Raw genomic sequence first — 115,343 nt, forward strand, 5'->3', positions numbered from 1 at the left:
AAAAAGCAGTCTTGAATCAGAACCCGGCCCGCTTGGGAATCCCTTTTGTCAACACGGCCTAGAACCCGGGAGTCCGTTTGGAAATTCGCGGACGGACAGCAGCGGCGGCTATCTGGAATTTCTCCTGAAATCTGCCATTCCGGTCACGCCGACATGGCAGACGGTAGCCCGGAACGATAAGGTGGGTTTCACACTGAAGAAGATACCACCCGATGCGCTTGCCGATCCGAAACTATCTTGAGACGTCACTCACGATTTTTATCGAACCAATCTGCGACCAATATGAAGTCCCGCCCGGTGGGGAAGCCGTTGTCACCCTTGACGATGGACACCCTCATTCCATTGACGTGCACCCAGACAATTGGGTGTCGATATGGAACGAGGGAGATAGCTGGCCGATTGTTGAAATATTCGACAAGCACCAATTTTCGGTTTCGCCAAAGGCTTCGTAAACGCAAAGTTGAACGGTAGCTTACCCGACCTTTCCGACTTTGAGGGCGCCTAAGTCGAGAGCCAAGTGCGGTCGGTCGTTCAGTCGAATGGCGGCTTTTCAGGATTTCAACCTGAACGCTGGCTGTTAAAAGTGTCGACATTGCCAACATACAGATCTTCTGATCTAAAATGATTAATAATACTATATGGGTGGAATAATGGATTGTCTGAATGACCAAATTCAAAACAGCTGATAGGTTTACCTATAGCAAAATAAAAAGAGCGGCGTTGGATGCTCTTTTCGATTTCAGCAGAGATTTGGGCGTTGTTAAAGGCAGACCGCATATACAAGTGGTCGGAATGGTTTCAGATTGTTACGAACATAGGTTCGAGAAACCTGTTGAAGACATAATGTGGCTCTGTGCACTATATATCATTTCAGGGAATTGGTACGAAGAGCCAAGCAAAGTGATTAAACAGGAAATTGAGGGTCATCTTAGAAAATACGGAATCGATGAGCTACTCAAGGACATTCCTGTCGATGAGGCTTCAGAATTAAGGCGGGATTTAGAGATCCTCAACTTTATCGATCGAGAGAAATTCTCGAGACCACAGTGTTGAAATATCAACGATATCCCCCAACCTTTCCGGCTTTGAGGGCGCCAGGAGCGGTCGGCCGTTCAGTGGAAGGTCGGGTTTTCAAGAATTTAATCTGAAACCTGCGTTTCCGGACAGGTCAGTTAGTGCAAAGTCGGTGCATCAGAATACTGGAGGTATTCGTGGACGAACTAATGCAAGACGTTCAATCGGCGGCCGAGCGAGCTGTTTCAATGTCTCAATCGCGCCTTGGTGGAACATTGGATTACTCGATTTCAAGCTTTCCGCTAGTCGAGGAGATGCTTGCCGAGGCTCATCAATATGTTGGGGAGCTCGGTGCACCAGAGATCGATGGTCTGGTCGGCTCCGTAGGTAGCTACCTGCTCGAATCTGTCCGTCGAGCGAAGGGTGGAACCTATAACTGGTTTGCGGATAAGGGGCAGCCCGTGCTCATCGTTGGTGAGCCTGACTTTCATGTCGCACTTGCCACATGGGACAAGGTGCGAGGTCGGCTCATGGGTGATGTTGGCGACAACATCCCCTTCCATATGGGTGGCTTTCTGGATCGCGCCAATCAGGCACGGCCAGGCGATAGAGTGCTGTTCATTTGATGCATCCTTTAGGTCCGCTTTCCCCAACTTCTCTGCTATTCCGCCCGCCCAAGGGTCCACAAAGCAGAAGTTCATTCAGGGTGGAATTTGTCCACGCGGCCCAACAACATTGACAACACGACGACCGCCGCCTAGCCGGTGGGCATGAGGAGCATGCCCACCCTTGCAGGAAGCTATTACTACCGCTGATCGGCGGTGGGTATCTTGTCGTTCTCAACCGCTGCGTGACCAGCGGTTGAACTCTCCCCGGATAGACCAAGGTTGCGCCAGCCCATTCGGAAAGGCCTCTGGTCGTGAAGTTCGTGGAAGGCAGTCAATCGCACAAATCGCCTGTGACAGGGCTCCCTAAAACCCTTTCGCTGGGCATCGTCGGGTACGGCGCCTTCGGGCAGCTTTCGGCGCGCTTTCTCCGGCCCTGGTTCCGCATCCTCGCGCACGATCCGCAAGTAACGGAATCGCCGGTCGAGGGGGTCGCCATGGCCGATCTATCCGCCGTCTGCCGCTGCGATATCGTTGTGATCGCGGTCCCGCTCTCCGCGCTCGTCCAGGCCTGCCGCGCGATGGCGCCCCTGCTGCGGCCGGGCACGCTGGTCATGGACGTCTGCTCCTCCAAGGTGCTCCCCGCCGAAATCCTGCTGCGCGAACTGCCGCCCCATGTCGATCTTCTGGCGACCCACCCGATGTTCGGCCCCCAAAGCATCGGCGCCGGCATCGGCGCCGGCACGAAAGGCCTGAAGATGGTGCTCTGCCCGCTACGTGCCCCCGGCGCAAAGCGCGTCGCGGCCTTCTTGCGCGCACGGTTCGGCCTGTCGATCCTTGTCGCCAGCCCCGAGGAGCACGACCGCGAAGCCGCCTTCACGCAGGGCCTTACCCACCTGATCGCCAAGGCCCTGTTGCGCATGGACGACTTGCCCGGCCGCATCACCACGCGCAGTTTCGACCTTATCCGCCAGGCCGTGGAGATGGTCCGCCACGACGCACCCGGCGTCAGCCACGCCATAGAGACCAACCCTTATGCGGCGGGCGCGCGAAGCCGGTTCTTCGCGGAGATGGATGCGGTGCGCCGCGAGTTGGGATCAGCCTGACAGCCGGGCGCGCAAGTCCGCCTCGGTGACGATCTCGATCCGCACGCCCGCGCCGCGAAGCTCTTCGGCCTTGCGGTGCTGGGCATCGGCGGTCACCCAGCGCCCGTAAGTCTGACGCGCGCTGATCACCAGCATGGTCGTGGTGGTGCCCACGCCCGAGACGATGCGTGCGCCCGCCCCGGCCAGGAACTGGGCGAGCGTGCCGTCGCGCGCCTCGCCCAGAATGGCGATGCGCTGCCCCTTCAGCGGACCGACTTCGGCAGCGGGCGGCGCCTTGCCCGCCTTTCCGGGCTTGGCCATCCAGCCCTGCAGGTCGATCCCGGTCTCCTCGATGGCCCTGACGATCACCATGCCCGCCGCCCGCGCATCGCTGAGCGCGTCGTGGTGCCGGTGCCTGAGGCCGAGGTGGCGGGACAGGACGTTCAGCCTGTGGCTGGAAAGCTGCGGCCAGGCCCGCTTGGCCACCCGCACGCTGTCCAGCCAGGTCGTCTCGATCGAAGCGAGGTCGCCGATCCGGCAGGCCGCCGCCAGCGCCCCCTTGTCGAACCCGGAATGAGCGACGGTGACGCGACCGCTCAGGTGACCGGCGACGACCGCATGGATATCGCCGAACGTGGGTTTGCCCGCGACATGCTCCGGCGAAATGCCGTGGATGCGGATGTTGAAGGTGGAGAATTCGTCGCGCGGATCGACCAGCGTCTCATAGGCGAACGTCTCGCGGCCTTGCCGGAAACCGACGATGCCGATCTGGCAGATGCTGCTGACGCGCGCGCAGGCCGTCTCGACGTCGATGACGACGAAATCGGGTTCTTCCAACCCGGAAACGTCCTGAAGGGAATCCGATAGCTTCATGGGCGGCGGATCTAGCAGCGTGTCTTCGTCAGGGCGAGAGGTTCACACCTCCACCGCCAGATCGTCGAAATCGGCCAGGGTGCCGCCCGCGGCGATCAGCTTCTCGTAGTCCTCGTGGCGCCGGGCATCGATGCGGGTATTGCTGACCCCGCGCTTCCAGTAACCGGCGATGGCCACGTCCTGCCGCGCCATTCCCATGGTGGTAACGAAATGCTGCCGAATGGCGCGCATCTCGCTGCGCTCTCCCGCGCCCCAGACGATATGGCCGCGCGGATCTTCCAGCGCCCGGGCGCGCGCCAGCAGCGGCTCGCGCGGTTCGCCCGGCTGCGCGGGATCGATGCGGTGCAGCGTCAGGCCGGGCACGCGGGGCAGTTCCGCAAAGGCGGCGGGATCGGCGGCGACCACCCAGCCGGTACCCGCCATGCCATGCGGCCAGGACTTCAGCATCGACCAGAGCGCCGGGATCGCCGTTTCATCGAGGAAAAGCGCGATCTTGCGCTTTTCGTCCTGCGGCTCGGGAATACCGACATGGGGACGCGGGCCGGTCAGCGCGAAGCGATCGCCCTGCTGCAAGGCCGCGCTCCACTGCATCATCGGGCTGGGATCGTCATGAAGAACCACATCGAAAGTGAAGATCCCGCTTTCCGCATGATAATCGCGCACGGTGTATATCCGCGAAATTCCGCCGAACTCAGGCCCCAGATGAATGCGGAAGGCCACGTTCGGCAGCGACCAGTTCGGGTCGTCCACCCATTCCTCCAGCCTTGCCGCGATACGCCGCACGGACGGGAGCGGCTGCGTGACATCCGTGACGGCTACCGAGACCTCGTGCAGTTCACGGTCGTGCTCCGCCTCGCGCAAGGCGCCCGGCTGAGAGGCCTTGCCGGAGCGCCGCGTGGTATTGTCGGTGGAAGCCATCGGGGTATCCATTTCACAAGTCTGAGGAATTGCGGAAAAGCGCGCAGCTGTAGACCGGCCGTCCCAGCGTCAGCACGCGGTATAGGAAGGCGATCGCAGCCGACGCCGCGCCGCAGTGGCGCGCCACGTCGTAAGTCTCCGCCAGCCGCAGTTCGGGTACGGCGCGGCTCACCTCCTCGGGCCGCCGGACGCCCCAGGAGAATTTCGCGCCCGTCTTCGAGACGCTGGGGTGCCGGTGGGACTGGGCGACCATCAGCGGCGAGGCCAGATCCAGCGCCAGCCAGAGCGCCGATCCGCGCACGACCGCCTTGGCCGCCAGGGCCTGCAACCAAGAAAGCGCGCGGATCGGATCGAGGTACATCGAAACCCCCTCCGCCACGACCAGAACGGGGCGGCCTTCCTCCCATCCGACACTGCCGCTCCAGGCCCCCACATCAGTGGCATCCGCCGCCAGCGCGCGCACGTTCGGCAGGGCCGGGACGAGCGCATTGCGCAGGGCCACGACTTCCGGGAAATCGAGGTCGATCCAGTCGATCCCCGGCGGCGGAGACAGCCGGTTGGCGCGGGTGTCCAGACCCGACCCGACCGACAGGATCAGGCCGTGCGGGTGCTCCTGGATGAATTCGGCGACGACGCCGTCCAGCCACTGGCCACGCACCACCGAACCGCGCATGCTGGCCTTGTCCCCGGCGAAGCGATCCGGGTCGAAGGCGAGCGCTTGGCCCACCGCTTCGGCGGCGGGATCCACGAAATGCAGATCCGGGTTCTGCCGCGCCGCCGTCAGCCGCGCGGCCAGGGTGATGAGCAGGGTTTCCGGCACCCCGCTGAGTGTTGACGTGTCTTGGCCGGTCATCCGGTCTGGCAGGGAAGCGATCTGGTTCATGGCATCATCCGATATTGCGTCATGCAGGCTCGCTGATCATCGATTGAATTGCAAGTGATTATCAATAGCATATTTGCCATCAGGCTCATCGCTTCGTCGGCGCTGCTTGCGAATCCGTGTCGTATACCATAGGGGGGTAGCCTATGGCTCATCTGACCGAGAACAACGAAGCGCTGGTGATGCGCGTGCGCCGCCTCGTGGGGCAATTGCAGGCGGTGGAGCGTGCGCTCGTTTCCGGGGAGGACTGCGCGAAGACCTTGCACCTCGCCGCCGCCGTGCGCGGCGCGGTCAACGGGTTGATCGACGAATTGATCGCCGATCACGTGAAGGCGCACGTCTCCGCGCCGGACCTTACACAGGCCGAGCGGGACGAAGGCGCCGAAGCCCTGATCACGGCGATCCGCCGCTACGCGAAATGATGCAGGCCTGAGGAACGGACATGGCTACTCTTCCTGAATTCGCCCATGAGCATGACTTTCTCGGCGCCGCACACGACGCCAATGCGCGGCGGACCTTGTGGGTCGTGCTGCTGACGGCCGCGATGATGGTGGCCGAGATTGTCGCGGGCTACGTCACCGGCTCCATGGCGCTGCTGGCGGACGGGTTCCACATGGCGACCCATGCCGGAGCGCTGGGCGTTGCGGCACTGGCCTACCGCTATGCCCGGCGCCACAGCCGCAACCCCGCCTTCAGCTTCGGCACCGGCAAAGTGGGCGACCTCGCCGGGTTCGCCTCGGCGCTGGTGCTGGCGCTGATCGCGCTGGGGATCGGCGTGGAATCGGCGCTGCGCCTGTTCGAACCGACCGCCGTGGCGTTCGGAGAGGCGACCGCGATCGCTGTCGTCGGGCTGGCGGTCAACGTGGCAAGTGCCCTGCTACTGTCGGGTGATCACCATTATGGCCACCATCATGACCATGACCATCATCATGGGCACGGTCATCATCATGGTCATGGCGACAACAACTTGCGCTCCGCCTACGTCCATGTCCTCGCCGACGCGCTGACGTCCGTGCTGGCCATCGCCGCGCTGCTGGCGGGGCGCTACCTCGACTGGGTCTGGCTCGATCCGGTCATGGGTATCGTCGGTGGGGTGGTGATCGCGCGCTGGGCCTGGACGCTGATGAAGGACACCGCCTTCGTCCTGCTCGACCGCACCGACACCCATATCGCAGAGGAAGTGCGCGAAGCCGTGGAAGGGCCGGGCGACGCACGGATAACGGACCTTCACGTCTGGCGCCTGGGTCCCGAAGCCCATGCCGCGATCGTCGGCGTGGCCGCCCAAGGCTCCGAGGTGGACACGGCCGAACTGCGCCGCCGTCTGGCCCCGGTCCACGAACTGCGCCACCTCACAATCGAGCGGCACTGATTATCGTCAGCCTTCCTGCTGCTTGATCCAGTCGATGCCCCGGCGCAGCAGATCGTAGAATACCGGCAAGTCCCAGGCGCAGCGATCGACCGTCGGCCACCAGTCCAGCATGGGCTGGAGATCGTAATGCCCCCGGCAATGGCCGAGCGTGTTGTAGAGCACCGCGCCCTTGCCGTGACGCTTGATGTACATCACCGGATGCGTGCCGGGGGCCTCGGCCGCCTCCACGAAGCCGGTGCCTTCCTCTGTGCATTCGGTTTCCAGCAGCACGTGCAACGCGCCGTGGCATTCCATGTGGTAGAGTTCGTCGGTCGTCTCGAACGGTTCGATCCCCGCCACCAGCGGGTGGCCGGGATCCGCCACCGTCACCGTATAGGGCGCGATCGGCGGGTGGCTGACGAACTGGCTGCCCAGCAGGTCCATGAACAGCGGCGCCCAGCGCGGCGCGTCCCAGAGGCCGTTTTCCAGCAGGCGCAGCACCGAATTGGTGCCGTGAAGCGCGTACCAGCGTCCCCCGGCTGAAAGCCAGTCGCGCAGCACCTCCTGTGCCGCCAGCGATGGCGTAACGTCGCAGGTATAGGTGATCAGCACGGAGGCCGAGCGGATAGCGTCGAGGTTCTCGTAATCCTCGAACACGCGGGTGCGTACCGAAGGATCCTCGGCCAGCAGCTTCAGCAGTTCCAGCCGGGCGAAGTCCATGTCGTGCCAGACACCGCCGCAGATCAACACGCAGTCGATACGCGGCGGGCGGCTTTCAGCGGTTTCGCTCATGCGGTCAGGCCATCCCTTCGGGCGTGGTCTGGCCCAGTTCGCCATCGATGTACTTCATCAAAGTATCCTGGAACTGGCGGATGCGGATTTCCTGATAGTTGCCCAAGTTCACCTTGCCCGTCTTCGAGGCATGCAGGCCCTCCTGAACGAAGGGCAGGTTGTCCATATCCTGTTCGAACACATCGCCCAGAATGCCCAGTTCCGGCGCCTCGGTCCATTTCTGGTCCAACCGCAGCATCTTCAGCGGCGCGCCGCGCGGGATCGGCTGGCCCTTGGGAATGCGCGCCAGAATGCGAACTTCCATTACGCACGTGTCCGGCGTCCTGCCCGGCAGCCAGTTGTAGACGATATTGGGCATGTACCCGCCCCAGGGCGCGAAATTGGGGAAGACGTTGTAGACCAGCGCGTCCAGCAGCTCCGCGTCGGTCGCCTCGGCATGGTCGTAGCCGGTGCTCTCGGTATAGGCGGCGCGCATCGCCGCCCCCAGCGCGGCGCGGGCGGTGACGCCTTCGGGCACCTGGATCGCCATGGGATTGGCCGAGGCCTCACCCTCGTAATTGTCGCCGGAACGGCCGTTGTACTTGATGAACTCGTCGACGATCCACTGCTCGCCCTGTCCCTGCTCGATATGCGGGCTCATCACGCCGAAGGGGACGAGGTTGACGTTCACATTGTCGCCCCAGGTCCAGTAGGCGGCGTTGGAATCGCCGGTGAAGGGCAGCAGTTGCGGGTGGGTGACGATGGTGTGCCAGGCCTCCATGAAGGCCTCCATCACCACTTTCCAGTTGGCCGGCACTTCCTTGGCCACGCGCATGACGCTGGCGCATTCCTCATGCCGCCAGCGCTTGAAATGCTCGGGCAGCGGGGCCAGGAATTCCTCAAGGCTGGGGCCGCCCTTCTCCTCCCGGATGAAGACATAGCCTGCCCAGCGGCCCACTTCGGCCTCCGGCAGATCGAGGTTCTGTTCCGCCAGATGCGGAAAGTCCCACTGGCACGGCATGGAATCGAAGCTGCCGTCCTTCTTCCAGGCGAAGCCGTGGAACGGGCAGACGAACTTGTCCGCATGGCCTTCCTCGGTGCGCAGCTTGCGGCCGCGATGAAGGCAGACGTTGTGCATGGCCCGGATCGATCCATCGTCCTGCCGGCTGACGAGGTAGGACCGGCCCGCGTTCTCATAGACGATGAAGTCGCCGGACTCCGGCAGGTCTTCCTCCCGCGCCACGAACTGCCAGACGTAGGGCCACATCCTCTCCCGCTCCAGCTTCGCGAATTCGGCGCTGGTGTAGCGGGCGGCGGGGATCGGGTCGGACCCGCGATAAGTGTAGCTTTCCTGCGTCAGGATCGCGGGGGCCGCCCGCGAATCCTGCGCCATGAGTTCGGCCCAGCTGATGCCCTCGCTGCGGTCTTCTCCCAGCGTGGAACCCAATTCGGGGTCTCGTTCGGCCATGGCTCCTAGGTCTCCCAACCTGTTTCGTTTTTCCCTGTTTGGGGCATGTCTGGACCGGAGGGAAGGCGAAGTCACCTTGCTCTAATCATAGGTTGCCCCCCGGCGAAGATCGGCCATGTTCGAAAACAACGCATAAGACGGGAGAATGCCGTGAAGCGGCTTGAAGGCAAGGTGGCGCTGGTCACCGGAGGCACGTCCGGCATCGGCGCGGGTGCGGTGCGGCGGCTCTGCGCGGAAGGCGCGCGCGTCATATTCACCGGATCCAACCGCAGCGCCGCGGACGAGGTCTGCGCCGCGACCGGGGCCGAATTCGTCAGCCACAACGTGCGTGACGGCGCCGCGTGGGATGCGCTGTCCGCCCGGATCGCCGCCGACCATGGCCGCCTAGACTTCGCCTTCGCCAATGCCGGCACCGAGCACGGCGACGGCAGCGTGGAGGATATCACGCTGGAGGGCTGGGAAAACGTCATCGGCGTCAACCAGACCGGCGCGATGCTCACCGTGCAGCACGCGATGCGGCTGATGGCCCGCAACCCCGACGGCGCGGCGGGATCGATCCTCGTCAACTCCTCCATGAACGCGCACCGGGCGATGGGCAATTTCGTGGCCTATTCGGTGTCGAAGGCGGCGGTCGTCGCGCTGGTGAAATCGGCGGCGGTCCACGCGGGCAACCGCAAGTACCGCATTCGCGTCAACGCGATCCTGCCCGGCGTGGTGGAGACCGCGATGATCCGCAACCTGATCGAAACTTCCGGCGATCCGGCGACCACCCGCGCCGCCTACGAAGGCATGTCGCCGCTGGGCCGCATGGCGCAAGTGGACGAGATCGCCGGGCTGGTGGCGTGGTTCGCATCGGACGAATCGCAGTTCGTCTCCGGCAGCGAATACGTGATCGACGGGGCAACCACGGCAGGGATGATGGGCGTATGAGCGATCTGGGTTCGCAGCGGCTGAAGGGCCGCGTGGCGCTGGTTTCGGGGGGCCTTCGCGGCATCGGCCTGGCCTGCGTGGAACGCTTTCTGGCCGAAGGCGCGGAAGTGGTGCTGACCGATCTGGAGGCGCAGGATAGCGCGCTTGTGGGTGAGACGCTCGGCCGGCTGGGTCAGGCGGCCAGCTATGTGCAGGCCAACGTCACCAGCGAGGATGACTGGCAGGTAGTGCTGGATGCCGTGACCCAGCGGCATGGAAAGCTGCACATCCTGGTCAACAACGCGGGCATAGACCTGACCGGCCCGGTTGCCGAAACCTCTCTGGAAGGCTGGCGGCGGATCATGAGCATCAATGTCGACGGCGTGTTCCTTGGCGTGCGCACTTTCGTGCCGCTGATGGCCGCAAGCGGCGCGGAGGTGCCGGGCGGTGCCTCGATCATCAACGTCAGTTCGATCATGGGCCTCGTCGGCATGAGCGAGGTTTCGGGGTACAACGCCAGCAAGGGCGCGGTGCGGCTGTTCACCAAGTCCATCGCGCTGGAATTCGCGGGCAAGCAGATGCCGATCCGCGCCAATTCGCTGCATCCCGGCTTCGTGATGACGCCGCTGCTGAGGGAAGGCTTCCAACGCTGGGTGGACAAGGGCGTCGCGGAAAAACCGCAGGATCTGGTCGATCTGATGTCCGGCAAGACGCCGATGGGCCGGCTGGCCGAACCGTCCGAACTGGCCAGCGCAGTGTTCTTCCTCGCTTCCAGCGACAGTTCCTACATGACCGGCGCGGAGCTGGTCGTGGATGGCGGCTGGACCGCGCAGTGACGATGCGTGGCGCCCTGTTTGCTGAGGGTCACAGGTCCGGTGTGACCCTTCGACAAGCTCAGGGTGAGCGGGGTTTGTTTGATGCGCCCAGTTCCGTTCAGCGGGAGCGGCGCTTGCTAGATACGCCCAAGCGGACCTTGTTCGATCCCCCCAGTCCCGCTCAGGCTGAGCTTGTCGAAGCCCCCCGCGCGCAGGGCGCGAACATAGAGGAACACGAAGCATGACCGCACCTTCACCCGGCGCCCTCCCCGACACCATCGCCGTCGTCACCGGAGCCGCAGGCGGCATCGGACGCGAGATCGTGAAGGCCATGAAGGCCGCCGGCGCCACCGTGATCGCCACCGACCTGAAGGACGACGCCGCGATCGAAGGCGCGGACCACTATCTGAAGCACGACGTCACCAGCGAGGGCGACTGGCGCGCGGTGGAGGCGCTGGTGCGGGAAAACTACGGAAGGCTGGACGTGCTGGTGAACAACGCCGGCTTCTCGATCGTCACCAAGTTCGAGGATACGCCGCTTTCCGAATTTCACCGGATAAACGCGATCAACGTCGATTCCGCCATCATCGGCACGCAGATCCTGCTCGATCTGCTGAAGGCCGGGGGCAAGGCGCGCAAGGGCGGGGCTTCGGTGATCAACTTCTCCAGCGTCGGCGGCCTGCGCGGTGCGGCCTTCAATGCGGCCTATTGCGTCAGCAAGGCGGCGATCAAGATGCTGTCCAAGTGTCTGGGCGCCGAATTCGCGGCGCTGCAGTACAACATCCGCGTCAACTCGGTGCATCCCGGCGGGATCGAGACGCCGATGCTGGCATCGATCATGGACCGCTACGTCGAACTCGGCGCCTCGCCCTCGCGCGAGGCTTCGCTGGCGGCGATGAACACCACCCACCCCATCGGCCGCCTCGGCCGGCCAGAGGAAATGGCGGGCGGCGTGGTCTTCCTTGCCAGCGAGGCATCCAGCTTCATGACCTGCGACGAACTGGTGATGGACGGAGGCTTTAGTCAGGTCTGATTTCATGAGGCCCTGAAGAGGCCATCGGGAGAGAGACAATGAGCAACAAGGCATACGATCTCGTCGTGCTCGGTTCGGGCGCGGCGGGGCTGACGGCTGCGCTGACCGCGGCCGAGCATGGCGCGAAAGTTCTCGTGGTCGAAAAGGGGCAGAAGCTGGGTGGCACTTCGGCGTGGTCCGGCGGGCAGATCTGGATTCCCTGCAATCCGCACCAGCAGGCCTTCGGCAAGGAGGACAGCCGCGAAAAGGCGCTGACCTACCTCGCCTCCATGTCCAACGGGCTGATCGAGCCGCAGATGGCAGAAGCCTATATCGACGGCGGGGTCGAGATGGTGGCCTTCCTTGAGGACCGCACGCCGGTGAAGTTCATGGTGGTGCCCGATTTCCCGGACTACCACCCCGAACAGCCCGGCGCGGCATCGCGCGGGGGGCGCACGCTGGAATGCGCCGTCTATCCCTATGGCGACCTCGGCGAATGGCGGGACCGGGTGGAGGTCTCCCCCTATTACTGGCCGCACGTCTACTTCACCGTGGGCGAAACCTCGCTGGCGCAGGCGGTGCCCGATCCGCTGGACCCTGCCGAAGCCAAGCGCCGGGCGGACAATGACGAGCGCGGTCTGGGCCACGCCCTCGTCGGCCGCTTGCTGCGCGGCTGCCTGGACCGGGGCGTGGAATTCCTGCTGGGCACCGGCGGCAGGGAACTGCGGATCGAGGACGGCATAACCAAAGGCGTGGAACTGGACGACGGCACCCTGATTGACGCGCCTAACGTCATGCTGGCGACCGGCGGCTTCGAACATAACGAGGCGTTCAAGGCCGCCTTCCTGCGCGGCCCGCTGACCTCTCCCGTCTCGATCCGCACCAATACCGGCGACGGGCTGCGCATGGCGATGAAGGCCGGCGCCATGCTCTCCTCCATGCGGGAAGCGTGGTGGATGCCGGTGGTGGAGGCCCCGCTCAACGAAATGGGCCGGATGCTGTTCACCGGGGAACGGACACTGCCCGGCACCATCATGGTCAACCGCACGGGCAAGCGCTTCACCAACGAAGCGGCGAACTACAACGCCTTCGGCGCGGCGTTCCATGTGCAGGACCTCAATTCCTGCTCCTGGGCCAATCTCCCGGCCTGGTGCCTGTTCAACCAGGCGTTTTACGACAAGTGGGGCTTCCTCGACACGCAGCTGATCGGCGTGGGCGACGGCGAACATAAGCGCGAACCTGCCGAGTGGATCGCGCGCGGCGATACCCTGGCCGAACTCGCCGAAAAGCTGGGCATTCCGGCAGGCGCGCTGGAGGCCACGGTCGAACGCTGGAACGAGATGGTCGACGCCGGCAAGGACGAGGACTTCGGCCGGGGAGACAGCTACTACGACCTCTATTGGGGCGATCCCGACAACAAGGGCCGCAAGGAAGCGACGCTCGGCAAGATCGAGGGCGGGCCCTACTACGCCGCCGAGGTCAAGTCCGGCGCGCTGGGCACGAAGGGCGGGCCGAAGACGGACACGCTCGGCCGCGTGCTCGACGTGGACCTGAAGCCGATCGAGGGCCTCTATGCGGCGGGCAATGCCATGGGATCGATGATGGGCATGACCTACGGCGGCGGCGGCGGCACGCTGGGGCCGGGCATGGTCTTCGGCTACCTTGCGGGCCGCCATGCCGCACAGCGCAATGTCGGCGCGGAAAGCACGGTAGCGGCATGAGCGAGCCTCTCCCCGGCGTGATCGGCGTCCACCACATCGGCGTCTCGGTGCCCGATCTGGCCAAGGCGCGGCACTTCTACCTCGACATTCTGGGTGCGGTGGAGGAAGTGGAGCCGCTGCGCTGGGCGGACAATCCCTTCATCGACCAGATCGTCGCCCTGGAAGGCAGCGCGGCGGAGCAGTTCTTCTGCCGTCTGGGCAATGTGCAGATAGAATGCTTCGAATATTCTGCCCCGAAGCAGAGCCAGCCGCAGGATCCGCGCCGGGGCGTCAACGAATACGGCTATACGCATATCGCCCTGCAAGTGGAGGACCTTGCCGCCGTTCACGAGCGGATCGTGGCGGCGGGACTGCCCGTCCACGCCCCGCCCGAACTGGCGACGATCACCACCGACGCAGACGGCAGCAAGCACGGCTATTCGGGCACTTATTGCCGGGACTTCTTCGGCAACGTCTTCGAAATCCTGGAAATCCACGAGACGCCGCTGATCCGGCCGATTGCCTGAAAGGACCCCAGATGCGCATCATCGTGGCCGGAACGCTCCGCTTTGCGGGCGACGACGCCCTCTGCGCCGCCATCATCCGGGGCGGCGCGCAGCACATCGCCTCCAGCCGCGAGGAGCCAGGCTGCACGGCCTACAACTGGGCGGTCGATCCGATCGATCCCGGCGTGATCCATGTCTACGAGGAATGGGACAGCGAGCGCGACTTGCTGGGCCACTTCGCGCATGCCTCCTATGCGGCAATGCGCGCGCATCTTGGCGAATACGAGCTGACGGGCTTTGCGGTGCAGATCTATTCCGTCGCCGGGATCGAGCCGGTCTATGACGAAGAGGGCTGGCCCCGGAAGGAGATTTTCGGGGTGACGCTGTAAGGCTCGCGGGGCCCGAGATCGCCTCTTCATCCCTCCGGCGGGATGAGAAAGTCCATCGTATAGCGCGCGGCCTTCCAGCCTGCCCCCACCCGCACCACGTCAAAATAATAGCGCCCGTGAACGGTCACCTCGCCCCCTGCCTTGTAACGCGCCATCCCGGTAACGTAAGCACGCACCGAGGCCCGGTCGCCCGCATAGGCGGTGATCGCGAAGTTGCTGAGGTAATGCGCCTGGGCCGCCATCGCCGCGAAGGTGTCCTCGAAGAAGCGGCGGATCGCCGCATGGCCTTGCAGGCTCGGAAAGCCGATGTCCGAAAGATCGAACACGGCATCTTCCACGAAAAGCGCCAGCAGCCCTTCGATGTCGTGAAGACCGTCCAGCCCGTAGGCATAGGCCACCAGCAGGTCCTCGATCGCCAGCCGATCCTCGACAGGGCAGGAATTCACCCCTGCACCATGTCGTTCAGCAGTTCGTGGAAGCGCTGCACGCGCTTTTCCTGACCCGGGAGGATGCAGCCCTTGAACCCGCGCGAATTGAGGCCCTGCTGTTGGCTGGTGCCGATGGACAGATCCTGATCCGCCACGAAACCCACCGAAACGCCGTCTCCATAGACCGAGTGGCGCGCAATGGCATCGTGACGCAGCGGCACCGTGCCGAGCGGCGTTTCCACCTCGCGCATGCCCGCAATCGGCGGATAGAGGCACCAGTGCTGGAATACGCACTTCTCGGGATCGGTGGGATGCGGTTCGGTCCGCAGCACCTGCAACTGTTCTGGGCTCATCGTCAGCGTCAGGTTCGGGAACAGCGTGCAGTGGAAGTAATCGACCAGTTGCTGGTCGCTCATCTGCGCATAATTGACAAAGCCCCGTTCCGGCCCCAGCCGCCGCTTCGCCTCGATCACCGCCGCGCGCAAGTCTCCGGTATGGCCTGCATAATCGGCCGGATCGATGCCCCAGGCCTTGGCGATCTGGTTCAGCGGCGCAGGCACTTCGGTAGTGTGATAGTCGACGCGGGTGGTCGCCTGATGGCCTTTCATCCACATCGAGTTGTGGCCCGACGGATACATCTCGAACAGCGTATCCGGCAGCCCGTCATTGATGAAGGTCGCCAGTTCCGGGTGGATGGTGGGCAGGTGGTAGCTCTCGTTGAAATTGTCGCGGATGATCTTCCAGTTGAATTCGCAGTCGGCCGAGAGGTTCAGCACGCGTACCCAGTTGTCGATGCCGTAACCGGCCAGGCGCTCCGGGAAAGGCGCAAGCCATTCGTGCAGCGGCGCGACATCGTCGTCCATGCACCAGAACACGAAGGGTCCCCAGGTCTCGCAGCGCAGTTCGGACAAGTGGACTTTGCCGCAGGGGCTGCCGCCCTCGAAATCGTCCGGGTCCTGCACCTTGATCAGGGTGCCGTCGAGGTCGTAGGTCCAGTTGTGATAGCCGCAGGTGATGCGCGGCACGCTGGTGACGTCGGCCAGGATCAGCCGGTTTCCCCGGTGCGGGCAGGAGTTGTAGAAGGCGCGGATGGCCTCGTCCTCCTGCCGCACCATGATCACCGATTCCTTGGCGAAGTTGTGCCGGATCACGTCGCCCGGCTCCTCCAGATCGGCCAGCACCCCGCCGAGATGCCAGACCTTGGGCCAGAGGTTCTTCATCTCGCCCGCCATCCACTCTCGGGAGATGTAGCGGTCGGCCGTGATCGGATCCCCGCGCACCGGCGGATCGAATTCCTGCGAGTAGCGGGAAACCTTGCTCTGGACGTTCATGAACGTGCTCCTGCCTGTTGGGCCTGGGTATCGCTGGGGTCGCTACCGCGACGACCGCCGCGCACGACGCCGGGATTGGCGGCGAAGAAATCGAGGGAGCCGGGATCGTCCTTGACCCAGTCGGTCACGAGCAGGCGTTCGGTGATGCGCCATTCGCCGTCCCGGCAGGCATAGCGGTCGAGATAGCGCCCGGCGATGAACAGGTCCCGCACGCCGCCGCCCTCCTCGCGCAGGCCGTGCCAGGCCTGGAAGTAGGCCTCTCCGCGCGCGGTATCTCCCGAAATCTCGATGCGGTGCTGGCCGAGCAGGTGATGCGTCGCCGCCATCGCGCCCAGGAAATTCTGACAGAAGGCGACGAATTCGTCCGCCGTGCCCTTCATCAGCCCGCAGTCCACCACGGCATCGTCGTGAAAGGCCCGGCGTTGCAACGCCGCGTCCAGCCGGTCTAGCCCGCGCATATAGCGATGCGCCGCTTCGGCAATGTCGCGCCGCGCGGCCAGGTCGTGCAGCTGCGCCGCGATATCGAAGTCCTTCGCCGCCGGCGCCTCGCCCATGCCCTGCCTTCCTCTCTCGCGCTTATCGACTCGTCTGCCGGTTTTTATGGTCCGCCGGAGGCGCCGCGCTCACCTGCCACTAAGGCTAGGCCCGCCGAGAGCGCCGAAAAGGCGCCTTTTCGTAAATCCTTACAGCAGGTGTTCATTGAATGACGGCCGCGTTACCGGCATGAAGGTCAGGTCCTGGCAGAGGGGGATTGCGATGCGGAAGATTCTGGTGGGCTGCCTTGCCCTTGCGGCCCCGCTCTGTGCGGCGCCATTCGCGGCCATCGCGCAGGAGGGTTCCGCTTCGGCGCAAGGCGATCTCTCGGTCACGATCTACAACAACGACGTGGCGCTGGTGCAGGATGTCCGCCAGCTCGATCTCGGCAATGGCCGGGTGCGCCAGAGCTTTCCCGATGTCAGCGCCCGGATCCGCCCGGAAACGGTCTCGCTTACCGTTCCCGACGCCGCCATCGTCGAGCAGAATTTCGATTTCGACCTGCTCACCCCGTCCAGCCTTATGGAAAAGGCGGTGGGCGAGACGATCACGCTGGTCCGTACCAATCCCGCCACCGGCGCGGAAACCCGCGAACGCGCGCGGGTGCTGGCCGTGAACGGCGGCGTGGTGCTGGAAGTGAACGGCCATGTCGAAGTGCTGCGCGACGACGGCCTGCCCGTCCGCGCCATTTTCGACCGGGTGCCGGAATCGCTGCGCGCCCGCCCGACCCTTTCGGTAAGCCTGGCCAGCACCCGCACGGGCAGGCGGCCCGCCACGCTGTCCTACCTCAGCGGCGGGCTGGGCTGGAGCGCAGACTATGTCGCCCTGTTCGATGACCGGAACGGCACGGTGGACGTGCAGGGCTGGGTCACGCTGAGCAATACCAGCGGCACCACCTTCAACAACGCCCGCACCCTGCTGGTCGCGGGCGAAGTGGGCAGCACCGGCGATTCCGAGAGCTACATGCCCATGCCACGCGTCCGGCCCGGATCCCGCCCCCAACCCCGCCGAACCACGCAAGTCCAGCCCGGCACGGAAAGCGCCGATCGCGAGCAATTGGGCGATTTCTACCTCTATCCGCTTGCCGAGCGCACCACCATTGCCGACAAGCAGACCAAGCAGGTCAGCTTCCTCGATGCCAAGGGCGTCTCCGCCAGTTCCGGCTACCGCTTCGAGAACGGCTGGCTCGGCACGTCCAGCGAAAGCCGCAGCGCGCAAAGCCTGCTGCGTTTCGCCAACTCCGGGGCCGCCGGACTGGGCGATGCCCTCCCCGCCGGAACCGTGCGCGTCTATGTGCGCGACGCGCGGGGCCAGCCGCAGTTCACCGGCGAGAACCGCATCGAACACACCCCGCAAGGCAGCGCGATCGCCTTGCCGACCGGCGATGCCTTCGACGTGAAAGTGCAGCCCACTGTCGTATCGCGCACCCGCCAGGGCACCGACCGCTGGCGCACCCAGATGCGCTACCGCCTGACCAATGCCCGTGCGCGGGCGGTGACGGTGGAACTGGTGCAGGGCGGCCTCGACTGGGGAGATACGCGCCTGACCGAGGAAAACCGCAAGAGCGAGCGGCGCGATGCCGGTTCGGCGGTCTGGCAGGTGCCGGTTCCGGCCAATGGAGAGGCGGTCGTCACCGCCACGTTCGACACGCGCTACTGATGGTCCGGCGGCCCTTCCTGGCCTTGGCCCTGCTGCTGTCCGCACCGGTCGCGGCGCCCGCGCTTGCGGCACCGGAGCAGGCACCCGAACCGGACCGCAACGAGCGCGTCGTCGTCTCGCGCGGCCCCGAGAGGGTCTCGCTGACCTTGTACCGCGCGCCCTACGGCCGGGGATCGATCGACTTGCGCTATCTCGGCGGCTTCGCGCTGGTAACGGAGACGCGCAGGATCCGCCTGCCGCGCGGCCGTTCGACCTTGCGCTTCGAAGGCGTGGCGGAAGGCATCGTCCCGGTCAGCGCCGTGATCGAAGGACTGCCGGGCGGCACGATCGAGAAGAACCGCGACGCCCGCCTGCTCTCCCCCGCTTCGCTGGTGGACGGAACGCTGGGCCGGCAGGTCACGGTAACGCGCCGCGACAGGGCCACGGGCCGCACCGTCAGCGAGGAAGCGACCGTCATCGCCGGGCCGCAGCAGGGCGTCGTCCTGCAAACGCGCACGGGGTTCGAGGCGCTTGGCTGCTCGGGGCTTCCCGAAAAGCTGGTTTACGATGGCGTTCCGGCGGGTCTCTCCGACAAGCCGGTGCTCAGCGTGGTGACGCAAAGCGTGGGTTCGCGCAGCGTCACCGTGCGACTGAGCTACCTGTCTTCCGGGTTCGACTGGCGCGCCAGCTATGTCGCCACGCAGGCGCCCGCGGGGGCCGCTACGGGGGGCGCACTGGAACTGTTCGCCTGGCTGACTTTGGCCAACAGCAACGGGCAGTCCTTTGCCGATGCCGAAGTCAGTGCCGTGGCGGGCAGGCTCAACCGCAGGGAAAGCCCCGCCTTCCGCGCCGCCGTGGAAGCGCTCCGGCTGTCCTGCTATCCGCTGGGCACTACCACGTCGGACTTGCGGGAACGGCAGCCGGAGCGCGAGGAGATCGTGGTCACCGCATCCGGGCGCTTCAGGGGCGCACCGCCGCCGCTCGCCATAGCCCCGGCACCTGCTGCGCCGCCGCCCCCTCCGCCCCCGCCACCGCCCGAGGACCTCGGCGATCTCAAGCTCTACCGCGTGCCTGAGCGCGTCACCGTCAGCGCCAGAGGACAGAAGCAGGTGGCGCTGCTGTCCCGCGCGCAAGTGCCTTTCGAGCGGCGCTACCGGCGCGCGGTCTATCCCACGCAGATGCTGGACGCCGCTCCGAGCGCCATCGTCCTGGTCATGCGGAACAAGGCCGATACCGGGCTCGGCCTGGCGCTGCCCGCGGGCAGCACCGCGCTCTATGCCGCCCGGGCGGACGGCGGACGGCAACTGCTGGGCCTCGGCGCGATGAAGGACCGCGCGGACGGCGAAACCTTTCGCATCGCCGCCGGGACCAGCGGGCAGGTCACGATATCCCAGCGCGTTTCCCGGCAGGTTTTCGAGAAGGGCATCACCGGGGGCGAAGCGGTGCTGACCGTCACCAATGCCAACCCCTTCGCCGTGCCCGTCGATATTCCTATCGGCACGGCCGGGCAGGACATCACGGCGGACGATGCCGCGCTGGAGCGGGTGGACGGCATCGCCACCTGGTCCCCCACCCTGCCCCCCGGCGGCGCGGCGCAGCTGCGCTACCGCTTCACGAACTGAGCACGGGCTCCGCTGCAAATACTCGCCCGCAATTCCATGTACCTCGCCGATATCGCATGATATCGTCGCCGGAAAATCGGGGAAGGAGCGGCATGACGGTCTCCACTGAGGCGATCCTAGGCATCATCGCGGAGGAATCCGGGCTCGATCCCGCCGCCCTGCGGCCGGACGCCACGTTCGAGCAGCTCGACATCGGTTCGCTCGACGTCGCCAGCACGCTGTTCGCCATCGAGGACAAGCTGGGCGTGGTCATCGATCCCGACAAGCTGGACCGCAATGCCACCATCTCCGATTTCGTCGGCCTCGTGATGCGGCTGGTATGATGAAGGGGGCGTGATGAGGGGCGCGCCTTCGTGAACCGCAAGGTCGTCCTGACCGGCTTCGGCTGCGTCAGCGGCCTCGGAATCGGTCTCGCGGAGACATGGCACAGCATCGCCGCAGGCGAAAGCGCGATCCGCAGGCTCTTGCGCGAAGCACCCACTGAGCATCCCGCCCGCCGCATGGACGGGCCTGCCGCCTGGGTCGACCAGCAGGCCTGCCGCGCCGCGCTGGCGGGCGAAGATCTTCGCGCGCTGGGGCAGATCGATCCGCTCTCGCTCCATGCCCTGGCGGCGGGCGTCGAGGCCGTCAACGCGGCGGGCCTGCGCGGCCACCCCGCGCTGGACCGCCGCGCCGCCATCGTCATGGGCTGCGGCAGCGGCGGCAATGCCACGATGGACCAGGCTTTCGAGCGCCTCTACGCGCGGGACCTGTCGAAAGTGCATCCCCAGACCATCCCATCCTCGATGATTTCCGCCCCGGCCAGCCATCTGGCGATGCTGCTCGGCGTGCATGGCCCCACTTTCGTGATCTCCAGCGCCTGCGCCTCGTCCGCCCATGCCCTGGGAGAAGCCATGCACATGATCCGCTCCGGGCGTGTCGATGTTACCCTGGCCGGAGGGAGCGAGGCCTGCCTGACGCCGGGCTCGTGGGTCGCCTGGAATTCGGTCGGGGTCATGGCCGATGATACCTGCCGCCCCTTTTCGCGAGACCGCAAGGGCATGGTGCTGGGCGAAGGCGCGGCAGTGGTGGTGCTGGAAAGCGAAGCCCATGCCGCCGCGCGCGGTGCCCGGATACTGGGCGAACTGGCGGGCTACGGCGCCGCCAGCGATGCCGCCGACATGACCGCGCCGGACTCCGCAGGCATAGAGACGGCGATCCGCGCCGCCCACGAGGATGCCGCCATTCTCCCTGACGAGCCCGCGCTGATTTCCACCCACGGCACCGGCACCCGCCTCAACGACCCGGCAGAAGCCGCCGCCATCCGCGCCGTCTATGGATCGGCCCTCGCGCGCCATACCGCCATCGCCACCAAGTCCGCCCACGGCCACCTGATCGGCGCGACGGCAGCGCTGGAGTTCGTGATCGGGATGGAGGCCCTGTCGCGCGGGGTAGCCCCGCCGGTGCTGGGCCATCTCGGAACCGACCCGGAATGCGACCTGCCGCTGGCGCTCGGCCCCACGCCGATCGACCACCGCGTGCTGGTCTCGAACAGTTTCGCCTTCGGCGGGCTGAATGCCGTGCTGATCGGCAGGCTTTCGGCATGACGGTAACCGCCCATATCAACGCCATCGGCACGGCCGTGCCGCCGCATCAGGTCCACGATGCCTTCGTCGCCTTCGTCCGCGCGTCGCTGGCAGATCCCGCGCACTTGCGCCTGTTCGACCGGATGGTGCCGCGCTCCGGGATCGAGCGGCGGTTCTCCTTTCTCGAACCGGAAGTGCTGGCCGATGGCCGGATTACCGACCGGGAGCGCTTCTACGGGCTGGGCGAGTGGCCCTCAACCGCCGCGCGCATGGCCCGCTACGAACGCGATGCGCCCGCCCTGGCGCTTCAGGCCGTGCGCGCGCTCAGCCCGGATATCGCGGCGGAAGGCATTACCCATCTGGTCCTGGCGTCCTGCACCGGCTTCGTCGCGCCGGGGCTGGACCAGCTGCTGGTGGCCGCGACCGGGATCGATCCGGCGGTGGAGCGCACCGTGGTGGGCTTCATGGGCTGCTACGCGGCAGTCAATGCCCTGCGCCTGGCCCATCACATCGTCCGTTCCGAACCGGACGCACGCGTGCTGGTGGTCAATCTCGAACTCTGCACGATCCATTTCCAGCGCACCCAGGATCTGGAGAAGCTGCTCTCCATGCTGCTGTTCGGAGACGGTGCCGCCGCCGCGCTGGTCACGGCCCGGCCGCAAGGCGTGGCCCTTGCCGACTTCCGCGCCGCCGCCATTGCCGGATCGGCCGAGGCCATCACCTGGCGGATCGGCGATCAGGGGTTCGACATGCAGCTCGACGGCAGAGTGCCCGGCTTCATAGCCGATGCCTTGCGCGCCGAACGCAGCCGCAACGACGGCGACGGCCTGTTTCGCGGCACCGCGCCCGAAGACTACGATCTCTGGGCCGTCCATGCCGGGGGCCGCACGATCCTGGACGCCGTGGAACGGGCACTGGACCTCGATCCTGCCGCGCTACGCCCCTCACGCGAGGTGCTGCGCCGTTATGGCAACATGTCCTCGGCCACGCTCATGTTCGTGCTCGCCGCGATGATGGCGGACCATGCCGGCGCTTCATCTCCCGGCAAGCGCGGCATGGCCATGGCGTTCGGTCCCGGCCTGGCCGCCGAGACCTTCCGGTTCACGCTGATTTAGCCATGCCCGACTTTCACCGCCGCTCCCATGAACCGGAATGGATGGACGGCGATGACGTGGCGCCGGACGTATTCGCCGCCTGCATCGAAGACCTTGCCAAGGTCAACACCGTCACGCTGGCAAGGCTGCCCACCCTGGCCTTTCTCGACCGGGCCTTTGCCGCCACGCCCCTCGACCATGCGCTCACGGTGGTCGATGTGGGCTTCGGCGCGGGCGACATGCTGCGGGCGCTGGCCCGACATGCCTGCAGGCGCGGACGCAAGGTGCGGCTCATCGGGTTCGACATCAATCCCCGCAGCGAACCGGTCGCCCGGCGCCTGACTCCACCCGACCTTACCATCGACTTCCGCACCGGGGATGCCTTCGCGGTGGAGGAGCCGGTGGATCTCGTGGTGAGTTCGCTGGTCACCCATCACATGTCCGATGCGGAAATCGTGCAGTTCCTGCGATGGATGGAACGCAAGGCAGCGCTCGGCTGGTTCGTCAACGACCTCCATCGCCACCGCTTCGCCTATCATGGTTTCGCGCTGCTGGCAGCCCTCATGCGCTGGCATCCTTTCGTGCGACACGACGGCCCGCTCTCCATCGCGCGGGCCTTTCGCCGCGAGGACTGGAGCGACCTGCTCGTCGCTGCAGGGCTGGAAGGCCGGGCCGAACTGCGCAGGCGGTTTCCATTCCGCTACTGCGTGGAGCGGCGCCGATGGTAGGCTCGGTTGCCGCAGGATCGGCAGCTGTATTGGGCGGCGGCCCGGCAGGCGCCTCCGCCGCCCTGCTGCTGGCGCGCGCCGGGCGCGAGGTGCATCTCTTCGAGCGGCAGGCAGGCCCGCATCACAAGATCTGCGGCGAGTTCCTATCCGTCGAAGCCCAGCGGGACCTGCGCGCCATGACTTTCGAGCCGCTGCGGCTGGGCGCCGTCGCCATCGACCGGGTACGGATCGTCTCCGGTAGTGCGACAGTCGAGGCGCGCCTGCCCTTCACCGGGCTGGGCGTGAGCCGCCTCGTCATGGACGAAGCCCTGCTCGAAGCGGCGCAAGCGGCAGGAGCGCACCTTCGGCGGGGCGAAAAAGTGCTCTCCATCGACGATTGCGCCGTCCATACCACCAAAGGCCGATTCGAGGCCGAAACGCTGCTCCTCGCCACCGGCAAGCACGACTTGCGCGGCGCCAGACGTCCCTCGGCGGAGAGACCCGGCCGCCGCGCCGACTATCTCGGCTTCAAGATGCACTGGCGGATATCGGCCGGGCAAGAGGCGGCGCTCGGCAATGCGGTGGAACTGGTAGCCTGCGACCACGGCTATCTGGGCCTCCAGCGTGTGGCGCCGCGCGTGATGAACTTCTGCGCATTGATCCGGCGCGACGGGTTCACCGGGTCCTGGCCCGCCCTGCTCGCGGTGCTGGCGCGGCAGGACCACGTTGCCCGGCGCCTGGACGGTGCCACCGAACTGTTCGCACGCCCCTGCACTGTCGCGGGCCTGCCCTATGGCCAGGTCCAGCGCCCCGCCGACGACCGCGCGGGCCTGTTCCGTCTGGGCGACCAGGCCGCGCTGACCGCGCCGCTCACCGGAGACGGCATGGCGATCGCCTTGCGCAGCGCCGCGCTGGCCGCGGAAAGCCTGCTCGCGGGTATGGGACCTGCCGACTACACCCGCCGCCTGCGCCGCGAAGTGGGCGCTCAGGTGCGCAAGGCCATGCTGCTTCATCGGCTTGCAAGTCTGCCGCTGACTGCACGGTTGGCGGCGGGTCTGCTCGGTTTCTGTCCCCCGCTGCTCGGCCGCATGGCCGCCGCCACCCGGCTCCAAACGACACCCTGACCGATTGGAGAGGTCAGGGCTTTCAATGCCTTTGATAGGCATTACCTTCAGGTTCGGCCGAAAGAGAAGGATACCCGATGGCGAATGTGGCAATCACCGGAGCAGGGCGCGGCATCGCGCTCGAACTCGTCAAGCTGCATGTGGAACGCGGGGACCGGGTCTTCGCCCTGCTCCGCGACCCCGAAGGCGCCGCCGCGTTGAAGGCGATTGCCGCCGGATCCGGTGGGTCCGTCACCCTCCACGCCATGGACGTGGGTGACGATGCTTCCGTCAGGGACGGGGCCGCGGATTCCGGCGATGCCGCGATCGACGTACTCTACAATGTCGCAGGCGTTTCCGGCAGCGTGACCTCGGAGCTGGAGAGCGCCGATTTCGCGGATTGGGCGGACGTCTTCAACATCAACGTCAGCGGCCCGATGCGCGTGTTCCAGGCCTTCCTGCCGCGCCTGAAGGCGGGCGCGAAAGTGCTCAGCCTGGGCAGCCAGGTCGGCGCCTCGACTTGGCCCTATCCGGGGTACGAGGCTTATGCGGCCTCGAAAGCGGCGCTGCACCGGCTGATGGTTTCGATCGCGCTGGGGACCAGGGAACGCGGCATCATCGCGGTCAGCGTCCATCCGGGCTGGGTGCAGACCGCCATGGGCGGCCCTCAGGCCGATCTCACGCCGCAGGAAAGCGCCGAAGGCATCGCCGCGCTGGCGGACCGGCTTACGTCGGAAATGTCGGGCGGGTTCTACAAGTGGAATGGGGAACCGCACGCATGGTAGCGCGATGAGCAGTGGCGCGCGGCTTCTGCAAGGCTCCTGCCTCTGCGGAGATTGCACTTATGCGGTCGAGGACGCGTTTTCCTATGCTTTCATCTGCCACTGCTCGCAGTGCCGCCGCGCGACCGGCGCGGCCTCGAAGCCTTTCGCGGGCATAGCGGCCGAAGCCCTGCATCTTCATGCGCCCGAACGCCTGCTTCGCTATGGCGACGGGGACAATCACGACGGTCACTGCGCCCGGTGCGGATCGCTGATGTTCTCGCTCGTGCGCGAAGGACGCTATGTCCACGTAACGCTCGGCACCCTGCTCGATAGTCCCACGATCCGGCCGAGCGCGCATATCTTCGCCGGTTCGAAAGCGGATTGGGACACGATCTGCGACGGCCTTCCCGCCTTCGACGCCTTTCCTTCCTGAGCCTTTACGCCATCTCGCGCAGCCAGCCACGCGTGGCTTCCAGCACCGCTCTCGCCCGCAGGACCGGATCGGGGAACGCCGCGCGCAGCGCGGCGGAGCGCAATTCGATGGACAGCGGAACTTCTGCGGGCAATGCCGCCAGTAAGTCCGCCAGCGGCAGCGCCCCCTCTCCGCACTGTTCGCGCAAGTCCACCGCATCCGCGATCACGGCGGCGAAGTCCGAAGGGTCGGGCCGCTTGGCGCGCGCATCGCAGAACTGGGCGTAAGGCAGCAGCGCCGGATCGATGGCGGCGATCTCCGCCAGGCTTGTGCCCGAACGGTCGACATGGATCGGATCGATCAGCAGCGCTGCCAGCGGATGATCCACCTGCCGGATGACGCCCAGCGCCTGCGCCAGATTCTTCACCTCGGTGAAAATGCCGAATTCCAGCGCCACACGCAGGCCCGAACCCTCAGCATGGCGGCAGAGCGCGGCGAGTTTCTCCGCCGCGGCGCCATGATCGGGGTCGGACGAGACGCAGAGCACATTCCCCGCGCCGAGGTCCGCGCCCACGTCAATCACCGTGCGATGATCGTCGAGCGCGGAATCGGGCTTGATCCACACGACTTCCACATCGAGCACCGGCATGCCGGTGCGCGCCAGCGCCGCGCGGGTATCGCGGCTGTGCTGCGCGGTCCATTCCGCCGGATCGATCCAGAGGCCGACCGCGTCGAACCCCGTCGCCGCGCCGGCCTCCACCACGTCCACCGCGCCGAATTCGGGCAGCACGCCCGAAGCCAGCGAAAGCTTGCGCGCCATCTGTCCCGTCCGCCTTACATTTGCGGTTCGGGCAGCGAGGCGTCGTCCTGCAGATACCAGTTCAGCCATTCGTGGAAGTACTGGTTGCCCCTTTCGTTGCGACCGAAGGTAAGCTCGTCATGCGCCCCGGATTCGAGGCCTTTCTGGATCTCCAGCCCGATGACGTAATCCTCCTGATAGGTCACGTCGCGGAAGAAGTTCATCGCCGCTTCCACCCCTTCGCGGTCCGCCTCGTCCCGCACCGGATCGCGGCGCAGGTAGTTCAGCACCGTGCGGTTACGGTCGGGCGTGGGCCCCGGGAAAAGCTGGGCGATCTGGGTGATTTCGGGCGCGATGAAGATCGATACGTTGGGGAAGAAGATGCGCACGAAATCGTAGCCATAGTTCTCCTTGTTGCCCCATTCCTCTCGCGGCACGTCCTTCAGCTGCTCGGCAATCGAGTGCTGGGGGAAGCCGATGCGGATGTTCGGGCCGAAGCCTTCGTAATGCGTGCAGTTGGACGGCGTGCGCGGAAAGATCGTTTCCGGGTGGAGCGACTGGAAGTGATAACCCTCCAGATAACCGTCGAAGGCGATCTTCCAGTTCGCACCCTCGATCGTGCGGTTGCCCAGATAGGTCCAGTTGGCGAAGTCCAGCGCCTCGAAATCCTCAAGATAACCGCGAAAATGATTGTCCAGGTCCATCGGCGCATTGGGCGTCAGGCAGACGAAGATCATACCGGCGCGTTCCTCGCACGGAAGCTGGCGCAGGCCCATCTCGCCCTTGTCTACTTGCCCGAAGGTGCTCGCCTCCGAAATGCCCAGCAGGCGGCCGTCCGCCGCGTAAGTCCAGGCGTGATACTTGCAGGTGAAGCGGGCGCAATTGCCATGCCCTTCCGCCGCGACCGGCGCGCCGCGATGCGAACAGACGTTCAGGAACGCGCGGACCTTCCCTTCCTTGTCGCGCGTGATCAGCACCGGCAGGCCCACGGCCTCCATCGCCTTGTAATCGCCAGGCTTCGGCATTTCCGCCGTGAAAGCCAGCATCAGCGGCACGCGCTTGAACACCAGCTCCATCTCGGCCTTGTACTGGTCCTTGTCGGTATAGCTTGCGGTGGGGACCTTGAATGTCCGGTCCGTCTGGAAAGTCTTCCTGTTCTCGACGTAATCGAGCATGATCTCGGCGACGTCGCCAATGTGCTTTACGCGGTCCACTCGGTCCTCTCCCGCATCGTTATCGCCTGCGATCCTGTGCCCGTGCGGCAATGGCGGCAACCTGCGCAAGGTGATAGGTTCTTGGCACTTTGGCCAGTTGGCCGCGATCTTCGGCAAGGGCAGTCATCGGCGATGATGGAGAGGAATGACAGCCCCTGGGCGTGGCTGAAAACGCCGCCGCCGCACCTGGCCGCCTATGCCGAGACCGGCGTGTGGGACGAACGCACGATCGCGCAGCAGGCACAGGCGCTGGCCGAGGCGGACCCCGATTTCGTGGCGCTGATCGACGGCGAGGTTACCGTGACGCGCGCGCAGGCGCTGGCCGATGCGGAGGCGCTATCGGCCGCGCTCCATGCACGCGGGCTGCGGGCCGGCGATGTGCTGGCCTTTCAGGTGCCCAACTGGCGCGAGGCGATGGTCATCAATTTGGCCGCCGCGATGTCCGGGCTAATCGTCAATCCCATCGTGCCGATCTACCGCGACCGGGAAGTGGCGCAGATGCTGGCCGATTGCCGCGCCGCAGCGCTGTTCGTGCCCGCCACCTTCCGCAAGTTCGACTATGCCGCGATGGCCACGCGGATCGCCGCCGACCTGCCCGATTTGCGGCATGTCTTCACTGTGCGGGGAGAAGGCGCCGACGATTACGCCGTACTTGTTGCGGAAGGGCGCGGGCAAGCTTTCGCGCGGCCCGCCGTCGATCCGCTGGGCGTAAAGATGGTGCTCTACACCTCGGGCACCACCGGCAGACCAAAGGGCGTACTGCACAGCCACGTTTCCATCGCGCGCATCCTTCGGACAAGCGCCGCGCATTGGGGCCTTGCTCCGGGCGAGGCGACGCTGATGCCCTCCCCCGTCACCCACGTTTCGGGCTATGCCAACGGGCTGGAGGCGCCCTTCGTCTGCGGCACCCGCACCGTGCTGATGGAAAGCTGGAACGCGGTCGAGGCGCTGGCCCTGATCGACCGGCACGCGCTGGTCGGCACGGTCGCCGCCACGCCTTTTCTGGTGGAATTGGCGGCGGCAGCGCGCGCGGCGGGCAATCCGCTGCCCACGTTCCGCTTCTTCGCCTGCGGCGGCGCGGCGGTGCCGCCGGACCTGATCCCCGCCGCCAATGCCGCCTTCGCGCAGTGCCGCGCCTTCCGCGTCTTCGGCGCATCCGAAGTGCCGCTGGTGACTTTCGGCTGGCCGCGCGACGAGGCGCTGGCCGCTGCGACCGACGGCAAAGTGGTCGATTACGAAGTGCGGATCGTCGACGGCGAGGACCGCGACTTGCCCGATGGCACCGAGGGTGAAATCCTCGCGCGCGGGCCGGGCATGTTGTTGGGCTATGCCGACGAAGGCCAGACGCGTGAGGCGATCACGGCGGACGGTTTCTTCCGTACCGGAGATCTGGGCACGCGCTCGGCCGAAGGGGCGATCACCGTGACGGGCCGAAAGAAGGACCTGATCATCCGGGGCGGGGAAAACATCTCCGCCAAGGAGATCGAGGACGTGCTCCACGGCCATCCGCTGGTACGCGAGGCTGCGGTTGTCGCCATGCCCCATACGCGCCTGGGCGAAGGCGTCTGCGCTTATGTGATCGCGATTGGGGCGGTGTCAGGCGACGACCTCGCCGCGCATGTCGCCACCAGCGGGCTGGCCAAGCAGAAGGTCCCGGAGCGCTTCGAGTTCCGGGAAGACTTCCCCCGCACTGCCTCGGGCAAAGTGCGCAAGGACCTGCTGCGCGAGGATGTGCGGGCCTTGCTGGTTCCGTAGCAGCGGCGCGCACGGCTTAGATCAAACGAAACCTATCAGTCCCATCCTCGTCGCCCCCGCGTAGGCGGGGGCCCCGCTTTTCTTGCAGCGCAGCGCTGTGGATCGAAGAACAAGCGGGATCCCCGCCTACGCGGGGATGACGGGGTGTGGGTGTGTGGGTGTATGGGGCGTGAGTGTATTCGTGCGAAGCGGCCTATCCCCCCATCGCCGCCGCCACCGCCGCGTCGATCTCGCTCTTCATCGGATTGCGCCGCAGGGTCAGGCCGCCGTTCACTTGCAGGTTCTCGCCGGTCATGAAGCATTCGTCGCTGGCCAGCCAGACGGCGGCGGCGGCGATATCGTCCGAAGTGCCGATGCGGCCCAGCGGATAGCCGGCCAGAAACGCATCGAACAGCCCCGGCACTTGCTTGGCATCCGCCGTCATCGGCGTATCCGTCAGTCCCGGAGAGATCGAGTTCGCCCGCACCCCCTCACGCCCGAACTCGTTGGCCACGCAGCGGATCACATGGTCCGTCCCCGCCTTGGTGCCCATGTAGGCGGCGTGATCGTCCAGCATGATCGTCGCGGTGGCCGAACTGATCTGGATGATCGAGCCGCCCTGCCCGCCCCGGCTGCGCGCCATGCGGCGCAGCATCGACTGGAAGAAGTGAAACGGCCCGACGTATTGCAGCATCGTCATCGCCATCACGTCTTCATGCGTGGTGTCGAGGAACGGCTTCAGCAGGCCCCAGCCGGTGGCGTTGAGGGCAATGTCGATGCCGCCCAGTTTTGCCACGCCCGCCTCGGCCAGCGCCTCCACGCTGCCTTCGTCGGTGAGGTCGCACGGGCCCCATTCGCAACCCTGCTTTGCGGCGAAGTCGGCCAGAACGGCCTCCTTGCGCCCCGATACCAGCACCCGCGCGCCTTCGGCCAGAAAGCGCCGGGCGATGTGCTGGCCCATGTTGCCAGCGCTGCTCGCGCCCAGAATCACGGCGCGCTTGCCTTGCAGTCGTCCCATCATCGTCTCCCGTCTTTATCGGAAGGCCCTACCACGCCGATGGATGCGCCGTTCCTGACCAAAATAGGAGTGGCCCCCGCGCCTTGGAGCGGCGACAACCGACGCAGAAAACAACGCGCGAAGGCAGAGGAACAGGCAGCCATGGATCTTGGACTGAAGGGCAGGAAAGTCATTCTCACCGGCGGCAGCCGCGGCATCGGCCGCGCCGCGCTGGAGATCTTCGCCGCGGAAGGCTGCGACATCGCATTCTTCTCGCGCAATGCCGAACAAGTGGCCGAAACGGTGGACTCGCTGGCACGCCACGGCGGCATCGTGATCGGCGAGGCGCTCGACATGCTGGACCATGGCGCTTACGTCGAATGGCTGACATCCGCTGCCGACAGGCTGGGTGGCTGCGACATTTTCGTCCCCGGCGCCAGCGCCTCCGGCTCCGGTGCCACCGGCGACTGGGAGGCCTGCTTCGCCGCCGACATCAAGGGCACCGTGCTCGGCTGCGAGACCTTGCAGCCTTATCTCGAAAAGTCCGGCACCGGCGCGATCGTCATCATGGCCTCCACCGCCGGCACCGAAACCTTCATCGTGCCGCAGGCCTTCAACGCCATGAAGGCGGCGCTGATCGCCTATTCGGGCCAGCTCAGCCAAATGGTCGGCCCACAGGGCATCCGCGTGAACTGCGTTTCGCCCGGCCCGATCAAATTCCCCGGCGGCAACTGGGAAGCGATCGGCTCGGCCATGCCCGAACTCTACCAGGCGACCGAGGCGGCCTTCGCGCTCGGCCGCTGGGGCGGGCCGGAGGAAGTGGCCCGCACCATCGTATTCCTGGCCAGCACAGCCTCTTCCTACACCACCGGCACCAACGTGGTGGTGGACGGCGGCTATACCAAGCGCGTGCAGTTCTAGGGCTCACCCTCCGGCATGGAGGCGGCGGACCTTCGGGTTCGCCGCCTTTTTTTGGCGTAGTGTGGGGCTGCGGGGCCTTCGACAAGCTCAGGCTGAGCGGGTTGAGAGCGGCGTTTCTCCCTGCCTCTGAACCCCACCCCCGCTCATCCTGAGCTTGTCGAAGGATCATCCCCAGCCTCCCGAGCTAGACGATCCGCAACACCAGCTTCCCAGTATTCGCCCCCGAAAATAGCCGCATGAACGCGGCATAGGCGTTTTCCAGCCCCTCCTGCACATCCTCGTCGGCGCGCAGCCGCCCTTCGGCAAGCCACTTCGCCATCTGCGCGCCGCCCTCGGCGAAGCGGTGGGCGTAATCGGCGATCAGGAAACCATGCACGGTCGCGCGCCGCGTCAATATTTGCCAGAGGCTGCGCAAGCCCTGCTTTTCCGCCGAATTGTATTCGCTGATCAGCCCGCAGAGCACGATCCGCGCGTGGAGCGCCAGGTTGAACACTTCCGCCTCCAGCACCGGCCCGCCGACATTCTCGAAGACAACGTTCGCGCCCTCCGGCGCCGCCTCGGCAATCGCGGCGACCAGCGCGGCGTGGTCCTTGCCCTTGTAGTCGATGGCGGCATCGAAGCCGTAGTCTTCGATCAGGCGGCGGCACTTTTCCGCACCGCCCGCGATGCCGATCACGCGGCACCCTGCGATCTTGCCGAGCTGGCCCACCGCCGATCCCACCGCACCCGCCGCACCTGAAACCAGCAAGGTTTCACCCTCACGCGGCTGCGCCACTTCCAGCAGGCCGAAATAGGCCGTCAGCCCCACCGCCCCCAGTGCCGAGAGATAGTTGGAGGGCGATGCCACCGCGTCGATGTCGATCGGCATGGTGAAACCGCCGGGCATCGCCACCGAGTAATCCTCCAGCGCATTCAACCCCATGACCCATTGCCCCACGCGAAACTCAGGATTGTCCGAGGCCTGCACCACGCCCACGGTGGTCGCGCGGACCGGCGCGCCGAGCGGGATCGGCGGCATGTAGCTTTCCGCATCGTCCATCCAGCCGCGCTGCGCGGGATCGAGCGAAGCGTAGTGGTTGCGAACAACGATCCAGCCGCGCGGCGGCACCGGCACGTCCTCTTCCACCAGCGCGAAATCCTCGGCCACGGGTTCGCCCCGGGGTCTGCGTGCAAGCAGGAAGCGGCGGTTGGCAGTCATGTCGCGGGATCTCCTCTCCATTCTCCTACTGCCTCGACATTCATGGCCGTGACTGCACCTGTGCAAATGGTCAGTTCGAGTATCACTCCAATTCGTAGCATAGTGATCAAGTAAAGTCGGCTACAAGAATAGTCGGGGAGAGGGAGGAAAACATGGCATCCGCACGTCGTCGCGGAGCGTTGCTTGTCGCACTTTCGACAAGCGCGCTCACCTGCATCATTTCTCCGGCCAATGCACAGAGCGAGGCGCCCGCGCCTGCACAGGCACCGGTACCGCAACAGGCCACGATCGATACCACCGAAATCATCGTCACCGCCCGGCGCCGTTCGGAAACGCTGCAATCGACCCCGGTCGCCATTACGGCCATCAACACCGCGATGCTGGAAAACAAGGCCGCCGTGAATATCGGCGACCTGCAGGGCACCGCACCCGGCCTGCTCATCACCCAACAGAATTCTGGCGCGCAGGCGGCCAATATCTCGATCCGCGGCCTGACGTATGCCGACGTCGAGAAGTCCCAGACGCCGACGGTGGGCGTCGTCGTGGACGGCGTGACGATCGGCACCAATACCGGCCAGCTTCAGGACGCCTTCGACATTGCCCAGATCGAGGTCCTGCGCGGCCCGCAGGGCACGCTGTTCGGCGCCAACACGATCGGCGGCGTCATCAACATCACCCGTACCAAGCCCACCATGGAACCCGGCGTGAAGGCCGAGTTTACCTATGGCCGCTGGAACACTTGGGCGGGCAAGGCCATCGTCAACTATGGCGACGGCGAGACCTGGGGCATCAAGGGCTGGTACTTCCACAACGAATCCGACGGCTTCTACTACAACGCCATCCGCGATACCCGCGCGGGCGGCAGCAAGGGCGACAGCTACGGCGCCAGCCTGCTGTTCGAGCCGACCGGCAGCGGTTTCGATGCCCAGCTCAGCGTCGAGAACGTGGTCCAGAGTTTCGAGCCGGTCGTCAGCAACCTGACCAACAGCACCGAGATGTTCTGCGGACTGATCCCCGCCAACGAGTGCAACCGCAACAATACCACCGATCTCTATACCGTGTTCACCCTGCCGGCGAAGAGCAAGTACCGTGCGCCGAACGCCACATTGCAGATGAACTACGACCTGGGCGCGGTAAAGCTCAGCTCGATCACCGGATGGCGCCACAGCAAGGAGAAGCAGACGCAGGACTTCGATGGGTCCTCGACCGATCTCTACTACGTCGACCGCCGTCAGAAGTACACGCAGTGGAGCCAGGAGCTGCGCGCCGCCGGGAACCTGTTTACCGGATTCGACTATGTCGTGGGCGCCTATTACTTCCACTCCAAGTACGATCTTACCCAGTGGACGCGCTTCTTCGGCTTCGATCCTTCGGTCCCGCCCATGGAGTTCGACCAGAACGCGCAGACCAACCTGGGCAAGACTACCAGCTACGCCTTCTTCGGAGACTTCAACTGGGCCTTTGCCGACAAGTGGCGGCTTTCGTTCGGCGGCCGCTGGTCGCATGACAACAAGAAGCTGACCAACAGCTTCGCGCGGGACGGGTTGATCGGCTCGGGCGATGCGAACTTCACCAAGTTCACGCCCAAGATCGGCATCGACTATCGCCCCAGCAACGACGTCATGCTCTATGCCAGCTGGTCTCGCGGCTACCGCTCGGGCGGGTTCAGCCCCCGCGCCGCCACGGCGGACACCGCCAGCACCCCGTTCCAACCCGAAACCGTGGACGCCTACGAAATCGGCGCCAAGCTGGCCGCCTTCGACAAGAAGCTGGAAATCAACCTTGCCGGCTACATTTCCGACTACAAGGACATGCAGCAGAACCTCACCGTACCCGGCGGCCCGCTCGGCAACCAGACGATCACCGGCAACGTACCGGGCGGCGCGCTGATCAAGGGCATAGAGATGGACGCCACCCTGCGCGTGACCCCGCGCCTGACGATCACCGCCTCTTCCGCCTACATGAAATCGCACTTCCGCAACTTCGTGACCGACGGCGCCTATAACGGCCTCATCGTGCCGTTCGACTATTCCGCGAACCGGCTGATCTATGCTCCGAAGTTCACCGGATCGGTCAATGCGGACTACACCGTGCCCACCAGCTTCGGCAAAGTCGTGGCGACGGCAGGCTGGCGCCATATCAGCCCTTACGACGAACAGATCTCGCAAGCCTCGCTGACGCCCGTGACCGACGCCTCCGGCACGGTCACCGAGGTAATCGTCAACGGCAACGACCCCCGCGTGCGCACCACCACGCAGGATCTGGTCGATGCCAGCCTCACCGTGAACTTCGATATCGACGACAAGGAGGCTTACGTCCGTTTCTTCGGCCGCAATCTCCTCAACGAGAAGACCACCACGCACGCCTTCACCGTCGCCGGGCTGTTCTCGTTCGGTATGGCGCTGGAGCCGCGTACTTATGGCGCCACTATCGGCGTAAAGTTCTGAAATCGCATCAGGAAGGGTTACAAGGCATGGGCCGTCTGGAAGGCAAGATCACGCTGGTTACCGGCGCCGGAAACGAACGCGGACTGGGCGCTGCCACCGCGCGGCGCTTCGCGGAGGAAGGCGCTTTCGTCTACCTGACGGACCTCGATACGGGCGGCGCGGAGAGTGTTGCCGCCGCGATCCGGGAAGGCGGCGGCCAGGCCGAAGCCCTGGCGCAGGACGTGACCAGCGAGGCGGGCTGGGAGGACCTGTTCCAGGCGATCGAAAAGGGCCACGGCAGGATCGACGTACTGGTCAACAATGCCGGTATCGCCGTGCTGAAGCCGCTGACGGCACTTTCCCTTGCCGACTGGGAAAAGCAGAACAAGGTCAATCTCGACAGCGTGTTCCTGGGCACGCGCCGGGCGGTGGAACTGATGCGCAAGACCGGCGGCGGCGGTTCCATAGTCAATCTCTCGTCGATCGGCGGCCTCGTCGGCGTGCCGATGTGCGGGGCCTACGGCGCTGCCAAGGGCGGGGTGCGGATCTTCTCCAAGGTCGTGGCGCTGGAATGCGCGGCCGAAGGCATCCGCTGCAATTCCGTCCACCCCGGCATGATCGAAACCGCCATGCAGGACGTCGCCCGCAGCGACAATCCGCAAGGCTTCAAGGAGATCGTCGCCTCGATCCCGATGAAGCGCATGGGCAGCCCGCTGGACATCGCCAACATGATCCTGTTCCTCGCCAGCGATGAGGCGAACTACATCACCGGCGGAGAATTCGTGGTGGACGGCGGTGTGACGGCCATGTGAGGCTGGCGAAGCCGGAAGAAATGCCCCGAAGAATCGCGTCGTCCCGGACTTGCTCCGGGACCGCTGGCAGTTCTTCAGGCACACCCGCGCAGAAAAACGCCCCGCCGACAGCGAGGCCGTTCACGGCCAGCGGTCCCGGATCAAGTCCGGGACGACGACTATAACCGCACCACCACTTTGCCGATATTCCTGCCCGTCAACATGCGCTCATAAGCGATCAGCACGTTCTCGATCCCCTGCGTCTCGTCGAAGCGCATCGTCAGCTTGCCCGCATCCAGCCATGCCTGCAATTGCGGCAGGAATTCGGCACCGCGTTCGAGGAAGTCGGGGATGAAGAAGCCTTCCACCCGCAGCCGCCGCATCAGGATCTGGTCGAAGCGCGCAGGCCCGGGCAGCGGCGCATCACCTTCGTAGCCCGCCACCATGCCGCAGATCGCAACGCGGCCGTAATGCGCCATGTTGGGCAGGACCGCATCGAGGATCGCCCCGCCGACATTGTCGAAGAACGCCCCGATCCCGCCTTCGCACGTCGCCAGCCGCACCTCCACATCCTCGCCGCGGTAGTCGATGGCCATGTCCACGCCGAGTTCCTCGCGCAAGAAGCGGCACTTTTCCGGTCCCCCGGCGATGCCGACCACTTTGGCGCCGAGATTGCGCCCGACCTGACAGGCCAGGCTACCCGTAGCGCCCGCCGCCGCCGAAACCGCCAGCCACTCGCCCGGCCGCACCGCCGCCACCTCCCGCACGCCGACATAGGCCGTCCAGGCATTCATCCCCAGCGCGCCGAAATGCTGGCGCGGATCCGCGACGCTCTCGTCCACCGCTTCCAGCCCGGCCAGCGCGGGCATGACCACCGCCTGCTCCGCCCATTGCCCGAAACCGCGCACCAGGGTGCCGACCGGAAAGGCCGGATCGCGCGTCTCGCTGACCCGGCCGAGCACCAGCCCCACCATCTTCGCACCCAGCGGCAGCGGCGGCTGATAACCGTCCGTGCGCGGGCTCATCCACATGCGGGTCCCAGCATCCATCGACAACCATTCCGCCGCGATGCGCACTTCGCCCGAGGCCAGAGGCGCGGGCACTTCCTCGCAAAGGCTCAGGAAACGGGCGAAATCGCTGTTGCCTTGGGGGTGGCGGTCGAGCCGCCAGAAACGGTTGCCGGTCAAGTCTGATCTCCCAGTGGGCTCACTTCACCGTCACCTGCCCGCCCCTGCCCGCCACCTGACCAAACAGCTAGGGCTATCCGTTTGCACAGGCCCCGAGGGCACCGCGCAGGCCTACCAATGCGGGACAACAATAGATATATCGGGAGGTCCTGAGATGCGATTCTCGAAATCCGTCCTGTTCGCGTCGACGGCGCTGACGATCGGCCTATGCGTCCAACCCGCCGCCGCGCAGGAAGCCCCGGCGGCCCCTGCACCAGAGCAGGCCCAGCAACAGGCAGGCGGCATCCACGACATCATCGTCACGGCCCGCAAGCGGCAGGAAACCGCGCAGGACGTGCCGGTGGCCGTCACCGCCATCTCCGCCGAGCAGATCACCTCGCGCGACATCACCAGCGTAGAGAAGATCGCCGCGATCGCGCCCCAGTTCAACGTCGGCCGCGCCTCCAACGGTTCCGGCGCGCAGCTCACCTTGCGCGGCATCGGTTCCTCCTCCACCTCGATCGGCATCGAGCAATCGGTGGCGGTCGTCGTGGACGGCGCCTATTACGGCCAGGGCCGCGTGATCCAGGAGGGCTTCTTCGACCTTGCGCGGGTGGAAGTGCTCAAGGGCCCGCAGGCGCTGTTCTTCGGCAAGAACGCCACGGCCGGGGTCATTTCCATCACCACCGCCGATCCTACCCCGACGCCCGAGTTCCAGATCAAGGGCGGCTACGAATTCCGCAGCCAGCAATGGCGGGTCGAGGGCTATGCCTCGCTGCCGCTGACCGAGACCCTCGGCTTCCGACTGGCCGCGCGCTATTCGAAGATGGAGGGCGGCTATTACCGCAATGTCGCCGACGATATCGTCTATACCGAAGTGGACTCGGTCAGCGTCCTTGCGGGCGGAAACGGCGATCCCACCTCGCACATTGCCGCACCCGCCGCGCACAAGGCGCCGGGCGAGGAGGAATTCCTGGCCCGCGCCACGCTGAAATGGGAGCCGACCAGCCGCCTCACCGTCAGCCTCAAGGGCAATGTCGACTTCAACACCGTCAACAATTCCTCGTGGAACTACGTCGCCTTCGCCTGCGGCGATGGAGATACCTCGCAGCTCAACGGCTATGCCTGCGGCAAGCATTTCGTGACCCACCAGAACAACATGCCGGTAGACGTCGCCGCCGGATTTCCCTTCGCCAAGCAGAACGGCGCGCTTTACAACCGCTATCGTTCGGCGGGCGGCACCCTCAACGTGACATACGATGCCGACCAGCTCCAGCTGTCCTCGGTCACGAACTACCAGTGGAACAACAACCGCTGGGCCTGCGCCTGCGACTTCCAGTCCAGCAACAGCGCGGGCGGGCCCGGCAGCAACTGGGCGACCGAAAACTCCTCATGGAAAGCGTTCAGCCAGGAGTTTCGCGCGCTGACCCAGTTCGACGGCCCGTTCAACATGATGCTGGGCATGCTCTACCAGAAGACCCGCCGCGATTTCGAGCAATACGTCCTCACCGGCGGCGTTTCCAATTCCGCCGCACCGGCGGGGCTGGAACATGTCGCCACGGCCAAGACCAGCTTCACGAAGGGCGAGACCATGGCCGTCTTCGGCCAGATGACCTACAAGATCCTCCCCACGCTGGAACTGGCAGGCGGCGTGCGCTATTCCGACGAGACCAAGAACAGCTACTTCACCCAGTTCTACAACAACCCGCTGGTCACCAGCATCTTCCGCGACCAGTTCGACCCGGACGGCCTGGGCGAAGTGACCGCGCGCCAGCATTTCACCAACTGGTCCCCCGAAGCCACGCTGACCTGGAAACCGACCGACGACCTCATGGTCTACGGCGCCTACAAGACCGCCTACAAGTCGGGCGGGTTCTCCAACGGCGGGATCAATTCGAAGTTCTCGACCGATCCAACGGCAGACCTGACATTCGATCCCGAGAAGGCGGAAGGCTTCGAACTGGGCTTCAAGTCCACGCTGCTGGACCGCCAGCTTCGTTTCAACGTCACCGCCTTCAACTACAAGTACAGGAACCTGCAGGTCGACTTCTTCAACTCACCTATCTTCGCCTTCCAGACGCTCACCGCCGATGCCCGGACCAAGGGCGTGGAAGCCGAGTTCCAGTTCGCCCCCAACGGCGTCCCGGGCCTCGACCTTCACGGATCGGTGAACTACGATAAGGCCCGCTATACCGACTTCCCGCTCGCCCCCTGCTATGCCGGACAGACCCCGGCCGAAGGCTGCAACCTGGCGGGCAACTCCCGGCAGGACCTTGGCGGCCAGTCGCTCTCCGTCGCGCCGCGCTGGACCGGCAATCTCGGCGTCAACTACGAGATGTCGGTCGGCACATCGATGAAGCTGGGCATGAACGTCGACGCCCGGTATTCGGGCAGTTACCTTGCCTCCGCCTTCGGCAATCCCCTGTCGCGGCAGGGCGAATACGTGACGCTCGACGCCGGCTTGCGCTTCGGCGCCGAGGACGACAACTGGCAGGTGGCCGTGATCGGCAAGAACCTCACCAACCAGTTCTACGTCACCGGCGTGGTGGACGGCCCCTCTACCGGGAGCGGCACCGGCACCCCGGCGGGCATCAAGGCCGACCAGCTCGGCTTCGGCACCCTGCCCCGCACGGTCATGGTGGAAGTGACCAAGAAGTTCTGATGAAAGTCGTTTTGAAAAATGCCCGAAAGAGGGCATTTTTAAACGGCACCGGCCCACGCCCCCACCCGACCTCCCATCTAGGATACACTGAGTGGGAGGTCGGGTGGGGGCGTGGGCCGGTGCCGCAAAATCCGCCGCAGGCGGATTTTCAAAACAATCCATCATCGAAATCGTCGTCGTCAAGGTCGAACGGGTCTGAAGCCGGCGCGGCGGCGGTTTCGCCGCCGGGCTGGAATGCGCGGTGTACCTCGCGTTCGCGCGCCATGGTGTAGCGCGCCGCGATAGCAGCAAGCAGGTCGCCCAGCGCCGTCAGGGCTTCCTCGGAAATGGCGGGTTCCGCCAGGTCGGGTATCTCGCGCCCGAACTGCGAGAGACGTTCCGTGATCGCCGCCAGCGGCCCGCCGACATCCTCTTCGCAATCGATCTTGCCGGTGGTGTCCTCCAGAATCTCCGCGACCGAGGAAGCGCCTTCGTCCAGCTCGGACAGGCCCGAGCGCATGCGCTGTCCCCCGTCCCTGATGCAGCCAAGCGATTCCGCCAGAGCCGCACCGGCATCGACGCCCGCGTCTTCTTCCGAACCGCGAATGACGGTAGCCGCCACGGTCAGTCCGTCGAAGGAGCGCGCGATGCCCGAGGCGATAGTCGCCAGCGTGGCGGCAAAACCGCGAATTTCGGAGGCGACGACGGCAAGCCCACGTCCCTCGGGGCCCATGCGATAGCAGCGCAGATCGGTGTTCCAGGCCATCTGCTGGACATCGCTGGTAATGCGATGGACCGTCGCCAGCCGCTGCGACAGGTTCTCGGCCGTCGTGGAGGCCAGGCTGCTGAGGCGGCCCGAGCGGGCATCGGCCTCGCGCAGGCTCTCGGTCACGCTCGTCACTTCCGCCACGCTCTGCTCAAGCTGGTGGAGGAACGGCCCTTCTCCCGCGCTATCGGCCTCGCGTAAGTCGAGCAGGCTTGCCGCGCTTGGCCCGATGCCGCGCAGGCTGCTGGCGAGCAGGCGGGATTCGCGCTGGAACGTCTCCAGCGTGTCGGCGGCCTGGGCCGCCAGCAAGGCAACCGCGTGATCCGCCAGCTGCCCCGCGACATCGTCCGCAAGCGCGCCGGGCGCGGCGAGGAAGGCATCGACGTCCTGCAGTCCGTCCGCGAGATGCTCCAGCCGCTGGCGGGTGCTGTCGCCCACCTGAAGCGCGCCGAGCGCGGTGCCGACCTGGGCGCGGATCTGGCGCGCCACTTCGGCGATCCGCAAGGCCCGCTCCGAGAGTTCGAGCTGGTGCTGCTGCAAGGCCACGGCATCGCCGGAAAGCTTGCGCGGGATATGGGGGATGACCAGGGCGCATTCCCCGGCGAGCTGGCGCTCGACCTCGAACATCGCGGGCACGGCTTCGGCCAGCCAGACGATCTCCCGCGCGAGCGCTTCCATCTCGGTCTCGCCCAGGTCCAGCTTCACGAACATGGTATCGGCAAAGCTGGAGAAATCGCCCGTTCCCGCCGCCGCGACCTTTATGTTGAGCCCACAGATGCGCAGGAAACTGAGCGTGCGATTGACCTGATCGATCTGGTGCGAAAGCGCGGCGCTGGCCTGCTCGATCGCCACCAGTGCTTCCTTGCGCGCGGCCTGGATCGCGGGCAGCCGGGTCAGCCGCTCCGCCGTGCGCCGCATGGAATCCACCGCGGCATCGGCGGCGTCACGCTCGAAGGCGTTCGTCACGTTTTCCAGTGCCCCGATCAGGCCCTCGACGATCTCGTAGGCCCGCGCCAGCGCGGTGCCCGCCGCCACGAAGCGCGCGTCGAGACCTCCGGCGATCCCGGCCAGCGCCTCGCCCAGTTCGGCCAGCGAAAGGCCGGTCGCGGCGGCATGTTCGGGCATTTCCCCCGGAATCGCGGCGCGTTGCAAGGTGTCCTCCTGAATCTGTTCGGGGCAGTAAGCGGTTGTCGTCATCGGCCGGCCGTCTTTTGTTTCTTATCGATTGGTTGCAGCGAGCAGTTCGCGGGCGATGGCGCCCAGCGGGACCACCCGGTCCGCCGCGCCGCGCGCAATGGCTTCCTTCGGCATGCCGAACACGATCGAGGTCGCCTCGTCCTGCGCGAAAGTGCGGGCGCCCGCCTGCTTCATTTCCAGCAGGCCACGCGCCCCGTCGTCGCCCATGCCGGTCATGATCACGCCCACCGCGTTCGAGCCTGCCGAGCGCGCGGCCGAGCGGAACAGCACGTCCACCGAGGGACGGTGCCGCGAAACCAGCGGGCCGTCCTTGACCGCGACATGATAGCGCGCACCCTGCCGTTCCAGCATCAGGTGCTTGCCGCCCGGCGCGATCAGGACATGGCCGCGCAGCACCGGATCGCCGTCCACCGCTTCCTTCACGTCCACTTCGCACAGGCCATTGAGGCGCTTGGCGAAGGCGCGGGTGAAGTTCTCCGGCATGTGCTGTACCACGACGACGCCCGGCGCATTGGCGGGCAAGGCCTCCAGCACTTCGCGAAGGGCCTCGGTGCCCCCGGTCGAGGCACCAAGGCAGACCACCATCTCGGTGGTGCGGCTCATCGCCCGGCCGCTGGGCGGAGGCAGCACGGCATCGGCGGTGAGCTTCTTCTGCGGACCTTCGGGCTTTGCCTCGCGCGTGGCGGGACGTCCGCGAACCCTTGCGCGGGAGGCGCCCTTCACGACGTCGCGGATCTGGAGGTTGTGCTCGGCCAGATGGTCGGCCACGCCGATACGCGGCTTCAGGATCACGTCCACCGCGCCCGCTTCCATGGCCTGGAGCAGCGTTTCCGAGCCTTCCTCCGTCAGCGACGAGCACATGACCACCGGCACCGGGCACTGCGACATCAGCTTGCGCAGGAACGTGATGCCGTCCATGCGCGGCATCTCGACGTCGAGCGTGATGACGTCGGGCACTTCCTCCTGGATCCGGCGCGCGGCGCTGAACGGGTCGGGCGCCGAACCGATCACCTCGATCTCGGGATCCTCCTGGAGGATCGCGGTCATCGTCTGGCGCACGCTGGCGGAATCGTCGATCACGAGGACGCGGATCTTCCTGCTCGCAAGCATGGCCTCAGTCCTTCCGAAACACGGTATTGGCCACTTGCGTCAGCGGCAGGTCGTGCCCGGTGATCGATTCCGAGTGCCCGAGGAACAGGTGGCCGCCCGGCTTCAGGCAATCGACGAGCCGCGAAACCACTTGCCGCTGCGTCGGCTTGTCGAAATAGATCAGCACGTTGCGGCAGAAGATCAGGTGCATGGGCTCTCCCACCGGATAGCGCTCGTCCATCAGGTTTAGCCGGGCGAAGCCGATCGCGCTGCGCAGGGCGGGCACCATGCGCACGTCACGCCGGGCCAGATCGCGCGGGAACATCACATATTTGCGCTGCAGCGCCTCGGGTACGGGATCGACCAACTCCGCCGGATAGATGCCGCTGCGCGCGGTCTCCAGCACGTCGGTGTCGAGATCGGTGGCCAGGATGCCATAGGCGGGGCCGCCCCGGTTCTCGGCATGATCGTCCAGCACCATGGCCATCGTGTAGGGTTCAGGCCCGGTCGAGCAGGCCGCGCTCCAGGCCCGGATCGTGCGGACGCCGCGCGCGGTCATGTCCGGCAGGATCACCTTGCTCAGGTACTCGAAATGGCCCGGTTCGCGGAAGAAGTCGGTCTTGTTGGTCGTCACCGCGTTGATCAGCGACAGGCCTTCCGCCGCGAGATTCTCGGCGGCGAAGATATAGTCGCAGTAGTCGTCCAGCGTCGGCGCGCCGATCGTCCGCTGGCGGCGGCGCAGACGACCTTCGAGCATGGTCTTCTTGCTCTCGGGCATCTTGATGCCGGAATATTCGTAGATATAGGCCGCCAGCCGCGCGAAGTTGCGCTTGCTCATCGGGTCTCCGGCATGGGGATTTCCGCCCATGGCGCTTCCGGTGGAAACGGTCCCGGAACTGGAACTGCGACTGGCTAAAGCGGCGGCGGTCATCTGCGCGGCTCCGGGATAGAGGAAAGAAGGTTCAGGCAGCGGCGGCGGAGAGGCGCGAGGCTTCTTCCGCCGAGAAGATTCGCGCCATGTCCACCAGCACGGTGAAGCCCTCGTCGCGCTTCACCACGCCGCCGATATATTCGGACGGCCAGCGCACCCCCACATCGGGTGCGCCGCCGATCTGGTCGAGACGGAAGCTGGTGACCTCGATCACCCGGTCCACCACCAGCCCCAGCACCAGCACGCGGTCCTCCAGCGGGATATCCGCCACCAGGATGCGCGTGGCCGGGGTGGGCTCCACCGGCGGCAGGCCCAGCCGCAGGCGCAGGTCGATCGTGGTCACGCCTTCGCCGCGCATGTCGGTCAGGCCGAGCAGATAGTCCGGCCCGCCGGGAATGCGGAAGGTTTCCCGGTAGTCGAGGATCTCGCGGACCAGTGCCACCGGCACCGCGAAGATCTCCGCCCCCAGGCCGAAAGTGACGGCCTGGATTTCGGACGCCTCGGTCATGCCGCGTGCATCCCGAAGGCGTCGTCGTGGTCGTCCGGTCCGCCCATGGCGAGATCCAGAGCGAAGCCGTTGCTCCTGGGCTGGCCGTTCGCGGGCACCGGGCGCTTCACGGGCGCCTTGATGGCCGCCTTGATCGGGGCCGCCTTGCGCACGCCCGCGCTGCGGACGGGCTTTCCGGCATCATCGACGCGGAAGTAGGAAATGCTCGCCTGAAGCTCCTCCGCCTGGGCCGCGAGTTCTTCCGAGGTGGAGGAGATCTGCTCCGATGCCCCGGCGTTCTGCTGGGTCACCTGGTCGAGCTGCTGGATCGCCTGGTTGATCTGGCCCGCACCGATGTCCTGTTCACGGCAGGCGGCGCTGATTTCCGAGATCAGTTCGGCCGTGCGGCGAATGTCCGGCACCAGCCTGGAGAGCATGTCGCCCGCCTCGGTGGCGGCATCGACGGTGTTCGACGAAACCGCGCTGATCTCCGCCGCCGCGCCCTGGCTGCGTTCGGCCAGCTTACGCACTTCCGAAGCGACGACCGCGAAGCCGCGGCCATGTTCGCCCGCGCGCGCCGCCTCGACGGCTGCGTTCAGCGCCAGCAGGTCGGTCTGGCGGGCGATTTCCTGGACGATGCCGATCTTCTCGGCAATCGTGCGCATGGCGCCGACGGCGCGGTCCACCGCCACGCCGCTGGCTTCGGCGTCCTGTGCGGACTGGCGGGCGATCTTCTCGGTCTGGGCGGCGTTCTCGGCGTTCTGCTTGATGTTGGCCGACATCTCTTCCATCGAGGCCGAAGCCTGCTCGGCGGCGGCGGCCTGCTCGGTCGCGCCCTGCGAGACCTGTTCGGACGTCGAGGACAGTTCCTGGCTGCCGCTGGCGACATTGTTGGCGGCCACGGTCGCATCGCCGACCACGCCGCGCAGGCGATCGATCATGCGGACCAGCGCATGGCCCAGCGTATCCTTGTCGGACAGCGGCTTGTGGGTGACGGTCAGGTCGCCGTCGGCGATCTTGTCGGCCAGGCCCGCGCTGACGCGCAAGTTGGCGGTCATCCGGTTGACGGTATCGACCAGGTCCTTGATCTCGTCGTTCGAGGTCACTTCCACGTCGTTGTCGAGATCGCCGATGGCTACCGCGTTGATCGCATTGCCAACCCGGCCGAGGCCGCGCGAGACGATCAGCGAGATCCATACCGCGCCCACCAGCGCACCGATGATCGCGACGGCGGCTACGGTAAGCAGCGTGGCGCGGGCCGAGGCGTAGAGCGCGTCGGTCTGCTTGTCGACCTGCTGCATGTCGTCGCGGGCGCGCTCCACCAGATCGTCGGTCTGCTTGCTGACGCGGTCGAGCACGGCACGGGCGCTACCCAGCGCCAGCACGGCGGCTTCCGCGTTCTGCCCACCTCTCGCCAGGGTGCGGATGCGGGTATCGAGCGGCTTGAAGTTCTCGAACGAGGTCCGCATCTCGCGCCAGGTCTGCTTGGCCTCGGGCGCCGAATTGGCTTCGCCCTCGTCCAGCAGGCGGTCGAATTCGGTCATCGAGCGACTGGCCTTGTCGTCGAATTCCTTCATCAGTTCCGGGTCGTCGGTCATCGTCATGGAGCGCTCATTGCGCGAGAGCGTGCCGAACACGACCTGCACCTGCTGCGCCCGGTCGAGGCGGGCGGCGGGACCGTTGATGAGATCGGTGATCGCGGTGTTGAGCGTGCTGAGGCGGGTCAGGCTGACGCCGACGACCACCGCAAGCAGGATCAGGATGATGGCGAAGGTAACGCCCAGCTTCATTTTTATCGTTGCGCGCATGACAATGGGAACCCTGGAAACGGGATTGGGGGGAAAGTCGGTAAGGGAGAAAGGAGAGGAGGCGCGGCGTCAGGCCGCGTGGGTGCTGAACGCCTCGTCCTCGCTGTCGGGACCGCCGGTCGAGAGATCGAGCGCGAAACCGCGAGCGCGGGCCTGCTGATCGGCCACCGAGAGCCCCCGGCTGCCGCGCGCGGGCGCTGCCGGCCTGCGGGGCGCAGGTGCCGATGCCATCTGGCGGAGCGCGACCGTCGCGGGCTTGCGGGAACGGCCGCTTTCCGACGTGCGGAAATAGGCGATCGAGGCCTGAAGCTCTTCCGCCTGCGCGGCCAGTTCTTCCGAAGTGGTCGAGATCTGCTCCGATGCCCCGGCGTTCTGCTGGGTCACCTGGTCCAGCTGCTGGATCGCCTCGTTGATCTGGGCGGCGCCGATGTCCTGTTCGCGGCAGGCCACGCTGATTTCGGAAACCAGTTCGGCCGTGCGGCGGATATCGGGCACCAGCCGGGTGAGCATGTCGCCCGCCTCGGCAGCGGCCTGCACCGTTTCGGTGGAGACGGCGCTGATCTCGGCGGCGGCGTGCTGGCTGCGTTCGGCCAGCTTGCGCACTTCCGAAGCCACGACCGCGAAGCCACGGCCATGCTCGCCCGCACGCGCCGCCTCTACGGCTGCATTCAGCGCCAGCAGGTCGGTCTGGCGGGCGATTTCCTGGACGATGCCGATCTTCTCGGCAATCGTGCGCATGGCGCCGACGGCCCGCTCCACGGCGACGCCGCTCGATTCCGCATCCTTGGAGGACTGGCGGGCGATCTTCTCGGTCTGGGCCGCGTTGTCGGCATTCTGCTTGATGTTGGCCGCCATCTCTTCCATCGAGGCCGAAGCCTGCTCGGCGGCGGCCGCCTGCTCGGTCGCGCCCTGCGACACCTGCTCGGAATTGGCCGAAAGCTCCTGGCTCCCCGCCGAAACGTTCTCGGCCGCCACATTGGCATCGCCCACCACGCCGCGCAGGCGCTCGATCATCATGTTGGCATGGTTCAGCAGGTCGCCGATCTCGTCGTTGGACCTGACGTCGACCGTGCGGGTCAGGTCGCCCTCCGCCACCTGCCGCATCGCGTCACCGGCCGCCCTGAGGCCGCGTGCGATGACCAGCGAAAGATAGGCGGCGGCGGCCAGCGTGATCAGCACCGCGGCCACGCCCATGCCGATCATCAGCGAACGGGCCGAACCGAAAGTCACTTCGGTGTCGTCGTCCGCCTTGGACATCATCCGCTGCTGGGCATCGACCAGCGTTTCCACGGTCTTGGTCACGGCCTGCGCGCGCTCACGCGATTCGCCCATGGTCAGTTCGGCAGCGGCGGCCTTGTCGCGGCTGCTGAGTTCGCTCACCTGCTGGTTCACCGGCTTGAAGGCGTTCCACTGTTCGCGCAGCTGCGCCCACGATGCACGGGTTTCGACGGAGGCGACGGCATTGGCCTGTTCCACTTCCTGCTCGACCCGGTCGCGCCAGGTGGAAATCCGGGTTTCCAGCTCCCGCCGCTCCACCGGATCCTCGGTAAGGACGAGGTTCTTCTCGGACCGCACCATCATGCTCACGCCGCTGTCGATCGCGCGGGCGCGGTCGAGCTGCTTGGCCGGACCCGCCACGAGGCCGCCGATGGCATCGTTGAGCGTGGTGAGGCGGGAAATGCCGACCGCAATGGTCGCCGTCATGATGACAAGGAGGATCGCGAAGGTCCCCCACAGCTTCAGCTTGATCGTTGCACGCATGATGGCCCCCGCCTCAATGTACTGTGGATGGCTGACCGGCGGCGGAATCGCCTGCGCCGGTCAAGGAACGAAAGATCGCCGCAAGGTCGGGCAAGACGACCACGCCGTCCCGGCGGCGCACCAGCTCGCGCACGAAATCGCGGCGCCAGCGCATGCCCACGGCAGGCGGCTCCTCGCTGGCATCGCGGTCGAGCGTCGCCACTTCGTGGACCTTGTCGGTGCGGATGCCGATCTGGAACACTTCGCCTTCCGCTTCGGTCTCGATCACGACTATGCGGCTGTCGACCGTCGCCTCGGCCGCGGGCATGGCGAAGGCCAACCTCAGGTCCGCGATCGGGATGATCTTGCCGCGAAAGTTGACGACGCTGCCCAGCAGGGGCGCGGCGCCGGGCACGCGGGTTTCCGGCAGAAGGTCCAGGATCTCGCGGACCAGCGTGGCCTCCAGCGCGAAAGTCTCCTCGCCGAGGTTGAAAGTCAGCACTTCGAGACGGCCTTCGCCATCCCACTGCGTGGAAGTCGATGCAGGAATGGATTCTGGCATGGTGCTTATCCGGCGGCGCGCAGCCGCTCCTCCTGGTTCTGGCCGAGCATGACGAGCTGGGCGACATCGAGGATCAGCGCGACGCCGCCGTCGCCCAGGATCGTGGCGCCTGCAAAAGTCGCGACGTCGCGGTGGAGCGGGGACATCGACTTGATGACGGTCTGGTGGCTGCCGATGATCTGGTCCACCACCAGCCCCACGCGCTCGCTGCCGGTGGCGATGACGACGATCTTCTGGTGCGGATCGGGCCGCGTGCCGGTCTCGAAGATCTCGCGCAGGCGCAGGAACGGCACCAGCCGGTCGCGCAAGGTGATGAAGCTGCGGCCGCGCGAGCGCAGGTCTTCCTCAAGGCTGAGTTCGAGGCATTCCTCCACCGCGCCCAGCGGGATAACGTAGCGACCCTCGCCCACGCGGACCAGCAGCCCGTCGATGATCGCCAGGGTCAGCGGGATGCGCAGCACCACGGTGGAACCTTCGCCCGGTGCCGAGGTGATGTCGATGGCGCCGCGCAGGCTCTCGATCGTGCGCTTCACCACGTCCATGCCCACGCCGCGCCCCGACAGGTTCGTTACTTGCGCCGCCGTGGAGAAGCCCGGATGGAAGATCATCTGCAGCAGGTCGTGGTCGGAGATCGGCTGGCCCGGCTGGATCAGCCCCTGAGCCTCGGCCTTGGCGCGCACCCGCTCGCGGTCGATCCCGCGCCCGTCGTCGCGGATGGTGATCAGCACCTCGCCGCCCGCCTGATGGGCGGAGAGATGGACCTGCCCGGCCTCGGGCTTGCCGGCAGCGCGGCGATCCTCGGGCGTTTCGAGGCCGTGATCGCATGCATTGCGGATCAGGTGGACCATGGGGTCGGCCAGCCGCTCGATCATGGTCTTGTCGACTTCGGTGGTCTCGCCTTCGGTCGAAAGCGTGATGCTCTTGCCGGTTTCGCGGGCGAGATCATGGACGAGACGGCGGAAGCGGCTGAACAGGCTGGCGACGGGCACCATGCGCAGGACCATCATGGTATCGCGTAGCTCACCCGCAAGCCGCTCGATTTCCTCGGAAATCGAGCGCAGCGCCAGTTCGTTGCCGACTGCGGAGCCGTGACCGCTGGCCAGCTGCGAAAGGCGGCTCTGGACAATGACCAGTTCGCCCACGCGGTCCATCAGTTCGTCGAGCCGCTCGGCAGGCACGCGCACGCTCTCGCCGGATTTCGCGGCGCTGGCGGGGCCAGTCGCGGGACCAGTGGCGGGGCCGGGCTTGGCCGAAGTCGCAGCTGCCGGGCCTTCCGATACGGTAGCGGGAATGTCGGACAACGTGTCCGATAATTGCACGGCCTGTCCGACATCTTCGGAGGGTTCGGCCTCCAACGGTTCGACGGTCAGTTCCATGTCGTCCATCACGAAGATGAACACGTCGTCGATATCGTCGCGCGAGATGTCGCCGCGCAGTTCGACGTCCCAGCCGATATGGCATTCGGTCGGCACCAGATCGGCCAGGGCGGGAATGGTATCGGTGCGCACGGTGATGCGGCACGCGCCGAGGTCGCGCAGCTCGTCCAGCAGCATCAGCGGGTTGGTGCCGTTGGCCATCGCCTCGGCGGGAAGGCGGAAGAACAGACGCCAGCCCCGAGCGGCGGTTGCCGGACCGGCCGAACCGGAAGAGGCAGGCGCGGCAACCGGAGCGGCTTCAGCCCCGCCTGCCGCGTCGATCGCCGCCTGAAGCTGCGCCAGGATCGCGGCTCCGGCGCTTTCCAGACCGGCACCGTCGCCCTCGATCAGCGCGCGCATGTGATCGCGGGCCGAGAGGATCACCGCCACGAGTTCCTGCGTCGCCGGGGCCAGCCCCTTGCGCACGCGGTCGAAGGCGGTTTCGCAGTGGTGGGTGAACTCGGCCAGTGCGTCGAAGCCGAACATCGCGCCAGAGCCCTTGAGCGTATGCAGCCCCCGGAACACTTCGTCGATCAGCGCGCGGTCTTCCAGCCGGTGGCCGAGATCGAGCAGCCCCTGCTCGATCTGGTCGAGCAGGTCGCCCGCCTCGACGCGGAACGCCGCGACCGGATCCTGCGTGTTCACCGGCCCAGGACCTTGCGCGAGACCTTGATCAGCTGTTCGGGCACGAAAGGCTTCACCAGCCAGCCGGTGGCCCCGGCCGCCTTGGCCTGCTGCTTCATCGCGTCATCGCTCTCGGTGGTGAGGAAGATGATCGGCACGCCGGCCTGCTCGGGCGCCTTGCGCAGTTCGCGGATCATCGTCAGCCCGTCCATGTTGGGCATGTTGAGATCGGTAATGATCAGGTCGAACCGCTTGGCGCCCGCCGCGGCCAGCCCCTCGACGCCGTCGCCCGCTTCGGTGACGTCATAGCCCGCGCCGGTCAGCGCGATGCGGATCGCCATGCGCAGGCTGGGGGAATCGTCGACGGTAAGAATAGAGGCAGTCATTGCGGCAGTTCTCCGTGGAACCAGAATTCGAGGTCCTGAGGGGTGAGATCCGTGAGGAAGCCCGCCCGTTCGAGCAGGGCGACAAGCGCGCCCTCAGCAGGCCGGGCCAGACGCAGTTCGCGCCCTGCGCGCTTCCACTGCATGCGCGCCGCGTAGAGTATCTCCACGAATGCCAGATCGACTTCGGTCAGATCCGACAAATCGAGATCGATATTACTTTCCGCTTCGAATTGATCGGAAAGACTATTTGCGAATTGGCGAGCGGAACGCACCGTCACCGACTGCGGAACTGCCATTAGGTGGCGCATCACGTCCTCATGGATTTCGCCGATGAGTTAGACGCTTCGGCGCGAGCAGGGGGATGATCTGATTGTAGGAGGAAATCGGCCGAAATGGATTGCAGGCGCCGATTTTTTCATTCCGCGCTACTTGTCGTCAGGAGATCGGATCGGGCTTTTCGGTGCATGACGAGGCGGCAGGTTCTGCGGCACCGATAGAGTCTTTGTTTGGTACGCCTTCGACATCCGTCGAAGGCTTGCGGCACCAGCCCACGCCCCCACCCGACCTCCCATCAGGATACACTCGTGGGAGGTCGGGTGGGGGCGTGGGCTGGTGCCGCTCAAAAATGCCCATCTGGGCATTTTTCAAAGAATCTCAGCAGCCTTTCGGCGCGTGCTGCCGATGGATGTTGCGGAAAGAGCGGCTCTTGAACAGCCAGCGACCGCCGATCTTCACGCACGTATCCTCATAGACTCCCCGGTCGCGCATCGTCACGCCGTCCTGGTCGTAGACTTCCGAGGTATAGCTGCGCATCGTCGCGCTATCGCCCGAGACCGCGATCGCGCCGGGCCAGGCTTCGAACATGATGCCGGGATAGGCCTTCATCGCTTCCAGCCACATGGCGACGATCGCCGGACGGCCTCTGGTGGTGCCAAGTTCGGGATAGTCCGGCAGCGACCATTCGGCATCCTCGGCCCAGGTCGCCCCCCAGTCCTGCGCATCGCGGCGGGTCACGGCGTCGGCGTAGGTTTCCAGCAGTTCGCGTATGGCCAGGCGATCCTCGAATGGTCCGGCAAAGGACATGGCATTCTCCCGTTCTGAAGGTCAGGTTTCGACCGGGCGTTCATCCGGCCCCGGCGGCGTATCGGGCACGGCGACCTCGATTATCCCCTCGGCGATGCGCAAGGCGAAGCGGCGAAGGTCGGCATAAGTGCCGCCGATGCAGCGCCCCGTCGCTGCCTCGAAGCGGGCGCCGTGCAGCGGGCACATGATCGCGCCGCGCCGTACCTTGCCGCCGGAAAGCCGCGCGGCCTGGTGCGTGCAGCGATCGTTCAAGGCGCTGAAGCCCTCATCCGTGCGCACCACCAGCACGCTCCAGCCCGCGATCCGCGCGGCCAGCTTGCCTTCCTCGGGAAACTCGGCCTCGGCGATCAAGCCATGCCAGACGTCGCTCATCATGTCAGAGACCATTTGGAAAATGCCCGAAAAGGGCATTTTCTTGCGGCACCGGCCCACGCCCCCACCCTACCACCCGCAGGATACTACCGTTGGGTGGTAGGGTGGGGGCGTGGGCCGGCGCCGCGAAATTCGCCTGCGGCGAATTTTCAAATTGTAACAAGGGTCTTTCCTATGGTGCGGCCGGACATCAGGTCGATGAAGGCCTCGGGAAGTTTGTCGAAACCGTCGCGCAAGTTGGCCAGCGGCTTCAGCTTGCCTTCGGCGACCCAGGCGTCGAGTTCGGCCTGGGCCTGCGCCAGGACTTCGGGATAGTCGTAAGTGATGAAGCCCTGCATGCGGATGCGGTTGACCACCAGTTGCCAGAGCGTGCGCACCCCGTGGGGGTGGTCGGCATCGTTGTACTGGCCGACCATGCCGCAGACGGCGACCCGGCCATGCAGGCGCATCAGCGGCAGCACCGCTTCCAGCACTTCGCCGCCGACATTGTCGAAGTAGACATCCACGCCTTCGGGCGCCGCTTTCGCGATCTCTGTCGCGATGTCGGGCGTCGCGCGGTAATCGATGGCCGCGTCGAACCCGAGGTCGCGGATCACCGCCGCCTTCTCGGCCGACCCTACCAGGCCGACGACCTTGCAGCCTCGCGCCTTGGCGATCTGCCCGGCGGTGGAACCGGTCGCCCCCGCCGCGGCGCTGATCACCACCGTCTCGCCCGCCTTCGCCTCGCCCACGGCGAAAAGGCCGACCCAGGCCGTGAGCCCCACCGGGCCGAGCGCGCCCATGTAATGGTGAAGTTCCGTGTCCGGCCTTCTGCGCACCGTCTCCAGCCCCCAGGCCTCGCCCGAAAGCACATAGTGGTCCGACCATGTCGCGAAAGCGCGGACCAGGGTGCCGACCGGATAGTCGGCGTGGCGGGATGCCACCACTTCGCCCAGCGACATCCCCTTGACCGGCGCACCGAGGGCGACCGGCTCGACATAGCTTGGCCGGTCGTCGAGGAAGCCGCGGATCGCCGGATCGACCGAACCCACCCGCATCGCCACCAGGAACTCCCCCGGACCGGGCGGCGCCAGTTCCGCCTCCCTCAGCGCGAAGTCTTCCGGCACCGGCACCCCTTTGGGTCGCCTCGCCAGAACTATCTGTCTGACCTTTCCCATTCCGGCAGCTTAGCCCCGTCGCCCGCGCCGGGACTGCTAGTCGAAACGCTAGGTTCGGGAAATTCGCGCCTTTGCCACATTCGCCGGGGAGAAGGAGCCAAAGCCATGACCATGAGCCGCGACGACATGATCGCCTTCGTCGACCGCCTCTATGCCGCCACCGGCGCGGGCGACTGGGACACGGCCAGTGCCATGCTGACGGACGATTTCGTCGCCCACGAAGCGGAGGGACTGCCGATGGCCGGGGAATATCGCGGACGAACGGGCCTGCGCGATCTCTATGCCAAAGTCATGGGCCTCTGCGACGTCGCCGCGCTGGACCGGATCGAGACGACCGCCGGAACCGACTATGCCGTGACCCTGCTCTCGCTGCGCTTCGCCGATCCGGCGCTGCCCCCCGCCGAAATATGCGAACGCTTCCGCTTCCGTGACGGGAAATGCTGCGAGATCAAGCCGTTCTATTACGATCCCGCGCCTTTCGTTGCCGCTGCCGAGGCGAAATCTGCCGCCTTGTGACTGAGCCCAAGGGTCGCACCGGGCAAAAAAACAATCGGTTGCCTTAGCTGAACGGGAACAAGCTGTAATTCCTTGCGCTTTCAATGGACAAGCTTTGCAATGCCGGCGGCGTGCGACGAAAATCGCCCGGTCCTTTTGAAAGAAATGCACAGAAAGCTTCGCTAGGCCGTTCTTTATGGGCGCCGAAATGCTATGCTCGCAGTTGCAGCAATCAGCGCAACACTCAGCACGGGGCCACTGAATGCCGAAGGATGCAACGGTTTACTCGCTCGATTCCATCCCTGCCGGGACTGTAAGGTCCACCACGCCGTTGAACGACCAGCTGTCCGTCATCCTGGCCGACTTGCGCGACCGCATCGGCGAAGCCGACGACGTGACGCTGGATTTCAAGGGGAAGCTTCACGTCCATCTCGACGTGAAGCGCGGCGAGGACCTGCCGCTGGTGGAAGCCAAGCTCGCCGAGCTGGGCGACGGCATGTTCTCGCAGATCAGCCGGGGCGCGACGCCGAACCACCCCTTTTCGCACCGCGTCAGCGCGCTGGTGACGATCTGAGGAGAATGTAGAGGCTCATTCGAAAATGCCCTCACGCGGGCATTTTCGAACCCTTACGCCATCTTGGCGGCGTAGATCATGCGCCCTTGGCCAAGGTGGTCGAAAGCGCGGCTCAGCAGGCTGTCGCCCACCGCGAGGCAGCCTTGGCTGCGGCCCAGCTTGCCGTGCGCACCGATCATGTTCGGCTCTGCATACCAGGCCCCGTGGATCACGATGGCCCGCTCCAGCGCATTGCTGTTGGTCGAATCGAGGCCGATCAGCCGCTGCGAACGGCCATGCCCGCCGTAATAGTAATCGCCGGTAAGATAGGCGCCTTCGCTGCTGGCGTTGGAACCCGGACGGTTCGAAAAACGCTGCAACCAACCGGTATGGCCCGGATCGGAGCCACTGCCGTGCGCGACCGGAACCGAAGTCGTCTTGCGGTTTTCCAGATCGACAAGGTGGAAACGCGGCTCGGACGAGGAGGCCGAGAAATCGACCACTCCGATCCGGTCGCGCCGGACGCGCCGGTCATGCCGGTCGAGCGCCTGCATGGCCGCGTCGAACAGTTCGGGGCGAATGCCTTCCGGCCGGAAGGCCGCGGGAACGGGCGGCAGGGCGGCAGGCGCTACCGGCGCGATCGTTCCGGCTCTCGGGCCAATTTTGGGAAGCACCAGCGAGGGCGCGCGGCTGCGCTCCGGCACTGCGGAGGAGATGGCGCGGGCTGCAGAGGACGATGACGCTGCGAACGCGGTGGCTGCAACGATCAGATTGCGACGGCTGAATTTCATATCCTCGCTGCCATATAGCGATTCCGTCGACAAAGTCTTGGCCAGATTTGCCCGCTCCGCCACAAGCTCTTGTCCCGCTTCGAAAGACGAGAAAGGACCATACATCATGACGGCAAGCCGTTCCGCTAGACTTTCGAGTGAGGATTACCGCGCCGCAGTGGGCGTGATCATCCGTAACCTACAGAAGAGCGGGGATTTGTCCGACGCCCAGCTGGCTACCCGACTGGGCTGCTCCACCGGAACGATCCGCAACGCGCGTGGCCGCGCCACCAGCCTCGATCCCCTGATCCTGACCCGAATCGAGCAGGAGTTCGGCCCCGGCGCGATCGACCCCTTCCTGGCGCTCGGCGATGTCCGTGCCGTGCCGCTGGCCAGCGCGCGCCTGCCGATGGACCCGGTGCTCGCCATCGTCGAGGCGCTTCACAGCATCGTCGAGGCGCAGGCGGTGGACAGCGAAGGCGGCTCCCGGATCACCGCCCCGGAACTGCGCAAGATCATCGAGGAACTGCGCCACGGCCGCACCGCGCTAGACGCCCTGATCGCAAGGGCGGAAGCGGGACGATGAAGGCGTGCAACCGTTTAAAAATCCGCCTGCGGCGGATTTTTAAACCAGTTATTCGTCCTGAAATGGGACTCCTTCCCGTTGCGAAATAGCCTCATGCAACACGCCATGTGTGCAGTTGTGCGCTTGAGCCGAAGCGGGTGAAAAGCTAGTCTGACAGCAGGGGCAAGGTCGCGGAATCCGCATGAATTCAGACGAACGCCGATTGGATGGCTGGAAGGCGATCGCAGCCTATTTCGGCAGGGACCGCACCACCGTCGCGCGCTGGGCACGCGAGCGGGGGCTGCCGATCCACCAGCTTCCCGGCGGCAAGCAGAAGACCGTCTTCGCCTATCGCCACGAACTGGCCGAATGGGAAAGCCGCAATCCCGGCGAGGATCCCAAGCCCGAGGACCCCGCGCCGGAGCCGGAACCCGCCGTTCCGTCGCCTCTTGCCGATCTTCCGAAACCAAAGCGCAAGTGGCCCCTGGCCCTCGCCGTTGCGCTCGCGCTGATCCTGGCCATGGCCGCCGCCTTCATGACCTGGCACAAGCCCCGCTCGGCAACGCTTCCCGCCGACCCGCTTGCCGCCCGCGACTATATCGCCGCCCGTGACGCCTGGGCGCACCGCACACCAAGGGACCTCGCCACCTCGATCCGCCTCTACGGCGCCGTCATCGCCCGCGAGCCGGGCTATGCCCCTGCCCGCGCCGGGCTGGCCGAGGCCTGGCTGATCTACCGCGAATATGGCGAAGTCAGCGATGCGGAGGCTTACGGCAGGGCCCGGATCGCCGCCGACAAGGCGCTGGAACTCGATCCGGGACTGGCCAGTGCCTACCGGGCCAAGGCCTTCATCGATTACTGGTGGGACAACGATCCCGCAGCCGCGCTCGAGGCCTTCCGCAAGGCGCTGAACCGTGCGCCGCATGACGGGCTGACCTATTTCTGGCTGGCAAACGTCCTTTCGGACCTCGGCGAAAGCGCCAAGGCGGAACGCTATTACGCGCGCGCCGTGGAACTTTCGCCGGGATCGCAGCCCATTGCGGTGGAGCGGGCCTGGGCGCAGTGGCAGGCCGGTCACGACGCAGCGGCGATGAAAGCCTTGCTCGATCTGAAGCGGACCTACCCGCAGGACGCCACGGTCAGCAGCTGCCTGTACTGGATCTATCTCGGCCGCGGCGACATCCACGGTTTCGCGCGGGAATTCGCCGATTTCGCGCGCCTGCGCGAGGATCCCGGCACCGAGCAGCTCTCCCGCAGGCTCGCCCGCGCGGTCGCGGACGATCCCGCCCATGCCCATCGGATCATGGTGGCCGATGCCCTGGGCGAGATAGCAGAAGGCGGACGGCGTATCCGCCAGACCCCGGCCTTCTACGCCTCGTCCATGCACGACCGCGACTTGCTGCTGAAACTGATGCGCGAAGCGGTCGTACTCGGCGAGCGCTGGTATTCGCGGCCGGTCACGCGCCGAATCCAGGCTAGCTGGAAAAACGACCGCGAAGTGAACCGGCTGCTGGACCAGCTCATGCCCCCGGTACCGGACGTGCGGCTGCCCTAGGCCTACACGCGAATCCGGTTGACGACACCCTCACTTTGCGCTGCGTGCAGATGTGAGCGCTCACTCGGACCGGGCTTGCCTATACCCCTGACTTTCCGGCCGGTTTTCGGTGATCTTCCGCAATTTGCAGCAATTTGCATCACGTGGGAATCACAAGTTTCGTTGTAAAACTTCTCTCGAGCATCGAGGGGGCGCAATTTTCCGAAAGGGATTGCGGGGATCGGGGGATCTGGCCAGTCCGGTGCTTGTACTAGCGACCCAAAACTTGGCCCCGCGGGTATAGGACCGGCGGGGCCTATTTTGTCGGCCGGCCCATTTTGTTGGTAGAACCTCCTGACCTGTTCATGCCTTGCGCTTGCGCCAGTTCCACGCATGACCACCCACCAGAAGCAGGCTGCCCGCCACCGTCAGCCCCGTCTCGCCAAGCGGCAGCGGCGCGTGGAGCACGCCGAGCACGAGGAAGGCGATCCCCGCTACGCCCAGCAGGGCCGGTCCCGCCGCGCCGTGGCGGCGATAGCCCAGCAGGAAGGCGGCCAGTGCAGCCGGCGCCACTAGGCCCAGCGCCGCAAGATGGAACAGGTCCGACTGGAAGAACGTGCCGAGCAATCCGGGAAGCAGGAACAGCAGCACCGGCAGGGCGAGGCAATGCAACATGCAGAGCGTCGATGCAGAAATCGCGGTCGATTCCACGATATCTGCAAATAGGCGCTTCCGCGCCCCATCGGGCGCCCAGTGCGGGGAGACGCAATGCTCGCTCATTCGGTTCGGCTCCTGCTTGATATAGTTATGTTACAACATTACATGGCGATCCAATCCGCATTGAAAAGGGCCGCCCATGAAAAATCTTGCCGTGATCGAACCACCTCGCCCGCCAGCCCAGGCAGACCGGGACGGCGCGGTGCATGGACAGGAGAGCGCTATCCTCGGCAGGATTCTCGCCGACGATGTCGATCTCGCACTCTGGGAGCGGCATCTCGATCCGCGCGTGGCGCAGGAAATCGCCGCCATCGATCTCGATACGGTCGACGATCTGCTGCTGACATGCGAAGCGGCAAAGGTGGAGGAGCAGTTCCGCGCGCTCCTGCGGGACAGCGGCTATCCCCCCTGCCCCGTGCTGGTGGCGGACGTCGCGATGCTGGCGGCCCTGCACGCCCGGCTGCTGGGCGAGCAGCGGGTAACGATCCGGCTGGAAGTGGTGGAGACCGACGCCTGCCGCAAGTTCCACGCCGACTTCGTGACGGTCCGCACGATCACCACCTACTTCGGCCGCGGCACGCAATGGATGCGTGGAGGCGAAGACCAGGTTCACGAATTGGCGGCCGGAACGGTGGGGCTGTTCAAGGGACGGCTTGCCCACGGCGAACCGTCCATCCTGCACCGCTCACCGCCCATCGCAGATTTGGGCGAAACCCGCCTTGTGCTGGTTATCGATTCCGCTGCGAGCCGCTAAATACCCTTTCACCGGTTCGGTTCCCCACTGCGCGACGAACGGTGCGCCCCGTGCGATCATCACGCCGGGGCCGGGCTACCTTCGAAAATCAGAGACGTTATAACGTACCCTCATGAACAAGGTTTCCCTGGTCGCCGCCGCCCTGCTTTCCCTTGCACTTCAGGCCTTCGCCGCTCCGGCCATGGCCCAGCACCTGCAATGCGTGCCTTATGCCCGCGCGCAGTCCGGGATCGGCATCCACGGCAATGCGGCGACCTGGTGGGAACAGGCCAAAGGCACCTACAAGCGCGGCCATATGCCCGCGACGGGCTCGGTCCTGGTGTTCAAGTCCACTTCGGCCATGCCCTACGGCCATGTCGCGATGATCCGCGAAGTGGTCGATGCGCGGCACGTCCTGCTCGACCACGCCAACTGGTCCGGTCCGGGCCTGATCGAGCGCAGCGCGCTGGCCGAAGATGTTTCCGAAGCGGGGGACTGGAGCAATGTGCGGGTCTGGTACGGCCCCAGCCACGCACTCGGCTCACGCGAGAACCCGACTTTCGGGTTCATCTACGGCGAGAACGACCAGCCCGCCATCGACCTCCCCCCGGCCCAGCTGGCGAATGCTGCGGATGACGAATCCGCGAAAAGCGCGGGCTGAGGCGCACCTTGCCGCGCGGCAAGATTTCCCATTTGTAACATATTGATAACGGCGCAACCTCGCGCTTGAGTAATGTTATTACATCACATTAAACAAAACCTCCTAAAAGATTCAGGGGGTTTTCTTGTCCGTTCGCCTTGCTCATCGCCCTGCCCGCCGACTGGCCCATCGATCCGCCGTTTCCCTTCTCGCACTGATCCCCGCCACCGCCTTTGCCGAGGCGCCCGCCCCGCAAGGCCGGGAGATCCTCGTCACGTCCGCCCCGCTTGAGGAAACCGCCGACGAGACGGTCACGCCGGTCATCACCCTTTCCGGCGACGAACTCGCGCACCGCCGCCAGGGCACCCTGGGCGAGACGCTGTCAGGCCAGCCCGGCATCCACTTCGACAATTTCGGCGGCGGCGCCAGCCGTCCGGTGATCCGGGGCCAGACCTCGCCGCGCGTGCAGGTCCTTTCGGACAGCACCAATGTGCAGGACGCCTCGGGCATTTCCGCCGACCACGCGATCACCGGCGAACCGCTGCTGCTGCGCGGCATCGAAGTGCTGCGCGGCCCTTCCGCGCTGCTCTACGGCGGCGGGGCGATCGGCGGCGCCGTCAACCTGCTCGACACCAAGATCCCGACCGCCGTCCCCGAACGCGGCGTCAGCGGCAGTGCCGAAGCGAGGCTCGGCACCGGGGATGACGAACGCTCTGCCGTGGGCGGCGTGACGCTGGGCACCGGCGCGCTGGCCCTGCGCGTCGAAGGCGCACACCGCGAGACCGACGATTACCGCGTGCCCGGCGCCTTCGGAGAAAAGCACGTCCCCGGATCCTGGAGCGAAAGCTCCACCTTCAGCGCGGGCGGATCCTGGGTCGGCCCGGACGGCTACCTCGGCTTCGCCTATACCCGCGTGCGCAGCAAGTACGGGCTGCCCGGCCACAGCCACGAATACGAGGATTGCCATACCCATGGCCCCAGCCTCCACTGCGGATCGCACGATCACGGCGAGGACGACCACGGCCACGAGGAAGAGGGCCATGATCATGACCACGATCATGACCACGGGCATGAGCATGAGGACGAAAGCCTCTTCGTGAAGCTGCGCAGCGAGCGCTTCGACGTGCGCAGCGACTATAGCGATCCCCTGCCCGGCTTCGAACGGGTCCGCTTCCGCATGGCCCACACGACCTATCGCCATGACGAGATCGAGCACGACGAGATCGCCACGACCTATCGCAACAAGGCCTTCGACTTGCGCTTCGAACTGACCCACAAGCCGCTGGCCGGTTTCCGGGGCGTGCTGGGGGTCCAGCATTCGGATAGCACGTTCAGCGGCATTCATTCGGTGATCGAGAACGGCCAGACCCAGTACACGCCCTTCGACATCGACAATACCGCCCTGTTCCTTCACGAGAGCCGCGACTTCGGCCCGGTGCGCATCGAGGCCGCCCTGCGCAAGGAATGGCAGAACATCCGCCCGCAGACCGCGCTGACCACCTTCATGCCCGCCAAGTCGCACGATCCCTTCTCGGTCTCCGCCTCGGCATTGTGGAAGGTGGCCGAGGGCTATTCATTGGCGCTGTCGCTGGCCCGCTCGCAGCGCGCGCCGAACGTGCAGGAACTCTACGCCTTCGGCCCCCACTTCGCGTCGAACACCTATGAGATCGGCATGGTCACCGGCCGCACGTTCGAGGGCATGGCCTCCACCGAGAACCGCCTCGAAACCGGCAAGTCGGTCAACCTGACCTTCCGCAAGACCAGCGGCGCCACCACTTTCACGGTGGGCGCCTATCACCAGAAGGTGGACAACTACATCTTCGGCCAGACGCTGGACCAGTACGAGGACTTCCGCCTGATCCACTATGTCGCGGCCGATGCCACCTTCACCGGCGTCGACGGCGAAGTGCGCCATCAGGTGATCCCCGAACTGGGCGTCGCGATCTTCGGCGACTATGTGCGCGCCAAGCTTAAGAATGATCTCGGCAACCTGCCCCGCATTCCGCCCGGCCGCCTCGGCACGCGCATCGACGGCGCGGTCGGGCCGTTCTCGGCACAGGCGGAATACTACCGCACCTTCCGCCAGGACCGCATCGCCGATTTCGAGACGGAAACGCCGGGCTACGACATGCTGAACCTGACGCTGTCCTACAAGCTCGACCTCGGCACCGACCGCTGGGCCGAACTTTTCGCCCGCGGCACCAACCTGACGAACTCCTTCGCGCTCAACCACGCCTCCTTCGTGAAGGATGCCTCGCCGCTGCGTGGCCGCAACTTCGTGTTCGGCCTGCGCACCGCGTTCTGATGAGGAAACCGCCGTCCCGTTTGCCAGGTCCCTTGGCGAACGGAACGGCGGGATGACCAGGGAGAGTTCCCGCTCTCCCCCGATCTCAAATCAGAGCTTGGCCTGCATGCCCACGAAGATGCGCTGGCCGGGATAGAACAGCTCGATCGGCATGTCCTTGTTGATGAAGGTTTTCGAGTATTCCTTGGTGATGTTCTGCATCTCGAAGAAGACGTCGAAGTGGTACTTCGGGAAGCGCAGCGTGACCTTGCCGTCGAGGTACCCCTCGCCCTTGCGATAGACCGGGTTGTTGCCGTTGTTCGCATCCAGCGGCGTCACCAGCCACTTCGAACGGTAGTTGTAGCTCAGGCGGAAGTTGAGCCAGCCCTTGTCGTAGAACATGCTGGCATTGTAGGTATAGGACGAAAGGCCGGGATATTCCTTGAGCGGCTCGTTCGTGGCGGCATTGGTCAGGTTGGTGCGGATGGCGCGGGCATACGTGAAATTGCCCGAGGCGCCGAACCCGTCCAGCGGCTTCGGCAGGAACGTGAACACCGTCTGCGCGCTCGCCTCGATGCCGTCCAGCAGGGCGCCTTGCCCGTTGACCGGCTGGCGCACGGTATAGGGAACGCCGTCCTGGAACAGGTCCACGCCGTCGCGAACGACGTTGGGGATCACGAAGCTCGATTCGTACTTCTTATAATAGCCCAGGCTCAGCATGGTATCGGCATTGGGATACCAGGCGAGATTCAGCTCCCACTGGTCCGCGCGGTAGGGTTTCAATTCCGGGTTGCCCGCAGTGCAGATATCGTCGGTGCCGGAAATCGTCTGGTCGTCCACGCAGTTGATGTTCGGCACGAGGTCCAGCGGCTTCGGACGGGCCAGGTTCTTCGCATAGTTGGCGCGCAGATAGAGGTTCGGCTGGAGTTCCAGGTTCGCGTTGAACGCGGGCAGGAAGTCGGTGTAGCTGTTGGAAAGCTCCAGCTGCTGCGCGGCGATGACCACCGTTTCGGTGCCGCCGGTAGCATTGAAGCGCGTCACCCGGCTGATATTGGTGCCAAGGCCCTTGTCCTCGGTATGGGTGAAGCGCAGGCCGCCGTTGCCGGTCAGGCGCATGCCCAATATTTCGGTATCGACGTCGAGCATGACGTAGCCCGCCATGACCGTCTCGGTGATCTTGGCACTCGGAATCTGCGGATAGCCGTCGGCGAAGCGCACGAGATCGTGGTCGAAGCCCGACAGGTCGTAGATCTGCGAGAGGACGTCGGCGTCGAAATTCGGGAAGGCCAGGCGGCTTGGAATGCCCGAGGGCGCATTCTTGAGCCCGGTGAACAGCGGCGCGCCGCCCGTCACCCCGCCGAGCGAGGAAATCAGCGAGGTATACTGCCCCGGCGTGATGAACCAGGTGTTGCCGTTGCGGGGCACCGCCGGATTGTCCTGGATCGTCGTGGTATAGGACACGTTGGCGCTGGACTGGTACTGCATCGTCGCCGGATCGAGCAGGATCGATCCGCCGCCCAGGTAGTTCTTGAACCTCTGGCGGCGTGCCTGAAGGCCGAACTCGATCTTGCTGATGATCGGGTGGTCGATTTCCCAGTCGGCATCGAACTTCAACTGGTCTTCGATATTGTTGTACTCGGCCGGACGATACTGGACGGTCGGACCGTAGACCGGCAGCACCTGCCCATTGGCACCCACGCGGGTGAAGTCGGTATAGACGCTGGGATCGGCCGGATCGAAATTCGACGGGAACTGGAAGACCGGAATGCCCTGCGCATTGTTGCGATCGACGACGATCCCGGCAACGCTGGTCCCCAACGAGATCAGGTTGCTCTGGGAATTGGTGTGTCCCTTGGCATGCGATCCCATGAAATCGACGTGCAGGCGATCGAGGTCCCAGCGGAAACCACCGGAGAAATACTTCGAATCCTGATCGTAACTGAAGTCGCGGCGCTGCACGCCGACGATATTGGCCGCGCCGTTCCAGTTGGGGTTGGCGGCAGAGCCGATATTCACGGCATTGAGCGCCGTCGTCACCCCGGTGACGACATGGTTCTCGTTCACCGTGGAAGTGCCCAGCGCCACTTGCGGGCGCGAGGTGCCGCCACCGGCGCCGGCTGCTAGCTGCGGATCGAGATTGAAACGCTGGAACACGCCGAGATCGACCGCGTAGTTGACGTCCTGCAGGTTCTGGCTGCGCTTGTTGATCTGCACATTGGCATAGGCGCGGAAGTTCGGCGCCACCTGATACTGCAGCGTGAGATCGCCCGAGATGCGCTTGTCGTTCCGCACGAGATGGCGATAGCGCGGCGCCAGCGGTGCCCAGTCGAAGAACTGGGTTTCGCAGGCGAGGCGATTGGCGGTCGCCCTTGCCGTCGTCGGTCCGCCCACGCCCGCACAGCTTTCGTAGCTGTCGTAACCGGCATAGAGCGGGTCTTCCACGGTCTTGTCGGTGGAATGGTCGAAGTCGGCAATACGCCGCCAGTTGGTGTTGCTGATGTAGTCCTGCCGGGTATTCACGTCACTATACGTGCCGTTGAACAGGATGGCGAGGCCGTCCACCAGGAACCTGGGCGTTCCCGCGAAGAATGACACGCGCGGACGCCAGGTTTCCGTGGTGTCGAGATGCTGGCCGGAAACCGTGGCGGAAAGGATCGGCTTCAGCAGGTCCAGCGGCTTGCGCGTTTCGACGCGCACGGTGCCGCCGATGCCGCCTTCGGTCAGGTCGACGGCATAGCCCTTGTAGACGTCGATCGACTTGACCAGTTCCGTCGCCAGTTCGCGGAAGTCGCCGGCGCGTTCGCCCAGGGCGCTGACCTGGCTGACGCCGTTGATTTCCACACGGTTGAGGTCCGGCTCGACGCCGCGGATGGAGACCTGCACGCCCTCGCCGAAATCGCGGCTGAGCTGCACGCCGGTAATGCGTGCCAAGGAGTCGCCGATGTTCTTGTCGGGGAAACTGGCGATATCGTCGGCCACGATGGAATCGACGACGGTATTGGCCTGCTTCTTGCGGTTGATGGCCGATTGCAGCGAGGCGCGGGTGCCGACGACGACGATGTCGTTGGCCGTGGTGATGACCTTTTCGGCGGTCTTGTCGTCTATGCGCGGCGGCTGTTCTTCCTGGGCGGATTCCGGTTCGGCTTCGGAATTAGTCTGAGCATATGCGGGGAAAGATGTGGCAAGGGCACCTGCCAGCGCCAGTGCGGAAACGCCCTTAAGACCATGGCGGCCTACTAGCGATGCAGAAGAAAATCTATTATTTTCATTGCCATGCTTTCGCATATCCATCCCCTCTTCTAGTCCCGTCGATACTTGCCAGTCCGGTTTTCCGGTCGCCGATCGAATCAGTTTCTAGACGGACACTTATTGAACCGATATGTGGGATGCAATGGCATAATTTGGACCGCAGTGGTTCCAAAACCGGAGGATGATGCAAATGGCGGCCCGAATTCGCGCATGTACCCTTATGTTGCCGCTCATGTGGGGGCTGGTTTCATCGACCTGTGTCGCGGCCACTGCCGCGCCGCAACTTGGGGCACCGGAGCGGCTGAATCGCGGTGCCGTCGCGCTACCGGCGAAAGACGGCGGGATGCTGGTGACCTGGCGGCTTCTGGCGGACGATCCGAAGAATGCGCGCTTCCGCGTGCTCCGCGATGGAAAGCCGCTGACCGTCACCAGGCAGGGTGCGGCGACGGCTTTCGTCGACACATCGGGAACCACCGCCAGCACCTATGCCGTACAGCGCGTAGGTGATCGCGTCGGTCCGCAGCGTGCCATGATGTGGGACAAGGGATATCTCTCGATACCGCTCGTGCCGCCTGTCGATGGTGTGACTCCCGCGGGAGAGGCCTATGCCTATACTGCAAACGATGCCAGCATTGGCGATCTCGACGGTGACGGCCTGCATGAGATCGTTCTCAAGTGGGATCCCACCAATAGTCACGACAACGCCCACACCGGCTATACCGGCAGCGTCTTCGTGGATGCCTATCGCCTCGACGGCACACGCCTCTGGCGCATCGATCTGGGCCGCAACATTCGCGCCGGGGCGCATTACACGCAGTTCCTGGTTTTCGACTTCGACGGAGATGGCCGCGCTGAAGTGGCGATGAAGACCGGCGACGGCACGGTGGACGGCACCGGCAAGGTCATCGGCGACGCAAAGGCCGACTGGCGCAGCAGCGGCGGCGAAGTGCCGCAGCAGGACCGCACCGGCGCCAAGGTCCTGCCGGACGGTACAAAGGTCGCGCCGATGCAGGGCCGCATCGTCAAGGGGCCCGAATATCTCACCGTGTTCGAGGGCCTGACCGGCAAGGCGCTGGCCACCGCGCCCTACGATCCGCCGCGCTTTCCGGGCGGCAATCCCACGCCGGAGCAGCTCGCGGCATCCTGGGGCGACGGCTATGCCAACCGCTCGGACCGCTACCTCGCGGGCGTAGCCTATCTCGACGGCCACTTGCCGAGCATGGTGTTCGGACGCGGCTACTATGCCCGCACCGCGCTGGCCGCCTGGGACTGGCGCGGCGGCAAGCTGACGCAGCGCTGGCTGTTCGACAGTTCCGCGCCGGGCAATGCCGACTATGCAGGTCGCGGCAACCACCAGCTCTCGGTGGCAGACGTGGACGGCGACGGGCGTGACGAGGTGATCTACGGCTCGATGGCGGTCGATGACGACGGCAAGGGCCTCTGGACGAAACCGCTGTTCCACGGCGACACCATGCACGTCAGCGATCTCGACCCGGCGCGTCCCGGCCTCGAAAAGTTCGGCGTTTTCGAGGATATCCGCAGCAATGGCGGGCTCGGTTCGGCCCTGCTCGATGCGCGCAGCGGCGAAGTGCTCTGGACCACGCCCGCCGATCAGGACACCGGGCGCGGCGTGGCCGCCGACATCGATCCGCGCCACTACGGCGCCGAGTTCTGGGCCTCCAACTCCGACCGGCTTTACGACACCAAAGGCCGGGAGATCGGACCCCGCCCGCGCCAGATGAACTTCGCGATCTGGTGGGACGGAGACCTGCTGCGCGAGCTGCTGGACGGCACCACGATCTCGAAATGGAACTGGGAGCGCGGTACTTCCGATACGCTGCTCTTGCCGGAGGGCCTTGCCTCGAACAACGGCACCAAGGCCAATCCCGCGCTTCAGGCCGATCTGATCGGCGACTGGCGCGAGGAAGTGATCTGGCGCCGGGCCGACAACCGCGAACTGCGCATCTACACGACGCCCTTCGCCACCACGCACCGTTTCGTCACGCTGATGCAGGACCCGGTCTACCGCCTCGGCGTCGCGTGGCAGAACACCGCGTACAATCAGCCGCCGCATACCGGGTTCTACCTCGGCGCCGGGCCGAACGGGGAGCGGTAAGGAGCGCATCATTGCCCCATGCTCCCGTCATCCTGAACTTGTTTCAGGATCCATCGCGCCGAACAAGCCGCCGCTGATGGTCAGGAATGGATCCTGAAACAAGTTCAGGATGACGGAGAGTATGGATTGCAGTTGAGCGTGGGAGACCAGCGGTGCGGATAAGGCAAATGCAAATCACGCTCCATCCCGGTTGACGATTCGATCCACATGATGAAATATCATCCCACATAAGGCGCTCTCAAAACGCCGCACCCAAGGGAGAGTAAATGAGTAAGCTGGTCTGGAGCCGCCGCGAGATGCTGGCCCAAACTCTGGCCACGTCCGCCATGGCCGGGTCTATGGCGTTAACCGCCGATCGCGCGAGTGCCGCCCCCGTGGCCGCGAAGGAGCCCCTGGGATCGGGCATTGCGCCGGGCGACGACGTGGTCTGGCTCGACGGCAATGCCCCCTCCGCACACGAAGGCCAGTCGTGGGGCCAGCCCTGGCCGCGCGGCACCCGGTTCGACAAGCGCGGCTACGTTCTCGAAGGCGCTGGCGGCGCGCGGGAAGCGGTGCAGACCTGGCCGATGGCCTGGTGGCCGGACGGCTCGATCAAGTGGACCGGGCACGCCGCCGCCGCCAATGGCGCCCGCACCGGCTCTCTACGCGTCGTCCCCGGTACGGCCAAACCCGCGCAGACGCTCTTCGTGCGCGAGGCGGGCGATGCGATCACCGTCACCGTGGGCCAGACCGTCTGGACAGTGGGCAAATCCGGCGAGGCCCTGATCCGCTCTGCCAAAGTCGGCTCGGCCGAAGTGCTGCAATCGGTGCGCCTGCTCGCCAGCGCGCAGGACCGCCCCGATGACGAGGATGGCGCCCCCGCGCTCGCCCGCTGGACCAGCGCCATCGAAAGCGCGACGGTCGAACAGAACGGCCCGATCCGCGCGGTCATCAACCTCGATGGGCGCCATCGTGGAACGGAGGGCGATTGGATGCCCTTCTCCGTCCGGCTCTACTTCCACGCGGGTTCGGACAGCGTGCGTCTGGTTCATTCGATGATCTTCGACGGCGATCCGGCCAAGCGCTTCATCCGCGGGCTGGGCCTCGAAGGCGCAGTGCCGATGCGCGACAAGCTGCATGATCGCCATGTTCGCTTCGCAGGCGAAAATGGCGGCCTGTGGGGCGAGGCCGTGCGCCCGCTGACCGGCCTGCGCCGCGATCCGGGCAAGGCCTTCCGCGATGCGCAAGTGGCGGGCGCGGCCACGCCGCCGCTCGACCAGATGGGCGCGGCAGTCCGTCAGAACATCGAATACATCCCCGCATGGGGCGATTTCCGCCTGCGTCAGCCCAATTCGGACGGCTTTTCGATCGTCAAGCGCACCAAGCCGGGCTGCGGCTGGATCGATGTCGATACGGCAGGGCGCGCGCCGGGGCTTGGCTATATCGGCGGTCCGTCGGGCGGCGTCGCCTTCGGGATGCACGACTTCTGGCAGCGCTGCCCGGTCGGCCTCGACATCGCCAATGCCGCCAGCGATACCGCGCGATTCACCGTCTGGTATCACGCCCCTGACGCCCCGGCGATGGACATGCGGTTTTACCACGATGTCATGGGCATGGAGCGCTACGAGGCGCAGAACCTCGGCCTCGACGTCACTTACGAGGACTACGAGCCGGGCTGGGGCGATGCCTCCGGGATCGCGCGCACCACCGAATTCCGCATCTGGGCCCTGCCCGCCACACCGCCGCGCGAACGCCTGGCCGAGATGGGCAAAGGCCTTGCCACGCCGCCGCGTCTGGTCGCCAATGTCGCGCGGGTCCATTCCGCCGGGCTGTTCGGCCCGTGGAGCCCCATCGCTTCCGGCGGGCCTCTGCGCGGAAAGATCGAGGCGCGGGCGAAGCAGGAACTCGATTTCTACATCGGGCAGGTGGACCAGCGGCGCTGGTACGGCTTCTGGAACTATGGCGACGTCATGCACAGCTATGACAACGACCGGCACGTCTGGCGCTACGACATCGGCGGCTTCGCCTGGGACAACAGCGAACTCTCGACCGACATGTGGCTCTGGTACGGGTTCCTGCGCACGGGCCGCGCCGATGTGTTCCGTCTGGCAGAGGCGATGACGCGCCACACCGGCGAGGTGGACGTCTATCATTCGGGCCGATTCAAGGGGCTCGGCACCCGCCACGGGGTACAGCACTGGGCCGACAGTTCGAAGCAGCAGCGCGTGTCCAACGCCGCCTATCGACGCTTCTACTACTACCTCACCACCGACGAGCGCTGCGGAGACCTGATGCGCGCGCTGGTGGACAGCGACCAGGCGCTGAAGACGGTCGATATCGGCCGCAAGGTGATGCACCGCGCCGATGCCAGCAAGCCGCCTGCCGGAACCGGCGCGGTGGTGGCCGAACAGCCGCTGCCGGAAGGTCAGGTGTTCATGCAGTTCGGGACCGTATGGGGATCCATGCTGGGTGCCTGGTTGACCGAGTGGGAACGCACGCGCGACACCCGCTGGCGCGATCGCATCGTGGCCGGAATGCGCTCCATCGCCGCCTTGCCCAAGGGCTGGCTGGCGGGCGGCGGCGCCTTCGACCTTGCCAGCGGCCGCTTCGTGGGCGCCAATGACGAAGTGAACATGAGCCACCTCAACGGCGTGTTCGGCGTGTTCGAGATCACTGCCGAACTGCTGGAACTCGTCGACGAGCCGGCGTTCCGCAAAACCTGGCTCGAATACTGCGAACTCTACAACGCGCCCGAGGCGGAGTTCCGCGCCCGCACCGGCGCATCGGGCAAGGGCCGCGCGCTGACGCAGGCGCATTCACGCTACACCGCCTATGCAGGCGTGCAACTCGGCAAGCCGGACCTCGTCAAGCGCGCCTGGGGCGAATTCTTTGGCGCAGGCGACCGTGAGGGGCGGGACCAGTCGCGCGGCGCGCGCAAGGTGACCGGCGCTGCGGTGCTCAAGCCGGTGGACGAGATCAGCGAAGTCTCCACCAACGATGCCGCCCAGTGGGGCATCGCCGCGACCGTAAACCTGACGCTGATCGGGGATGCGCTGGAATGAGGAAGCTCGCCGCCGCCCTCACGCTCATGCTGCTGTCGGCGGCGGCAAAGCCGCAAACGGACGACTTCCGCCACGGCCGCTCGCACTGGCGTGTCGAGGCGGAAGCGCCCTCGCGCGTCACCGTAGAGGGCGGCGTGATGGACATCGATGCGCCCGAAGGCATCTCGGTCTGGTGGGGCGACGAACTCATCGGACCCCTCGCCATCGAATACGAGGTCATGGCCGTCTCGGCAGGCGGACCGAACGACGCCGTGAGCGACGTCAACGCCTTCTGGATGGCCACCGACCCCGCCGCGCCGGAGGGGTCGCCCTTGGCCCGGCCCCGCAGCGGCGCTTTCGCAGCCTACGACACGCTCAAGACCTACTACGTGGGCATCGGCGGCAATCGCAACACCACCACCCGGATGCGCCGTTATCTAGGAGAACCGGGCAATCGCCCGCTCCTGCCCGAGCATGACCGGGCGGACCCGGCAGCACTGCTCGTGGCCAATCGCTGGGTGCCGGTGCGCCTCGCCGCCGATGGCGCGACGGTGACCGTAGACTTCGGCGGTAAGCGGCTTTTCACGATGACGGATGCCGCGCCCTATCGCCGGGGCTGGTTCGCCTTGCGCACGACCAAGAGCCATCTGCGGATCCGCAATTTTCGAATCGTTCCGCTTGGGTCGGGGCGCTGAGGAGCCACAGGATGGCTCCTCTCTATACGCCCTTCCATCCCTACAACCGTTCGGCCGTCCGTTCACGCCCCGTCGGAGGGAATCCGCAATCCGTGCCGCGCCGCGAAGCGGGCGAAGCGGGTCAGCCACAGGCCCGCGCGACCGTCCGGCTCGAACAGCGGCGCGCCATGGCCGCCCTTCTCGATCACATGGAGTTCGCTGGGAATCTTCGCCGCCCGGCACCCTTCGAACATGGCAAGGCTGTTCCCGCAATCGACCACCGCATCGTCCGCCGCATGGGCCAGCAGGATCGGCGGCGTAGCGGCGGGCACGTCGAGATTAACCGAGTACCGCCGCGACAGGTCCTCGCCTGGGTTCGGCCCCAGCAGTTCCCGGCGCGATTGCGCATGGGCGAGCGGCGGCGCCATGCTCACCACCGGGAAGAACATGCCTGCCACCAGAGGCCGCGCGTCCTGCGCATCGGCGGCGTCGACCGGTTCATAGACTTTCGCCGCGAAGCGCGTGGCGATGCTGCCGCACAGATGCCCGCCGGCGGAGAAGCCGATGGTCGCCACATTGGCCGGATCGACGCCCCACTTCGCGGCATTGGCGCGGATCACGCGCATGGCGCGCTGGGCGTCCTGCAAGGGGGTGTCCGGCCCGCCGGTCCAGCCGTCATGCGGCAGGCGGTAGAGCAGTTCGAAGGCGGTCACGCCCTGACTTGCGAACCAGCGCGAGGTCGCGGAAGGCCTGGTCCCCATGGCGACGCGCGCATAGCCGCCGCCCGGAAATGTCAACACGGCCGCGCCGGTGGGCTTCGCCGCCGGGCAAACCGTCAGCATCGGCACCGCGACATGGGGCCAGGCGAAATCGTCAAGGTTGCCCTTGTTGGTGCGCAGCACCCGCTCTTCCGTCACACCGCCCTTGGGAAGCCCCGGCGGCGAGCCCGGCCAGATCGGGAAGCGCTCGCTCGCCGCCGCGTTTGCACCTTCGGCAGCCAGCGCACGGCCGGACAGCAGCGGCGCGGCGGCAAGGGCGCTCAACGAACCCAAGAATTGACGGCGATCACGCGACATATTGCACTCTCCCTGGAAGGTCTTTCTATGCATCGGAACATGTTGGAAATCACTCGAACTCTCGCCTGCGCAGGAACTGCCGCATGATCGCCGCCTCGCTGCTGCTGCTCGCCGCCGCGACCGCCCAGGCGGCGGACGTGGCGCCCAAGCCGCTGTTCCGCGATCCGGTGCATGACGGCGCCGCCGATGCCAGCACCGTCTACGACCCGGCCGCGCGCGAATGGGTGATGTTCTACACCAACCGCCGCGCCGACCTGCCGATGGAGGACGAGAAGGACGTGCGCTGGGTACACGGCACCGCGATCGGCACGGCGCGCTCGCAGGACGGCGTCCACTGGCGCTACGGCGGCACGGCCACGATCCCGGCAAGCTGCACCGGCGAAACGCTCTGGGCGCCGGATATCGAGCGCTTCGATGGCCAGTGGCACATGTGGCTGACCGTCGTGCCCGGCGTGTTCCGCGACTGGAACGCCCCGCGCTTCATCGTCCACCTCACCAGCGACGACCTGAAATCGTGGAACTGCGGCGAGCGGCTCGACCTCGGATCCGACCGCGTGATCGACGCCAGCGTGATCGCGCTGCCGAAGGGCGGCTACCGCCTGTTCTTCAACGACGAGCGCATGGGCAAGGCGATCCGCACGGCGGACAGCGCCGATCTGATCCACTGGACGGTGAAGGACCGCCTCACCACCACGCCCGGCGAAGGCCCCAAGGCGTTCCACTGGAAGGGCCGCTGGTGGCTGGTTTCCGACGCGTGGAAGGGCCTGCTCGTCATGCGCTCGGATGACGCAGAGCATTGGACCACCCAGCCCGGCCACATCCTGGCCACGCCGGGACAGGCGCCGACCGACCGCGCCAAGGGCCAGCATCCCGACGTGATCGTCTCTGGGACACGTGCCTATATCGTCTACTTCGTGCATCAGGGCGGCGAGGACGAGGCGAAGGCGAACCCCGACTGGAACCGCCGCAGCGTGCTCCAGATCGCGGAACTGAAGGAGAAGGACGGGGTGATTACCGTAGACCGCGACAGCCCCACCCATGTCCGGCTGACGCCGCCGAAGGAGACGCGGCGATGAGCCTGCTGCTCGATCGCCGCGCGCTCTGCCTCGGCGCTACGGCACTGGCGGGCTGCGCCACTACACGCATTACCCCGTCCGAGCCGGAAGGCCCCCTGCTCTTCGCCTATTTCAGCACCGGCAAGGGTGAGGCGGACGGGCTGAAGCTGGCGGTGAGCGAAGACGGCTTTGCCTTCCGCACGCTTGGTGGCGGCAAGCCCTTCCTCGTGCCGGAAGTGGGCGAGAAGAAGCTGCTGCGCGATCCGTTCCTCTGGCGCGGCGAGGGACCGGACGCACCTTGGCACTGCGTCTGGACCACGGCATGGGAAGGCGTGACCATCGGCCATGCCACCACGCGCGATTTCGTGAACTGGACGCCCCAGCGCGCGATCCCGGTCATGGCCTCGGTCCCCCGCACCCGCAACTGCTGGGCGCCCGAGGCGATCTACGATCCGGTGACGCGCCGCACGGTGATCTTCTGGTCCAGCACGGTCGAGAGCCGCTTCACCGAAACCGCAGGCAGTTCCGAAAGCGGCTACAACCACCGGCTCTGGTATACGACCACCGCCGATTTCGAGAGCTTCGCCGCGCCGCAAGTGCTCTACGACCCCGGCTTCAGCGTGATCGACGGCACCTTCGCCCATGCCCCGGACGGCGGCCTCTGGCTGGTGGTGAAGGACGAGACGGTCGATCCTCCGCGCAAATGGCTGCGCGCCGCCTCCGCCCGCAGGCCGCTGGGGCCTTTCGCGCCTCTGGGCGAGGTTTTCACGCCCTCGTGGGTGGAAGGCCCGATGACCACCCGGATCGGCGCCGACCTCATCTGCTACTACGACATCTATCGAGACGGCCGCTGGGGCGCGAAATCCACCCGCGACATGGTGAACTGGCAGGATGTCAGCGAGCGCCTGGTCATGCCGCAAGGCGCGCGGCACGGCTCGCTGGTGCGCATCGACCGCAAGTTGCTCGCCGCTCTGGACACCTGAAAAAGCGGCTCCCGGATGGAGGATCCGGGAGCCGATAGTTCCGGCGTGGGAGGGCCCCGCCGTATTCTTCAAGATCAGAACTTCACGTTGACGCCTGCCGAGATCGTGCGGCCGACGCGAGTCTGGAACAGCGTGTCCTGGCGCTGGTTGTCGGTGTAGAGGCTGTTCTGCTCGTCGGTAAGGTTGGTGCCCTCGACGATCAGCTTCACATTGTCCGTCAGGTTGTACGAGGCGGAGGCATCGACGAACGTGGTCGCATGGTTGCCCACCAGGTCGCTGCCCGGCGAGGCCGGAATGCCGCGAATGAACGGACCGCGGTAATTGATGGTGCCGCGGATGGAGAACTTGTCGTTCTCCCAGTAGAGCGTACCGGAAGCAGTGTCCTTGGACAGTCCCACCAGATCGTCCTTCACGGTCACTGTGCAGACGCCGCCCGAGCTGGACAGGCAGTAATTGATCTTCGACATGACGTGCGTGTAGTTCGCCAGCACCCCGAAGTGGCTGATGAAGCCCGAGGCGAAGTTGAACGGGATCTGCGCATTGAGCTCGATGCCCTTGAGCGGGCCGCCCGGCGTATTGGTGGGCGTGGCGATGTTGAACAGTTCATCGGACGTGGTGTTGCTGCCGATCAGCAGTTCATTGGGCAGTCCCAGCGTATCGAACGGCACCAGCGCGTTCACGCTCTGCACGTAGGTCTTGATGTCCTTGTAGAAGAACGCAGCGGACAGCAGCGAGCCGGGGCGGAAATACCATTCCACGGCCGCGTCGAAAGTATTAGCGCGGATCGGTTCGAGCAGCGGATTGCCCAACGAGCCGGAGCGGGTCACGGCATTGATCGCAACGGTCGGCACCAGCTGCGTCAGTGCCGGGCGCGACAGCACCTTGGCGGCCGAAAGGCGCAGGAGCAGGTTCTGCACCGGCTCGATCACCACGTTGGCGGAAGGCAGCCAGTCGTCGTAGCTGCGCGCGACCGCACGGTACTGGCCTGTGAGGCCGGTGGGCGAGGTCGGGTCGGACAAGTTGATGAAGCCCGAGGAGCGCTGCCAGGTGTGGATATAGCGAACACCCACGTCGCCGCGCAGGCCGAAGCCCACCGCGTCGGAAAAGTCGAACGTGCCCATCACGAAGGCGCTGGTCTGTTCCTCGCGCACGCCCGGATTGGTCTCGCCGCAACCGGTGCAGGTGCGTGCATCGAACAGGCCGTAAGCATCGGCCAGCTTCTTCCAGTCCAGGCTCGCCCAGCTTGCCGGCGCACCCTTGCCCCAGAGGCTGTCGACCCCGGTGATCTGCTTCGTCAGGCTGGCCAGCGAGGTTCCCGCAGGCAGGGGCTGAGCCAGCGTATCGGCGGTGTAGTAGGTCGTGAAGCGCTGCTGGAATTCGCTGGAACGGAACTGCCCGCCGAAGTGCAGCTTGAAGGCGTCGGAGAACTCGTAATGCGCGTTCATCTCGCCCAGCACGCCGCGGGTGGTGTTGCTGGCGGGCTTGCCCTGAAGGCTGAAGCCGCCCGTCACGATGCCCGCGCCCGGCGTCGGCCCGTAGAGGAAGTTGTTCGGATCGGATACGTCGAAGCCGAAGCCCAGCACCGGCGTGCGTCCGCCGCCGGTATAATCGATCGAGAAGTTGTCGGTATCCAGCGCATCCATGAAGTACTGCATGCGGATCTTGTCTTTCCACACGGACTCGTTGAGCCCGATCTTGGCGTCGACAGTCAACCGGTCGTTGAACCGGTGCATGAAGTTCAGGTTGGCCTGCTTGAACGTGGTCGAATACTTGGAATGAAGCCCTTCCGAGCGCACGTCGACACCGTCGAGCAGGGCATATTCCACCGAGCCGAGGTCGGAAAGCTGCACGTCCTTCAGCGACATCATCGGATAGCCCTGGTTCGACGCGGAGCGGCCGAACGAGATCGCCTCGATATAGCTGTCGTCACGCGTGACGTTGAAGCGCGAATAGAGCAGGTCGAGCGAAATGTCGGTATCGTCGTCGGGCTTGTATTGCAGGGTCAGCGTGCCGCCGATGCGCTCCTGGGTCTGCTGCGAATTCAGGTAGCGCGGGATGCGCGGGAAGAAGGCGCCGCTGCCGGGAGTATTCGGCAGATCGTCGCGGCGGGCATCGTAGACGGTTTGGTAGGCGGCCGGATCGCTGGTGCGCGGATTGCCGGTCGAACAGTTCGCGGCGCTGGCACCGCTTGCGGCACTGTTCGCCGGGTTCTGCGGCGTGAAGCCCAGCGGCGAGCAGAACATGCCGTTCTGGTTGGCGGACAGAATGTCCACCGCTGAATAGCCCACTTCGCGGGTGTGGCGGCGCTGATAGGCCAGCGAGCCAAGAATGCCGAAGCCGCTGTCGCCGAACTGCTTGGAAACCAGCGCCGAGGCACGCGGATCGACTTTCTTGGACAGCTCGTTCCACACGCCGCGTCCCGTGGCGGAGAACACGAAGTCCTTGTTCTGGTCCATCGGCTTGGGGGCGCTGAGGTCCACCGTCGCGCCGAGCGAGCCTTCCTCGATATCGGCGGACGGCGTCTTGCGCACGGTCAGGGCCGAGAAGATTTCGGTCGGGAAGACGTTGAAGTCGAAGCTGCGGCCATTGTTGCCCGCACCGTAGATATCCGAGCCGCCGGTCTGCGCGGCGGCTTCCATGCCGTTGATGCGCACGCGGGTGAAATCCGCGCCCAGGCCGCGCACCGAGATGTTCTTGCCTTCGCCGCCGTCCCCGCGCTGAAGCGCCACGCCGGGGATGCGCTGCATCGATTCCGCGAGGTTGGAATCGGGAAACTTGCCCAGGTCTTCCGCCTTGATGGTGTCGATCGCGGCGGTTTCCACGCGCTTGTCGGCGAGCGCCGCATTCAGCGAGGCGCGGAAGCCGGTGACGATGATCTCGGAAGGGCTGGGAGACGCGGGGGCAGCCTGTTCCTCGGCAGGCGGAGCGTCCTGCGCCAGGGCAGGAAACGGCGCCGCGACCAGCAAGGCGACGACCATGGCCGGTGCCGAGACGCGGCTGTGCATGACGGATTTCGAGAACGCCCTTCCCATGTTCCTCACTCCCAATTTCATTCTATTCCGGGCCTGACATCGGCCCCTGTCATTTGCCCACTATGTGGGATTGGGTGTTACATTATATGACATCTTCGCTCTATTCCAGTCAAAATCGCCTAGTCCCGATCGCTACCCCTTATTTCCACGCAGCTGTACACCGCTTCATCGCACCCCTGACCGGGCCATGGGCATGGCAGGTCGATTGACTCCTATTGTGCCCGATATATGCAATCATAATCCGTCATGTGGGATTTATAAGCCAGACATCGTCGGCGAGCACTTCAGAGAGGATCGTTTCGAAATGTCCCTGACCACGGCGCTTGCCCTTGCGCTTGCCGCTCCTGCTGTTCCGCCGCCCGTACCGCCGATCGACATCGATCTTTCGGGCAAGGCACCTGCCGAAATGCAGCCCTACCGTACTGGAACCAACGGAATCGAGCGGCGCGATGCTTCCGGCGCCTTCGTCTATTCGGTCGCGCTGCCCGAAGGCATCTACCGCGTCACCCTGACGCTGGGCGGCAAACAGGAGGGACTCACGACGGTGAAGGCCGAAAGCCGCCGCCTGTTCCTGCGTGATGTGCTAACGAAGCGCGGGCAGACCCTCCGTCGCAGCTTCCTGGTCGACGTCCGCGACGCCAGCCTCCCCGCGCAGCCCGCCGGTGCGCCCCGCTTCGGGCAGACGGTGCTGCTGGACGAGCGCGATCTCGCCAGCTTCAACTGGGACGACAAGCTAACGCTGGAATTCCTGGGTCAGCCGCAAGTCTCCGCCATCCACATCGAAGCCGTGACTGCGCCGCGCCTGTTCCTGGCAGGCGATTCGACAGTTGCGGACCAGTATGGCGAGCCTTTCACCAGTTGGGGCCAGATGCTGCCCGCGATGCTGGACGATCATGTGGCGGTTGCCAATCACGCCAAGTCCGGCGCGACGCTCAAGTCCTTCATCGCGCAGCTGCGTTTCTCCAAGCTGCTGAATCAGGCGCGCGAGGGTGACTGGCTGTTCATCCAGTTCGGCCACAACGACCAGAAGGCCGAATGGCCGATGACCTATCTCGATCCGGTGCAGACTTATCCGGCATGGCTGCGCAGCTACATTGCCGAGGCCCGGCGCCGGGGCGTCCATCCCGTGCTGGTCACGTCGCCCGAGCGGCGCAATTTCGATGGCGCGGGGCGCATCAAGGATACGCTGGGGGCCTATGCCGATGCCGTCCGCAAGGTCGCGGCGCAGGAGAACGTGCCGCTGATCGACCTCAATCGGGACAGTATCGCGATCATGCAGGCGCTCGGCCCGGACGTCTCGCCGCGCGCCTTTGCCGAGGATGGCCGGGACAAGACCCACAACGACAACTACGGCGCCTGGCTCTTCGCCGCCGCCATTGCCCGGCAGATCCGCGAGAATATCCCGGAACTTGCGCCCTACGTCATCGCACCCGACTTCGACCCCGCGCACCCGCCGCTGCCCGATGCCCTGCAGATCGCCCCGAGCCTGCCCCTGGCACAGGACAAACCCGAAGGAACCTGAACCGCCCCGCAAGCGACAAGCTGGCCAGAATCCAGATTGACGTCCGCCTGAGGACGAGTTACCAAATATCGGTATCAATATCCACATAATGGAACACATGGGAGAGCGGGAGTGCCGGATAGTGGGACGGGGTCGATCCACGCCTTCAGGATGCAGTTGAAGCCCGGCACGGTCGAGGAATACCGTCGTCGCCACGATGCGATCTGGCCCGAACTCACCACCCTGCTGACCGAAACGGGCATCCGCGACTATTCGATCTTCCTCGACGAGGACAGCCTCTCGCTTTTCGCGGTACTGCGCCTGCTGCCGCAGAACAGCCGCGACAGCCTGCCCGATCACCCGGTGATGCGCCGCTGGTGGGACTACATGGCCCCGCTGATGGAAGTGGAGCCGGGCAACCGGCCGGTCGAATGGCCGCTGCCGCTGCTGTTCCACATGGACTGATCCGATGAAGCGCGCTTTCCTCACCGCCCTGCTGCTTACGGCCATTCCTCTGCCCGCTCTCGCGCAGGACGCGAAGCCGACTGCCGACCTCTCGGCCCCGGTCCAGACTTTCGGCCGCGTCTCCTTCGACGCGCGTTCGCTGATGATCGACGGCAAGCGGCAGGTGATCTGGTCGGGCGAGTTCCATCCGTTCCGCCTGCCCAGCCCCGATCTCTGGCGCGATGTGCTGCAGAAGATGAAGGCCAGCGGGTTCAACACCGTCGCGCTCTATTTCGACTGGGGCTACCATTCGCCAAAGCAGGGCGTCTACGATTTCAGCGGCATTCGCGACCTCGACCGCCTGCTGACGATGGCGGAGGAAGAGGGCCTCTGGGTCATGACCCGCGCCGGGCCTTACGTGAACGCGGAACTGTCGCGCGGCGGTTTTCCGGGCTGGCTGGTCAACCAGAAGGCCCGCGCCCGCACCGACGATCCCGAATATCTCGCCGCCGCCGACGAGTGGCTGACGCAGATCAACGCGATCATCGCGCGCCACCAGATCAACGGCGACGGCAAGGGCCATAAGGGATCGGTGATCCTCCACCAGATCGAGAACGAACTGGCGCTGACCACGCCAGCGCAGCGCCGCTACATGGACCACCTCTACGCCAAGGCGCGCGCCGATGGCATTACCGTGCCGATCTTCCACAACGATCAGGGCCGCAACGGCTATTGGGTGCCGGAAGGTTCACCCGTCGACAAAGTCGTCCACGGCCCCAACGACATGTATGCGTTCGACGGTTACCCCGGCGGCACCTGCACGGTGGAAGGCAAGCCGACGCGCAGCGTGGCCGCGCCGGACTGGGGCTTCTATGGCCCCGGCGGCGCCAAGGGCGGGGCCTCCGCCTCGCCGAAAACGCCGGGATTCCTGGCCGAATTCGGCGGCGGCTGGTTCGACTACTGGGGATCCAACGGCGGCTACGAGTGCAACGCGGTCCAGCGCGGCAAGCGGTTCCAGCGGGTGTTCTATGGCACCAATCTGGCCAACGGCATCGGCATCCAGAGCTTCTACATGACCTATGGCGGCACCAGCTGGGGCTGGCTGCCGGCCCCGGTAGTGTTCACCAGCTACGACTACGGCGCCGCCATTTCCGAAGCGCGGAACTTGCGCGAAAAGGCGCTGGAGATGAAGCAGCTCGGCGGGCTCATCGCCTCCGTGCCGGACCTTGCGGGCATGATCCCGGCCGGTGCGCCTGAGGTCTCTTCGCCCAATATTCAGGTCTATCACAACAAGAGCCCGGAGACCGATGCGCGCTTCCTGCTGGTGGCGCACAAGCCTTCGAACGGGCAGACCGACGACAGCTTCACCGTCACCGCCGCGCTGCCCGACGGGCGCTATACTTTCCCGATGCGGCTCAATGGCTTCGATGCCAAATGGCTGGTCGCCGGGGTGAACCTTGGCGGGCAGCGGCTGGTCTATTCCACCTCCGAACTGCAATCCGTGTCCAAGGCTGGAAGTGCCGACCTGCTGCTGCTTTACGGCCGTGCCGGGGAGCCAGGCGAGACCGTGCTGCGCTATGCCTCGGCCCCGAAAGTCACGGTTCTGGAAGGCACGGCACAAACCGCCTTCAACGACACCAAGGGCGACCTGAAAGTCACCTACACGCATGGAGGCCGCACCGTGCTGCGCCTGACCGGCGGCGGACGCGGCGACCTGATCCTGATCCTTGCCGACGAGGCCGAAGGCACCCGCTACACCCGCGTCGAATCCTCCGCAGGCCCGGTTCTGGTGCGCGGTCCGCAGCTGGTCCGTCACGCTTCGCTCAAATCCGGCGCGTTGGCGCTGACCGGCGACACCGGCGAGGCGGGCGGTCTCGAAGTCTGGGCTCCCGGCACCGTCCGCGCGGTTACGTGGAACGGCGCGCGTGTCCCTGCCAAGGCATCCACCGTCGGCAGTCTCGCCTCCACAACGCCCCTGCCCGGTCCCGCCCCGGTCACGCTGCCCGCCCTCACCGGCTGGCGTATGGCCAAGGGTTCGCCGGAGGCCGATCCGAAGTTCGACGACGGCACATGGCAGGCCGTGGGCGGCAATCGCCCCAATGCCACAATCACCCAGCGCCCGGACGGCCGGCCGAACATGGCGATGGATGCCTATGGCTTCCACGAGGGCGACGTCTGGTATCGCGGCAAGTTCGAGGGCGCACCCGGCGCGAAGACCGTCTCGCTGTTCTACGGTGCCGGCGGCTCGGGGCTGATGCAGGCTTGGCTCGACGGCAAGTTCATCGGCCAGGCCGAGACACCGAGCGGCCTCCCCCGCCCGATCACCACCGGCACCGTCACCTTGGACCTTCCCCCCGAAGCGCAGGTGGGCGGAAGCCATGTGCTTTCGGTCATGGTCCGCAACAACGGCCATAACTGGGACCTCGATTCCGACGACTTCCACAAGGAAGCGCGCGGGCTGATCTCCGCATCGATCTCTCAGCCCGGTGGGCGCAGTTTCGCGGTGCCGATCGCGTGGAAGATCCAGGGCCAGCGCGGCGGCGAGGACATTGCCGACCCCGTGCGCGGCCCCGCCAACAGTGGCGGCCTCCATGGCGAACGCATGGGCTGGCACCTCCCCGCCTTCGACGACAGCCGGTGGTCTGCCGCGCAAGTACCGGCAACCAGCGCGGAGCCGGGCACGACATGGTATCGCACCCAGTTCGATCTGGCCGTGCCCAAAGGGCAGGGCGCCACCATCGCGCTGGCCTTCGGCGATACCGAGACCCCGCGTTCGGCCGCGAAGTACCGCGTGCTGATCTTCGTCAACGGCTGGAACATGGGCCAGTTCATCGCCCACATCGGCCCGCAGCGCGTGTTCCCGATCCCCGAGGGTATCCTCAACCACCACGGCACCAACCACGTCGCGCTGGCCGTGACGAGCGACGGCGCCCCCGGTGACGCGCTGGAGGCGGTGAAGCTCGTCACCCTGCACAACGTCAAGGGGGGCCTCCCCGTGCAGATGGTGCCCGCCCCCACCCGCCCGGATCAGCTGAAGTGACTGGAGACGCGCTCACCCGCCGCCAGTTCGGCATCGGCAGCGCCGGCGCGCTCTGCCTTGCCGGTCTGCCGGGCATCGCGAGCGCGGCCCCGAAGTCGGGCGCGCGCCCGTGGCCCTACCTGATCGGCGCCGACATCTCTTGGGTGCCCGAAGACGAAGCGCAGGGCGCCACCTATTACGAGGACGGCCAGCGCAAGGACGTGCTCGCGATCTTCCGCGATGCCGGTTTCAACGCGGTCAAGCTGCGCCTCTTCGTCGATCCCGCGAACGGCTATTCGCGGGGCAAGCCCGGCGGTCCGTGGTGCGACCTGCCCCGCACGATCGCGTTTGCCCGGCGGATCAAGGCAGCGGGCTTCCACCTCTCGCTCACGCTCCACTATTCGGACACCTGGGCCGATCCGCAGCATCAGGACAAGCCGGCGGCATGGGCGAACCTGCCCTTCCCCAAGCTGGTCGATGCCGTCCATCGCCATACGGCAGAGACGTTCGCGGCGATGAAAGCGGCGGGCGTCGCGCCCGATCTGGCGATCCTGGGCAACGAGACGACCTTCGGCATGCTCTGGCCCGATGGCCGCGTGCCGCTGACCATCCCCACCGGCAATCCGGTGACCGACAAGGAACACATGCATGTCCGGGACGCAGGCGGCTATGACAAGTTCGCCGCGCTGCTGAAGGCCGGGATCGCCGCCAGCCGCGATCACCTGCCGGACACGCCCGTGGCGCTGCACAACCACCTCGGCCGCCACTGGCCGATCGTGCAGCACTGGACCGACAGCCTGATCGCCCGCGACGTCCAGTTCGATGCGCTGGGCTTCTCCTGCTACCAGCAGGCCGCGCAAGGCGACTGGCAGCGGACCTTCGCCGAATTCAGCCGCCGCTACCCGGACAAGGGCTTCTTCGCGATCGAGTATTCGTCGCGCAAGCGCTACCTGAACGATCTGGTCCATGCCCATCCGAACGGCTGGGGCAGCTTCATCTGGGAACCGACGCGGCATCAGGAAGCGATCTTCCTGAAAGACGGCAAGAGCGCCGGCGAAGGCCCGCGCGCCGACCTGCTTTCGCAAGGCCTGAACGCAGCCGAAGCACCGGGCGCGACGCCTTCTGCGGAGCCTGCCCAGAAATCCGAAAACCATGGCGGCCGGTACGATGCCGATTCCGCCTTCCTGCAACTCTATCGCCAGATGGCGCGCGATTACGGAGTCCTGAAATGACCCACCGCGCGCCCTGCCGCAGCTACGCCCACAGGAGAACTTGAGTGGCCGCTCTTACCCATGACATACCCCGCCAGCAGGTCACCGCGGCGATCGACCTGCTGATGCACAACCTCGTCAACATCAAGGACGAAACTGGCGAATTCCTGCTGCATCTGGAAGACGGCCGCGTGATCGACACCAAGGGCTGGGCCGGCTGGGAATGGACCCACGGCGTCGGCCTGTTCGGCATGTGGCGTTATTTCGAGCAGACCGGCGATGAAAAGCCGCTGGAGATCATCCGCCAGTGGTTCGAGGATCGCTTCGCCGAAGGCACGCCCACCAAGAACATAAACACGGTGGCCCCCTTCATCACGCTGGCCTATCTCTACGAACTGGACGGCGATCCCAGCTACATCCCCTATCTCGACACCTGGGCCGAGTGGCTGATGGCGCCCGACGGCTTGCCCAAGACCGAGGAAGGCGGCTTCCAGCACATCGTCTACAACGACGAGAACCCGGGCGAACTCTGGGACGACACGCTGATGATGAGCGTGCTGCCGCTGGCCAAGATCGGCCTGCTGCTGGACCGCCCGCAATATATCGAGGAAGCCAAGCGCCAGTTCCTGGTCCACATCAAGTATCTGGCCGATCGCAAGACCGGCCTCTGGTTCCACGGCTGGGACTTCACCGGTCGCCACAACTTCGCCGAGGCGCTCTGGGCGCGCGGCAACTGCTGGGTGACGATCGCCATTCCCGAGATCATCGAACTGCTCGATCTCGAACCGGGCGATGCCTTCCGCGCGTTCCTGATCGACACGCTGGCAGCCCAGGTCCGCACCCTGGCCGCCACGCAGGACGCCGAAACCGGCCTGTGGCACACGCTGATCGACGATCCGACCAGCTACCTCGAAGCCTCGGCCACGGCGGGCTTCGCCTACGGCATCCTTAAGGCCGTGCGGAAGGGCTATCTGCCGCGCGAATACGAAGCCGTGGGCATCCGTGCCGTGCGCGGCGTGCTGGCCAATATCGGCGAGACCGGCGAGCTACAGCAGGTCAGCTTCGGCACCGCCATGGGCGACACGCTGCAGTTCTACAAGGACATCGCGCTGACCTCGATGCCTTACGGACAGAGCCTCGCCATCTGCGCGCTGGCCGAGTTCCTGCGGACCTATATCTGAAATCGAAACGCCGGGGCGGCGAACCGCTCCGGCAATTACTCCGACAAAATACTGGCAGAACTTCCATCGCGACGTAAGATGACCTGAAAACGAAAAAGCGAGTGCGAATCCGCCCGAAGAAGAGGGATCGCTCGCGACGATACGGTGAAGGATCCTGTAGTGCCCGAAAGCCAGCAACTGGCCATGCGCCCCGTGCGCCTGAGAAACTACCTCGCCTATGGCTCGAACGACGTGCTCGGGGCCGGTTCGATGGCGGTCATCTCGGGTTGGGTGCTGATCTTCTATACCCAGTTCTGCGGGCTGAGCGCCGGACAGGCGGCGACGATCTTCGCGGTGGCGCGCGTGCTGGACGCCTTCGCCTCGCCGATGATCGGCTATATTTCCGACCACTTCGGCATGACCGCGCTGGGCCGCCGGTTCGGGCGGCGACGCTTCTTCATCCTCGCGGCGATTCCGCTCCTGCCCAGCTTCGCCCTGATGTGGCTGCCGGGGCAGAGCTTCTGGTACTATCTGGCCAGCTATGTACTGTTCGAACTGGTCTACGCGATGGAGATCATCCCGTTCGAAACGCTCGCCGCCGAGATGTCGAGCGACTATCGCACCAAGGCCAAGTTCGCCGGATCGCGCATCCTGTTCGGACAGGCCTCGGCGATCCTCGCCGGTTTCCTGCCGCTCTGGCTGATCGAGGCGCTGGGCCGCGACAGTGCGGACACGTTCTTCTACATGGGCCTGATCTTCGCCGTTCTGTTCATGGTGACGGCGGGCATGCTCTACCTGTTCAGCTGGGAACGGCACGGGCCGGGCGCGCCCGCTTCACTGCCCGCCGGACAACACCGCTCGGCCGGGCCGCTCGATGCGCTTAAGGCGCTCTATCGCAACCTCTTTTCCACCATGCGCATCCGGGCCTTCCGCCTGCACCTTGGCATGTATCTCGGCGGCTATATCAGCCAGGACGTGTTCAACGCGGCCTTCACCTTCTTCGTGATCTTCGCCCTGGCAGGCACCACCGCCGTCGCATCGGGCCTGCTCGGCACGATGTACATCGTGCAGTTCGTGGCGGTGATCATCGCCATCAACCTGGCCCTGCGCGCCTCGCCCAGCCGCGCCTACCAGGTCGCCGCCGCCAGCTTCGGCGCGGGCGCCCTGACGCTGATCGGGCTCTGGGTCATGGGCATCACTGCCGCCAGCCACATGATCTGGCTGCCGATCGTGCTGGCGGGCCTCGGCCGCGGCGCGCTCAACTACATCCCCTGGGCGACCTACAACTACATGGCCGACGTCGACGAGATCGTCACCGGCACCCGCCGCGAAGGCAGCTTCGCAGGCGTCATGACCTTCGTGCGCAAGGCGACCCAGGCCGCCGCCGTGGCAGGGGTGGGCTTCGTCATGCAGGCGGGCGGCTTCGTGTCCGGCGCGGCGCAGCAGTCGCACGGGGCGATCCTGACCATCGCGCTGCTGCTGGGCATCGGCACCGTGGGCATGCTGATCTTCGGCGTCTTCATCTCCAGCCGCTTCCGCCTCTCTCCCGCCACCCACGCCGTGCTGATGCGCGAGATCGAACACTTGCGCACCGGCGCCCGCACCCCCACCAGCCTCGAGGCGCAGGCCATCGTCGAAGACCTGTCCGGCTGGCGTTACGACCAGCTCTGGGGCCGCAATCCTCTCGTCGCGGAGGGGCAGACCGGCAGCGATTTCGGGAAGCCGGTGAACGCCGGGCGGTGATCGGGTTCGCGCAAAGGCGCGAAGGCGCAAAGAGGTCGCTCTCGCGGCAAAGCCGCTCTCGTTTCTAATGGTGCGGTTTTCGCAAGGTTGGAAGCAGAAGATGCCCTGCGGCCTACCGCAACACCTCTACATCTCCGCGTCTCCGCGTCTCCGCGTGAATCTCTATTTCTTCTTTCGCCCCATCCAAGACCTAGATGGGTTAGGCGATCGTTTCCGAAAGCCGCCGTTCAAGCCGCCGTTCAATTTGTAATAGCAAGTTGAGACCTGCTTCCGTGGAAGCGATTAAGCAGGCGTCATCCCACTCGTTTTGAAACAGGAACCTCTCACCGCCGAACTCAATTGTGGAGTAGGTGATATGCCTTTCGCTGGTGGCCTCCCCGAAAAGGTCGAGAATGGCTTGCCGCACAATCTCGATGTCTTCCGATGCGAACTCCAGCGACGACGAATTGCCATTGGAATGAGAGAGTAGCTTCACGGCCATGGCCTATTGTGAAGCGGTTACCGCCGCTTTCCAACCTTTTGTTTCCGAGAGCCGTTGGTCAGCTGTCCACCCCTTTCCCGCCGTCACCCTGAACTTGTTTCAGGGTCCATTCTGCCGAAATTCCGTCGCTATGGTCAGCCGACGCTGGCGCAGCTTGCCCTACAAGGCTTCGGCACACGCGGCGAAATGTATCCTGAAACAAGTTCAGGATGACGAGGCGGTAAACGAGGGAACTGCTTCCCCGCATTCGCCGCCGCGCAGGCGTGCGCCTATTTGCACGGCTTCGTCGAAGCCGCAACCGGCGCGGGGAGCGCGAGTACTCCGAGCAGCATAGCCCTCGCCCCCCCATCGCGCTCATCCGCGCGGGGCGCGGTAGCCGACGGCTTCGCTGATTTCGCCCGCGGTGGCGACGATTGCGGCGACGAGGGTGTCGACGATATCGTCCGTCAGGTAATGCGCCGCGCTGGCGATCGAGATGGCGATGCAGATCTGACGGCGCGCGTCGCGGATCGGCACGGCCAGCGAGCGAACGCCGTCACCCAGTTCGCTGTCGTGCAGGACATAGCCGCGCGCCTTGTGCTCCCGCATCAGCGCCACGTAGGCCTTCACCGCCTTGGCCGAAACCTTGCCGCCGTTCGCGTCGCGGTAGAGTTCCTCCCAGACAGTCTCGTCCTCGTCGAGCAGCAGCGCCTTGCCGAGGCCGGTTTCGGCGATCGGGCGACGGTCTCCCGGTGCGGTCGCCACGCGCAGGCGCTGGCGGCCGGTCACACGGTCGAGGTGGCGCGACCAGTCGCCCTCGCGCTTGCCGACGAAGACGCAGAAGCCCGTCCGGTCGGACAGCCGTTCCATGAAGGGGCGCGCCACGCGCACATAGTCGATCTGCTCGGTGGCCATGACGCCCAGTTCGAGCAGCTTGGGACCGAGGCCGAAGCCCTCGGCCGTCACCGAAAGATAGCCGCGCGACTTCAGCGCCTGGACAAGGCGGTGCGCGGTGGTCTTGCTCATCCCCAGCTTGCGGGCGAGATCGGCGGCGCGGATCGGGCCGCCGATCACCTCGTCCATGATATCGAGCGCGCGCATCAGGGTCTGCGTGCCCTTTACCTCGACTTCGGGCTTGTCGTCGCGAAGTGCCGTCATCGTTCCTGTCTTTCCCGGTCAGGTCCACTTTGCGGGACGAGACTCCAATTGTTCCACCATGCTCTATACCCTGGAGCGCGGCGGTCAATGGGGGGAAAGGGCAGGCAGCGGATCGGGAGCCAGGGTCAGGCGAAGGCAGCCTCGGTATCGCGCCGGATCGAAAGCAGGCCGATCAGGCTGAGCACGGCCGCCAGCGAGATGTAGCTGCCGACGTAGAGCACGCCGCCCTCATCCGCCAAGGTCTGCGCGATCGCCGGGGCGAAGCCGCCGCCGAAGATGCCGCCCACGTTGAAGGCGATCGACGAGCCGGTATAGCGCACCCGCGCATCGAAAAGCTGCGGCAGGAGCGAGGCGACCGGGCCGTAGACGAAACCCATGACGAACAGGCCCAGGCACAGGAAGGCGGCGATGGCCCGGAGCGAACCGGCCGCGAACATCGGCCCCATCAGCAGGCCCACGATCACGGCCGCCACGCAGCCCGCGATCAGCACTCCGCGCGAGGTCCAGCGGTCGGAAGCATAGCCGGCGATGACGATGCCCAGCGCCATGAACAGGATCGCGAAAAGCTGGACGCCGAGGAAACTCTGGCGGTCATAGCCCAGCGTCTGGGTGCCGTAACCTAGCGCGAAGGTAGTGGTGAGATAGTAGAGCGCGAAGCAGGCGATCACCGCGAAGGTACCCGCCAAGGTCTGGCGCAAGTGGGTGCGGAACAGTTCGACGATCGGGATCGACTTGGGGGGCGCTTCTTCCAGCACCGCTTCGAAGGCGGGGGTTTCCGTCAGCTTCAGGCGGATCCACAGGCCAAGGCCGACCAGCACCGAACTCAGCAGGAAGGGAATGCGCCAGCCCCAGGCCAGGAACTGGGCATCGGTGAGCGTCAGGCTGAAAATCAGGAACAGGCCGTTGGCGGCAAGAAAGCCCACCGGCGCGCCAAGCTGCGGGAACATGCCGAAGCGCGCGCGCCAGCCGGGCGGGGCATTCTCCACCGCCAGCAGCGCCGCACCGCCCCATTCGCCGCCGAGGCCCAGCCCCTGCGAGAAGCGCATCAGGCACAGCAGCAGCGGAGCCAGCCAGCCGATGCTCTCGTAAGTCGGCAGAAGGCCGATGATCACCGTCGCCCCGCCCATCAGCAGCAGCGAGGCGACCAGGGTGGACTTGCGCCCCACCCGGTCCCCGAAATGGCCGAACAAGGTGGCGCCCACCGGCCGCGCGATGAAGGCGATCGCGAAGCTGGCATAAGCGGCAAGCCGCTGCACGGAGGCGGACTCGGCGGGGAAGAACAGCGGGCCGAACACCAGCGCCGCCGCCGTCGCGTAGATGTAGAAGTCGTAGAATTCGACCGCCGTGCCGACCAGGCTGGCCGCCAGGACGCGGGCATTGCTGCGATAGACGTTCACCGCAGACGCTCCGAAGAAAATGCACGCTCGATCAAGATTCTGGACCCTTGCCAACCGCCCAGAATCGATCGCCTGGACTCAAGCGGCCCGCCTTACGGCAATCGCGGCCACTTTACAGTCCAAATTCGCGTAATAAAATTACGTCAGCAGAAAATGCACGATTCAGCTGGCGGCGGCCAGGCGCTTTCCGGTCACCAGCGTCTGGATCACGAACAGCACCATCAGGATTGCGCCCACCGAGCCCACGAAGACGTCGAAGCCCGAGACGATCCCGAACAGCCCGTTCCCGCTGCCCAGCACCATCATCATCGCGGTGAGTCCGATCAGCATGAAACGCAGTTCGGTGGGGCCGGCCTGGAGGTAGGACAGCTTGAACTCGCCCAGCACGCGGGCGGCCAGATAGGCGTGGATCGACAGCAGCAGATAACCGACCAGAGCCACCATCGCCACGTCCATGGTGACATAAGGGCTGGTGCCGATGCCCCAGACGATCAGCGCAGTAGTCAGCCCGTCGCAGCTGTGATCGATGAAATAGCCATAGGAAGGACGCTCGATCTTGCGGAAACGGGCGAGGCTGCCGTCCATGGAATCGCCGAACCACTGCACCACATATCCGGCCATGGCGAGCCAGAGCCAATCGGCCGAAAGGTTGCTGGCCGCATAACCGCCGAAGGTCATGAAGGCGCCGACCAGGCCGGTCACGGTCAGCAGGTCGGGCGTCACCCAGCGGGGCATGCGGGCGCAGAGCCACTGCAGAAGCTGCCGCTCTCGCCGTGCCAGCAGGTTTTCCTGAATGCGGGTGGGCGCTGCGGGGTGGGCTTTGGTCTTGGCGGTCATGCAGGGAATCTCGAATTTCTGGAGCCGGATCCGCAAGTGTTCGAAGGCGTGCCGGAAAGCACGGACACGAACACCGGACGGCGCCGACCGCTTCCCGCGCAGGACTTGCGCGGGCGCTGAATCAAAAGGTTTTTACAGAGGGGCATCGTCGGGCTCCTGTATGCGGGAGCGCGCGAGTCTCTCAGTCGCCGACACGCAAATTCCAGCCGGCGATCGCGGCTCCATAGCCGAGGATGCGCCGGTTGGCCAGTTGCGGGGGGTGCGACAGGCGCGCGGGCCTGTCGGCTCGGCTCGTTAAAGGCGCGAAAACAAGGGGATCGGGGAGAACATCAGCGATACGAGACCGCCCAGACTGAGAGCCACCAGGATCGCCCCGGTCAGTTCCATCAGGCGGCGCGGCGATATCCGCCGTGTCAGCAAGGCGCCGAAAGGCGCAGCCACCACGCCGCCGATCAGCAGGCCGGAGGCGGCGATCGTGAAGGATTGCAGACCCAGCCGCCCGATGAAGGCCGTGAGCACGGTGACGGAGACGAAGAACTCGGCCGCGTTCGCCGTGCCCACCGCCATGCGCGGGGTCATGCCCTGTGCCATGAGATTGCCCGTCACCATCGGCCCCCAGCCGCCCCCCGATGCATCGAGGAAGCCCGCGATCAGGCCGAGCGGACCGACCAGCTTCATGCGGCGATAGGCCTGCGGCCGCCGCGGCCCGCGCCAGATCAGGTAGAGCCCCACGGCCGCGAGGTAGACCAGCACCGCCGGGCGCAGGATCGCCATGCTGACGCTGGTGAGCACCCAGACGCCCAGCAGCCCCCCGGCAATTCCCGGCAGGACCAGCCGCGCGAACAGCGGCCAGTCGACATTGCGCTGCAAGGCATGGGCTATGCCGGAAGCGCCGCTGGTAAAGCCTTCGACCCGGTGCGTCACGGCGGAAGCGGCGCCGGGCGGAAGGCCCAGCAGCACCAGCAGCGAATTGGCAAGGACGCCGAAGCCCATGCCGAAGCCGCCGTCCACCAGTTGCGCGAAGAACCCGGCCAGGATGAACGGTGCGAGATCCCCCCAGGGGATAGCCGATAGATCGATCATCCGCCCGCCTTCCTGCGCAGCGAGGAAGCGGAACGGCCGATGCGGCCCGCCGGGGCTGTCAGCATGAACAGCAAAGGAAAACACAGGGCGATCATCGACAGGACCACGCCGGGCACCACGGCGGCCCCGGCCAGCCAGGGCAGTACCGCCGCCCAGATCGCGGCGACCAGCACGATCATCAGCGTGCGTTCCTGCTCCTGATCGTTCAGCGCCGAGAGATCGGCATTGACCCTGCCGTCGAACAGGGTCTGGAGCCCCCGGCCGACCCGGCTCTTGCGGTCGGCCAGCATGGGCGGCAGCCCTGCATGGGCAAGACAGCTCAGCCCCGCCCCCACCATGCGCAGGCCTACTGCGCTGGCGAAACGGCGATATTCGGGATTGCGATCGCTCAGCGCCCTCAGCCCCGCGCGCCCGCCGAAGGCCAGTTCCGCCAGGGCATTGCTCTCCGCCGCGGGCGCCACCACCGGAGCGGCCTCGGCCTGCGTGGAGATCACCCATTCCAGGATCGCGCGCGGCACGTCGTATCCGGTGGCGCGCTCCAGCCCCTGAAAGCCGGGCGCCGAGTTCGCCTCGCAGATGCGATAGCCCTCCTCGTCGAAGAGAATGTCGATGCCGGTCACGTCCAGTTCCAGCACGTCCGCCGCCTGCACTGCCAGCTCCGCCATTTCCGGGGGAGGATTGTAGGCGATGCCCACCCCGCCGAGCGAGACGTTGGACTTGAACCCGCCCGTCAGCGAGCGCCGCTCCATCGCCGCGATCACGCGCCCGCCCACCACCAGCACGCGCACGTCCCGGCCATGGCTGGCCCGGACGTAGTGCTGGAGGATGAAGTCGGCCTGGGCATCGGCGCTTTCGAGCAGCCCGGCCAGATCCTCGAACTGGCTGCGGTCCTCGCACTTGAGCACCCCAGCGCCGCGCGTGCCCTTCAGCGTCTTGACGATCACCGGAAAGCCCAGTTCGCGCTCCACCAGATCGACATCGATCGGGAAGGTGCCCAGGATCGTGCGGGGGATCGGCAGCCCTGCCCTGTTCAAGCTTTGCAGGGTGTGGAGCTTGTCCGCCACTTGCTCGATCGTCGCCGGGCCGTTGACCAGCCGCACCCCGCGCCGCTCCAGATGCCGCAGCAGGGCGAGCGTGAAGTAGTCGGTTTCCGCGCCGGTGCGGCAGATCACGAAGTCCGGCCGCTCCACCAGTCGGCCCTGATAGGTCGTGCTCCAGCCTTCCTCCGCGCCGACCACCAGGTCGAACTTGTGGGGATGGAGCACCAGAAGTTCGATCCCCATGGCGCTCGCGGCCTCCTAAAAACGGAGGACTTCGGGCACTTCGGAGTTCGCGGGGTCGAGATCGCGATGAAACAGTATCCAGCCACGCAAGGCTTCAGGTCCCCCGGGAAAGGCAGCGGCAGACTATTCCGCCGTGCCGTGTGCGACATGTCAATCCATTAGGAACAAAGCACATTAGAGCCATAAACGCATGAGCCGCACCTTGGTGCCACGCCGGGGCGCATCCGCCAACGATCCCGAGCGCCTGTCACATATCAAGGCCCCCGTCGTCCCGGACCTGATCCGGGATGACGATTTTCCCGGTTCCCTCGCGCGGCCAAGGCTTTATGCACGGGCAAACGGCGCGCGAATTGGGCGCGATCAGGAGAGACAGATGATCCGCCACCTTCCCTGGCTTCTCACCGGCCTTGTCGGCGCCGTTTCGCTCGGCGTCGTCGCGGTCTCGCGCGGAGAGACAGTGAACGCGCTGTGGATCGTCGTGGCGGCGGTCTGCTGCTTCCTCGTCGCCTATCGCTATTATGCGCTGTTCATCGCCCACCATGTCATGAAGCTGGACCCGTCGCGGCCCACCCCCGCCATCTGCCGTGCAGACGGGCTGGACTATGTGGCGACCGACCGCACCGTGCTGTTCGGCCATCACTTCGCCGCCATCGCGGGGGCGGGGCCGCTGGTGGGGCCGGTGCTGGCGGCGCAGATGGGCTATCTGCCGGGCACGCTGTGGATCATCGGCGGCGTGGTGCTGGCAGGCGCGGTGCAGGACTTCATGGTCCTGTTCATCTCGATGCGGCGCGACGGGCGCTCGCTGGGCGAGCTGATCCGCATGGAAATGGGGCAGGCCGCCGGGACCATCGCGCTGTTCGGCGCCTTCATGATCATGGTCATCATCCTCGCCGTTTTGGCGCTGATCGTGGTCAAGGCGCTCGCCGAAAGCCCCTGGGGCATGTTCACCGTGGCCGCCACCGTGCCGCTGGCCATGCTGATGGGCGCCTATACCCGCTGGATCCGGCCGGGACGGATCGGCGAGGTTTCGATCCTCGGCCTCGTCGGCCTGCTTGCCGCCATCGTCTATGGACAGGCGGTGGCCCAGTCGCCGGTCTGGGGACCGCTGTTCACCTTCACGCCGGTGCAGCTGTGCTGGATCCTGATCGGCTACGGCGCGGTCGCCTCGGTCCTACCGGTCTGGCTGCTGCTCGCCCCGCGCGACTATCTTTCGACCTTCCTCAAGATCGGCGCCATCGCCGCGCTGGCGATCGGCATCGTCATCATGGCCCCGCCGCTGCGGATGCCCGCGCTGACCGCCTTTGCGAGCGGCGGCGGGCCGGTGTTCTCGGGCGGACTGTTCCCCTTCCTGTTCATCACCATCGCCTGCGGGGCGGTCTCGGGCTTCCATGCCCTGATCGCCAGCGGCACCACGCCCAAGCTGATCGCCAGCGAAAGCGACGCCCCGCTGATCGGCTACGGCGCGATGCTGATGGAAGCCTTCGTGGCGATCATGGCGCTGGTCGGCGCGGCGATCCTCGATCCGGGCATCTACTTCACGATGAACAGCCCCGCCGCGCTGATCGGCACGGACGCCGCCAGCGCCGCCCATGCGGTAACGGCCATGGGCTTCGCGATCTCTCCCGAAGCCATCGCCCAGACCGCGCGGGACGTGGGCGAGCACACCATCATCTCGCGCGCGGGCGGCGCCCCGACGCTGGCGGTGGCCATGGCGGAAATCTTCTCCCACGTCGTCGGCGGCCCGGCGATGAAAGCCTTCTGGTATCACTTCGCGATCCTGTTCGAGGCGCTGTTCATCCTCACTGCCGTCGATGCCGGCACCCGCGCCGGACGCTTCATGCTGCAGGACCTGATGGCGCTCGCCATGCCGCGCCTCGGCGATAGCAAAAGCCAGATCCCCGGCGTGATCGCCACCGCGCTCTGCGTCGCCGCCTGGGGCTTCTTCCTGCATCAGGGCGTCACCGATCCGCTGGGCGGGGTGAACACGCTCTGGCCGGTGTTCGGCATCTCCAACCAGATGCTCGCCGCCATCGCGCTGATGCTGGCGACGGCAGTGCTGTTCCGCATGAAGCGCGACCGCTACGCCTGGGTCACCCTGCTGCCGACCGCGTGGCTGCTGGTCTGCACGCTCTCGGCAGGCTGGCTCAAGCTGTTCTCCGCCGACCCCGCCGTCAGCTTCCTCGCCCACGGCGCCAAGTTCTCCGCCGCGCTGGAGCGGGGCGAGGTCCTGGGCCCGGCCAAATCGCTGGAGCAGATGGAGCGCATCGTCTTCAACGACCGGGTCGATGCCGCGCTGGTGGCGGTTTTCCTCGCGGTAGTCGTCTCGCTGATGGTCTTCACCTGGCGCACCTGCATGGCCTCGCGCCGCAGCCCCGCACCCAGCGTGCATGAAATTCCCGCCCACCCGGTGGCGGCATGAGCATGGTCGCAACCTTGCGGCGCATGGCCCGCCTGATGGTCGGCCTGCCCGACTACGACGACTATGTCCGCCACATGGCCGCGCACCACCCGGAGCGCCCGGTCATGGACCGCAAGGCCTTCTTCCGGGACCGTCAGGAGGCGCGGTACGGCGGCAAGAACGGCGGCCGGTGCTGTTAACCGGATTACGAAGTTCCGGTCCGTCATCCTGAACTCGTTTCAGGATCCATCGTGCAACATCAATGCCAACTCGTGCGAGGCGAAATGGATCCTGAAACGAGTTCAGGATGACGTTGGAGATAGGCGCACGGGTGGGAAGAAAACCCTAAAACTCAAACCCGCACGGAACACTCAACTCCCGCGCTTCAATGCCGGCGAATCACCAGCTTGGTCTCGCCGCAGAGGCTGCATTCGTCCTTGCTGCGCACGAAACCGTTGGTGCCCACCAGTTCGCGAGTCTGGACATCGGCGTGGTGAAGCACGCTGAGGCCCAACCTCTGCGTGATGCAGTCGTCGCAGACCGGCTCGGGCGCGAGCCGGGCGACGAGTTTCTCGATGTCTTGCAGGATAGTCATGTGCATTGCCCTCGTCCTGCCCGTGCCAGCTTGGCGCGTCCTCGGCAATGGCAATTACGATAGGGACGGTTTCGCTTCGGTAAACTCACCATGGAGGCGATGGGCAAGCCATGCCCCGAAGGCCAGCGCCGCCGCGGCCTTGGCCGGCGGCGCGCCCGGATCGCGCACGAAGTGATAGGCGCCCTCGAAAGGCGTCTCGATTTCGGAAAGGCGCACCAGCCGACCGGACGCCAGGGCATCGCGGGAAATAACCTTGCGCACCAGGGCAACGCCGTGACCGGCTGCCGTCGCTTCCAGCAGGAGACCGGCATCGTCGTAGGGCAGCGAGTCGCCGGGTTCCGGCAAGGCAAGACCGGCACGCTGGAACCACGGCGTCCACGGCTGCCAGGCATTGCGCAGGAAGCGGCACCGCGCGAGGTCCGCTTCGCTTTCGATCCCCATGCGCTCCCGATAGGCGGGCGAGCAGGCCGGAAACAGCGTGTCCTGCATGAGCCGCTCCACCACCAGCCCCGGCCAGAGTCCGCCGCCATAGCGGATCGCCGCGTCCAGCCCCTGCGGACCGACCGGGCTGAGATCCAGCCGGGGATCGAGCGCGATGGCGATACCGGGATGGGCCTCGTGAAATTCCGCCAGACGCGGCACCAGCCAATGCGCGGCGAAGGAAGGCAGCACCGCTACTTTCAGCACGACGTGCCCGGCCGCGCGCGGTTCCGGGAAGACGCTGGCGATCAGTTCCAGCGACTGGCGGATGGTCGGCAGGATCTGCAGTGCCGCCAGGGTCGGCTGCATGGAATTGCCCTGCCGCTCGAACATGGCTGCCCCCAGCCGCTCTTCCACTTCGCGTACCCGGTGGCTGATCGCGCCGTGCGTCACACCCAGTTCCTCGGCCGCGCGCGTGAAGCTGCGGTGGCGGGCGGCGGCTTCCATGGCGCGCAGGGTATTGAGCGACGGCGGACGGTACATGGCAAGGATTGTTACTGGAATTCACAACCTGCGCCAATCTTTCTCGTTCGGATCATAGCCCGGGCATCGCTATCTCACGTTCCAGGACGGATCGACATTCAGTTCAGGCGGAGCCGAGAAGCGTGATTTCCGAGCATCGGAGCGCAGCGGACTTTCGGTCCGTGAGCACCGAAGCGCAGGACATCGCGCTTCGCAGGCCCGCATGGGCTGAATGTCGATCCGTCCTAGATCATTTCGGGAATCCGTTCATGCCTCTTGCCCTTCGCCGCCCGCATCCCGCGTGGATCGTCGTTGCCGTGACTTTCTTCGCCCTGCTGTTCTCGGCAGGGCTGCGATCAGCGCCCGGCGTGATGATGCTGCCGCTGGAACTGCACTTCGGCTGGGACCGGGCGACGATCTCGTTCTCCGCCGCGCTCGGCATCCTGCTCTACGGGCTGGTCGGCCCTTTCGCCGCCGCGCTGATGATGAGCTTCGGCATCAAGCGCACGATGCTGGCAGGTCTGGCCCTGATGGCCGCATCGACTTTCGCCAGCCGCTGGATGACCGCGCCCTGGCACTTCATGCTGAGCTGGGGCGTGCTGTCCGGCATCGGCTCCGGCGCGGTCGCCTCGGTACTGGGCGCGGCCGTGGTCAACCGCTGGTTCGCGACGCGGCAGGGCCTGGTCATGGGCCTGCTGAGCGCCAGCACCGCCACCGGCGCGCTCGTGTTCCTGCCGTTCCTGGCCTGGCTGTCGGAAGGCGGCGCCTGGCGGCCGGTGGCACTGGCCGTCAGCCTGGGCTGCGCGGCGCTGATCCCGGTGGTCTGGCTCTTCGTGCCGGAGCATCCGCAGGCGCGCGGCGTCCGGCGTTTCGGCGAAGCGGCGCATACGCCCCCCGCCCCGCCGATGAAGCAGGCGGCAACGCCCTGGCTCGCCATCGAGGCTCTCGTGCGCGCCTCCCGCCGCCCGGTGTTCTGGCTTCTGGCGGGCAGCTTCTTCGTCTGCGGCCTCACCACCAACGGGCTGGTCGGCACCCACATGATCGCCTTCTGCGGCGACCACGGCATCGCGCCCGTCGCCGCCGCGGGCCTCCTCTCGCTGATGGGCTTCTTCGACCTCATCGGCACGACCGCCTCGGGCTGGCTGACCGATCGCCACGATCCGCGCCGCCTGCTGGCGGTCTACTACGGCCTGCGCGGACTGTCGCTGCTGGCCCTGCCCTTCATCGACTTCGGCACCGTCAGCCTGACCGTCTTCGCGGTGTTCTACGGGCTGGACTGGATCGCCACGGTGCCGCCCACAGTGAAGCTGGCCAACCAGTCCTTCGGGGAACGCGACGCGCCGATCGTCTTCGGCTGGGTGCTGGTGGCGCACCAGATGGGCGCCGCGCTGGCCGCCTTCGGCGCGGGCGTGATCCGCGAGCAGACGGGGACCTACGCCCCCGCCTTCCTTGTCGCAGGTGCCCTCGCGGTGGCCGCCGCGCTGGTCTTCATGGTGGGGTTCGGCAGGAAGCCCGTTCTGCCTGAAGCTGGCCCCGAACCCGAATTCGCATGAGCGATTATCCCGGTTGCCCCGGGGGTATGTTAGCGCTATCTTCCATCCCACAAGGTTAAACCGACCGGGAGATTGATGTGTCGAGGCGAATTTACGCGGCCCTTGCGGCTACCGCTTTCTGCGGCCTGATGGCGGCCTGCAACGGAACGGGCGGCGCGCCCGAAGCCACGGCTTCGGCAGATTCCGCATCCTCGGAAGCGGCTTCGGACAAGAAGTACCTTTCGCAGCCGCTCGTCAGCGAGATCTACACCGCCGACCCGTCCGCCCATGTCTGGAACGGCAAGTTCTACATCTATCCCAGCCACGACATCGACGGCCCCACCCCCGAGGACGACCTCGGCAGCCACTTCGAGATGCGCGACTATCACGTGCTCTCGATGGACAAGGTGGGCGGCAAGGTCACCATCGGCCCCGTCGCACTCGACGTGAAGCAGGTGCCCTGGGCCGACAAGCAGATGTGGGCCCCGGATGCGGCCTTCAAGAACGGCACCTACTACCTCTACTTCCCGGCCAAGGACAAGCAGGGCGCCTTCCGCATCGGCGTGGCCACGGCGAAGGACCCGATGGGACCGTTCAAGCCGCAGGCCGAGCCGATCAAGGGCAGCTATTCGATCGACCCCGCCGTCTTCACCGACGACGACGGCCAGAGCTACATGTACTTCGGCGGCATCTGGGGCGGTCAGCTCCAGCGCAATGTGAACGGCAAGTACGATCCCAACGGCTCGAAGACCGACCTTCAGGCCGACGACAAGCCCGCGCTGCTCCCCCGCGTCGCGCGCATGAGCGGCGACATGCTGGAATTCGCCGAAACCCCGCGCGAAGTGAAGATCGTGGACGAGAAGGGCCAGCTCCTGCGCGGCGGCGATCATGACCGCCGCTTCTTCGAAGCCGCCTGGATGCACAAGTACAAGGGCAAGTACTACTTCAGCTACTCGACCGGCGACACGCATTACCTCGCTTACGGCATCGGCGATTCCCCTTACGGTCCCTTCACCTACAAGGGCCGCATCCTGGAGCCGGTGGAAGGCTGGACCACGCACCACTCGATCGTCGAGAAGGACGGCAAGTGGTGGCTGTTCTATGCCGACAGCCAGCTTTCCGGCCAGACCCGCCTGCGCAACGTCAAGGTGACGGAGCTGCACTATAACGAAGACGGAACGATCAAGACGATCGATCCCTTCGTTCGCTGAAACGGGAAGGACGGTGAAGCATCCACGCCTGCTGACGGCAGCCCTGCTCGCCGCCCTTCCCCTACCAGCCCTCGCGGCGGCGCCGCAGATCGCGCTGACGTTCGACGACCTGCCTTCGCACATGCCCTACCCGGCAGGCGAGACGCCGGTGTCGGTGGTGGACGCGATCGTGGCGGCGCTGAAGCAGGCCGGCGCCCCCGCCTTCGGCTTCGTGAATGCGGGTAAGGGCGAAGCGGACGGGCGCGATACCGTGCTCGACCATTGGCGCGCGGCGGGCTTTCCCATCGGCAATCACGGCTTCCGGCACCTCAACCTCGATAAGGTCGGCGCGGCGGAGTTCGTGGCGGAGATCGACCGCAACCAGGCCGCGCTGGCGCCGCGCGGGATGAAGCCATGGCTGCGCTATCCGTTCCTCGCCGAGGGCAAGGACCCCGCCGCGCGAGACGCCGTGCGCAAGGCGCTGGCCGCGCGGAACTACCGCATTGCCGGGGTCAGCCTCTCGTTCGACGACTGGGCCTGGAACGCCCCTTATGCCCGCTGCGCCGCGCAGGGCGACGCGGCGGGAATCGCCGATCTCGAAGTCCGCTACCTGGCTGCGGCGCGGGACGATGCCGAAGCCGCGCGCGCGGCTTCGCAGACGCGGTTCGGGCGGGACGTGCCTTATGTCCTGCTGCTCCACGTCGGTGCCTTCGATGCCCGCATGATGCCGCGGCTGCTGGCGCTCTACCGGGACATGGGCTTCCGCTTCGTCACGCTGGAACAGGCCCAGCGGGACAGGTTCTACGCCGCCACCGATCCCGCCAGACCGGGGCCGACGCCTGCCTTGCTGCGGACCACCCCGCTTTCACGGCCGGGTGATGAGGTCTGCCCGGCATGATCGTCGTCCCGGACTTGATCCGGGACCGCTGGCAAGGAACAGCCCACATCTCGGCAGGGCGCTCTAACGCGAGGATTCGCCTAAAGAATTGCCAGCGGTCCTGGATCAAGTCCGGGACGACGTTATCAGCCACCCAAGCCCCGCTCATCCTGAGCTTGTCGAAGGATGGGAGGCACTGCGCCCCGCCGCAGGGGGCTTCGACAAGCTCAGCCTGAGCGGGCTGGGATTTTTAAGCGGGCTCGGATTTTCGCCTGAGCGAACCTGAGGTTATCGCAGCAACTCCAGCGGAATCGCCTCGCCCATGGCCTTGTACCCGGCCGGATTGGGATGCAGCGCGTCGCCTACGTCGTAAGCCGGGTTCAGCCGGTCGGGCCGTGCGGGATCGCGCATCACTTTGTCGAAATCGATCACGCCGTCGAAATTGCCGGGCTTGCGGATCCAGGCGTTGACGGCCTGACGGTCCGCCTCGTTGGACGCGTCGGGGTGGTAATATTCGGTGCCCATGTAGGGCAAAATCGTCGCGCCGTAGACCTTGATGCCGTGCGCGCGGGCGCGGGCGACGATCTGGGCGTAGGCGCCGGTGATCTGCTCGACCATGGCCGCGTGCTCCCCGGCGCTGACGGGCTGGAGCCGGGTGAGGTTGCCGAGGTCGTTGATTCCTTCCAGCAGGATCAGGTGGGTGACGCCCGGCAGTGCCAGCACGTCGCGGTCGAGCCGGGCCATGGCATTGGGGCCGAGCCCGTCCAGCAGCACGCGGTTGCCGCCGATCCCCTGGTTGATCACCGCGCGCCTGTCCCCCGGCCGACCGGCAAGGCGGCGGGCGAGCACGTCGGTCCAGCGGTCGTTGCCGTTGGTGGTGGTGCCGCGCCCGTCGGTGATGGAATCGCCCAGCGCCACGACCGCGCCGCTTCCGCAGGCGCGCGCCTCGATGCCGGAGAGCATGTACCAGTGATCCACCGTCCCGGCGGAGGGCAGGGCCGCATCGGCAACGTGGTTCCCGGCAAGCCAGTAGGACGTCGCCCGCGATCCGGGGTGCGAGGTCTGGCGCTCCGGCACGGACGGGAGGTGGATCGAGATAGCGAGGTCCTCGAAAGCCCTGACCGGCAGATCGACCGGATCGGACAGCCAGTCCGCGCCCGGCGGGATCACCACGCGGGTCTTGCCGGAGAAGCGCAGGGGCGTGAGCGATCCTGTCGCCACGTCCGCCTTGTCCGGCTGCACCGCGCGGGCCAGCGTGGCGGCCTCGATCGTCAGCGGAGTCGTGCCGAAAGCATTGGAAAAGCGCACCCTCAGACCACTGCCGCCGATCGAGGGGCGCACGATCTGGCGCAGGGTCACGTCATGCCGCGCCGCGGCAGGCAGGGCATTGTCGGCGCCGGGGTCCATCTGCGACGAACCCCAGGCCGCGACCCATGGGCAGGATGCCGCCAGCGCGGGCGCTGCGGATGCGCCCGTCCACAGCAGGGCGGCAGTCAGGGCAAGACGGCGAACGGTTGACGGCATGGGAACCCCTTCAAACAAATGAGCCGGCGACCATGGGTCGCCGGCTCGAAGGTTTCAGGGAGGAGGAATTCCCTGACAAGAACCCGATAGCGAACGCGATCAGAAGTTCGCGCGCAGGCCCAGCAGCACCTGACGGCCCGGATAGTAGACCGAGTAGGCGGCGTTGGAATATTCGAAGGTAGTGCGGATCGGCTCGTTGGTGATGTTCAGCACGTCGAGCGTCAGGCGCACGGCCTTGTCGAGGAAGGGCAGCTGGTAACCGGCCGAAAGGTCGAGCTGGCCGCGGGCATCCGAGCGCAGCGCGGCGCCGGGGATGTTGTTCTGCGGACCGTTCACGGCGATCGACTTGTCGTTCCAGACGTAGTTCAGGCTGACCGAGAGGCCGCCGTTTTCGTAGAAGCCCTGGAGGTTGTACGAATAGGGCGAAACGCCGGTGGCAACGAGGCCCGAGGACGACGACTGCTTCAGGTAGGTGCCGTTGGCCGAGAAGCCGAGGCCCTGGAACAGGAAGTCCAGCGGCTGAACCCAGGTGACTTCGAGACCCTTGATCTTGAGGTCCGACAGGTTGATCGGACGGTTCACCGTGATCGGCAGGTCGTTGATCGCCACGCCGGTAGCGGCCGCACGGTTGCGCAGGGCATCCTGCTGGGTGGCGATCAGGCTGTCGAAGGGAATGTTCAGCGAACCGAAGCTGGCGCTGGTCACCTGGGTTTCGGTGAAGCCCTGGATGTTCTTCATGAAGGCCGAAAGACCGACATAGCCGATGCCGCCGGTATAGACTTCACCGCCGATATCGAAGTTGTCCGAGGTATAGGGCGTCAGGTCCGGGTTGCCTGCGGTCGCCACCAACGCCGAGGGATCGGAGAAGGTGATGCCCGGCAGGATCTGGCCTGCGTCCGGCCGGGTCATCGTGCGCGATGCCGAAGCGCGCAGCTTGACGTTGTCCAGCAGGTCGTAGGTCAGGTTGATCGAGGGCAGGAAGTTGTCGTAGTTCGACTTCGAGCTGATATCGATGATCGTGGTGCCGACCTGGCTCGGTCCGACGACGACCTGGCGGGTGTGGGCATAGCGCATGCCGGCATTGGCATGCAGGTCGCGCCCGAACAGCTGGGTCACGCCGTTCAGTTCGAAGTAGGCGCCCCAGACCGTTTCGTCCATGTCGCCGGTGGCGCCGCCGGTCACCGCGCCGCGTGCTTCCGGCGCGCTGTCGCGGTAGCTGGCGTAGTCGGTGGCGGCCTTCAGCGCGTCGAAGTCCGGCACGACGAAGGCGTTGTAGCCCACGCTGCCGCTGGCGAGATGGCCGAAGTTGTTCACCGGGAACTGCTTCAGGTACTGCGCGATGGCCGTGGTGGGCACCGTGCCGGTGGCGCCGGTGCAGCCCGTGCCGCAGACCGAAAGCTGGTAGGCAGTGCTGTTGTCGTAGGCACGGATCGAACGCTGGGCGCGGTCGTAGGCGCCGCCGATCTTGATGCTGAACTGATCGTCGCCGATCGTGGTGTCGAGGTGGGCACCCTTGGTTTCGGTGCTGCGGCGCACGAGCTGGATGTTCTGGCGATACCACTGCCAGCCGAGGTTCGGATCGTTGAGATCGACATTGGTGGTGATCAGCGGGCGGTTAGCCGCGCCGGTATTGTCGTAATAGACGTCCACGCCCGAATTCGGGGCGGTCTGGAACGCGAAAGTGGGCTGTTCGCGGAAGAATTCGCTCTTCGACCAGTTGGCGCTCGCCTCCACCTTCACGGTGTCGGACGGCTGCCAGGTCAGGCTGGGATTGATGTTCCAGAACTTGGTGGTCTGCTTGAACTCGCTGGCTTCCAGGAAGAAGGACGAGTTGGCGAAAGTGCCGCTCGTCACCACGCCGTTATCGTCCACGGTCAGGTCGATCGGGATCATGCCACCGGTCGCCTGGGCGCCCGTGCCGGGGCCCGAATTGCGGACCTGCCAGTTCATGTTGACCTTGTTGTAGTTGCGCTTAGACTTGGCCCAGATACCGTCGAGGGCGAAGTGCAGCTCGTCGGTGGGGCGCCATTCGAGCGCGGCCAGGGCCGAGATGCGCGAACGGTCGCCGGTGGTCAGGCTGTTGCGGCCGAGGCGCGGCAGCAGCGCGGTGCTGAGCTGGCTGCGCGTCAGGCCCGAGGTGGCGACAACGTCCACCGGCTGCCCGGCGACGAGGCCGTGACCGGCATTGGCCGGGACCACCGAGGCCCAGTTCCAGTTGTTGTTGCCGGCATCGCCAGCGCCCAGGCTGCCGTCGCCCCAGCCCACGGTCTCGAAGCCGTCCACGCGGGTCTTGGTCTTCACGCCGGCCACGCCGACGAGGATGCCGAAGGTATCCGTCGTATGGCTGGCGACGAGCGCGCCGCGCGGGCTGATCTTGCCGTTGCTGTCGGTGTACTGCCCCTGCGCCACGGCCGTGATGTGGGTACCTTCCTTGTCGAAGGGACGGGCATTGCGCAAGTTGACGGTGCCGGCGATGCCGCCTTCGAGGGTCGAGGGCGTCGGGCTCTTGGCAAGGTCGAGGCGGGTGAAGAGTTCGGACGGGAAGAAGTCCAGATCGACTTCGCGGTTGGCGCTGCCGCCGTTGGTGCCGCCGTCCGAGGCGACCTGAAGCTGCGAGCCGTTCAGCAGCACGCGGGTGAAGCTGGGGCCGAGGCCGCGAATGGCTATCTGGGTGCCTTCGCCGTTGATGTCGCGGTTGAGGCGCACGCCGGGCATGCGGTTCAGGGTTTCGGCAAGGTTGGTGGCGGGCAGCTTGCCGATGTCTTCGGCGAAGATGGAATCGCCGAAGGTCACGGCGTCGCGCTTGGCATTGGTCGCGCTCTGGAGCGAGGCGCGGATGCCGGTGACGATGATGTCTTCGGCGGTCGGCTCGTTCGCGCTATCCTGTGGTGCGGCGTCCTGCGGTGCGGCAGCGGTGTCAGTGGTGGTGGCGTCCTGCGCGAAAGCGGCAGGCGCGGCAAGGCCCGAGAGCGCGGCGGCGCCCAGAAGAACGGCACGAACGGAAATACGGTTGGATCGCATTGGATATCCCCTCCCATGTAGACCACGTCCGCGTCATGTCGGATCGTGGGGTGCGCCAGCACTGGTAGCGCTATCATTGTTTGCCTTAATATGCCCAGTGCCGGTGCGCGTCAACAGTTATGTTAGCGGTATCTTTCACTTGTAGGAATAGAGCTTTACCCGCTGGATCTGCCACTTTCCGGCCTCCAGCCGGATATGGCGCCCTTGATGCGTCTGGTCGCCGTTGAGCAGTCTGCCCGGCACCCATTTGCCGGTCGAGTCGAAACGGCCCTCGAACGCCGAATCGATCCCGGCAAGCGCTGCCCCGTTCGATCCTGGGCCCGATTTCGGCTTGAAGGTGACGGTCACGCCCTGCCCGGCGATGAGATACTCCTCCGGCCCGATCTGGATGATCATGCCGCCCGCCGCCGCGATCGCTGCCGTCGTGCCCGGCTGCGAGGCATCGGCGCCGGGGTTCGCCACCGGCTTCTGGATATCGGCATAGGCGATGGTGAAGCGATAGGGGCCGACCTCGCGCACCTCGGGTTCGTAGACCAGCGTATCGTCATAGAGCTGGCGCGGCTTGAAGCCGACCATCCGGTCCGTGCCCTGCGCATCGAGGATATAGGGCTTCAATTGTTGGAGAACCCCGTAAGCATCCTTGAGCGCGCCGGGATCCTCGTCCACCGAGTCGATCGAGAACGGGCCGAAGCCGATCGCGTCGAGTTGGCCGATCGCGTAGAAGGCATTGGCAGGCGCGGTCGGGTTATTCGAATTGTGCGCCTCGGGGATGAACAGCAGGTTGTCCGGCCGCTTGTACCCGTTCACGATGTCCACGAAGTTCGGGAAATAGATGTCGGGCGCCAGGAAATCGAGGTGCGGGCCGCCCGCCTTCCAGACGTCCAGCAAGTGCGGCAGCGGGCCGCCGCTGGGATATTCGCCGGGAATGCGGCCCGGTCGGTTGAGCGCCACGTTGACGTACATCGGGATCGGATAGGCCGCCTTGCCCGCCGCGGCGAGCTGGTCCGCGAAACGGGCATAGTGCCAGGCGGCGAAGACTTCGGCCGCAGCGTCGCCGCCACCGAACATCTCTTCCCAGCTCCCGCTGGTCGGCGCGCCGCGTTCAAGCCACATCCGGCGCATGCCGGGCACCAGCGAATCCTTGTGCGCCGTCAGGTAGTTCACCAGCTCGGCGGGAACCGGCTCGCGGTAGGCGGCATTGGCGGCGGCGCTGTAGTCCCGCGCGACCGGCAGCATGCCGATCTCGTTCTCCACTTGCACCATGACGACGGTGTTATCCTTGGCATCCACCGCCTTCAGATGCGCCATCAGCGCCGCATAGGCCCGCTGGTCCGCCTTCAGCGTCTCGGCGCCGAACGTGGAGAGGATCTCCACGCCCTGCCCGTTCGGCATCTGCGCGCGCGGGAAGCGCTGCTGGTCGCGCTTCACCCAGGCGGGGACGTAAGTGGACATGGAATTCTTCCACGCGCCGAACCACAGGACCACCAGCTTGAGATCGTTCGCCCGCGCCGCCTTGATCTGGGAATCGACCGAGGACCAGTCGAAAGTGCCCTCGACCGGCTCGATCAGCTCCCACGAAACCGGCGTGAGCACGGTATCGAGGTTCATCTCCTTCAATCGCTTCCAGTGCGGCTCCATGTAGGCGGCGCTGGAGGAGGCGGAGTTGCTCAGTTCGCCCGCGATCATCAGCATGGGCTTGCCGTTCACGATCAGCTGCTGCGTATCGCCCTTCGCCTCGAGACGCGGCGCATCGGCCAGAGCGGGGGCGGAAAGGCTCAGGCTGGCAGTAAGCGCGGAGACTGCCAGGGCGGCAGTGCGGAAAGTCATGCGTTCTCTCCCAGGAATGCAGCGATCACGGCATGGGCGCCGGATGTTTCGAGATGGCCGAGATGGGCGGCGATCGCATCGAGCACCGCGCCGCCCGGCGCCTGGCCGAGCACACCGAGCGCGGCGACGACGCGCGCGCGCGGGGTCGGCGCATCGCGCAAGGCCTCGGCAAGGGCCTGCGCGGCGGGATCGTCGATCGCGAAGCTCTCGCCCGCGTCGGTCGTGCCTGCCTGCCAGCGCACCCATGCCGCCACGGCCAGCGCGATGGCAGTGAAGGAACCGCCCTGCTCCGCCACTGCGGCGAGCGGCGCAAGCAGGCGCTGCGGCAGCTTCTGCGATCCGTCCATGGCGATCTGGCGGGTACGGTGCTGGAGCGCGCTATTGGCGAAGCGCGCCATCAGTTCGGCCCGGTATGCCGCCACGTCCAGCCCCGCAGGCGGATCGAGCGTGGGCACGACTTCGTCCCACAGCCGCTCGACGAAAAGCAGGCCCTGCGCGGTGCCGACGAATTCATGCACGAAGCGGTCACCGGCCAGACCGCCGAGATAGGCGATAGCCGAATGCGCGCCGTTGAGCAGGCGCAGCTTGGCCTCCTCCCAGGGCGCGACGGCATCGGTAAGCTGCACGCCGAGCGCGGCGAAATCGGGCCGCTCGCCCGCGAAGCTGTCCTCGATCACCCATTGCAGGAAGGGTTCCGCCTTGACCATGGCCCTGTCGTCCACGCCGATCAGCGCCGTGACACCGGCGATATCCTCGTCGGTGGTGGCGGGGACGATGCGGTCGACCATGGTGGCCGGGAAGGTGCAGCTTTCCGCGATCCAGGCGGCGAGCGCGGGATCGTGCGCCTCGGCCATGGCGAGTACCGCGCCTTTCAGCAGGGCACCGTTGTGCGGCAGGTTGTCGCAGGACAGGATCGAAAGCGGCGCGCGGCCCTCGGCGCGGCGGCGCGCCAGTGCGGCGACGAGGAAGCCCGCCGCGGTGCGCGGACGCTCCAGCCCGGCGAGATCGGCGGCGACGTCCGCATCCTCTGTCATCAGACTGCCGGTCTTGCGATCGAGGCAATAGCCTTTCTCGGTCACCGTCAGGGTGACAAGGTGCGTATCGGGCGAAGCCAGCGCGGCGACCACCGCCTCCGGGCCTTCCGGGGCGACCAGCACCTGCTGCACCACGCCCATGATCTGCGGGGTCTGCACCTCGCCTTCGCGCACCAGCAGGGTGTAGAGGCCGTCCTGCGGGTTCATCTGGTCCCGCACCGAGGCCGAGCGCAGCGAGACGCCGATCACGCCCCAGCGCAGATCGCCCGAGGCCAACGCCGCCTCGAAAACGGCGGCCTGATGCGCGCGGTGGAAGGCGCCGATGCCGAGATGGACGACGCCCGCCCTGACCGCCGCGCGGTCATAGGCAGGCCTAGCGACGGATGCCGGAACCTGTCCGAGAGTCTCGTTCGAAAGCCTCACAGCTTGTACGCCGCCTTGACGAGATCATAGGCCAGCGCGCGCGCCACTTCGTGGGCCTCGTCCTCGGGCAGGCGGTGTTCGGCCACGAGCTGCGCCAGCCAGGCGCAGTCCATGCGGCGGGCCACGTCGTGCCGGGCCGGGATCGAGAGGAAGGCGCGGGTATCGTCGTTAAAGCCCACGGTATTGTAGAAGCCGCCGGTCTCGGTCGCGCGTTCGCGGAAGCGGCGCATGCCTTCCGGGGAATCGTGGAACCACCACGGCGGGCCGAGCCGCAGCGAGGGGTAGTGCCCGGCGAGAGGCGCCAGTTCGCGCGAATAGACGTCCTCGTCCAGCGTGAAGAGGATCAAGGTCAGGCGCGGGTCGTTGCCGTAGCGGTCGAGCAGCGGCTTCAGGGCCTGCACGAATTCGCCGGGGAGCGGAATATCGCCGCCCTTGTCTCGCCCGAAGCGCTCCAGCACGGCCTGGTTGTGGCTACGGTGAACCGCCGGGTGGAGCTGCATGACCATGCCGTCCTCCACGCTCATCCCCGCCATTTCGGTGAGGATCTGGGCGCGGAACAGTTCGGCGTCCTGCTTGCTCGCACCTGCCTCACCCACTCCGGCCAGCACCCGGTGGTAGAGCGCCTCGCAATCCTCCGGCGAAAGATCGGCGGTCAGCGCGCTGGGATGGCCGTGATCGGTCGAGGTGGCACCGGCCTCGCGGAAGCGGGCGCGGTGGAAGCGGTGCGCGGCCAGATAGCCTGCGTACGTCGAGACATCCTCGCCCGCCATCTCGCCGAACTTCGCGACCTTCGCGGCGAAGCCCGGCGTTTCGGGATCGACGACCGGATCGGGGCGATAGGCGGTGACGACGCGGCCGTTCCAGCCGCTTTCCCGGATCGCGCGGTGATGGGCGAGCGGGTCCAGCGGGCCTTCGGTGGTGGCGATCGCCTCGATGCCGAAGCGTTCGAACAGCGCGCGTGGGCGGAAGGCCGGAGTCTTGAGCGCGGCGTCGATCACCTCGTAATAGTGGTCCGCCGTGCTCTCATCCAGCAGCACGTCCAGGCCGAAGACTTCGGCGAATACCCAGTCCAGCCACATGCGCGAGGGCGTGCCGCGGAACAGGTGATAGTGCTGCGCGAAGAGGTTCCAGATCTTGCGCGGGTCCTGCTCCACCGGGCTGCCGTCCACGCTCGGCACGCCCAGCGATTCCAGCGGCACGCCCTGCGAATAGAGCATGCGGAACACATAGTGGTCCGGCACGATCAGCAGCGAGGCGGGGTTGGGGAACGGCTCGTCATAGGCGAACCAGGCTGGATCCGTGTGCCCGTGGGGGCTGACGATCGGCAGGTCCTTCACGCCTTCGTAGAGCGCGCGGGCGATGGCCCGGGTGCCGGGATCGGCGGGGAACAGGCGATCGGGATGGAGAGCGAGAGGACGAGTCATGCGGCAGCATCCTTGAGGTCGGGATTGGCGACCTGGTAACGAGGAAGGATCAGGTGAATGACGGCAAGCGCCACGAGATAGGCGCAGGAGGCGACCACGAAGATCGGGCCGTAGCTGCCCACGCCTTCGAGGATGGCGCCTGCGAACTTGGCCATGAGCATGCCGCCCAGCGCCCCGGCGAGCCCGCCGAGGCCGACGACCGAACCGGTCATCCAGCGCGGCATGGTATCGCCGGGCAGCGCGTAGAGATTGGCGGAGAAGCCCTGATGCCCGGCGCAGGCCAGGCCCACCAGCGCCACGGCCGTCCACAGCCCCGGCGCATGCGGCGCCATGGCGATCGGCACGGCGCAGAGCGCGGCGAGGAACATGGCGGTCTTGCGCGAGCGGTTGACGCTCCAGCCCCGGCCGATGAAGCGCGAGGAAGCCCAGCCGCCCAGCACCGAACCGATGTCCGCCAGGATATAGACCGCGATCAGCGGCGGGCCGAAGTCCAGCATCTTCACGCCGAACTGCTTGTTGAAGAAGTCCGGCAGCCAGAACAGGAAGGTCCACCAGACCGGATCGATCAGGAAGCGGCCGAGCATATAGGCCCAGGTCTGGCGATAGCCGAACAGCGCGCGCCACTTGACCGGGCGCGGCTTCTCCATCGGATCGGCCTCGATCCAGGCCAGCTCTTCGGCGCTGAGGTTCTTCTTGTCACGCGGGCGGCGGTAGAAGCCGAGCCAGGCCGCCAGCCACAGGACCGTCAGCAGGCCTGTGAGGATGAAGGCCCAGCGCCAGCCCAGCGTCAGCGCGATCACCGGCACCACCAGCGGGGTCAGGATCGCGCCCACGTTGGAGCCGGCGTTGAAGATGCCGATGGCGAAAGCGCGCTCGCGCTTGGGAAACCATTCGTTGGTGGCGGCGATGGCGGCGGGAAACGTCCCCGCCTCGCCGATGGCCAGGGGAATGCGTGCGAAGAGCATGCCGCTGGTAGAGGTGAACAGCGCGTGCGCCATGTGGCCGACCGTCCACAGCGTCACCGCCAGGGCATAGCCCGCGCGTGCGCCGATCTTGTCGATCAGGCGGCCGAAGAACACGTAGGCAATGCCGTAGCCTGCCTGGAACCAGATCGCGAGGTCGGCATAGCCGCTCTCGCTCCAGCCGTAGCGCGCCTGAAGCTCGGGCTTGAGCGTGGGCAGGACCAGCCTGTCCACATAGCTCAGCACCACCGCCGCAAAGAGCAGCGCGCAGACGATCCAGCGGATCCGGCCCGAGGGCTTGCCCGGACCGGTCGCGACGTCGACCTGAGGCGTCACGCCGTTCACCGCGATCACCAGTTGTACATCGTGCCGTCTTCGAGGCGGTTCACCGGCAGGAAGGCGCGATTGTATTCGTACCCGGCGGCCAGTTCCTCATCGATGTCCACGCCCAGGCCCGGCGCCTCGCCCGGATGCATCATGCCGTTCTCGAAGGTATAGGCATGGGGGAACACCGCATCCGTTTCCGGCGTGTGGCGCATGTATTCCTGCACGCCGAAGTTCGGCACCGAAAGGTCGAAGTGCAGCGCGGCGGCCATGCAGACCGGCGAAAGGTCGGTGGCGCCGTGGCAGCCAGTGCGGATCTGGTAGAGATCGGCCAGCGCGGCGATCCGGCGCAGATGGGTGATGCCGCCCGCGTGGACCACGGTGGCGCGGATATAGTCGATCAGCTGGTTCTGGATCAGGTCCTTGCAGTCCCAGATCGAGTTGAAGATCTCGCCCACGGCCAGCGGCGCGGTGGTGTGCTGGCGGATCAGCTTGAAGGCCTCCTGGTTCTCGGTCGGGGTCGCGTCTTCCAGCCAGAACGGGCGATAGGGCTCCAGGTCCTTGCCGAGGCGACCTGCCTCGATCGGGGTCAGGCGGTGGTGGATGTCGTGCAGCAGATGGACGTCCCAGCCCAGCGCCTCGCGCGCGGCCTTGAACAGTTCGGGCACGACGCGCAGGTACTTCGCGGTGTTCCAGACGTTCTCAGTGGGCAGGTCGGCGTCGGCGGGCTCGTAGAAGTACTTGTCCTTGGAGACGCCGTAAGTCGAGGCCATGCCCGGCACGCCGCACTGGAGACGGATCGCCTTGTAGCCCTGCGCCTGGTAATCGAGCGCCACGTTGATGGTGTCCTCGATCGTGGTGCCGTTGGCGTGGCCATAGACCATCACGCCTTCACGGCTCGCACCACCGAGCAGCTGGTAGACCGGCAGACCGGCGATCTTGCCCTTGATATCCCACAGCGCCATGTCGACAGCGGCGATGGCGGTCATCGTCACCGGGCCGCGGCGCCAGTAGGCACCCTTGTAGAGGTACTGCCACACGTCCTCGATCCGGTGCGCATCGCGGCCGATCAGGCAAGGGATCACATGGTCGGTCAGATAGCTGGCGACCGAGAGTTCGCGGCCGTTGAGAGTCGCGTCACCGACACCGGTGGTGCCGTCGTCGCACGTGATCTTGAGCGTGACGAAGTTGCGACCCGGGCAGGTGATGATGACCTTGGCATCGACGATCTTGGGCATGGAATGGATCCTCAGGCGATTTCGAGAGTGGTGGTCTTGAGATCGGCGCTGCTGGCGCCGACCAGGATATCGAACAGGCCGGGCTCGACGACTTCGCGCATGTCCTCGTTCCAGAGGCTGAAGTCGTCGGGGCCGAGGGTGAACTCGACCTTGCGGGTCTCGCCAGGCGAGAGCGTGACGCGGCGGAAACCGCGCAGTTCCATGACCGGGCGGGTGACGCTGGCGGCCTGGTCGTGGACGTAGAGCTGCACGACTTCGTCGCCCGCGAGCTGGCCGGTGTTGGTTACGTCCACCGAAACGGTGACGTTGCCCGAGAGGCCGATGCGCGGTGCCGAAAGGCTGGGGGCGCCCACGGTGAAGGTGGTGTAGCTGAGGCCGAAACCGAAGGGATAGAGCGGCGCCGTCTCGGCAAAGAGATAGCCGCGCTTGGCCGAAGGCTTGTGGTTGTAAAAGAAGGGCACCTGCCCCACGTCCTTGACCACGGTGACAGGGAGCTTGGCGCCCGGATTGACGTCCCCGAACAGCGCCTCGGCCATGGCGGTGCCGCCTTCCTGGCCGAGATACCAGCATTCGAGGATCGCGTCGGCCTGCTCGGCCACGGTCGGCCAGGACGGCGGGCGGCCGTTGAGCGCGACGACGATCACCGGCTTGCCGGTCGCCTTGAGCGCGCGGAACAGCTCGTTCTGCTCGCCCACGAGGTCGAGGTCCGTGCGGTCGCCAAGGTGGTTCTTCGCATAGCCTTCGCGGCTGGTCTGCTCGGTATCGCCGATGGCCAGCACGATCACGTCGCTGCCCTTGGCCGTCTCCACGGCCTCCGTGATCAGCGCGCGGTTCTTCGCAGGGTCCGCCAGCAGGACTTCGTTGGCCGAGCGGTCCTCGCTCTGGGTGATGAACACGCCCTGCGCGAAGACGACTTCGGCCTTGCCTGCCACGCGCGACTTGATGCCTTCGACAAGGTTCACGCTGGAACGCGGCTCCGAGGAATAGCCGCCGAGACGGGTGACATTTGCATTCGGACCGACCACGGCGATGCGCTTCTGCGCGCCCGCCGTCAGCGGCAGGACGCCCGTATTCTTGAGCAGGCAGATCGACTTGCGTGCCGCTTCCAGCGCCAACGCGCGGGCTTCGGCATTGGCGGTGAGCTTCGCGGAGGCCCTGGGATCGACCGGCCCTGCCTCGAACATGCCCGCGCGGAACTTCAGCGTCAGCATGTGGCGGCAGGCGGCATCGACGGCGGCAAGCGGCACCAGCCCCTTGCGGACCTGATCGGCCAAGGTGCGATAGCCCTCACCGTCGGGCAGGTCGCAATCGACGCCCGCATGCAGGGCAAGGCGCGCCGCGCCCTCGATGTCGCCGGCAAGGTGGTGGAAGGAGGCGAGTTCGCCGATCGCCGCATAGTCGCTGACGATAGCGCCGTCGAAGCCCCATTCGCCGCGCAGCACGTCGTTCAGCAGCCAGCGGTTGGCGTGGCTGGGGATGCCGTCGATCTCGTTGTAGGAAGGCATGACCGCGGCGATGCCGGTGCGACGCACCACTTCGCGGAAGGGCGGGAAGAAGGAATCGTAAAGCTCGCGCTTGCCGAGCGGGGCCGGGGCGACGTTGTTCCCAGCCTCGGGCTGGCCGTGGCCGGTCATGTGCTTGAGCGTGGCGAAGACCTTGCCCTCGGCCAGTTCTTTGCCCGGTCCCTGCAGGCCGCGCACCGCGGCGACGCCCATTTCTCCGCAGAGATAGGGGTCTTCGCCGAAGGTTTCCTCGATACGGCCCCAGCGCGGGTCGCGGGCGATGTCCACCACCGGCGACAGCGCCAGCGTTGAGCCGTGCGCGCGCACTTCGCGGCCGATCACCGACTGCACGCGCTCCACCAGATCGGTGTCGAAAGTGCCGGCCATGGCGATAGCCTGCGGGAAGCTGGTCGCCTCGGGCGCCATATAGCCGTGGAGCGATTCCTCATGGAACAGCACCGGGATGCCAAGACGGGTCTGCTCGCGCGCCCACTTCTGCGTGGCATTGACGAAAGCGATGGTATCGGCAGGCTTGCGCCAGCGCCCCGTCACTTCGGTGCCGGTGTTGTTGGCCGTCGCCGCGCCGCCCCGGTCTGACGGACGGGCGATCTGGCCGATACCGTCGGGATGCGCTTTGCTGGCGCGTGCCGGATCGAAAGCGCGCGATTCGTCCATGATCTCGCGCTTGCGGGTGGAGAGGGTGACGAGCTGGGCCACCTTCTCGTCCAGCGTCATGCGCGCCATCAGGTCCCTGACGCGCAAGTCCACCGGGACTTTCGGATCCTTGTAGAGCGGCGCCGCCGCCCGCGCGGAAACCGGCAGGAAAGCCAGAATCGAGGCGCCCGCGCTCCAGCGCAGCAGTTCGCGGCGCGCAATCATGATAACGCAACCGCATGGAAGTGGCGCGATCCCGCGAGCGTCAGACTAACCGGAAAAACCATCTTGCTCCCTGCATCCCCTGGCCGCTCTTCGGCCCATTTCCCAAGCGGACGGCAAACTCTGTTGCCTGCCCCGAACTTTGTGTGTTAGCGGTATCATGCGCGACAACGAGCGAGCTTGTCAATGGCATCGCAGCGCTAATTGAATTCGGCCACCCGGCCACGATCTGGGATACAGGGGAGGATGATGAAGAAGCGGCTTCTGACGATCGGCGTATGCGTGGCGGCCCTTGGCCTCGCGAGCGCACCGGCCCTTGCAAACGATGGCTATGACCTCTGGCTGGCCCCCGCAGGCAGCCCTTCCGCCACGGAAATCCGCGTCGTCGGCCAGTCCGAAACGCTGGACCGCGCCGCCGCCGAACTGCGCCGCGATCTTGCCGCCGCGCCGCTGCCGGTCGTGCTGGCCCGGGCCGACGATCCCGCCCTTGCCGCCTTGCGCCTGCCCACTGCGGCGCTGGGCGACGAAGGCTATCTCCTGCGCGCCGCCACGCTGGACGGCCGCAAGACGCTGATCGTCACCGGCAAGACCGACCGCGCCGTGCTCTACGGTGCCTTCGCGCTGATTCGCGCGCAGAAGACCGGTGCCGATCTTGCCGCCATCGATCTCCAGTCCGCCCCGAAGATCGGCCTGCGCGTGCTCAACCATTGGGACAATCTCGACGGTTCGGTGGAGCGCGGCTATGCGGGCCAATCTCTGTGGGACTGGTGGACCCTGCCGGACTTCAAGGACCCGCGCTATACCGACTATGCCCGCGCCAATGCCGCGCTCGGCATCAACGGGATCGTCCTCAACAACGTCAACGCCAAGCCCGAAAGCCTGACCGCGCCCTATATCGCCAAGGCCAAGGCCCTGGCCGAAGTGTTCCGGCCCTGGGGCATCAAGGTCTACCTCTCGGCGCGCTTCTCCGCGCCGATCGAGGTCGGCCATCTCAAGAGCGCCGACCCGCTCGACCCCGAAGTCCAGGCCTGGTGGAAGGCCAAGAGCGACGAAATCTACCGCGAGATCCCCGATTTCGGCGGCTTCCTGGTCAAGGCCAACAGCGAAGGCCAGCCCGGCCCGCGCGACTATCACCGCAGCCATGCGGAAGGCGCCAACATGCTCGCAGCCGCCGTCGCTCCCCATAACGGCATCGTCATGTGGCGCGCCTTCGTCTATGCCGAAACCGACCCGGACGACCGCGCCAAGCAGGCCTATACGGAGTTCAAGCCGCTCGACGGCAAGTTTGCGGACAATGTGCTGGTGCAGGTCAAGAACGGCGCGATCGACTTCCAGCCGCGCGAGCCGTTCCATCCGCTGTTCGGCGCCATGCCGAAGACGCCGATGATGCTGGAATTCCAGATCACCAAGGAATACCTCGGCTTCGCCACCCACCTCGCCTATCTCGGCCCGCTGTTCGAGGAAGTGCTGGAGGCCGATACCCGTGCCAAGGGCAAGGGATCGACGGTGGCCAAGGTGATCGACGGTTCGCTCTATGGCCATAAGCTCAGCGGCATTGCCGGCGTCGCCAATGTCGGGCGCGACCGCGACTGGTCGGGTTCGACGTTCAACCAGGCCAACTGGTACGCCTTCGGCCGTCTCGCCTGGGATCCGACGCTTTCGGCCGACAGGATCGCCCGCGAATGGGCGCAGCAGACTTTCGGCAACGATCCGCGCGTGGTCGATACGGCCGTGAAGATGATGATGGCCTCGCGCGAGGCGGTGGTGGACTATACCGGCCCGCTCGGCCTCGCCCACGTCATGGGCACCGGCCACCACTATGGTCCGGGTCCATGGATCAGCGATCTGGCCCGGCCCGAATGGAACC

At 65.9% G+C, this 115,343-nt stretch carries 96 protein-coding genes and 1 pseudogene (1 of these 97 running past the window's edge); 50 read left to right on the forward strand and 47 right to left on the reverse strand.

From position 1 onward, the window contains the following. The 4 genes from NTCA1_RS28700 to NTCA1_RS12350 all read left to right on the forward strand — a co-directional run. A partial coding sequence (locus NTCA1_RS28700; RefSeq protein ID WP_236549282.1) for a hypothetical protein occupies positions 1–241 on the forward strand: 241 nt, incomplete at its 5' end. A 422-nt stretch (positions 242–663) separates the two neighbouring features. Then, positions 664–1,053 carry a hypothetical protein gene (locus NTCA1_RS12340; RefSeq protein WP_159830754.1) on the forward strand — a complete coding sequence of 130 codons (390 nt, stop codon included), beginning with the start codon at positions 664–666 and terminating at the stop codon, positions 1,051–1,053. A 158-nt stretch (positions 1,054–1,211) separates the two neighbouring features. Beyond that, complete coding sequence (locus NTCA1_RS12345; RefSeq protein WP_133084166.1) at positions 1,212–1,640, forward strand: hypothetical protein; 429 nt, start codon at positions 1,212–1,214, stop codon at positions 1,638–1,640. Positions 1,641–1,972: 332 nt separating this feature from the next. Then, positions 1,973–2,725 carry a prephenate dehydrogenase/arogenate dehydrogenase family protein gene (locus tag NTCA1_RS12350; RefSeq protein WP_159830755.1) on the forward strand — a complete coding sequence of 251 codons (753 nt, stop codon included), beginning with the start codon at positions 1,973–1,975 and terminating at the stop codon, positions 2,723–2,725. On the opposite strand, the gene NTCA1_RS12355 is transcribed toward NTCA1_RS12350, so the two are convergent. Genes NTCA1_RS12355 through NTCA1_RS12365 form a run of 3 tightly spaced genes read right to left on the reverse strand, consistent with a single transcriptional unit; the run spans position 2,717 to position 5,378 of the window. Further along, positions 2,717–3,577 (reverse strand): exonuclease domain-containing protein, encoded by an 861-nt coding sequence (locus tag NTCA1_RS12355; RefSeq protein WP_159830756.1) that lies wholly within the window; start codon positions 3,575–3,577, stop codon positions 2,717–2,719. The genes NTCA1_RS12350 and NTCA1_RS12355 overlap by 9 nt on opposite strands. A gap of 42 nt (positions 3,578–3,619) precedes the next feature. Further along, positions 3,620–4,495 carry a siderophore-interacting protein gene (locus tag NTCA1_RS12360; RefSeq protein WP_159830757.1) on the reverse strand — a complete coding sequence of 292 codons (876 nt, stop codon included), beginning with the start codon at positions 4,493–4,495 and terminating at the stop codon, positions 3,620–3,622. Positions 4,496–4,508: 13 nt separating this feature from the next. Beyond that, a complete protein-coding gene (locus NTCA1_RS12365) occupies positions 4,509–5,378 on the reverse strand; it encodes a class I SAM-dependent methyltransferase (protein WP_159830758.1) in 870 nt (289 codons plus the stop codon). Positions 5,379–5,521: 143 nt separating this feature from the next. On the opposite strand from NTCA1_RS12365, the gene NTCA1_RS12370 reads away from it, so the two are divergent. Together NTCA1_RS12370 and dmeF are read left to right on the forward strand one after the other, a co-directional pair. Beyond that, on the forward strand, positions 5,522–5,797 hold the full coding sequence (locus NTCA1_RS12370) for a metal/formaldehyde-sensitive transcriptional repressor (protein ID WP_159830759.1): 276 nt from the start codon (positions 5,522–5,524) through the stop codon (positions 5,795–5,797). A gap of 20 nt (positions 5,798–5,817) precedes the next feature. Continuing rightward, positions 5,818–6,744: a CDF family Co(II)/Ni(II) efflux transporter DmeF gene (dmeF, locus tag NTCA1_RS12375; protein WP_159830760.1), complete on the forward strand. Its 927-nt coding sequence runs from the start codon at positions 5,818–5,820 to the stop codon at positions 6,742–6,744. 6 nt (positions 6,745–6,750) lie between these two features. On the opposite strand, the gene NTCA1_RS12380 is transcribed toward dmeF, so the two are convergent. Together NTCA1_RS12380 and NTCA1_RS12385 are read right to left on the reverse strand one after the other, a co-directional pair. After that, positions 6,751–7,515 carry a ThuA domain-containing protein gene (locus NTCA1_RS12380; RefSeq protein ID WP_159830761.1) on the reverse strand — a complete coding sequence of 255 codons (765 nt, stop codon included), beginning with the start codon at positions 7,513–7,515 and terminating at the stop codon, positions 6,751–6,753. Positions 7,516–7,519: 4 nt separating this feature from the next. Continuing rightward, the gene (locus tag NTCA1_RS12385) at positions 7,520–8,962 is read right to left on the reverse strand and encodes an SRPBCC family protein (RefSeq protein WP_159830762.1); all 1,443 of its coding nucleotides are present in this window, start codon (positions 8,960–8,962) and stop codon (positions 7,520–7,522) included. 150 nt (positions 8,963–9,112) lie between these two features. Here NTCA1_RS12385 and NTCA1_RS12390 point away from each other — a divergent pair, with 150 nt between their 5' ends. The 6 genes from NTCA1_RS12390 to NTCA1_RS12415 all read left to right on the forward strand — a co-directional run bounded on the left by NTCA1_RS12390 (position 9,113) and on the right by NTCA1_RS12415 (position 14,293). Next, positions 9,113–9,892: an SDR family NAD(P)-dependent oxidoreductase gene (locus NTCA1_RS12390; protein WP_159830763.1), complete on the forward strand. Its 780-nt coding sequence runs from the start codon at positions 9,113–9,115 to the stop codon at positions 9,890–9,892. After that, positions 9,889–10,707: a glucose 1-dehydrogenase gene (locus NTCA1_RS12395; RefSeq protein WP_159830764.1), complete on the forward strand. Its 819-nt coding sequence runs from the start codon at positions 9,889–9,891 to the stop codon at positions 10,705–10,707. The genes NTCA1_RS12390 and NTCA1_RS12395 overlap by 4 nt, the downstream gene beginning before the upstream one ends. 220 nt (positions 10,708–10,927) lie before the next feature. Further along, complete coding sequence (locus NTCA1_RS12400; protein WP_159830765.1) at positions 10,928–11,719, forward strand: SDR family NAD(P)-dependent oxidoreductase; 792 nt, start codon at positions 10,928–10,930, stop codon at positions 11,717–11,719. A 38-nt stretch (positions 11,720–11,757) separates the two neighbouring features. Continuing rightward, positions 11,758–13,419, forward strand: a complete 1,662-nt coding sequence (locus tag NTCA1_RS12405) for an FAD-dependent oxidoreductase (protein ID WP_159830766.1) — start codon at positions 11,758–11,760, stop codon at positions 13,417–13,419. Continuing rightward, positions 13,416–13,925 (forward strand): VOC family protein, encoded by a 510-nt coding sequence (locus tag NTCA1_RS12410; protein WP_086492510.1) that lies wholly within the window; start codon positions 13,416–13,418, stop codon positions 13,923–13,925. The genes NTCA1_RS12405 and NTCA1_RS12410 overlap by 4 nt, the downstream gene beginning before the upstream one ends. An 11-nt stretch (positions 13,926–13,936) precedes the next feature. Beyond that, positions 13,937–14,293 carry a putative quinol monooxygenase gene (locus tag NTCA1_RS12415; RefSeq protein ID WP_086492511.1) on the forward strand — a complete coding sequence of 119 codons (357 nt, stop codon included), beginning with the start codon at positions 13,937–13,939 and terminating at the stop codon, positions 14,291–14,293. Positions 14,294–14,319: 26 nt separating this feature from the next. On the opposite strand, the gene NTCA1_RS12420 is transcribed toward NTCA1_RS12415, so the two are convergent. From NTCA1_RS12420 to NTCA1_RS12430, 3 genes are read right to left on the reverse strand one after another with little or no spacing between them, the layout of a single operon-like run. Beyond that, positions 14,320–14,739 carry a nuclear transport factor 2 family protein gene (locus NTCA1_RS12420; RefSeq protein WP_159830767.1) on the reverse strand — a complete coding sequence of 140 codons (420 nt, stop codon included), beginning with the start codon at positions 14,737–14,739 and terminating at the stop codon, positions 14,320–14,322. Further along, positions 14,736–16,052: an SRPBCC family protein gene (locus tag NTCA1_RS12425; protein WP_159830768.1), complete on the reverse strand. Its 1,317-nt coding sequence runs from the start codon at positions 16,050–16,052 to the stop codon at positions 14,736–14,738. Before NTCA1_RS12425 ends, NTCA1_RS12420 begins: the two co-directional genes overlap by 4 nt. Further along, positions 16,049–16,606, reverse strand: a complete 558-nt coding sequence (locus NTCA1_RS12430) for a nuclear transport factor 2 family protein (protein ID WP_159830769.1) — start codon at positions 16,604–16,606, stop codon at positions 16,049–16,051. The genes NTCA1_RS12425 and NTCA1_RS12430 overlap by 4 nt, the downstream gene beginning before the upstream one ends. A 202-nt stretch (positions 16,607–16,808) precedes the next feature. Here NTCA1_RS12430 and NTCA1_RS12435 point away from each other — a divergent pair, with 202 nt between their 5' ends. From NTCA1_RS12435 to NTCA1_RS12475, 9 genes are all read left to right on the forward strand, one after another. Next, positions 16,809–18,245, forward strand: a complete 1,437-nt coding sequence (locus NTCA1_RS12435; protein ID WP_159830770.1) for a DUF4139 domain-containing protein — start codon at positions 16,809–16,811, stop codon at positions 18,243–18,245. Continuing rightward, the gene (locus NTCA1_RS12440; protein ID WP_159830771.1) at positions 18,245–19,846 is read left to right on the forward strand and encodes a DUF4139 domain-containing protein; all 1,602 of its coding nucleotides are present in this window, start codon (positions 18,245–18,247) and stop codon (positions 19,844–19,846) included. The genes NTCA1_RS12435 and NTCA1_RS12440 overlap by 1 nt, the downstream gene beginning before the upstream one ends. Before the next feature lie 92 nt (positions 19,847–19,938). Beyond that, on the forward strand, positions 19,939–20,169 hold the full coding sequence (locus NTCA1_RS12445) for an acyl carrier protein (RefSeq protein WP_159830772.1): 231 nt from the start codon (positions 19,939–19,941) through the stop codon (positions 20,167–20,169). A 30-nt stretch (positions 20,170–20,199) separates the two neighbouring features. Beyond that, complete coding sequence (locus NTCA1_RS12450) at positions 20,200–21,432, forward strand: beta-ketoacyl synthase (RefSeq protein WP_159830773.1); 1,233 nt, start codon at positions 20,200–20,202, stop codon at positions 21,430–21,432. Further along, the gene (locus NTCA1_RS12455) at positions 21,429–22,526 is read left to right on the forward strand and encodes a type III polyketide synthase (RefSeq protein WP_159830774.1); all 1,098 of its coding nucleotides are present in this window, start codon (positions 21,429–21,431) and stop codon (positions 22,524–22,526) included. Before NTCA1_RS12450 ends, NTCA1_RS12455 begins: the two co-directional genes overlap by 4 nt. Positions 22,527–22,528: 2 nt before the next feature. After that, the gene (locus NTCA1_RS12460; protein ID WP_159830775.1) at positions 22,529–23,233 is read left to right on the forward strand and encodes a methyltransferase domain-containing protein; all 705 of its coding nucleotides are present in this window, start codon (positions 22,529–22,531) and stop codon (positions 23,231–23,233) included. After that, positions 23,227–24,336: an NAD(P)/FAD-dependent oxidoreductase gene (locus NTCA1_RS12465; protein ID WP_159830776.1), complete on the forward strand. Its 1,110-nt coding sequence runs from the start codon at positions 23,227–23,229 to the stop codon at positions 24,334–24,336. Before NTCA1_RS12460 ends, NTCA1_RS12465 begins: the two co-directional genes overlap by 7 nt. Positions 24,337–24,413: 77 nt before the next feature. Beyond that, positions 24,414–25,100 carry an SDR family NAD(P)-dependent oxidoreductase gene (locus NTCA1_RS12470; protein ID WP_159830777.1) on the forward strand — a complete coding sequence of 229 codons (687 nt, stop codon included), beginning with the start codon at positions 24,414–24,416 and terminating at the stop codon, positions 25,098–25,100. Between the two features lie 4 nt (positions 25,101–25,104). After that, positions 25,105–25,512: a GFA family protein gene (locus tag NTCA1_RS12475; protein ID WP_159830778.1), complete on the forward strand. Its 408-nt coding sequence runs from the start codon at positions 25,105–25,107 to the stop codon at positions 25,510–25,512. Positions 25,513–25,516: 4 nt separating this feature from the next. On the opposite strand, the gene NTCA1_RS12480 is transcribed toward NTCA1_RS12475, so the two are convergent. Together NTCA1_RS12480 and NTCA1_RS12485 are read right to left on the reverse strand one after the other, a co-directional pair. Next, on the reverse strand, positions 25,517–26,311 hold the full coding sequence (locus NTCA1_RS12480) for a sugar phosphate isomerase/epimerase (RefSeq protein ID WP_159830779.1): 795 nt from the start codon (positions 26,309–26,311) through the stop codon (positions 25,517–25,519). A 14-nt stretch (positions 26,312–26,325) separates the two neighbouring features. Further along, positions 26,326–27,504: an aromatic ring-hydroxylating dioxygenase subunit alpha gene (locus NTCA1_RS12485; RefSeq protein ID WP_159830780.1), complete on the reverse strand. Its 1,179-nt coding sequence runs from the start codon at positions 27,502–27,504 to the stop codon at positions 26,326–26,328. Positions 27,505–27,636: 132 nt separating this feature from the next. Here NTCA1_RS12485 and NTCA1_RS12490 point away from each other — a divergent pair, with 132 nt between their 5' ends. Further along, complete coding sequence (locus tag NTCA1_RS12490; RefSeq protein ID WP_159830781.1) at positions 27,637–29,259, forward strand: AMP-binding protein; 1,623 nt, start codon at positions 27,637–27,639, stop codon at positions 29,257–29,259. Between the two features lie 193 nt (positions 29,260–29,452). On the opposite strand, the gene NTCA1_RS12495 is transcribed toward NTCA1_RS12490, so the two are convergent. Next, positions 29,453–30,256 carry an SDR family oxidoreductase gene (locus tag NTCA1_RS12495; protein WP_159830782.1) on the reverse strand — a complete coding sequence of 268 codons (804 nt, stop codon included), beginning with the start codon at positions 30,254–30,256 and terminating at the stop codon, positions 29,453–29,455. 141 nt (positions 30,257–30,397) lie between these two features. On the opposite strand from NTCA1_RS12495, the gene NTCA1_RS12500 reads away from it, so the two are divergent. Beyond that, complete coding sequence (locus tag NTCA1_RS12500; protein ID WP_159830783.1) at positions 30,398–31,156, forward strand: SDR family NAD(P)-dependent oxidoreductase; 759 nt, start codon at positions 30,398–30,400, stop codon at positions 31,154–31,156. 184 nt (positions 31,157–31,340) lie between these two features. On the opposite strand, the gene NTCA1_RS12505 is transcribed toward NTCA1_RS12500, so the two are convergent. Continuing rightward, entirely contained in the window at positions 31,341–32,354 is a 1,014-nt protein-coding gene (locus tag NTCA1_RS12505) for an NADP-dependent oxidoreductase (RefSeq protein WP_159830784.1), read from the reverse strand. Positions 32,355–32,506: 152 nt separating this feature from the next. Here NTCA1_RS12505 and NTCA1_RS12510 point away from each other — a divergent pair, with 152 nt between their 5' ends. Further along, positions 32,507–34,801 (forward strand): TonB-dependent receptor, encoded by a 2,295-nt coding sequence (locus tag NTCA1_RS12510; protein ID WP_159830785.1) that lies wholly within the window; start codon positions 32,507–32,509, stop codon positions 34,799–34,801. A 26-nt stretch (positions 34,802–34,827) separates the two neighbouring features. Next, positions 34,828–35,592, forward strand: a complete 765-nt coding sequence (locus NTCA1_RS12515; RefSeq protein ID WP_159830786.1) for an SDR family NAD(P)-dependent oxidoreductase — start codon at positions 34,828–34,830, stop codon at positions 35,590–35,592. A gap of 158 nt (positions 35,593–35,750) precedes the next feature. On the opposite strand, the gene NTCA1_RS12520 is transcribed toward NTCA1_RS12515, so the two are convergent. Continuing rightward, positions 35,751–36,758, reverse strand: a complete 1,008-nt coding sequence (locus tag NTCA1_RS12520) for an NADP-dependent oxidoreductase (protein ID WP_159830787.1) — start codon at positions 36,756–36,758, stop codon at positions 35,751–35,753. A 154-nt stretch (positions 36,759–36,912) separates the two neighbouring features. On the opposite strand from NTCA1_RS12520, the gene NTCA1_RS12525 reads away from it, so the two are divergent. After that, a complete protein-coding gene (locus NTCA1_RS12525; protein WP_159830788.1) occupies positions 36,913–39,399 on the forward strand; it encodes a TonB-dependent receptor in 2,487 nt (828 codons plus the stop codon). Positions 39,400–39,547: 148 nt separating this feature from the next. Here the strand turns inward: NTCA1_RS12525 and NTCA1_RS12530 are convergent, their stop codons facing one another. The 13 genes from NTCA1_RS12530 to NTCA1_RS12590 all read right to left on the reverse strand — a co-directional run bounded on the left by NTCA1_RS12530 (position 39,548) and on the right by NTCA1_RS12590 (position 52,995). Further along, positions 39,548–41,341 (reverse strand): hypothetical protein, encoded by a 1,794-nt coding sequence (locus NTCA1_RS12530; RefSeq protein ID WP_236549283.1) that lies wholly within the window; start codon positions 41,339–41,341, stop codon positions 39,548–39,550. Between the two features lie 21 nt (positions 41,342–41,362). Continuing rightward, complete coding sequence (locus tag NTCA1_RS12535; RefSeq protein WP_086492533.1) at positions 41,363–42,451, reverse strand: chemotaxis response regulator protein-glutamate methylesterase; 1,089 nt, start codon at positions 42,449–42,451, stop codon at positions 41,363–41,365. A gap of 4 nt (positions 42,452–42,455) precedes the next feature. Next, positions 42,456–43,268 (reverse strand): protein-glutamate O-methyltransferase CheR, encoded by an 813-nt coding sequence (locus NTCA1_RS12540; RefSeq protein ID WP_159830860.1) that lies wholly within the window; start codon positions 43,266–43,268, stop codon positions 42,456–42,458. Between the two features lie 124 nt (positions 43,269–43,392). After that, entirely contained in the window at positions 43,393–43,869 is a 477-nt protein-coding gene (locus tag NTCA1_RS12545) for a chemotaxis protein CheW (protein ID WP_086492535.1), read from the reverse strand. Then, positions 43,866–45,656, reverse strand: a complete 1,791-nt coding sequence (locus NTCA1_RS12550; protein WP_086492536.1) for a methyl-accepting chemotaxis protein — start codon at positions 45,654–45,656, stop codon at positions 43,866–43,868. The genes NTCA1_RS12545 and NTCA1_RS12550 overlap by 4 nt, the downstream gene beginning before the upstream one ends. Positions 45,657–45,725: 69 nt before the next feature. Further along, positions 45,726–47,417: a methyl-accepting chemotaxis protein gene (locus NTCA1_RS12555; protein WP_159830789.1), complete on the reverse strand. Its 1,692-nt coding sequence runs from the start codon at positions 47,415–47,417 to the stop codon at positions 45,726–45,728. A gap of 13 nt (positions 47,418–47,430) precedes the next feature. Further along, positions 47,431–47,958 (reverse strand): chemotaxis protein CheW, encoded by a 528-nt coding sequence (locus NTCA1_RS12560; RefSeq protein ID WP_159830790.1) that lies wholly within the window; start codon positions 47,956–47,958, stop codon positions 47,431–47,433. A 5-nt stretch (positions 47,959–47,963) separates the two neighbouring features. Next, positions 47,964–50,018: a chemotaxis protein CheA gene (locus NTCA1_RS12565; RefSeq protein WP_159830791.1), complete on the reverse strand. Its 2,055-nt coding sequence runs from the start codon at positions 50,016–50,018 to the stop codon at positions 47,964–47,966. Continuing rightward, positions 50,015–50,383 (reverse strand): response regulator, encoded by a 369-nt coding sequence (locus NTCA1_RS12570; protein WP_086492540.1) that lies wholly within the window; start codon positions 50,381–50,383, stop codon positions 50,015–50,017. Before NTCA1_RS12570 ends, NTCA1_RS12565 begins: the two co-directional genes overlap by 4 nt. Further along, positions 50,380–50,679: an STAS domain-containing protein gene (locus NTCA1_RS12575; protein ID WP_086492541.1), complete on the reverse strand. Its 300-nt coding sequence runs from the start codon at positions 50,677–50,679 to the stop codon at positions 50,380–50,382. Before NTCA1_RS12575 ends, NTCA1_RS12570 begins: the two co-directional genes overlap by 4 nt. Positions 50,680–51,037: 358 nt before the next feature. Then, a complete protein-coding gene (locus NTCA1_RS12580) occupies positions 51,038–51,466 on the reverse strand; it encodes a nuclear transport factor 2 family protein (RefSeq protein ID WP_159830792.1) in 429 nt (142 codons plus the stop codon). Between the two features lie 21 nt (positions 51,467–51,487). Continuing rightward, positions 51,488–51,853, reverse strand: coding sequence for a Rieske (2Fe-2S) protein (locus NTCA1_RS12585; protein ID WP_306439287.1), 366 nt, complete (start codon positions 51,851–51,853; stop codon positions 51,488–51,490). Between the two features lie 134 nt (positions 51,854–51,987). Beyond that, positions 51,988–52,995: an NADP-dependent oxidoreductase gene (locus tag NTCA1_RS12590; protein ID WP_159830793.1), complete on the reverse strand. Its 1,008-nt coding sequence runs from the start codon at positions 52,993–52,995 to the stop codon at positions 51,988–51,990. A gap of 105 nt (positions 52,996–53,100) precedes the next feature. Between NTCA1_RS12590 and NTCA1_RS12595 the strand changes: the two genes are divergently transcribed. Both NTCA1_RS12595 and NTCA1_RS12600 read left to right on the forward strand, forming a co-directional pair. Next, complete coding sequence (locus tag NTCA1_RS12595; protein WP_306439288.1) at positions 53,101–53,511, forward strand: nuclear transport factor 2 family protein; 411 nt, start codon at positions 53,101–53,103, stop codon at positions 53,509–53,511. 241 nt (positions 53,512–53,752) lie between these two features. Beyond that, positions 53,753–54,064, forward strand: coding sequence for a hypothetical protein (locus NTCA1_RS12600; RefSeq protein ID WP_159830794.1), 312 nt, complete (start codon positions 53,753–53,755; stop codon positions 54,062–54,064). 53 nt (positions 54,065–54,117) lie between these two features. On the opposite strand, the gene NTCA1_RS12605 is transcribed toward NTCA1_RS12600, so the two are convergent. Then, positions 54,118–54,834 (reverse strand): murein L,D-transpeptidase catalytic domain family protein, encoded by a 717-nt coding sequence (locus NTCA1_RS12605; protein WP_159830795.1) that lies wholly within the window; start codon positions 54,832–54,834, stop codon positions 54,118–54,120. A gap of 106 nt (positions 54,835–54,940) precedes the next feature. Between NTCA1_RS12605 and NTCA1_RS12610 the strand changes: the two genes are divergently transcribed. Together NTCA1_RS12610 and NTCA1_RS12615 are read left to right on the forward strand one after the other, a co-directional pair. After that, the gene (locus NTCA1_RS12610; protein WP_159830796.1) at positions 54,941–55,399 is read left to right on the forward strand and encodes an XRE family transcriptional regulator; all 459 of its coding nucleotides are present in this window, start codon (positions 54,941–54,943) and stop codon (positions 55,397–55,399) included. A 181-nt stretch (positions 55,400–55,580) separates the two neighbouring features. Beyond that, positions 55,581–56,933, forward strand: coding sequence for a tetratricopeptide repeat protein (locus tag NTCA1_RS12615; RefSeq protein WP_159830797.1), 1,353 nt, complete (start codon positions 55,581–55,583; stop codon positions 56,931–56,933). 342 nt (positions 56,934–57,275) lie between these two features. Here NTCA1_RS12615 and NTCA1_RS12620 read toward each other — a convergent pair whose 3' ends face one another. Continuing rightward, positions 57,276–57,692 (reverse strand): MerC domain-containing protein, encoded by a 417-nt coding sequence (locus tag NTCA1_RS12620; RefSeq protein WP_086492547.1) that lies wholly within the window; start codon positions 57,690–57,692, stop codon positions 57,276–57,278. Between the two features lie 76 nt (positions 57,693–57,768). Here NTCA1_RS12620 and NTCA1_RS12625 point away from each other — a divergent pair, with 76 nt between their 5' ends. From NTCA1_RS12625 to NTCA1_RS12635, 3 genes are all read left to right on the forward strand, one after another. Continuing rightward, the gene (locus NTCA1_RS12625) at positions 57,769–58,383 is read left to right on the forward strand and encodes a DUF1826 domain-containing protein (RefSeq protein WP_159830798.1); all 615 of its coding nucleotides are present in this window, start codon (positions 57,769–57,771) and stop codon (positions 58,381–58,383) included. Positions 58,384–58,495: 112 nt separating this feature from the next. Continuing rightward, positions 58,496–59,023, forward strand: a complete 528-nt coding sequence (locus tag NTCA1_RS12630; RefSeq protein ID WP_159830799.1) for a CHAP domain-containing protein — start codon at positions 58,496–58,498, stop codon at positions 59,021–59,023. Between the two features lie 124 nt (positions 59,024–59,147). Next, positions 59,148–61,307 carry a TonB-dependent receptor domain-containing protein gene (locus tag NTCA1_RS12635; RefSeq protein WP_236549285.1) on the forward strand — a complete coding sequence of 720 codons (2,160 nt, stop codon included), beginning with the start codon at positions 59,148–59,150 and terminating at the stop codon, positions 61,305–61,307. A gap of 90 nt (positions 61,308–61,397) precedes the next feature. Here the strand turns inward: NTCA1_RS12635 and NTCA1_RS12640 are convergent, their stop codons facing one another. Further along, positions 61,398–64,577 (reverse strand): TonB-dependent receptor, encoded by a 3,180-nt coding sequence (locus NTCA1_RS12640; RefSeq protein ID WP_236549286.1) that lies wholly within the window; start codon positions 64,575–64,577, stop codon positions 61,398–61,400. A gap of 139 nt (positions 64,578–64,716) precedes the next feature. Here NTCA1_RS12640 and NTCA1_RS12645 point away from each other — a divergent pair, with 139 nt between their 5' ends. The 3 genes from NTCA1_RS12645 to NTCA1_RS12655 all read left to right on the forward strand — a co-directional run bounded on the left by NTCA1_RS12645 (position 64,717) and on the right by NTCA1_RS12655 (position 70,366). Continuing rightward, a complete protein-coding gene (locus tag NTCA1_RS12645; protein WP_374705185.1) occupies positions 64,717–66,651 on the forward strand; it encodes a rhamnogalacturonan lyase in 1,935 nt (644 codons plus the stop codon). Positions 66,652–66,917: 266 nt separating this feature from the next. Continuing rightward, the gene (locus tag NTCA1_RS12650) at positions 66,918–69,692 is read left to right on the forward strand and encodes a Tat pathway signal sequence domain protein (protein WP_159830800.1); all 2,775 of its coding nucleotides are present in this window, start codon (positions 66,918–66,920) and stop codon (positions 69,690–69,692) included. Further along, the gene (locus tag NTCA1_RS12655) at positions 69,689–70,366 is read left to right on the forward strand and encodes a DUF6250 domain-containing protein (RefSeq protein ID WP_159830801.1); all 678 of its coding nucleotides are present in this window, start codon (positions 69,689–69,691) and stop codon (positions 70,364–70,366) included. The genes NTCA1_RS12650 and NTCA1_RS12655 overlap by 4 nt, the downstream gene beginning before the upstream one ends. Positions 70,367–70,428: 62 nt before the next feature. Here the strand turns inward: NTCA1_RS12655 and NTCA1_RS12660 are convergent, their stop codons facing one another. Further along, complete coding sequence (locus NTCA1_RS12660; protein WP_159830802.1) at positions 70,429–71,421, reverse strand: alpha/beta hydrolase; 993 nt, start codon at positions 71,419–71,421, stop codon at positions 70,429–70,431. 83 nt (positions 71,422–71,504) lie between these two features. Here NTCA1_RS12660 and NTCA1_RS12665 point away from each other — a divergent pair, with 83 nt between their 5' ends. Together NTCA1_RS12665 and NTCA1_RS12670 are read left to right on the forward strand one after the other, a co-directional pair. Next, on the forward strand, positions 71,505–72,497 hold the full coding sequence (locus NTCA1_RS12665) for a family 43 glycosylhydrolase (RefSeq protein WP_236549287.1): 993 nt from the start codon (positions 71,505–71,507) through the stop codon (positions 72,495–72,497). Further along, a complete protein-coding gene (locus NTCA1_RS12670; RefSeq protein WP_159830803.1) occupies positions 72,494–73,459 on the forward strand; it encodes a glycoside hydrolase family 43 protein in 966 nt (321 codons plus the stop codon). Before NTCA1_RS12665 ends, NTCA1_RS12670 begins: the two co-directional genes overlap by 4 nt. 74 nt (positions 73,460–73,533) lie before the next feature. Here NTCA1_RS12670 and NTCA1_RS12675 read toward each other — a convergent pair whose 3' ends face one another. Beyond that, the gene (locus NTCA1_RS12675) at positions 73,534–76,491 is read right to left on the reverse strand and encodes a TonB-dependent receptor (RefSeq protein WP_201282480.1); all 2,958 of its coding nucleotides are present in this window, start codon (positions 76,489–76,491) and stop codon (positions 73,534–73,536) included. 304 nt (positions 76,492–76,795) lie between these two features. Here NTCA1_RS12675 and NTCA1_RS12680 point away from each other — a divergent pair, with 304 nt between their 5' ends. From NTCA1_RS12680 to NTCA1_RS12705, 6 genes are all read left to right on the forward strand, one after another. After that, a complete protein-coding gene (locus NTCA1_RS12680; RefSeq protein WP_159830804.1) occupies positions 76,796–78,013 on the forward strand; it encodes a rhamnogalacturonan acetylesterase in 1,218 nt (405 codons plus the stop codon). A gap of 150 nt (positions 78,014–78,163) precedes the next feature. Next, a complete protein-coding gene (locus NTCA1_RS12685; protein ID WP_133084225.1) occupies positions 78,164–78,457 on the forward strand; it encodes an L-rhamnose mutarotase in 294 nt (97 codons plus the stop codon). Positions 78,458–78,461: 4 nt separating this feature from the next. Then, a complete protein-coding gene (locus tag NTCA1_RS12690; protein ID WP_159830805.1) occupies positions 78,462–81,476 on the forward strand; it encodes a beta-galactosidase in 3,015 nt (1,004 codons plus the stop codon). After that, positions 81,473–82,687 (forward strand): glycosyl hydrolase 53 family protein, encoded by a 1,215-nt coding sequence (locus tag NTCA1_RS12695; RefSeq protein WP_236549288.1) that lies wholly within the window; start codon positions 81,473–81,475, stop codon positions 82,685–82,687. The genes NTCA1_RS12690 and NTCA1_RS12695 overlap by 4 nt, the downstream gene beginning before the upstream one ends. 44 nt (positions 82,688–82,731) lie before the next feature. Next, positions 82,732–83,847 (forward strand): glycoside hydrolase family 105 protein, encoded by a 1,116-nt coding sequence (locus tag NTCA1_RS12700; RefSeq protein WP_159830806.1) that lies wholly within the window; start codon positions 82,732–82,734, stop codon positions 83,845–83,847. Positions 83,848–84,030: 183 nt separating this feature from the next. Further along, the gene (locus tag NTCA1_RS12705; protein ID WP_159830868.1) at positions 84,031–85,569 is read left to right on the forward strand and encodes an MFS transporter; all 1,539 of its coding nucleotides are present in this window, start codon (positions 84,031–84,033) and stop codon (positions 85,567–85,569) included. A gap of 199 nt (positions 85,570–85,768) precedes the next feature. Here the strand turns inward: NTCA1_RS12705 and NTCA1_RS12710 are convergent, their stop codons facing one another. The 6 genes and pseudogenes from NTCA1_RS12710 to NTCA1_RS12735 all read right to left on the reverse strand — a co-directional run. Then, on the reverse strand, positions 85,769–86,044 hold the full coding sequence (locus tag NTCA1_RS12710; RefSeq protein ID WP_159830807.1) for a hypothetical protein: 276 nt from the start codon (positions 86,042–86,044) through the stop codon (positions 85,769–85,771). A 360-nt stretch (positions 86,045–86,404) separates the two neighbouring features. Next, a complete protein-coding gene (locus tag NTCA1_RS12715; RefSeq protein WP_086492561.1) occupies positions 86,405–87,187 on the reverse strand; it encodes an IclR family transcriptional regulator in 783 nt (260 codons plus the stop codon). A gap of 125 nt (positions 87,188–87,312) precedes the next feature. After that, positions 87,313–88,584, reverse strand: coding sequence for an MFS transporter (locus tag NTCA1_RS12720; protein ID WP_086492562.1), 1,272 nt, complete (start codon positions 88,582–88,584; stop codon positions 87,313–87,315). Between the two features lie 162 nt (positions 88,585–88,746). Further along, positions 88,747–89,421 carry a CDP-alcohol phosphatidyltransferase family protein gene (locus NTCA1_RS12725; RefSeq protein ID WP_086492591.1) on the reverse strand — a complete coding sequence of 225 codons (675 nt, stop codon included), beginning with the start codon at positions 89,419–89,421 and terminating at the stop codon, positions 88,747–88,749. Positions 89,422–89,715: 294 nt separating this feature from the next. Continuing rightward, positions 89,716–90,504, reverse strand: a complete 789-nt coding sequence (locus tag NTCA1_RS12730) for a sulfite exporter TauE/SafE family protein (RefSeq protein ID WP_086492563.1) — start codon at positions 90,502–90,504, stop codon at positions 89,716–89,718. Beyond that, positions 90,501–91,790: pseudogene (locus NTCA1_RS12735) on the reverse strand (RimK family alpha-L-glutamate ligase); the annotation flags it as partial. The gene NTCA1_RS12730 and the pseudogene NTCA1_RS12735, both read right to left, overlap by 4 nt. Positions 91,791–92,160: 370 nt before the next feature. Between NTCA1_RS12735 and NTCA1_RS12740 the strand changes: the two are divergent. Further along, positions 92,161–94,206 (forward strand): carbon starvation CstA family protein, encoded by a 2,046-nt coding sequence (locus NTCA1_RS12740; protein ID WP_159830808.1) that lies wholly within the window; start codon positions 92,161–92,163, stop codon positions 94,204–94,206. After that, the gene (locus NTCA1_RS12745; protein ID WP_159830809.1) at positions 94,203–94,385 is read left to right on the forward strand and encodes a YbdD/YjiX family protein; all 183 of its coding nucleotides are present in this window, start codon (positions 94,203–94,205) and stop codon (positions 94,383–94,385) included. Before NTCA1_RS12740 ends, NTCA1_RS12745 begins: the two co-directional genes overlap by 4 nt. Positions 94,386–94,570: 185 nt before the next feature. Here NTCA1_RS12745 and NTCA1_RS12750 read toward each other — a convergent pair whose 3' ends face one another. Both NTCA1_RS12750 and NTCA1_RS12755 read right to left on the reverse strand, forming a co-directional pair. Then, positions 94,571–94,780, reverse strand: a complete 210-nt coding sequence (locus NTCA1_RS12750) for a hypothetical protein (RefSeq protein WP_086492567.1) — start codon at positions 94,778–94,780, stop codon at positions 94,571–94,573. A 54-nt stretch (positions 94,781–94,834) separates the two neighbouring features. Then, on the reverse strand, positions 94,835–95,743 hold the full coding sequence (locus tag NTCA1_RS12755) for a LysR substrate-binding domain-containing protein (protein WP_159830810.1): 909 nt from the start codon (positions 95,741–95,743) through the stop codon (positions 94,835–94,837). A gap of 248 nt (positions 95,744–95,991) precedes the next feature. Here NTCA1_RS12755 and NTCA1_RS12760 point away from each other — a divergent pair, with 248 nt between their 5' ends. The 3 genes from NTCA1_RS12760 (at position 95,992) to NTCA1_RS12770 (ending at position 99,342) form a co-directional block, all read left to right on the forward strand. Next, a complete protein-coding gene (locus NTCA1_RS12760; protein WP_159830811.1) occupies positions 95,992–97,275 on the forward strand; it encodes an MFS transporter in 1,284 nt (427 codons plus the stop codon). Between the two features lie 128 nt (positions 97,276–97,403). Then, entirely contained in the window at positions 97,404–98,465 is a 1,062-nt protein-coding gene (locus NTCA1_RS12765) for a glycoside hydrolase family 43 protein (protein ID WP_159830869.1), read from the forward strand. 13 nt (positions 98,466–98,478) lie between these two features. Next, entirely contained in the window at positions 98,479–99,342 is an 864-nt protein-coding gene (locus tag NTCA1_RS12770; protein ID WP_159830812.1) for a polysaccharide deacetylase family protein, read from the forward strand. Positions 99,343–99,609: 267 nt separating this feature from the next. Here NTCA1_RS12770 and NTCA1_RS12775 read toward each other — a convergent pair whose 3' ends face one another. From NTCA1_RS12775 to NTCA1_RS12810, 8 genes are all read right to left on the reverse strand, one after another. Continuing rightward, entirely contained in the window at positions 99,610–100,845 is a 1,236-nt protein-coding gene (locus NTCA1_RS12775; RefSeq protein WP_159830813.1) for an SGNH/GDSL hydrolase family protein, read from the reverse strand. Positions 100,846–100,944: 99 nt separating this feature from the next. Continuing rightward, positions 100,945–103,866 (reverse strand): TonB-dependent receptor, encoded by a 2,922-nt coding sequence (locus NTCA1_RS12780; protein WP_159830814.1) that lies wholly within the window; start codon positions 103,864–103,866, stop codon positions 100,945–100,947. Positions 103,867–104,001: 135 nt separating this feature from the next. Beyond that, positions 104,002–105,693: a DUF5597 domain-containing protein gene (locus NTCA1_RS12785; RefSeq protein WP_159830815.1), complete on the reverse strand. Its 1,692-nt coding sequence runs from the start codon at positions 105,691–105,693 to the stop codon at positions 104,002–104,004. Continuing rightward, complete coding sequence (locus NTCA1_RS12790; RefSeq protein WP_159830816.1) at positions 105,690–107,150, reverse strand: mannitol dehydrogenase family protein; 1,461 nt, start codon at positions 107,148–107,150, stop codon at positions 105,690–105,692. The genes NTCA1_RS12785 and NTCA1_RS12790 overlap by 4 nt, the downstream gene beginning before the upstream one ends. Further along, positions 107,147–108,574 carry a glucuronate isomerase gene (gene uxaC / locus NTCA1_RS12795; RefSeq protein ID WP_159830817.1) on the reverse strand — a complete coding sequence of 476 codons (1,428 nt, stop codon included), beginning with the start codon at positions 108,572–108,574 and terminating at the stop codon, positions 107,147–107,149. Before uxaC ends, NTCA1_RS12790 begins: the two co-directional genes overlap by 4 nt. After that, complete coding sequence (locus NTCA1_RS12800; RefSeq protein ID WP_374705187.1) at positions 108,571–109,887, reverse strand: MFS transporter; 1,317 nt, start codon at positions 109,885–109,887, stop codon at positions 108,571–108,573. Before NTCA1_RS12800 ends, uxaC begins: the two co-directional genes overlap by 4 nt. Further along, entirely contained in the window at positions 109,887–111,098 is a 1,212-nt protein-coding gene (manD, locus tag NTCA1_RS12805; RefSeq protein WP_159830818.1) for a D-mannonate dehydratase ManD, read from the reverse strand. Before manD ends, NTCA1_RS12800 begins: the two co-directional genes overlap by 1 nt. Before the next feature lie 11 nt (positions 111,099–111,109). Next, on the reverse strand, positions 111,110–113,479 hold the full coding sequence (locus tag NTCA1_RS12810) for a glycoside hydrolase family 3 N-terminal domain-containing protein (RefSeq protein WP_159830819.1): 2,370 nt from the start codon (positions 113,477–113,479) through the stop codon (positions 111,110–111,112). A 243-nt stretch (positions 113,480–113,722) separates the two neighbouring features. Here NTCA1_RS12810 and NTCA1_RS12815 point away from each other — a divergent pair, with 243 nt between their 5' ends. Next, positions 113,723–115,343, forward strand: partial view of an alpha-glucuronidase family glycosyl hydrolase gene (locus NTCA1_RS12815; RefSeq protein ID WP_374705186.1) — the 5' portion only. The gene runs 476 nt beyond the window's last position; only the first 1,621 of its 2,097 coding nucleotides appear in the window; the start codon lies at positions 113,723–113,725; its stop codon lies beyond the right edge, outside the window.

This window comes from Novosphingobium sp. TCA1 (assembly GCF_009811895.1).
Taxonomy (GTDB): Bacteria; Pseudomonadota; Alphaproteobacteria; order Sphingomonadales; family Sphingomonadaceae; genus Novosphingobium; species Novosphingobium panipatense_A.

What these genes read in the sequence shown, in the direction of transcription:
- NTCA1_RS12340 (WP_159830754.1), top strand. Translation starts at nt 664, where the DNA reads ATGACCAAATTCAAAACAGCTGATAGGTTTACCTATAGCAAAATAAAA.
- NTCA1_RS12355 (WP_159830756.1), bottom strand. Translation starts at nt 3,577, where the DNA reads ATGAAGCTATCGGATTCCCTTCAGGACGTTTCCGGGTTGGAAGAACCC.
- NTCA1_RS12360 (WP_159830757.1), bottom strand. Translation starts at nt 4,495, where the DNA reads ATGGCTTCCACCGACAATACCACGCGGCGCTCCGGCAAGGCCTCTCAG.
- NTCA1_RS12365 (WP_159830758.1), bottom strand. Translation starts at nt 5,378, where the DNA reads ATGAACCAGATCGCTTCCCTGCCAGACCGGATGACCGGCCAAGACACG.
- NTCA1_RS12370 (WP_159830759.1), top strand. Translation starts at nt 5,522, where the DNA reads ATGGCTCATCTGACCGAGAACAACGAAGCGCTGGTGATGCGCGTGCGC.
- dmeF (WP_159830760.1), top strand. Translation starts at nt 5,818, where the DNA reads ATGGCTACTCTTCCTGAATTCGCCCATGAGCATGACTTTCTCGGCGCC.
- NTCA1_RS12380 (WP_159830761.1), bottom strand. Translation starts at nt 7,515, where the DNA reads ATGAGCGAAACCGCTGAAAGCCGCCCGCCGCGTATCGACTGCGTGTTG.
- NTCA1_RS12385 (WP_159830762.1), bottom strand. Translation starts at nt 8,962, where the DNA reads ATGGCCGAACGAGACCCCGAATTGGGTTCCACGCTGGGAGAAGACCGC.
- NTCA1_RS12395 (WP_159830764.1), top strand. Translation starts at nt 9,889, where the DNA reads ATGAGCGATCTGGGTTCGCAGCGGCTGAAGGGCCGCGTGGCGCTGGTT.
- NTCA1_RS12400 (WP_159830765.1), top strand. Translation starts at nt 10,928, where the DNA reads ATGACCGCACCTTCACCCGGCGCCCTCCCCGACACCATCGCCGTCGTC.
- NTCA1_RS12405 (WP_159830766.1), top strand. Translation starts at nt 11,758, where the DNA reads ATGAGCAACAAGGCATACGATCTCGTCGTGCTCGGTTCGGGCGCGGCG.
- NTCA1_RS12410 (WP_086492510.1), top strand. Translation starts at nt 13,416, where the DNA reads ATGAGCGAGCCTCTCCCCGGCGTGATCGGCGTCCACCACATCGGCGTC.
- NTCA1_RS12415 (WP_086492511.1), top strand. Translation starts at nt 13,937, where the DNA reads ATGCGCATCATCGTGGCCGGAACGCTCCGCTTTGCGGGCGACGACGCC.
- NTCA1_RS12425 (WP_159830768.1), bottom strand. Translation starts at nt 16,052, where the DNA reads ATGAACGTCCAGAGCAAGGTTTCCCGCTACTCGCAGGAATTCGATCCG.
- NTCA1_RS12430 (WP_159830769.1), bottom strand. Translation starts at nt 16,606, where the DNA reads ATGGGCGAGGCGCCGGCGGCGAAGGACTTCGATATCGCGGCGCAGCTG.
- NTCA1_RS12435 (WP_159830770.1), top strand. Translation starts at nt 16,809, where the DNA reads ATGCGGAAGATTCTGGTGGGCTGCCTTGCCCTTGCGGCCCCGCTCTGT.
- NTCA1_RS12440 (WP_159830771.1), top strand. Translation starts at nt 18,245, where the DNA reads ATGGTCCGGCGGCCCTTCCTGGCCTTGGCCCTGCTGCTGTCCGCACCG.
- NTCA1_RS12445 (WP_159830772.1), top strand. Translation starts at nt 19,939, where the DNA reads ATGACGGTCTCCACTGAGGCGATCCTAGGCATCATCGCGGAGGAATCC.
- NTCA1_RS12455 (WP_159830774.1), top strand. Translation starts at nt 21,429, where the DNA reads ATGACGGTAACCGCCCATATCAACGCCATCGGCACGGCCGTGCCGCCG.
- NTCA1_RS12460 (WP_159830775.1), top strand. Translation starts at nt 22,529, where the DNA reads ATGCCCGACTTTCACCGCCGCTCCCATGAACCGGAATGGATGGACGGC.
- NTCA1_RS12465 (WP_159830776.1), top strand. Translation starts at nt 23,227, where the DNA reads ATGGTAGGCTCGGTTGCCGCAGGATCGGCAGCTGTATTGGGCGGCGGC.
- NTCA1_RS12470 (WP_159830777.1), top strand. Translation starts at nt 24,414, where the DNA reads ATGGCGAATGTGGCAATCACCGGAGCAGGGCGCGGCATCGCGCTCGAA.
- NTCA1_RS12475 (WP_159830778.1), top strand. Translation starts at nt 25,105, where the DNA reads ATGAGCAGTGGCGCGCGGCTTCTGCAAGGCTCCTGCCTCTGCGGAGAT.
- NTCA1_RS12480 (WP_159830779.1), bottom strand. Translation starts at nt 26,311, where the DNA reads ATGGCGCGCAAGCTTTCGCTGGCTTCGGGCGTGCTGCCCGAATTCGGC.
- NTCA1_RS12490 (WP_159830781.1), top strand. Translation starts at nt 27,637, where the DNA reads ATGATGGAGAGGAATGACAGCCCCTGGGCGTGGCTGAAAACGCCGCCG.
- NTCA1_RS12495 (WP_159830782.1), bottom strand. Translation starts at nt 30,256, where the DNA reads ATGGGACGACTGCAAGGCAAGCGCGCCGTGATTCTGGGCGCGAGCAGC.
- NTCA1_RS12500 (WP_159830783.1), top strand. Translation starts at nt 30,398, where the DNA reads ATGGATCTTGGACTGAAGGGCAGGAAAGTCATTCTCACCGGCGGCAGC.
- NTCA1_RS12505 (WP_159830784.1), bottom strand. Translation starts at nt 32,354, where the DNA reads ATGACTGCCAACCGCCGCTTCCTGCTTGCACGCAGACCCCGGGGCGAA.
- NTCA1_RS12510 (WP_159830785.1), top strand. Translation starts at nt 32,507, where the DNA reads ATGGCATCCGCACGTCGTCGCGGAGCGTTGCTTGTCGCACTTTCGACA.
- NTCA1_RS12515 (WP_159830786.1), top strand. Translation starts at nt 34,828, where the DNA reads ATGGGCCGTCTGGAAGGCAAGATCACGCTGGTTACCGGCGCCGGAAAC.
- NTCA1_RS12525 (WP_159830788.1), top strand. Translation starts at nt 36,913, where the DNA reads ATGCGATTCTCGAAATCCGTCCTGTTCGCGTCGACGGCGCTGACGATC.
- NTCA1_RS12530 (WP_236549283.1), bottom strand. Translation starts at nt 41,341, where the DNA reads ATGACGACAACCGCTTACTGCCCCGAACAGATTCAGGAGGACACCTTG.
- NTCA1_RS12535 (WP_086492533.1), bottom strand. Translation starts at nt 42,451, where the DNA reads ATGCTTGCGAGCAGGAAGATCCGCGTCCTCGTGATCGACGATTCCGCC.
- NTCA1_RS12540 (WP_159830860.1), bottom strand. Translation starts at nt 43,268, where the DNA reads ATGAGCAAGCGCAACTTCGCGCGGCTGGCGGCCTATATCTACGAATAT.
- NTCA1_RS12545 (WP_086492535.1), bottom strand. Translation starts at nt 43,869, where the DNA reads ATGACCGAGGCGTCCGAAATCCAGGCCGTCACTTTCGGCCTGGGGGCG.
- NTCA1_RS12550 (WP_086492536.1), bottom strand. Translation starts at nt 45,656, where the DNA reads ATGCGCGCAACGATAAAAATGAAGCTGGGCGTTACCTTCGCCATCATC.
- NTCA1_RS12555 (WP_159830789.1), bottom strand. Translation starts at nt 47,417, where the DNA reads ATGCGTGCAACGATCAAGCTGAAGCTGTGGGGGACCTTCGCGATCCTC.
- NTCA1_RS12560 (WP_159830790.1), bottom strand. Translation starts at nt 47,958, where the DNA reads ATGCCAGAATCCATTCCTGCATCGACTTCCACGCAGTGGGATGGCGAA.
- NTCA1_RS12570 (WP_086492540.1), bottom strand. Translation starts at nt 50,383, where the DNA reads ATGACTGCCTCTATTCTTACCGTCGACGATTCCCCCAGCCTGCGCATG.
- NTCA1_RS12575 (WP_086492541.1), bottom strand. Translation starts at nt 50,679, where the DNA reads ATGGCAGTTCCGCAGTCGGTGACGGTGCGTTCCGCTCGCCAATTCGCA.
- NTCA1_RS12580 (WP_159830792.1), bottom strand. Translation starts at nt 51,466, where the DNA reads ATGTCCTTTGCCGGACCATTCGAGGATCGCCTGGCCATACGCGAACTG.
- NTCA1_RS12585 (WP_306439287.1), bottom strand. Translation starts at nt 51,853, where the DNA reads ATGGTCTCTGACATGATGAGCGACGTCTGGCATGGCTTGATCGCCGAG.
- NTCA1_RS12590 (WP_159830793.1), bottom strand. Translation starts at nt 52,995, where the DNA reads ATGGGAAAGGTCAGACAGATAGTTCTGGCGAGGCGACCCAAAGGGGTG.
- NTCA1_RS12595 (WP_306439288.1), top strand. Translation starts at nt 53,101, where the DNA reads ATGACCATGAGCCGCGACGACATGATCGCCTTCGTCGACCGCCTCTAT.
- NTCA1_RS12600 (WP_159830794.1), top strand. Translation starts at nt 53,753, where the DNA reads ATGCCGAAGGATGCAACGGTTTACTCGCTCGATTCCATCCCTGCCGGG.
- NTCA1_RS12605 (WP_159830795.1), bottom strand. Translation starts at nt 54,834, where the DNA reads ATGAAATTCAGCCGTCGCAATCTGATCGTTGCAGCCACCGCGTTCGCA.
- NTCA1_RS12610 (WP_159830796.1), top strand. Translation starts at nt 54,941, where the DNA reads ATGACGGCAAGCCGTTCCGCTAGACTTTCGAGTGAGGATTACCGCGCC.
- NTCA1_RS12615 (WP_159830797.1), top strand. Translation starts at nt 55,581, where the DNA reads ATGAATTCAGACGAACGCCGATTGGATGGCTGGAAGGCGATCGCAGCC.
- NTCA1_RS12620 (WP_086492547.1), bottom strand. Translation starts at nt 57,692, where the DNA reads ATGAGCGAGCATTGCGTCTCCCCGCACTGGGCGCCCGATGGGGCGCGG.
- NTCA1_RS12625 (WP_159830798.1), top strand. Translation starts at nt 57,769, where the DNA reads ATGAAAAATCTTGCCGTGATCGAACCACCTCGCCCGCCAGCCCAGGCA.
- NTCA1_RS12630 (WP_159830799.1), top strand. Translation starts at nt 58,496, where the DNA reads ATGAACAAGGTTTCCCTGGTCGCCGCCGCCCTGCTTTCCCTTGCACTT.
- NTCA1_RS12640 (WP_236549286.1), bottom strand. Translation starts at nt 64,577, where the DNA reads ATGGATATGCGAAAGCATGGCAATGAAAATAATAGATTTTCTTCTGCA.
- NTCA1_RS12645 (WP_374705185.1), top strand. Translation starts at nt 64,717, where the DNA reads ATGATGCAAATGGCGGCCCGAATTCGCGCATGTACCCTTATGTTGCCG.
- NTCA1_RS12650 (WP_159830800.1), top strand. Translation starts at nt 66,918, where the DNA reads ATGAGTAAGCTGGTCTGGAGCCGCCGCGAGATGCTGGCCCAAACTCTG.
- NTCA1_RS12655 (WP_159830801.1), top strand. Translation starts at nt 69,689, where the DNA reads ATGAGGAAGCTCGCCGCCGCCCTCACGCTCATGCTGCTGTCGGCGGCG.
- NTCA1_RS12660 (WP_159830802.1), bottom strand. Translation starts at nt 71,421, where the DNA reads ATGTCGCGTGATCGCCGTCAATTCTTGGGTTCGTTGAGCGCCCTTGCC.
- NTCA1_RS12665 (WP_236549287.1), top strand. Translation starts at nt 71,505, where the DNA reads ATGATCGCCGCCTCGCTGCTGCTGCTCGCCGCCGCGACCGCCCAGGCG.
- NTCA1_RS12670 (WP_159830803.1), top strand. Translation starts at nt 72,494, where the DNA reads ATGAGCCTGCTGCTCGATCGCCGCGCGCTCTGCCTCGGCGCTACGGCA.
- NTCA1_RS12675 (WP_201282480.1), bottom strand. Translation starts at nt 76,491, where the DNA reads ATGGGAAGGGCGTTCTCGAAATCCGTCATGCACAGCCGCGTCTCGGCA.
- NTCA1_RS12680 (WP_159830804.1), top strand. Translation starts at nt 76,796, where the DNA reads ATGTCCCTGACCACGGCGCTTGCCCTTGCGCTTGCCGCTCCTGCTGTT.
- NTCA1_RS12685 (WP_133084225.1), top strand. Translation starts at nt 78,164, where the DNA reads ATGCAGTTGAAGCCCGGCACGGTCGAGGAATACCGTCGTCGCCACGAT.
- NTCA1_RS12690 (WP_159830805.1), top strand. Translation starts at nt 78,462, where the DNA reads ATGAAGCGCGCTTTCCTCACCGCCCTGCTGCTTACGGCCATTCCTCTG.
- NTCA1_RS12705 (WP_159830868.1), top strand. Translation starts at nt 84,031, where the DNA reads ATGCGCCCCGTGCGCCTGAGAAACTACCTCGCCTATGGCTCGAACGAC.
- NTCA1_RS12715 (WP_086492561.1), bottom strand. Translation starts at nt 87,187, where the DNA reads ATGACGGCACTTCGCGACGACAAGCCCGAAGTCGAGGTAAAGGGCACG.
- NTCA1_RS12725 (WP_086492591.1), bottom strand. Translation starts at nt 89,421, where the DNA reads ATGACCGCCAAGACCAAAGCCCACCCCGCAGCGCCCACCCGCATTCAG.
- NTCA1_RS12730 (WP_086492563.1), bottom strand. Translation starts at nt 90,504, where the DNA reads ATGATCGATCTATCGGCTATCCCCTGGGGGGATCTCGCACCGTTCATC.
- NTCA1_RS12740 (WP_159830808.1), top strand. Translation starts at nt 92,161, where the DNA reads ATGATCCGCCACCTTCCCTGGCTTCTCACCGGCCTTGTCGGCGCCGTT.
- NTCA1_RS12745 (WP_159830809.1), top strand. Translation starts at nt 94,203, where the DNA reads ATGAGCATGGTCGCAACCTTGCGGCGCATGGCCCGCCTGATGGTCGGC.
- NTCA1_RS12750 (WP_086492567.1), bottom strand. Translation starts at nt 94,780, where the DNA reads ATGACTATCCTGCAAGACATCGAGAAACTCGTCGCCCGGCTCGCGCCC.
- NTCA1_RS12755 (WP_159830810.1), bottom strand. Translation starts at nt 95,743, where the DNA reads ATGTACCGTCCGCCGTCGCTCAATACCCTGCGCGCCATGGAAGCCGCC.
- NTCA1_RS12760 (WP_159830811.1), top strand. Translation starts at nt 95,992, where the DNA reads ATGCCTCTTGCCCTTCGCCGCCCGCATCCCGCGTGGATCGTCGTTGCC.
- NTCA1_RS12765 (WP_159830869.1), top strand. Translation starts at nt 97,404, where the DNA reads ATGGCGGCCTGCAACGGAACGGGCGGCGCGCCCGAAGCCACGGCTTCG.
- NTCA1_RS12775 (WP_159830813.1), bottom strand. Translation starts at nt 100,845, where the DNA reads ATGCCGTCAACCGTTCGCCGTCTTGCCCTGACTGCCGCCCTGCTGTGG.
- NTCA1_RS12780 (WP_159830814.1), bottom strand. Translation starts at nt 103,866, where the DNA reads ATGCGATCCAACCGTATTTCCGTTCGTGCCGTTCTTCTGGGCGCCGCC.
- NTCA1_RS12785 (WP_159830815.1), bottom strand. Translation starts at nt 105,693, where the DNA reads ATGACTTTCCGCACTGCCGCCCTGGCAGTCTCCGCGCTTACTGCCAGC.
- uxaC (WP_159830817.1), bottom strand. Translation starts at nt 108,574, where the DNA reads ATGACTCGTCCTCTCGCTCTCCATCCCGATCGCCTGTTCCCCGCCGAT.
- manD (WP_159830818.1), bottom strand. Translation starts at nt 111,098, where the DNA reads ATGCCCAAGATCGTCGATGCCAAGGTCATCATCACCTGCCCGGGTCGC.
- NTCA1_RS12810 (WP_159830819.1), bottom strand. Translation starts at nt 113,479, where the DNA reads ATGATTGCGCGCCGCGAACTGCTGCGCTGGAGCGCGGGCGCCTCGATT.